The sequence below is a fragment of the Segatella copri genome, assembly GCF_026015295.1.
GTDB classification, from domain to species: domain Bacteria; phylum Bacteroidota; class Bacteroidia; order Bacteroidales; family Bacteroidaceae; genus Prevotella; species Prevotella copri_C.
On sequence record NZ_JAPDUW010000001.1, the window covers coordinates 2937501 to 3052843 of the forward strand.

At 44.7% G+C, this 115343-nt stretch carries 89 protein-coding genes, 2 tRNA genes, 2 rRNA genes and 2 pseudogenes (2 of these 95 cut by a window edge); 46 read left to right on the top strand and 49 right to left on the bottom strand.

Features of this window, described 5'->3' with window-relative positions:
* From ONT18_RS12370 to ONT18_RS12390, 5 genes are all read right to left on the bottom strand, one after another.
* A 23S ribosomal RNA gene (locus ONT18_RS12370) occupies positions 1 to 176 on the bottom strand (it extends 2721 nt beyond the left edge of the window).
* Between the two features lie 224 nt (positions 177 to 400).
* Positions 401 to 474: transfer RNA gene (locus tag ONT18_RS12375), tRNA-Ala, on the bottom strand.
* A 19-nt stretch (positions 475 to 493) separates the two neighbouring features.
* Positions 494 to 567: transfer RNA gene (locus ONT18_RS12380), tRNA-Ile, on the bottom strand.
* Positions 568 to 699: 132 nt separating this feature from the next.
* Positions 700 to 2231, bottom strand: a 16S ribosomal RNA gene (locus ONT18_RS12385).
* The 16S and 23S rRNA genes sit together here with 2 tRNA genes alongside, the layout of an rRNA operon.
* 461 nt (positions 2232 to 2692) lie before the next feature.
* Positions 2693 to 4888, bottom strand: coding sequence for an alpha-galactosidase (locus ONT18_RS12390; RefSeq protein WP_264905838.1), 2196 nt, complete (start codon positions 4886 to 4888; stop codon positions 2693 to 2695).
* Between the two features lie 327 nt (positions 4889 to 5215).
* Between ONT18_RS12390 and trhA the strand changes: the two genes are divergently transcribed.
* The 8 genes from trhA to ONT18_RS12430 all read left to right on the top strand — a co-directional run bounded on the left by trhA (position 5216) and on the right by ONT18_RS12430 (position 13039).
* Positions 5216 to 5872, top strand: a complete 657-nt coding sequence (trhA, locus tag ONT18_RS12395) for a PAQR family membrane homeostasis protein TrhA (protein ID WP_153081457.1) — start codon at positions 5216 to 5218, stop codon at positions 5870 to 5872.
* Between the two features lie 242 nt (positions 5873 to 6114).
* On the top strand, positions 6115 to 6939 hold the full coding sequence (locus tag ONT18_RS12400) for an ABC transporter ATP-binding protein (RefSeq protein WP_234564726.1): 825 nt from the start codon (positions 6115 to 6117) through the stop codon (positions 6937 to 6939).
* 13 nt (positions 6940 to 6952) lie between these two features.
* Positions 6953 to 7795, top strand: a complete 843-nt coding sequence (locus ONT18_RS12405; RefSeq protein WP_264905839.1) for a hypothetical protein — start codon at positions 6953 to 6955, stop codon at positions 7793 to 7795.
* Positions 7796 to 7814: 19 nt separating this feature from the next.
* Positions 7815 to 8186, top strand: a complete 372-nt coding sequence (locus tag ONT18_RS12410) for a GntR family transcriptional regulator (protein ID WP_117695648.1) — start codon at positions 7815 to 7817, stop codon at positions 8184 to 8186.
* Positions 8187 to 8347: 161 nt separating this feature from the next.
* A complete protein-coding gene (locus tag ONT18_RS12415) occupies positions 8348 to 9064 on the top strand; it encodes an ABC transporter ATP-binding protein (protein WP_006848206.1) in 717 nt (238 codons plus the stop codon).
* Between the two features lie 86 nt (positions 9065 to 9150).
* A complete protein-coding gene (locus ONT18_RS12420) occupies positions 9151 to 10440 on the top strand; it encodes an ABC transporter permease (RefSeq protein WP_264905840.1) in 1290 nt (429 codons plus the stop codon).
* A gap of 76 nt (positions 10441 to 10516) precedes the next feature.
* Entirely contained in the window at positions 10517 to 11764 is a 1248-nt protein-coding gene (locus ONT18_RS12425) for an ABC transporter permease (protein ID WP_118081811.1), read from the top strand.
* Positions 11765 to 11920: 156 nt separating this feature from the next.
* Positions 11921 to 13039: an efflux RND transporter periplasmic adaptor subunit gene (locus tag ONT18_RS12430; RefSeq protein WP_264905841.1), complete on the top strand. Its 1119-nt coding sequence runs from the start codon at positions 11921 to 11923 to the stop codon at positions 13037 to 13039.
* A 37-nt stretch (positions 13040 to 13076) separates the two neighbouring features.
* On the opposite strand, the gene nagB is transcribed toward ONT18_RS12430, so the two are convergent.
* The 3 genes from nagB to ONT18_RS12445 all read right to left on the bottom strand — a co-directional run bounded on the left by nagB (position 13077) and on the right by ONT18_RS12445 (position 15982).
* Positions 13077 to 13868: a glucosamine-6-phosphate deaminase gene (gene nagB, locus ONT18_RS12435; RefSeq protein WP_118152249.1), complete on the bottom strand. Its 792-nt coding sequence runs from the start codon at positions 13866 to 13868 to the stop codon at positions 13077 to 13079.
* A gap of 85 nt (positions 13869 to 13953) precedes the next feature.
* Positions 13954 to 14406 (bottom strand): DUF6078 family protein, encoded by a 453-nt coding sequence (locus tag ONT18_RS12440; protein ID WP_118190480.1) that lies wholly within the window; start codon positions 14404 to 14406, stop codon positions 13954 to 13956.
* Positions 14407 to 14716: 310 nt separating this feature from the next.
* On the bottom strand, positions 14717 to 15982 hold the full coding sequence (locus ONT18_RS12445; RefSeq protein WP_264905842.1) for a VapE domain-containing protein: 1266 nt from the start codon (positions 15980 to 15982) through the stop codon (positions 14717 to 14719).
* Between the two features lie 405 nt (positions 15983 to 16387).
* Here ONT18_RS12445 and ONT18_RS12450 point away from each other — a divergent pair, with 405 nt between their 5' ends.
* Positions 16388 to 17770, top strand: coding sequence for a hypothetical protein (locus ONT18_RS12450; RefSeq protein WP_264905843.1), 1383 nt, complete (start codon positions 16388 to 16390; stop codon positions 17768 to 17770).
* Between the two features lie 104 nt (positions 17771 to 17874).
* Here ONT18_RS12450 and ONT18_RS12455 read toward each other — a convergent pair whose 3' ends face one another.
* The 3 genes from ONT18_RS12455 to ONT18_RS12465 all read right to left on the bottom strand — a co-directional run bounded on the left by ONT18_RS12455 (position 17875) and on the right by ONT18_RS12465 (position 20908).
* Entirely contained in the window at positions 17875 to 19167 is a 1293-nt protein-coding gene (locus ONT18_RS12455; RefSeq protein ID WP_264905844.1) for an ATP-binding protein, read from the bottom strand.
* A 398-nt stretch (positions 19168 to 19565) separates the two neighbouring features.
* On the bottom strand, positions 19566 to 20468 hold the full coding sequence (locus ONT18_RS12460) for an IS3 family transposase (RefSeq protein WP_264905033.1): 903 nt from the start codon (positions 20466 to 20468) through the stop codon (positions 19566 to 19568).
* A gap of 2 nt (positions 20469 to 20470) precedes the next feature.
* A complete protein-coding gene (locus ONT18_RS12465; RefSeq protein ID WP_089543290.1) occupies positions 20471 to 20908 on the bottom strand; it encodes a transposase in 438 nt (145 codons plus the stop codon).
* Positions 20909 to 20920: 12 nt separating this feature from the next.
* On the opposite strand from ONT18_RS12465, the gene ONT18_RS12470 reads away from it, so the two are divergent.
* Together ONT18_RS12470 and ONT18_RS12475 are read left to right on the top strand one after the other, a co-directional pair.
* Positions 20921 to 22351, top strand: coding sequence for an AAA family ATPase (locus ONT18_RS12470; RefSeq protein ID WP_264905845.1), 1431 nt, complete (start codon positions 20921 to 20923; stop codon positions 22349 to 22351).
* Positions 22352 to 22476: 125 nt separating this feature from the next.
* The gene (locus tag ONT18_RS12475; protein WP_264905846.1) at positions 22477 to 22971 is read left to right on the top strand and encodes a hypothetical protein; all 495 of its coding nucleotides are present in this window, start codon (positions 22477 to 22479) and stop codon (positions 22969 to 22971) included.
* 54 nt (positions 22972 to 23025) lie between these two features.
* Here ONT18_RS12475 and ONT18_RS17345 read toward each other — a convergent pair.
* Positions 23026 to 23280, bottom strand: a pseudogene (locus tag ONT18_RS17345) (leucine-rich repeat protein); the annotation flags it as partial.
* A 133-nt stretch (positions 23281 to 23413) separates the two neighbouring features.
* Between ONT18_RS17345 and ONT18_RS12480 the strand changes: the two are divergent.
* The 6 genes from ONT18_RS12480 to ONT18_RS12505 are packed head-to-tail and all read left to right on the top strand — an operon-like array spanning position 23414 to position 33860.
* Entirely contained in the window at positions 23414 to 26884 is a 3471-nt protein-coding gene (locus tag ONT18_RS12480; protein ID WP_264905847.1) for a SusC/RagA family TonB-linked outer membrane protein, read from the top strand.
* Between the two features lie 6 nt (positions 26885 to 26890).
* Complete coding sequence (locus tag ONT18_RS12485; protein ID WP_264905848.1) at positions 26891 to 28441, top strand: RagB/SusD family nutrient uptake outer membrane protein; 1551 nt, start codon at positions 26891 to 26893, stop codon at positions 28439 to 28441.
* Positions 28442 to 28469: 28 nt separating this feature from the next.
* Entirely contained in the window at positions 28470 to 29108 is a 639-nt protein-coding gene (locus tag ONT18_RS12490) for a fasciclin (protein ID WP_264905849.1), read from the top strand.
* A gap of 4 nt (positions 29109 to 29112) precedes the next feature.
* Positions 29113 to 29640, top strand: coding sequence for a hypothetical protein (locus ONT18_RS12495; RefSeq protein WP_264905850.1), 528 nt, complete (start codon positions 29113 to 29115; stop codon positions 29638 to 29640).
* A 10-nt stretch (positions 29641 to 29650) separates the two neighbouring features.
* Positions 29651 to 31009, top strand: coding sequence for a thioredoxin family protein (locus ONT18_RS12500; RefSeq protein WP_264905851.1), 1359 nt, complete (start codon positions 29651 to 29653; stop codon positions 31007 to 31009).
* Positions 31010 to 31031: 22 nt separating this feature from the next.
* On the top strand, positions 31032 to 33860 hold the full coding sequence (locus ONT18_RS12505) for a M16 family metallopeptidase (protein ID WP_264905852.1): 2829 nt from the start codon (positions 31032 to 31034) through the stop codon (positions 33858 to 33860).
* 179 nt (positions 33861 to 34039) lie between these two features.
* Here the strand turns inward: ONT18_RS12505 and ONT18_RS12510 are convergent, their stop codons facing one another.
* Positions 34040 to 34330 carry a putative quinol monooxygenase gene (locus ONT18_RS12510; protein ID WP_264905853.1) on the bottom strand — a complete coding sequence of 97 codons (291 nt, stop codon included), beginning with the start codon at positions 34328 to 34330 and terminating at the stop codon, positions 34040 to 34042.
* On the opposite strand from ONT18_RS12510, the gene ONT18_RS12515 reads away from it, so the two are divergent.
* The 14 genes from ONT18_RS12515 to ONT18_RS12575 all read left to right on the top strand — a co-directional run bounded on the left by ONT18_RS12515 (position 34329) and on the right by ONT18_RS12575 (position 52112).
* Positions 34329 to 34655, top strand: coding sequence for a hypothetical protein (locus ONT18_RS12515; RefSeq protein ID WP_264905854.1), 327 nt, complete (start codon positions 34329 to 34331; stop codon positions 34653 to 34655). The two genes, ONT18_RS12510 and ONT18_RS12515, sit on opposite strands and share 2 nt — an antisense overlap.
* A 352-nt stretch (positions 34656 to 35007) precedes the next feature.
* Positions 35008 to 35982 (top strand): aldo/keto reductase, encoded by a 975-nt coding sequence (locus ONT18_RS12520; RefSeq protein WP_117695501.1) that lies wholly within the window; start codon positions 35008 to 35010, stop codon positions 35980 to 35982.
* A 110-nt stretch (positions 35983 to 36092) separates the two neighbouring features.
* Complete coding sequence (leuS, locus tag ONT18_RS12525; RefSeq protein ID WP_264905855.1) at positions 36093 to 38954, top strand: leucine--tRNA ligase; 2862 nt, start codon at positions 36093 to 36095, stop codon at positions 38952 to 38954.
* Positions 38955 to 39032: 78 nt separating this feature from the next.
* Positions 39033 to 39989, top strand: coding sequence for a YitT family protein (locus ONT18_RS12530; RefSeq protein ID WP_144154707.1), 957 nt, complete (start codon positions 39033 to 39035; stop codon positions 39987 to 39989).
* An 82-nt stretch (positions 39990 to 40071) separates the two neighbouring features.
* On the top strand, positions 40072 to 40683 hold the full coding sequence (locus tag ONT18_RS12535) for a non-canonical purine NTP diphosphatase (protein ID WP_117728244.1): 612 nt from the start codon (positions 40072 to 40074) through the stop codon (positions 40681 to 40683).
* Between the two features lies 1 nt (position 40684).
* A complete protein-coding gene (locus ONT18_RS12540) occupies positions 40685 to 41581 on the top strand; it encodes a glycosyltransferase family 2 protein (protein ID WP_118080632.1) in 897 nt (298 codons plus the stop codon).
* A 19-nt stretch (positions 41582 to 41600) separates the two neighbouring features.
* Positions 41601 to 43631, top strand: a complete 2031-nt coding sequence (locus ONT18_RS12545) for a two-component regulator propeller domain-containing protein (RefSeq protein WP_264905856.1) — start codon at positions 41601 to 41603, stop codon at positions 43629 to 43631.
* Positions 43632 to 43633: 2 nt separating this feature from the next.
* Entirely contained in the window at positions 43634 to 44587 is a 954-nt protein-coding gene (locus tag ONT18_RS17350) for an acyltransferase family protein (protein ID WP_367398933.1), read from the top strand.
* 14 nt (positions 44588 to 44601) lie between these two features.
* Positions 44602 to 46014 carry a hypothetical protein gene (locus ONT18_RS12550; RefSeq protein WP_264905857.1) on the top strand — a complete coding sequence of 471 codons (1413 nt, stop codon included), beginning with the start codon at positions 44602 to 44604 and terminating at the stop codon, positions 46012 to 46014.
* Positions 46015 to 46035: 21 nt separating this feature from the next.
* Positions 46036 to 47694 (top strand): CotH kinase family protein, encoded by a 1659-nt coding sequence (locus ONT18_RS12555; protein ID WP_264905858.1) that lies wholly within the window; start codon positions 46036 to 46038, stop codon positions 47692 to 47694.
* Positions 47691 to 48983 (top strand): glycosyltransferase family 39 protein, encoded by a 1293-nt coding sequence (locus tag ONT18_RS12560; RefSeq protein ID WP_264905859.1) that lies wholly within the window; start codon positions 47691 to 47693, stop codon positions 48981 to 48983. The genes ONT18_RS12555 and ONT18_RS12560 overlap by 4 nt, the downstream gene beginning before the upstream one ends.
* 43 nt (positions 48984 to 49026) lie before the next feature.
* Positions 49027 to 50019: a glycosyltransferase family 2 protein gene (locus ONT18_RS12565; RefSeq protein ID WP_006848233.1), complete on the top strand. Its 993-nt coding sequence runs from the start codon at positions 49027 to 49029 to the stop codon at positions 50017 to 50019.
* Complete coding sequence (locus ONT18_RS12570) at positions 49974 to 50954, top strand: glycosyltransferase (RefSeq protein ID WP_117728230.1); 981 nt, start codon at positions 49974 to 49976, stop codon at positions 50952 to 50954. The genes ONT18_RS12565 and ONT18_RS12570 overlap by 46 nt, the downstream gene beginning before the upstream one ends.
* Positions 50955 to 50966: 12 nt before the next feature.
* Entirely contained in the window at positions 50967 to 52112 is a 1146-nt protein-coding gene (locus ONT18_RS12575) for a glycosyltransferase family 4 protein (protein ID WP_117728228.1), read from the top strand.
* Positions 52113 to 52401: 289 nt separating this feature from the next.
* Here the strand turns inward: ONT18_RS12575 and nadA are convergent, their stop codons facing one another.
* The 3 genes from nadA to ONT18_RS12590 form a co-directional block, all read right to left on the bottom strand.
* Positions 52402 to 53394, bottom strand: a complete 993-nt coding sequence (nadA, locus tag ONT18_RS12580; protein WP_117695487.1) for a quinolinate synthase NadA — start codon at positions 53392 to 53394, stop codon at positions 52402 to 52404.
* A gap of 551 nt (positions 53395 to 53945) precedes the next feature.
* Positions 53946 to 55031, bottom strand: coding sequence for a glycosyltransferase family 9 protein (locus tag ONT18_RS12585; protein WP_264905860.1), 1086 nt, complete (start codon positions 55029 to 55031; stop codon positions 53946 to 53948).
* A 94-nt stretch (positions 55032 to 55125) separates the two neighbouring features.
* The gene (locus ONT18_RS12590; protein WP_006848239.1) at positions 55126 to 55728 is read right to left on the bottom strand and encodes a DUF4254 domain-containing protein; all 603 of its coding nucleotides are present in this window, start codon (positions 55726 to 55728) and stop codon (positions 55126 to 55128) included.
* Between the two features lie 225 nt (positions 55729 to 55953).
* On the opposite strand from ONT18_RS12590, the gene ONT18_RS12595 reads away from it, so the two are divergent.
* The 6 genes from ONT18_RS12595 (at position 55954) to ONT18_RS12620 (ending at position 63115) form a co-directional block, all read left to right on the top strand.
* Entirely contained in the window at positions 55954 to 56190 is a 237-nt protein-coding gene (locus ONT18_RS12595; protein WP_006848240.1) for an acyl carrier protein, read from the top strand.
* A 22-nt stretch (positions 56191 to 56212) separates the two neighbouring features.
* Positions 56213 to 57475, top strand: a complete 1263-nt coding sequence (gene fabF / locus ONT18_RS12600) for a beta-ketoacyl-ACP synthase II (protein WP_118080646.1) — start codon at positions 56213 to 56215, stop codon at positions 57473 to 57475.
* Positions 57465 to 58547 (top strand): ribonuclease III, encoded by a 1083-nt coding sequence (gene rnc / locus ONT18_RS12605; protein WP_022120507.1) that lies wholly within the window; start codon positions 57465 to 57467, stop codon positions 58545 to 58547. The genes fabF and rnc overlap by 11 nt, the downstream gene beginning before the upstream one ends.
* 207 nt (positions 58548 to 58754) lie before the next feature.
* Entirely contained in the window at positions 58755 to 60263 is a 1509-nt protein-coding gene (locus ONT18_RS12610; RefSeq protein WP_264905862.1) for a GH3 auxin-responsive promoter family protein, read from the top strand.
* 65 nt (positions 60264 to 60328) lie between these two features.
* On the top strand, positions 60329 to 62296 hold the full coding sequence (locus ONT18_RS12615; RefSeq protein ID WP_264905863.1) for an Ig-like domain-containing domain: 1968 nt from the start codon (positions 60329 to 60331) through the stop codon (positions 62294 to 62296).
* A 6-nt stretch (positions 62297 to 62302) separates the two neighbouring features.
* On the top strand, positions 62303 to 63115 hold the full coding sequence (locus ONT18_RS12620; protein WP_234564708.1) for a DUF3108 domain-containing protein: 813 nt from the start codon (positions 62303 to 62305) through the stop codon (positions 63113 to 63115).
* A gap of 67 nt (positions 63116 to 63182) precedes the next feature.
* On the opposite strand, the gene ONT18_RS12625 is transcribed toward ONT18_RS12620, so the two are convergent.
* The 10 genes from ONT18_RS12625 to ONT18_RS12670 all read right to left on the bottom strand — a co-directional run bounded on the left by ONT18_RS12625 (position 63183) and on the right by ONT18_RS12670 (position 74087).
* Positions 63183 to 64139 (bottom strand): sensor histidine kinase, encoded by a 957-nt coding sequence (locus ONT18_RS12625; protein ID WP_264905864.1) that lies wholly within the window; start codon positions 64137 to 64139, stop codon positions 63183 to 63185.
* The gene (locus tag ONT18_RS12630; RefSeq protein WP_119227804.1) at positions 64126 to 64920 is read right to left on the bottom strand and encodes a hypothetical protein; all 795 of its coding nucleotides are present in this window, start codon (positions 64918 to 64920) and stop codon (positions 64126 to 64128) included. Before ONT18_RS12630 ends, ONT18_RS12625 begins: the two co-directional genes overlap by 14 nt.
* A gap of 75 nt (positions 64921 to 64995) precedes the next feature.
* A complete protein-coding gene (locus tag ONT18_RS12635; RefSeq protein WP_022120513.1) occupies positions 64996 to 65703 on the bottom strand; it encodes a response regulator transcription factor in 708 nt (235 codons plus the stop codon).
* Positions 65704 to 65970: 267 nt separating this feature from the next.
* Positions 65971 to 67839 carry a 4-hydroxy-3-methylbut-2-en-1-yl diphosphate synthase gene (locus tag ONT18_RS12640; RefSeq protein ID WP_264905865.1) on the bottom strand — a complete coding sequence of 623 codons (1869 nt, stop codon included), beginning with the start codon at positions 67837 to 67839 and terminating at the stop codon, positions 65971 to 65973.
* A 52-nt stretch (positions 67840 to 67891) separates the two neighbouring features.
* The gene (purE, locus tag ONT18_RS12645; RefSeq protein WP_006848250.1) at positions 67892 to 68398 is read right to left on the bottom strand and encodes a 5-(carboxyamino)imidazole ribonucleotide mutase; all 507 of its coding nucleotides are present in this window, start codon (positions 68396 to 68398) and stop codon (positions 67892 to 67894) included.
* Between the two features lie 25 nt (positions 68399 to 68423).
* On the bottom strand, positions 68424 to 69032 hold the full coding sequence (locus tag ONT18_RS12650; protein WP_118190458.1) for a phosphatase PAP2 family protein: 609 nt from the start codon (positions 69030 to 69032) through the stop codon (positions 68424 to 68426).
* A gap of 82 nt (positions 69033 to 69114) precedes the next feature.
* On the bottom strand, positions 69115 to 70638 hold the full coding sequence (gene rpoN / locus ONT18_RS12655) for an RNA polymerase factor sigma-54 (protein WP_118254468.1): 1524 nt from the start codon (positions 70636 to 70638) through the stop codon (positions 69115 to 69117).
* A gap of 2 nt (positions 70639 to 70640) precedes the next feature.
* The gene (locus tag ONT18_RS12660; RefSeq protein WP_022120516.1) at positions 70641 to 71285 is read right to left on the bottom strand and encodes a hypothetical protein; all 645 of its coding nucleotides are present in this window, start codon (positions 71283 to 71285) and stop codon (positions 70641 to 70643) included.
* A 719-nt stretch (positions 71286 to 72004) separates the two neighbouring features.
* The gene (locus ONT18_RS12665) at positions 72005 to 73075 is read right to left on the bottom strand and encodes a C1 family peptidase (RefSeq protein WP_264905866.1); all 1071 of its coding nucleotides are present in this window, start codon (positions 73073 to 73075) and stop codon (positions 72005 to 72007) included.
* Positions 73076 to 73139: 64 nt separating this feature from the next.
* Positions 73140 to 74087 (bottom strand): FimB/Mfa2 family fimbrial subunit, encoded by a 948-nt coding sequence (locus ONT18_RS12670; protein ID WP_264905867.1) that lies wholly within the window; start codon positions 74085 to 74087, stop codon positions 73140 to 73142.
* Between the two features lie 220 nt (positions 74088 to 74307).
* Here ONT18_RS12670 and ONT18_RS12675 point away from each other — a divergent pair, with 220 nt between their 5' ends.
* From ONT18_RS12675 to ONT18_RS12690, 4 genes are all read left to right on the top strand, one after another.
* Positions 74308 to 75573: a peptidase U32 family protein gene (locus ONT18_RS12675; protein ID WP_218458715.1), complete on the top strand. Its 1266-nt coding sequence runs from the start codon at positions 74308 to 74310 to the stop codon at positions 75571 to 75573.
* The gene (locus tag ONT18_RS12680; protein ID WP_006848257.1) at positions 75573 to 76004 is read left to right on the top strand and encodes a SufE family protein; all 432 of its coding nucleotides are present in this window, start codon (positions 75573 to 75575) and stop codon (positions 76002 to 76004) included. Before ONT18_RS12675 ends, ONT18_RS12680 begins: the two co-directional genes overlap by 1 nt.
* A 39-nt stretch (positions 76005 to 76043) precedes the next feature.
* Complete coding sequence (locus ONT18_RS12685) at positions 76044 to 76583, top strand: RNA methyltransferase (protein ID WP_022120523.1); 540 nt, start codon at positions 76044 to 76046, stop codon at positions 76581 to 76583.
* A gap of 207 nt (positions 76584 to 76790) precedes the next feature.
* The gene (locus ONT18_RS12690) at positions 76791 to 77960 is read left to right on the top strand and encodes an ATP-binding protein (RefSeq protein WP_264905868.1); all 1170 of its coding nucleotides are present in this window, start codon (positions 76791 to 76793) and stop codon (positions 77958 to 77960) included.
* Between the two features lie 164 nt (positions 77961 to 78124).
* Here ONT18_RS12690 and ONT18_RS17410 read toward each other — a convergent pair.
* From ONT18_RS17410 to ONT18_RS12715, 5 genes and pseudogenes are all read right to left on the bottom strand, one after another.
* Positions 78125 to 78265, bottom strand: a pseudogene (locus tag ONT18_RS17410) (Rpn family recombination-promoting nuclease/putative transposase); the annotation flags it as partial.
* 554 nt (positions 78266 to 78819) lie between these two features.
* Entirely contained in the window at positions 78820 to 80265 is a 1446-nt protein-coding gene (locus ONT18_RS12700; RefSeq protein ID WP_264905870.1) for a RagB/SusD family nutrient uptake outer membrane protein, read from the bottom strand.
* 36 nt (positions 80266 to 80301) lie between these two features.
* Positions 80302 to 83847, bottom strand: a complete 3546-nt coding sequence (locus ONT18_RS12705; RefSeq protein WP_264905871.1) for a SusC/RagA family TonB-linked outer membrane protein — start codon at positions 83845 to 83847, stop codon at positions 80302 to 80304.
* Positions 83848 to 83878: 31 nt separating this feature from the next.
* On the bottom strand, positions 83879 to 85813 hold the full coding sequence (locus ONT18_RS12710) for a protein-disulfide reductase DsbD N-terminal domain-containing protein (protein WP_264905872.1): 1935 nt from the start codon (positions 85811 to 85813) through the stop codon (positions 83879 to 83881).
* 13 nt (positions 85814 to 85826) lie between these two features.
* Complete coding sequence (locus ONT18_RS12715; RefSeq protein WP_264905873.1) at positions 85827 to 87023, bottom strand: FecR family protein; 1197 nt, start codon at positions 87021 to 87023, stop codon at positions 85827 to 85829.
* 148 nt (positions 87024 to 87171) lie between these two features.
* Between ONT18_RS12715 and ONT18_RS12720 the strand changes: the two genes are divergently transcribed.
* Positions 87172 to 87756, top strand: a complete 585-nt coding sequence (locus ONT18_RS12720; RefSeq protein WP_181975370.1) for an RNA polymerase sigma-70 factor — start codon at positions 87172 to 87174, stop codon at positions 87754 to 87756.
* A 207-nt stretch (positions 87757 to 87963) separates the two neighbouring features.
* Here the strand turns inward: ONT18_RS12720 and ONT18_RS12725 are convergent, their stop codons facing one another.
* The 4 genes from ONT18_RS12725 to ONT18_RS12740 all read right to left on the bottom strand — a co-directional run bounded on the left by ONT18_RS12725 (position 87964) and on the right by ONT18_RS12740 (position 91744).
* Positions 87964 to 89469: an acetyl-CoA hydrolase/transferase C-terminal domain-containing protein gene (locus ONT18_RS12725; protein ID WP_119237782.1), complete on the bottom strand. Its 1506-nt coding sequence runs from the start codon at positions 89467 to 89469 to the stop codon at positions 87964 to 87966.
* Positions 89470 to 89727: 258 nt separating this feature from the next.
* Complete coding sequence (locus ONT18_RS12730) at positions 89728 to 90375, bottom strand: DUF1349 domain-containing protein (RefSeq protein WP_264905874.1); 648 nt, start codon at positions 90373 to 90375, stop codon at positions 89728 to 89730.
* Positions 90376 to 90537: 162 nt separating this feature from the next.
* Complete coding sequence (locus ONT18_RS12735; RefSeq protein WP_118080230.1) at positions 90538 to 90852, bottom strand: hypothetical protein; 315 nt, start codon at positions 90850 to 90852, stop codon at positions 90538 to 90540.
* A gap of 127 nt (positions 90853 to 90979) precedes the next feature.
* On the bottom strand, positions 90980 to 91744 hold the full coding sequence (locus ONT18_RS12740) for a response regulator transcription factor (protein WP_254971664.1): 765 nt from the start codon (positions 91742 to 91744) through the stop codon (positions 90980 to 90982).
* Between the two features lie 355 nt (positions 91745 to 92099).
* On the opposite strand from ONT18_RS12740, the gene cysS reads away from it, so the two are divergent.
* Entirely contained in the window at positions 92100 to 93590 is a 1491-nt protein-coding gene (cysS, locus tag ONT18_RS12745) for a cysteine--tRNA ligase (protein WP_022120446.1), read from the top strand.
* Between the two features lie 246 nt (positions 93591 to 93836).
* On the opposite strand, the gene ONT18_RS12750 is transcribed toward cysS, so the two are convergent.
* Positions 93837 to 95684, bottom strand: coding sequence for a calcineurin-like phosphoesterase C-terminal domain-containing protein (locus tag ONT18_RS12750; RefSeq protein ID WP_264905875.1), 1848 nt, complete (start codon positions 95682 to 95684; stop codon positions 93837 to 93839).
* 125 nt (positions 95685 to 95809) lie between these two features.
* Here ONT18_RS12750 and ONT18_RS12755 point away from each other — a divergent pair, with 125 nt between their 5' ends.
* Together ONT18_RS12755 and mutS are read left to right on the top strand one after the other, a co-directional pair.
* Complete coding sequence (locus ONT18_RS12755) at positions 95810 to 96949, top strand: AAA family ATPase (protein WP_118190450.1); 1140 nt, start codon at positions 95810 to 95812, stop codon at positions 96947 to 96949.
* A gap of 44 nt (positions 96950 to 96993) precedes the next feature.
* Positions 96994 to 99657: a DNA mismatch repair protein MutS gene (gene mutS, locus ONT18_RS12760; protein ID WP_006848893.1), complete on the top strand. Its 2664-nt coding sequence runs from the start codon at positions 96994 to 96996 to the stop codon at positions 99655 to 99657.
* An 80-nt stretch (positions 99658 to 99737) separates the two neighbouring features.
* On the opposite strand, the gene lgt is transcribed toward mutS, so the two are convergent.
* The 7 genes from lgt to polA all read right to left on the bottom strand — a co-directional run bounded on the left by lgt (position 99738) and on the right by polA (position 109012).
* Positions 99738 to 100601: a prolipoprotein diacylglyceryl transferase gene (gene lgt / locus ONT18_RS12765; RefSeq protein WP_264905876.1), complete on the bottom strand. Its 864-nt coding sequence runs from the start codon at positions 100599 to 100601 to the stop codon at positions 99738 to 99740.
* 18 nt (positions 100602 to 100619) lie between these two features.
* Positions 100620 to 101723 (bottom strand): redox-regulated ATPase YchF, encoded by a 1104-nt coding sequence (ychF, locus tag ONT18_RS12770; RefSeq protein ID WP_022120130.1) that lies wholly within the window; start codon positions 101721 to 101723, stop codon positions 100620 to 100622.
* A 127-nt stretch (positions 101724 to 101850) separates the two neighbouring features.
* Positions 101851 to 104061 (bottom strand): hypothetical protein, encoded by a 2211-nt coding sequence (locus tag ONT18_RS12775; RefSeq protein WP_264905877.1) that lies wholly within the window; start codon positions 104059 to 104061, stop codon positions 101851 to 101853.
* A complete protein-coding gene (locus ONT18_RS12780) occupies positions 104018 to 105088 on the bottom strand; it encodes a hypothetical protein (RefSeq protein ID WP_264905878.1) in 1071 nt (356 codons plus the stop codon). The genes ONT18_RS12775 and ONT18_RS12780 overlap by 44 nt, the downstream gene beginning before the upstream one ends.
* Positions 105089 to 105227: 139 nt before the next feature.
* Positions 105228 to 105617: a desulfoferrodoxin gene (locus tag ONT18_RS12785; protein ID WP_022120121.1), complete on the bottom strand. Its 390-nt coding sequence runs from the start codon at positions 105615 to 105617 to the stop codon at positions 105228 to 105230.
* 106 nt (positions 105618 to 105723) lie between these two features.
* Complete coding sequence (gene rd / locus ONT18_RS12790; RefSeq protein ID WP_022120120.1) at positions 105724 to 105888, bottom strand: rubredoxin; 165 nt, start codon at positions 105886 to 105888, stop codon at positions 105724 to 105726.
* A 361-nt stretch (positions 105889 to 106249) separates the two neighbouring features.
* Positions 106250 to 109012 carry a DNA polymerase I gene (gene polA / locus ONT18_RS12795; protein ID WP_264905879.1) on the bottom strand — a complete coding sequence of 921 codons (2763 nt, stop codon included), beginning with the start codon at positions 109010 to 109012 and terminating at the stop codon, positions 106250 to 106252.
* 107 nt (positions 109013 to 109119) lie between these two features.
* Between polA and ONT18_RS12800 the strand changes: the two genes are divergently transcribed.
* Positions 109120 to 110097: a polyprenyl synthetase family protein gene (locus ONT18_RS12800; protein ID WP_117695095.1), complete on the top strand. Its 978-nt coding sequence runs from the start codon at positions 109120 to 109122 to the stop codon at positions 110095 to 110097.
* 182 nt (positions 110098 to 110279) lie between these two features.
* Here ONT18_RS12800 and deoC read toward each other — a convergent pair whose 3' ends face one another.
* From deoC to mnmG, 6 genes are all read right to left on the bottom strand, one after another.
* Complete coding sequence (gene deoC / locus ONT18_RS12805) at positions 110280 to 111215, bottom strand: deoxyribose-phosphate aldolase (RefSeq protein ID WP_117729280.1); 936 nt, start codon at positions 111213 to 111215, stop codon at positions 110280 to 110282.
* Between the two features lie 54 nt (positions 111216 to 111269).
* The gene (locus tag ONT18_RS12810) at positions 111270 to 111629 is read right to left on the bottom strand and encodes a nucleotide pyrophosphohydrolase (protein WP_022120116.1); all 360 of its coding nucleotides are present in this window, start codon (positions 111627 to 111629) and stop codon (positions 111270 to 111272) included.
* Between the two features lie 49 nt (positions 111630 to 111678).
* Positions 111679 to 112131 (bottom strand): D-aminoacyl-tRNA deacylase, encoded by a 453-nt coding sequence (dtd, locus tag ONT18_RS12815; protein ID WP_117695101.1) that lies wholly within the window; start codon positions 112129 to 112131, stop codon positions 111679 to 111681.
* 131 nt (positions 112132 to 112262) lie between these two features.
* Positions 112263 to 114110, bottom strand: a complete 1848-nt coding sequence (gene uvrC, locus ONT18_RS12820) for an excinuclease ABC subunit UvrC (RefSeq protein WP_264905880.1) — start codon at positions 114108 to 114110, stop codon at positions 112263 to 112265.
* Between the two features lie 143 nt (positions 114111 to 114253).
* A complete protein-coding gene (locus ONT18_RS12825) occupies positions 114254 to 114784 on the bottom strand; it encodes an adenine phosphoribosyltransferase (protein ID WP_022120113.1) in 531 nt (176 codons plus the stop codon).
* A 249-nt stretch (positions 114785 to 115033) separates the two neighbouring features.
* On the bottom strand, positions 115034 to 115343 hold the 3' portion of the coding sequence (mnmG, locus tag ONT18_RS12830) for a tRNA uridine-5-carboxymethylaminomethyl(34) synthesis enzyme MnmG (protein WP_264905881.1). Its footprint extends 1562 nt past the window's final position; the window shows 310 of its 1872 coding nt (coding positions 1563-1872); its start codon lies off the right edge, out of view; its stop codon occupies positions 115034 to 115036.

Below are 115343 nucleotides of genomic sequence, written 5' to 3' on the forward strand. Positions count from 1 at the left end.
GCGTTAGCTCTCTTACATTGGTAAGAGTAACCGTCCTTCAGACGGCTAGGTTGTCCCATTCGGAAATCTTCGGATCAAGGGTTATTTGCACCTACCCGAAGCTTATCGCAGCTTATCACGTCCTTCATCGCCTCCGTGAGCCTAGGCATCCGCCATACGCCCTTTCTTACTTTCTTTACGACTGTATTTGCTATTCGTTTCCGAACAGCGAATAAGTAGCTCATACTTTCAGCTGTATTCTAACAAAGTGAAATCTCATCTTGCGATTTGATTTACTTTAGTCTGAACTAAAGTTCATTACTTACAGTTTTGCTTGTGTCAATATGTCAAAGATCTTCTCGTGGTGAAGTTTTTATGATTGGCTCCTTGCAGTCGCCTATCCTAAAAATTCCCACTATAGTGGAGAATAACGGATTCGAACCGTTGACCCCCTGCTTGCAAAGCAGGTGCTCTAGCCAACTGAGCTAATCCCCCAAATCGAGAAGTAAAGAAGTAGTCCCAGGCAGATTTGAACTGCCGACCTCCACATTATCAGTGTGGCGCTCTAACCAACTGAGCTATAGGACTGTGTTGGTAAAGAGTAGCATCTCTGCCGAACATTCTCTATCTCTTATTTAATTAAACAGATGGTGCGTACAAGAAGAGAAGCGAACTTTTAAGTCATGTTCCTAAATCTTCATAGGAAATTCGTCTCTCCAGAAAGGAGGTGTTCCAGCCGCACCTTCCGGTACGGCTACCTTGTTACGACTTAGCCCCAATTACCAGTTTCGCCCTAGGCCGCTCCTTACGGTCACGGACTTTAGGCGCCCCCGGCTTTCATGGCTTGACGGGCGGTGTGTACAAGGCCCGGGAACGTATTCACCGCGCCATGGCTGATGCGCGATTACTAGCGAATCCAGCTTCGTGGGGTCGGGTTGCAGACCCCAGTCCGAACTGAGACAGGCTTTAAGGATTTGATCGTACTTGCGTACGACCGTCTCTCTGTACCTGCCATTGTAACACGTGTGTAGCCCCGGACGTAAGGGCCGTGCTGATTTGACGTCATCCCCACCTTCCTCACACCTTACGGTGGCAGTGTCCCCAGAGTGCCCAGCTTCACCTGATGGCAACTAAGGAGAGGGGTTGCGCTCGTTATGGCACTTAAGCCGACACCTCACGGCACGAGCTGACGACAACCATGCAGCACCTTCACAGAGGCCCCGAAGGGCGTCATTGTCTCCAAATCCTTCCTCTGCAATTCAAGCCCGGGTAAGGTTCCTCGCGTATCATCGAATTAAACCACATGTTCCTCCGCTTGTGCGGGCCCCCGTCAATTCCTTTGAGTTTCACCGTTGCCGGCGTACTCCCCAGGTGGGATGCTTAATGCTTTCGCTTGGCCGCTGACCTATTCAGACCAACAGCGGGCATCCATCGTTTACCGTGCGGACTACCAGGGTATCTAATCCTGTTCGATACCCGCACTTTCGAGCTTCAGCGTCAGTTGCGCTCCAGTGAGCTGCCTTCGCAATCGGAGTTCTTCGTGATATCTAAGCATTTCACCGCTACACCACGAATTCCGCCCACTTTGTGCGTACTCAAGGAAACCAGTTCGCGCTGCAGTGCAGACGTTGAGCGTCTACATTTCACAACACGCTTAATCTCCGGCCTACGCTCCCTTTAAACCCAATAAATCCGGATAACGCCCGGACCTTCCGTATTACCGCGGCTGCTGGCACGGAATTAGCCGGTCCTTATTCATAAGGTACATGCAAAAAGTCTCACGAGACTCACTTTATTCCCTTATAAAAGCAGTTTACAACCCATAGGGCCGTCATCCTGCACGCTACTTGGCTGGTTCAGACTCTCGTCCATTGACCAATATTCCTCACTGCTGCCTCCCGTAGGAGTTTGGACCGTGTCTCAGTTCCAATGTGGGGGACCTTCCTCTCAGAACCCCTACTGATCGTCGCCTTGGTGGGCCGTTACCCCGCCAACAAGCTAATCAGACGCATCCCCATCCGTCACCGATAAATCTTTAATCTCTTTCAGATGTCTTCTAGAGATATCATTGGGTATTAGTCTTACTTTCGCAAGGTTATCCCCAAGTGATGGGCAGGTTGGATACGCGTTACTCACCCGTGCGCCGGTCGACGCCCATCAAAAGCAAGCTTTCGATGTCGTTTCCCCTCGACTTGCATGTGTTAAGCCTGTAGCTAGCGTTCATCCTGAGCCAGGATCAAACTCTCCATTGTAAAATATCATTTTTACTTCTTATTCCATTGCTGGAATAATCGGTGTTTGTTGTCTGTACTTAGGACGAATATCCTTTTCGTTTATTGAAGCTTAGTAAACCTGACTTGTCAATTGCTTGACGGTTCGTTTCTTTTACCCAGTTTCTTTATACTCCCTATATAATAAGGTGTAATCCAAAACCGCTTCTTGTACTACTTGTCTGTTTATGTAAAATCTTTCAAAGAACTCTTTCTTTAGTAACTCAGAGAAGTTGTATTTCTCAAAAGCGAGTGCAAAAGTACAAACATTTTCCGAAACCGCCAAATATTTCCAAGAAAAAGTTTAGGAATTAACAGTATTTTAACACTTTCATCTTATTTTGCACTTATTTTGATACCAAACACTTTATTATATACATACACGCGCTCATACCTGCGTGTGGGCACACAAGCATGCGCATATACATAATGGTACCAGAAAACTATTCTGCCTCCAAATAGAGAACACGAGACGACCAGTCGTTCTTCTTACCCCAGTCTACCTCATGAACATACGGCATTTCCAAGCCATGTTCCATAAGATACTTACCAGAGTAAGATTTTCCCTCACAATCAAGAGGCTTGTTATCAATTACATCAAGTTCTTTTACCTTATACATCTTATTCTCATCCAGACCAGCCATCTTAACTCTTGGCAAATGAACATTATAGAAGTTTGCCAATTTCCACCAATAGAAGACAGCCTTGTCTTTTGCTTCACTAACATACATAATAGAAGACAAGCCCTGATTATCGTACGGAGAAACCAAACGATAAAGGTCGCCAAACTGAACAACAGGACGGATCTCTTTGTATTCAGAGATAGCCTTTCGGCAGAGAGCCTTCTCCTCATCCGTCATATTCTTTGGCTGAATTTCCATTCCAAGTCGTCCGCTCATAGCCACATCAATACGATACTTCAAAGAAGTAGTGCGGAATACGGTATGGTTTGGCACAGTAGAGATATGACTTGCCATGGCGATGGCCGGGAAGAAATAGCTGGTTCCATACTGCATATAAATACGCTGCATGGCATCCGTATTATCACTTACCCAAAACTCATCAAAACCACGGAGCATGCCCCAATTGGCACGGCCACCGCCACTTGCGCAACATTGAATCACCACATCCTTATACTTAGCACGAATACGGTCGATAACCTTCGCAAATCCCTGATGATAAGCAATGTAGAGATGACTCTGATCGGCTGCAGACAAGTATTGGCTGCCATGATTCATAATAGCCATATTGGCATCCCACTTGATGTAGGCTATATCTGGATATTTAGTAAGTAAATTGTCTACTACACCGAAAACAAAGTCTTGTACTTTTGGATTTGAGAGATCGAGCACAAGCTGGGTACCGCCACGGCCCAGAACAGCATCTCGCTTAGGAGCCTTGATAACCCAATCAGGATGCTTCTCATAGAGCATACTGGTAGTATTGGTCATTTCCGGTTCGATCCAGATACCAAACTTTACCTGGTTTTTCCTGGCGTCGTTCAGCAAGCCTTCAATGCCATTAGGAAGTTTCTTGGTATCAACTACCCAGTCGCCGAGCGCACAGTTATCTGTAACACGAGGATATTTGGTTCCGAACCATCCATCATCCATTACGAAGAGTTCACCACCCATACTATGGATATCAGCCATCATCTGGTCCATTCCCTTCTGGTTGATGTCGAAATAAACACCTTCCCAAGAGTTGAGCAAGATATCACGCTCCTTATCTCCATGTGCCAAGATATATTTGCGTCCCCATTTATGGAAGTTTCTACTTGCACCGCTCAAGCCCTGTGTTGAATAGGTCAAAGCGAGTGCAGGAGTTTTGAAAGTCTCACCTTTTTTAAGATGATATTCAGAGTTCTGTTCGTTAATACCGGCAAAGAAATAATGATATTCGGTATCATCGGTAACCGTCTTCAGCTTATAGTTTCCGCTATAAACCAAGGCTGCACCAATAACATTACCCGCATTTTCCTGTCCTTTACCATCGAGCGAGAACATGACTTCTGCATGATCGGTATGCGAATTGCGGGTACCATCATTGTTTCGGATTACAAATTCTCCTGGCTGCAGTTTTTCATGACTCAACTGTCCCTCTGCAGCCCAAGTACCGGAAAGATGACTCATCCAGACATCTCCACGACGGATAGGAAGCATAGCCGATGCAAAGGTAGTCAGGGTTACAGTACCCTTTTCACCATTCAGAATCTCGGTCCATGCCTCAATCATATCAACATCATTGTATGCACGATACTTCAAATCTACCTTTATATTATATACAGGATCTTTCAGATGAACGGTCGTAACAGAAGCTTTTTCTTCGTTCTTCACATCACAGCCCGTAGCCACGAGTGCAGTTGAAAGATTGCCATCACTATGACGCATGGCAAGCGCCGCTTCAGCTGGAGTATTCAGTCCGTAAGCCGGATAAGCATCCATGCGGCCATCAGTAGCGACCTTCAGATTCTGCAAATCGTTAGGATTCAACTTAGTACCGAAATAGAGATACTGGGCAGGCTTTCCATTCTCAACATCGAGAATGAGCGACATACCCTTTGTATTTACAGATACTTTTTCTGCCATCGCCGGAAGTGCGACAGTCATCAATATAAGTGCAATTGATTTTAACTTCATATTACCTTTCTAAGTTATTAGTTGCGTTTATAGTTTCAATTTTGTGAGAGATGATTTCTCATTTTCACATCGCAAAATTATAAAAAAATCCAATACATTCCAATACTTTTTTGATTTATTTTTCGAAGAAAGCAGAAAAGGACAAACAATCAGCAAATAAAGCAAAGAAAACACTCCCGAAATCGAAAGAATTCCTAAAAGATAGTCCACTTTAAGAAATTCTTAGTATCTTTGCAATGTTATAGCTGATAACGATTTAGATATAGTGGTTTGCAATCCCAATTTCTCAAAATCAGCAGAATGTGTAACGAAAAGATATATAGAGATATGAAACTAAAGATACATTTCAGTCATAAAGAAGAACTTTGGAACTCATGGTCGCATGCAGGAGGTATCCTGATGGGCATTGTCGTGGGAGCCATCTTCTTATATTGGTGCTTTACGATGCATAACGGATGGGCTACGGCGGGAGTTATCCTCTATCTGTTCGGTATGCTGATGTCTTACATCGCCTCAACGGTTTACCATGCCGTTTCTGCCTGGAGTAAATGGAAGGAGCGACTGCGCAAATGGGACCATGCCGCCATCTACTGGCATATTGCCGGTTCTTACTCGCCAATCACGCTCATTGCGATGCGAGACCAGGGATATTGGGGATGGAGTCTTTTTATCTTTATCTGGGCTTGCGCCATTGCCGGAACCATCATGAGTTTTGCCAGACTCAAGGATCACAGCAACCTGGAGACCATCTGCTTTGTAGGCATGGGATTGTCGGTACTGGTTGCCTTTAAACCTTTGATAGACTCCGTATCCACCGCCACAGTCTGGTGGATTATTGCCGAAGGCGTCTGCTACATTACGGGCGCCGTATTCTACAGTATCAACAAGAAGAAATACATGCATTCCGTGTTCCATTTCTTCGTTTTAGCTGGTAGTATCTGCCACATCATTGCAGTTTGGGACATTCTCATGAAATATATCTAAACGACTCAAGAATAAGGATTAAGGCATCGGGAAGTTTTTGCTTTCCGATGCCTTTACTTTTTTATAATGCTCTATATTACAAGACATTCTTCCATATCATACTCTTCTTCTAATATAATAAGGTGGGATTGTTAACAATACGTTAAAGTTTGAAAATAATTGCCCAAAAGTTTGGAACTTATCGCAGAAAAGCATACCTTTGCAGTGTTCTATTGAAGTAGTACACTAAAACATTAAAGATTATGATACAGATTAAAGACATTGATTTCAGATACCCAGGTAGCAAGCACCTTGTATTTAGAGATTTCTCTTTGGAACTCAAGGAGAACAACATTTATGGCTTGCTTGGTAAGAACGGTACAGGCAAGAGCACCCTGCTCTACCTCATCAGCGGATTGCTCCGCCAGCAACAAGGTACCGTTCTCGTGGATGGCATTTCGGCACAAGATCGCAAAGCCGAGATGCTGAAGGACATCTTCATGGTGCCCGAAGAATTTGAACTGCCCAACGTTTCCCTCGCCACCTACGTGAAGATGAACCAGGGGTTCTATCCTAACTTCTCGCAGGAAGTATTGGACCGTTGCCTCAAGGATTTTGATTTACCACTCTCTCTCAAGTTGAACGAACTCTCGATGGGACAGAAGAAGAAGGTATTCATGAGTTTCGCACTCGCCACGGGTACCCGCTTTCTTCTGATGGACGAGCCAACCAATGGTCTCGACATCCCATCGAAGAGCCAGTTCCGTAAGGTCATCGCCAATAACATGACGGAAGACCGCACCCTCATCATCTCTACTCATCAGGTGCACGATGTAGAGTCGTTGCTCGACCACATCATCATCATGAACCAGAGCCAACTGCTGCTCGACGCATCTATTTCAAACATCTGCGAGAAATACACCTTCGAATATCGCAACCCACAGGAAATGGACGACACCGTGCTCTACGCCGAGCCAACCCTGCAGGGCAATGCCGCCATCTGCAAGCGTCAGGAGGGAAAACAGGAAACACAGATGAACCTGGAGTTGCTCTTCAATGCAGTAATTAATGGAAAATTAAACGATTAAAAATTAGACGATTATGAAAAAGAATTTCGATTTACATAGATTAAGCATGGTACTTCGTTGGGATATTCTCACCAACTGGCAGCGTCATCTTGGAGCTACAGCAGGTCTCACCATCTGCATTTCCATCTATTGTGTATTGCGACTTTTTAGCATGAGATATTGGCTTAACTCAACCGAAGTAGAACTGGCAGGTCATCAATACCAGGTAAGTGTTTGCATGTTCTTTTCTATAATAGCATTCATCGCGTTCTACGTCTTGGCAAGTTGTATATTCAATAACATGAAGACTAAATTGCAAAGAGAGAGTTTCCTGATGCTTCCTGCTTGTAATCTAGAGAAGTTTGTGGCCCGATTACTCATGATGAGTATCGGTGTTTTGGTTCAACTTTTTGCAGCAGTAATCTTGGCCGATGTTATACAGTTCATCTTTAGTTTCATCATCACTCCAGATTTTCATATCAGCATCACCTGGGCTGTGCTCAGCCATATTATTCCCACAATTCACCCTTTCGACAACGACTGGCTGAAATGGATTACCCTCTATTCATTCATACTATTTTCCCATTCTTTCGCAACACTTGGCGGAACATTCTATCGCAAGTTGCCAGTATTGCTAACAGCTTGCACGGGCATTCTTCTTTGTATGATTTTGGGATACATCATCAACAAATTAGGAGAAGCTGGAGTTTTTGATTTCTTCAGTCATATTAACTTCAGCAATGGTTCCACAGCTGACTATTGTATAACAATTACAGCATTCTTTGTTTTCCTGGCTTTGGCTGCCTTCAACTATTGGGCATCCTACAAGCTCTTCACCCGTATGCAGGTTACCTGCAACAAGTGGATCAACATCTAAGAATTAAAATTTGAAGATTATGAATTTCAGTAATGATAAAGCAATATACGTACAGATAGCCGAGCGATTGAGCGATGAGATTCTGGCGGGCAAGTACAAGGAGGACGAGCGAATACCGAGCGTCAGGGAATACGCCGTACTGCTGGAGGTAAATGCCAACACAGCCGTGAAAGCATACGACCTGCTTGCCACCGATGAGATTATCTACAACAAGCGAGGTCTGGGCTACTTTGTTTCCGCAGGAGCCAAGAAGCAGATTAAGAAAACCCGCAAAAAGGAGTTTATGAAAGAAAGACTCCCGGAACTCGCCCGACAAATGCAGCTTCTCGACATCTCCATCGACGAAGTGAAGGAAGAGTTGGAGAAGAATCTCAAAAAGATTAAGATATGATGACACTATTCATCCTCAAATATATATTTATAGCTTCTGCCTTTACCTTATATATAATAAGGTGTATGTAATAACGTTTTAAAAAAAGAGTTACGCTTGCAACTTTCAGAAAGTTGCAAGCGTCTAATGGTTTAAATTGATATCCATAAAACGAAAGTAATATGTCATTAATTCATCTAAAAGACGTCAACAAGACCTACCAGGGTGCTCAGCCACTCCATGTACTGAAGGGCATCGACCTCGACATCGAACGTGGCGAGTTCGTCAGCATCATGGGTGCTTCCGGTTCGGGAAAATCCACCTTATTAAATATATTGGGTATTCTCGACAACTACGATACGGGCGAATACCGACTCAATGATGTGCTCATCAAAGACCTCTCGGAAACCCGTGCTGCCGAATACCGCAACAAGATGATCGGCTTCATCTTCCAGTCGTTCAACCTCATCTCGTTCAAGACGGCGGTGGAAAACGTAGAGCTTCCACTCTTCTACCAAGGCGTGAGCCGCAAGAAGCGCCACGAACTGGCGATGGAATATCTAGAAAAACTGGGCTTGAAGCAATGGGCCAACCATTATCCTAACGAGATGTCGGGAGGACAGAAGCAGCGTGTAGCCATCGCCCGTGCCCTCATCACCAAACCGGAAATCATCCTTGCCGATGAGCCTACCGGAGCCCTCGACTCCAAAACGAGCGTGGAAGTGATGGACCTGCTGAAGGAACTGCACCAGAAAGAGGGAATGACCATCGTGGTGGTAACCCACGAAAGCGGTGTAGCCAACGAGACCGATAAGGTTATCCATATCAAGGACGGACTCATCGGAAGCATCGAAGACAACAGAGACCATCATCTCGTATCGAAAGACTACGTAAAGTAAGTGAAGAACGAAGAGTGAAGAGTGAAGAATCCAATTGTCTTTCTCTGACATCTCTTCGGGGTTATTAATTTTTAAAACAATACACAATGCATATGAATTCTTCACTCTTCACTCTACACTCTTCACTCCTCTCAGAGGTTTGGAGCACGTCGAAGCGCAACAAGCTCCGCACTTCGCTCACGGGATTTGCCGTTGCCTGGGGAATTTTCATGCTGATATTCCTGCTGGGCGCCGGCAACGGACTGATTAATGCCCAGTTGCAGCAAAGCACCCGATTCCTAGCCAACTCCATGCGAGTATTCCCGGGCGAAACCTCCAAGGCTTACAAGGGACTGAAGGAAGGCAGAAGCATCACGCTCAACGACAGGGACATCCTCATCAGCAACAAGACCTATGGTCAGTACGTGGATGATGTGGGTGGAAGACTGGAACAGTATAACGTGAACATCAACTATGGCGATAATTATGTGGCAAGCCAGTCATTGGTGGGTGTGGCTCCTACGCATCCCAAAATCGACAAGACGGAGCTGATTGCCGGACGATTCATCAACGAAATCGATATGAAGGAGCAGCGCAAGAATGTGGTGCTGAGCCGAAGCCAGGCCAAGGAACTCTGCAAAGACTACCGTTCGCTGGTGGGCAAGAACGTAAAGATCAGCAATCTCAACTTCCAGGTGGTGGGAATCTACAAGGATGATGAATCGCGCAATAATACCGAAGCCTTCATCGCCTACTCCACCATAAAGACCATCTACGCCAAGGGCGATGATGCGGGAAGTCTGGAGTTTACCATCAAGAACCTGAAGACCAGGGAGGACAATAAGCAGTTTGAAAAGAACTACCGCGCCAGCATCAACAACAACCATCAGGCAGCACCTGATGACGAGCGAACCATCTGGCTCTGGAACCGATACATGGACAATATCCAGATGAACCAGGGAATCGCCATCATGCAGACGGCACTCTGGATAGTGGGTCTGTTCACCCTGCTGAGCGGAATCGTGGGCGTAAGCAACATCATGCTCATCACCGTGAAGGAGCGAACCCGAGAGTTTGGCGTAAGAAAAGCCATCGGAGCCAAGCCTTGGTCGATACTGAAGCTCATCATCACCGAGAGCATCATCATCACCTCGTTCTTCGGCTACATCGGAATGGTATGTGGCGTAGCGGCAAACGAAATCATGGATGCAACCATCGGCCACACCACCGTAGATACCGGACTGTTTAAAGCCGCTATGTTTGTGAACCCTACGGTGGGCCTCGGCACCTGCATCGGCGCCACCATCACCATCGTCATCGCAGGCACCATCGCCGGACTCATCCCAGCCATCAAGGCTGCAAGAATCCGACCGATAGAGGCGCTGAGAGCGGAGTAATGCAAAATGTTGAATGCTAAGTGTTGAATGTTGAATTCATTCTTGCTTACACCTTATTATATATATAGAATAGGCTATGCGATTAGATTTAGATACATATAAAGAGATTCTCGACACCATCACGAGGAACAAGAGCCGCAGTCTGCTTACGGGCTTCGGCGTGTTCTGGGGCGTGTTTATGCTCATCGCCCTGATGGGTGGCGGACAAGGACTGAAGGAGATGCTGCAAAACAACTTCACAGGCTTTGCCACCAACACCGCTATCATCTGGGCGCAGAACACCACCAAGCCCTACAAGGGATTCAACAAGGGGCGCTCCTGGCAGATGGAAGAGAAAGACCTGGACAGATTGCGCCACCAGGTGCCCGAACTCGATGTCATCACCCCGCTGCTCTTCGGCGGCAACAAGTCGGTGGTATTTGGCGACAAGAAATTCAGCGGCAGCACACAGGGCGTGAATCCCGATTACGCACAGGTTTCTGCGCCACAGATGTTTTACGGCAGATACATCAACGAGATGGATGTGCGCCAGCAGCGCAAGGTTTGCGTCATCGGCAAACAGATTTACAAGAATCTCTTTCCTGGCGGCGGTGATCCGTGCGGCAAGAGCGTAAGAGTAGACTCTACCTATTATATGGTGATAGGCGTAGATTACCGCTCGGGCAACGGCGTGAACTTCGGCGGTCGTGCCGATGAAACCATCACCTTGCCCCAATCGGTTTTGCGCAGCGCTTATAACCGGGGTAAGGCAGTAGACATCATAGCCACCACCGGCAAACCGGGCGTAGTGATGAGCAGCATTGCCCAGCGGATGAGAGAAACCGTAGCAAGAGCCCACAGCATAGACCCTACGGACGAAAAGGGCATTATGGTGTTCAATACAGAAGTTCTCTTCCAGATGCTCGACAACCTGTTCAAGGGCGTCAACTTCCTCATCTGGCTGGTAGGCATCGGTACCCTTCTTGCCGGTGCCATCGGAGTTTCCAATATCATGATGGTAACGGTAAAGGAGCGAACCACCGAGATAGGCATCCGCCGAGCCATCGGAGCCACGCCTAAGATGATACTCTCGCAAATCATCTCCGAGAGTATTCTCCTCACCCTGGTAGCCGGCATGAGCGGCATCCTCTTCGGCGTTGCCATCCTGCAGATGCTAGAAGTAGGAAGTACCACGGATGGCATTCTTACCGCCCACTTCCAGGTAGATTTCTGGACGGCCATCTCTTCAGCCATCCTCATCTGCATTCTCGGCGGCCTAGCCGGACTCGCCCCTGCATGGCGAGCCATGAGTATCAAACCGGTAGATGCAATGAGAGACGAATAGGAGTGAAGAACGAAGAGTGAAGAGTGAAGAATTCACTTGTCCTCTAAATGATAACTCCTGACAAATAATAATATTAACGAAATAAGAATGAAAGACGAAAGTAAAGCAATTGAATTCTTCACTCTTCGTTCTTCACTCTTCACTTAAACTTACGATATGAAAAAGTATTCAAAGTTGATTGTTGCGGCGATTGTCGCCTTGATCTTCATCGGAACCTTCGTGTTCCTTTATGAGAAATCGCAGCCTAAGCCTGTGGAGTATACTGAGTTTACTCCTAAGATGGCTGATGTTTTGAAAACTACCGTCATCACGGGCAAGATTGAGCCTCGCAACGAGGTGAGCGTAAAGCCTCAGATTAGCGGTATCATCACCGAGATTTGCAAAGAAGCGGGTGATTATGTTCAGGCGGGCGAGGTTATCGCCAAGGTAAAGGTGATTCCAGATATGGGACAGCTCAGTTCGGCTCAGGCACGTGTGCGCCTTGCAGAAATCAACCTGAAACAGGCACAGGTGGATTATGGCCGTGAGGAACAGCTCTTCAAGAAACAGCTGGTCAGCGCCGATGAGTTTGATAAGGTAAAGCAGGCGATGAAACAGGCACGCGAGGAGGTTACCGCTGCCGAAGATGCTCTCCAAGTGGTGCGTGATGGTGTAAGCAAGAGCAATGCCAGCGCCTCTTCCACCCTCATCCGTTCTACCATCTCGGGCATTATCCTCGATATTCCGGTCAAGGTGGGTAACTCGGTGATTCTTGCCAACACTTTCAACGATGGTACTACCATCGCCAGTGTAGCCAACATGAACGACCTCATCTTCCGTGGCAATATAGATGAAACCGAAGTGGGAAGTCTCGTTACAGGAATGCCGATGAAGATTACCATCGGAGCCTTGCAGAACCTCAACTTCGAGGCTAACCTGGAATATATCTCTCCTAAGGCTGTAGAAAACAATGGTGCTAACCAGTTTGAGGTAAAGGCAGCCATCCGCTCTACCAAGGGCGGCAAGATCCGTTCTGGTTACAGCGCCAATGCCGAGATTGTACTGGCAAAGGCTACCCATGTACTCACCGTTCCGGAAAGTGCCATCGAGTTTAGCGGCGATTCTACCTTTGTATATATCATAAAAGGTAGCGGCAAGAAGAAGACTTATGAGCGCAAACAGGTAACCACCGGTTTGAGCGATGGAGTAAATATAGAAATCAAGAAGGGTCTGGGTCTCAAAGACAAGGTTCGCGGTCCTCAGGTAATAGCAGAAAATAAGGATGATGACGAATAGTCATCATCCTTATTCTTTTTTATAGGCATCAGATAACTTAGATGTTATCCTTTTCAATATCCTTGAAGTAGCGGTAAGTACCCACCTTCAGTTCATCGCAGGCAATCTCATCACAAACGATGATGCCATGCTGGTGCTGCTGCAGAGCGCTGATGGTCCAAGCCTGGGTAACAGGGCCTTCGATGGCAGCCTGCAGGGCGCGGGCCTTGTTATGACCATTGCAGAGAATCATTACCTCTCGGGCAGCCATCACGGTACCCACACCTACGGTCAGAGCCAGACTAGGTACCTTCTCAGGATCATTATCGAAGAAACGGGAGTTGGCAATCTTTGTATCTGTAGTGAGCGTCTTTACTCGTGTGCGGGAGGTAAGAGAAGAGAATGGCTCGTTGAAAGCGATATGGCCATCAGGACCGATACCACCGATAAAGAGGTCAATGCCACCCGCTTCTTCTATCATCTGCTCATAATGACGGCACTCCTCTTCCAGATTCTCGGCATTACCGTTCAGAATATGAATATTCTCCTTAGGGCAGTCGATATGATTGAAGAGATTGGTAGCCATGAAAGAGTGATAGCTCTCAGGATGAGATTCCGGCAAACCTACATATTCATCCATATTGAAGGTGATGACATGCTTGAACGAAACCTTGCCTTCTTTTACCGCCTTTACCAGGTTGGCATACATGCCCTGAGGTGAAGAACCGGTTGGCAAACCCAGAACAAAAGGACGTTCAGCAGTTGGTTGAAATCTGTTAATTGTTTCAACTACATGATCAGCTGCCCACTTTGACAGCTTCTCATAATCTTTTTCGATAATAACACGCATAATCTATTTCTTATTGTTTAGTTGTAAAATTCAGGAAACAAAAATAATAAAAATCTGTTTCATTACCGCTAAAAGATGGCAAAAATTATATTTTTTTACAGTTTGCGGTATCTACTTCTTCATAGCCCTCCTGCTCTACATATTCATCAAAACCGATGCTGATATCGGCGCCATTCTGCTCGAAGAGACGCAGTAATTTCTGCTGCATATCGGGTGCGATGAGGATGGCGCCGCGCTTCGCCTTGCAATAGGTGCTTTCGCTGATATAGGGCGAAAAGTGCCAGAAATGAGGCGTATTGGCAGAAGGTATCGTGCCGAACATGCGGCGGAATCCGCGTGCCATGCGTATAATCTTCTTCTGAAGACGATAGGCGCAGCCCTGCTCGCTGCAGGCTATACGGTCCGGGTTCAGAATACTGAACACCTTCTCCGACTTACGCAACTTCTGATAACGCTCAAAACGAGCACAAAGGTGATGTACCGGGCACGCCTCCTTGAGACATACCGTATCAATGGAATGGATTGAAATATTGTTCATGTTCTTTATTTTTTTAGTTGGATAAATAATTTTTTCTTCGAAAGATTGAGAGGCTGTTATCAGCAAATAGCCAACTGGCGAGCCACAGACAGCCAACTAGCCGCTATGAGAACAGTGGGCTGTTCTAGTCAGACAGCTATCGGAAAAGCCTGAGAAAGAATTTTAAGAAAGGAACTGCGAAAAACTCTTCACTCTTCACCTAACCCCCGGAAATGCCGATAAACAAAGGGGATTCGAGGGGTGAAGAGTTGTTTCTCACTCTTCACCCACTCTTCACCACTCTTCACCCATCTGCCGCTTAGCTATATTTTCAGATTCTTACAAGCAGATAGGCCTGACCCTTCTTGGTATGCTTCATCTTGCACCCCAGGAGTTTGAGCGACTGGCCTATGCGAATCTTGGTACTCAGATTACTGATCAGCATCGGAAATCTTTCGTGCAGAACCTCGAAAACATCCGAACAGATGAGCCATTCGCCCGTTTCATTATCTTCAGGAACACGGAAGCAGCTCTTCAGCATCGACTCAAAATCATCTACCTTGAAGAAAGGAAGATTGCACTTCTGGATACGGTCCACCTCGGCATTGGTAAACCAGTAAGGCGTCTTCTTATGGCAAAGCTCATACATAACTTGTGCATAGAGCTGGTCATAAATGATGGGTGAACCGTTGTCGATATATTCACCTGCCGGAATGTGCAGACAGACGAATCGGCGGCTACCCGTAGGGTCGCAGAGCGGATGCTCATCATTGGTGGTTGCCAGGAAGGAAGCGTAACGCGGACGGTCATCCTGACACTTGCCGAAGATAGGGCGCCCGTTCACCTTCACCTTCGAAAGCATCTGCTTCAGCTTGCCCTGCTGCGATGGTCCCATATTCGCAAACTCATCTATGTTGACAAAGAGATTATGAGTGAGCGCCATCTCGGAGTCAAACTTATTGGCAAAGTTGATGTGGTCGAGGAAATACTGTCGCAGATGATCCGGCAGCAGGCGATAGGCGAAGGTACTCTTGCCGCAACCCTGCTTGCCGATAAGCACAGGAGTGGTTTCGTTGCCATGAAACATATCCATCTGCAACCAGTGGGCAACAGACGAACGGAGCCAGGTGGCGCACCATCCCAACTGTTCACTTGTAAGCCCCGGAATCCTGCCAAAGAGTTCAGCCACATGGTTCTTACCATCCCATTCAGGCAGGTTTTCGAGATATTCCCTGATAGGGTCAAACTCCGGAACCTCTTCAGAACGTACGAACTCCTCAATATCCTGTCGGGGCGACTTCTTACCTCCTACACCCAACCGTTTGGCGTGACGGACGATGGAATTGAAAGCCTCCGGAGTCAGCACCTTCCAGGTTGAGTCAGAAGATTCCTCCTCTTCCCCACCGGTTTCCGGTTCCTCTTCTACGGGCTCCTCAGTTTCGTCCTCATTCTTTGAGAGAGTGAAATACTCGGTTTTACCACTTAGCACATTTCTACGGAAGAGATAATACTCATCGAGAAAACTCTCAACAAGAGAGAGTGCTGAAATTTCGTTTGTCATCTTATCTGATGACGATAAAGCTGTAACTTTGTTCATATATTAATTTTTTTAGTTAATAATAATCATCTTTTAGCCCTTATATATAATAAGGTGAAGAGTGGTGAAGAGTGGGTGAAGAGTTGTCTCTATCTCTTCACCCCCCGAAACCCCTCTGTTTATGGGCATTTCCGGGCTTCAGGTGAAGAGTGAAGAGTTTCAGCTCATTCATGGCTCAGCATTTCGCCGCTCTTTCGTTTTCGATGGCAAAGTTAATACTTCCCTTCGCCGATTCCAAATTTTCCCCGCCACCTTCCCGCTACTTTTCTGAAATCAGGGAAGAAACAAGGGGGCTACGGGGAAAAGTATGGGGAAAAAAGAGGAAAAACAGATGCATATCCTTGCATAATCCGAAAATAAATCTTACCTTTGTGGCAAAACTTATTTTCTTAAAACAGACTGACAATGAATGAAGATAAAGATGAAATAGAATTCAGCTACGAAGTCTTCGACCGACAGCTCGACAACTTCTGCCGAATGCTCAGCATTCTGGTAGATGCATGGGAAGATTACAGTCCGCAGGAACTGACCTTCGATATCCGTTCGCTCTGCACCAAAGCCACCCGGCTCTGCTATATGGCAGAGAAAGATATGGTGCTGCAGCACAACGACATAGCCAAGCAGCGAAAGGAGCAGAACGAAACCCATGAAGTAAGCATCAGCATCATCGTAATGCAGAAGTTTACACCCCTGATGGCGCATATCATGGAAGACTTGAAAAAGGGAAAACAGATAGAAGGAAAACGGATGAAAGTGGCACCGCTGGATATGACCCGCATCCTGCCGAAACTCAACGATTTTTTTGAAACCGATGAACTGGGCAAAGGAAGTACTATCGATGTAAACGAAGTAACCAAACTCCAGAAAGAACTGTTACGCCAGGTAAAACCCACTCATATCCCCGGCGTAAAACCCGTAGAGCGCCTTTGGAATCTCTTCCAGCTATACAGCATGGCATGTTATCTGATGCTCCACTTCCGCCAGCTGAGCCATTTCACCAACCTCGCCATGAGCGAAGAGCAGACCACCCGCCTCTTCGAAATGTCGCTACAGGAATATCAGGAAGAACCAAAGGGCATCAGCGACATAGACCGATACTTTACAACCCTGGAATATGATAACAACGGAAAGCAACTCTCCGTCAGCCAATTGCTGGAAGTAAGAAAAACGCTAAAAGACGAGGTACCGGAAAATCTGCGCCTCGACTTTATGAAATATATAAGAGACACCCAACTGCTGGGCGCCCAGCTTGCCCACGTCAATTTTACAGCACAAGAATATCTCAAGCTGGTATCAGCCACCGTAAAATGGCACATCATCGAGCAGGAAATCTACGATTTGGAACATCCCGAAGGCATTCCGGAAACCCTTCCCAACGAGGTTTTCTACAAAGTAAAAGACGGCAAATACATCGACATGCAGAATCTGAAGGCTCAGATAGCCAATATGTTGAAATTTGTTACCCGCAAGAACCATTGGTTCTGCGTATGGTGTGTATTGAATCACAACTGCATGCTTCAGGACAACCAGAACTTCGAAGCCTTTGCCACCCAGATGATGACTCCCGAATGGTTTGGCGACATCGACGATTATCTCCATTTCTCAGGCGACAATCTGCGCGACTACCGCCGTTATTTCTCAGAGATAGATTATCCGCAATGGGAGGAAAAGAAGTTTAAGGAAATCAAGGACCTTTACAACATGACGAAATGGTCAGACAAGCTCCTCAGCAAATTCCAGCATCTCTGCATCACGATGAATGGTGTGTTTGATAAGAAAAGCCTCTGATTCAGGCTTGTTTTATGCATAAAAAACAGCTTTTAAATACCTGATTTACAAAATAATATTAAAAGTTCACAAGTTTGTGGTCCACAACCTTGTGAACTTTATTTTTATCCGAATATTGCAGATACGGAATATAATGGATAATTGGCAAGCCAATCCTGCTCTCTATAAGGTGACATGGATAGGCGCATACCTTTCAATCCCTGATTGCGCTCTACAAACACCCTCAAACTCTTAGCCTGCAAATTCTCCTCAGCCTTTACTTCTATCGGAATGATTTTTTCTTCATCCTGCACTAGAAAATCTATTTCACCACGTGAATTTTCTGCCGACCAATAATAGATAGACAAGGAAGATTTCTCCTTAAGCTGCTGCAGGACATACTGCTCTGTCAGCGCCCCCTTAAAATCTGAAAACAGCACATTTCCTTCCAGCAAGCTTTGGGCAGGAATATTGCTCATGGCTCCCATCAGTCCCACATCAGACAGGAATAACTTGAAAGCAGAAAAATCCTCGTATGCAGCCAATGGCAACAGGGCTTTCTTACAACGGTTTACCTTATAGATCAACCCTGCATCTTTCAGCCATTCGATAGCGAGCTCAAAATCCTTTGCTCTGGCTCCTTCCTTCACGGCACCATAGATGAATTTCTTGTTTTCCTTGGCGAGCTGGGATGGGATGGATTTCCATACCATTCGGATACGTGGAACTTCTATGGCCGGAGCATGTTTGGAAAAATCACGCTCATACGCTTCAAGGATTCCTTTTTGAATGCTTCTGACTTCAGACAGATTTCCCTCGCTGGCAAAAGACTGTACTACAGCCGGCATTCCCCCGACCAGATAATACTGTCGCAGGCATTCCTCAAATTTATTCCGGAACATGGTTATCATATTCCAATCCTTTGACATCAGCAGTTCTACCATACGGCTTTCACCGATTGCATCTAGAAATTCAAAGAATGTGAGGGGATATAAATGCATGAAATCTACCTTACCTACAGGAAAAGAGTCATTCTGATGCATCGCAATTCCGAGCAATGAACCTGCAGCTACGACATGATATTGAGGTGCTTTTTCTGCAAAATACTTTAATGCGGTGATACCCCTGGGTGCTTCTTGTATCTCATCAAGGATAATAAGCGTATTTTCATCAATAGAAACTCCTGTACTCCATTGTATGCTATTGATAATACGGGGAATATCAAAGTCATGTGCAAAAACTTCCCGGAGCATTTCATTGTCTTCGAAGTTTACATACGCACTACGGGTATAGGCCTCTTTGGCAAATTCCTTCATCAGCCAGGTTTTGCCAACCTGGCGGGCTCCAAGCATAATCAACGGCTTTCGGTCGTTGCTTGCTTTCCATTGATATAGGTATTTGATGGCATTTCTCTTCATAACTATCTGATTATTTGATATTTCTGAATGCAAAGATACATTTTTTATTTCAAAGAGCACAAAAAGTCGTCCTTAAAAATGTATAAAACTACAAAAAGTCGTCCTTAAAAGTGTAGAAAGTCACAAAAAGTCGTCCTTAAAAGTGTATTTGCATCATACATCTACCAAAATCAACGTGTCTTATACGTGAAAAAGTTGTCACCTTTAGGATGGTTAAACTAAATATGTTACTATCTATTTTTCTTATCACTAAATGAGTTACGCATTTTTAATTTTATCACTATATGGGTTGTCAGCGAATCCCCATTATACCTAACTAGGTTACTCTTTTTAAGGAGCTATCCCTAGAAAGGTTACGGTGATGATATTCTTTCAAATGCAAAGATACACATTTTCAACTAATTAGAAGAATTTTCCCAAGGATTTTTCCACATTTTCTGCTGTGGCCCCGCTTGAGTATGTGCAACAGATGGTGTTTGATTACCGATACTCATATGCGGTCTTTCGTCGTTATAAAACGCAATAATCCTGGTCAGTTCCTTCTTACATACTTTACGAGTAGGAATTGTCATCCTATAAAGCCATTCCGTTTTTAAAATGCCGTTTGCACGTTCTGCTATGGCATTCTCCAAAGGATCTCCTGTTTGAGTCATACTTATTTGTGAGCCATGACTTTTTAGGATAGACACATAATTCTGACTGCAATACTGGCTTCCTCTGTCAGAGTGATGGATGAGTCCTTTTGCAGTTTCTTCATCAATGCTTTTATATGCCATTTTAAGCGCTTCTAATGGATATACAGTTTCTAATGTTGGACCAACAGCCCATCCAACGATTTTATGGGAATACAGGTCTGTTATAAGCGAGAGGTAGCACACACCTTCATTGGTTTCAACATAGGTGATGTCACTTGCCCAAATCTGGTTCGGACGGGTAGGAACTACTCCCTTAATCAAGTTTGGATATTTGCGGTAATTATGGTCGGAATCTGTTGTCTTATAGCGCCTACGGCGCTTTATACGCACCATGAGCCCATGCTTACGCAGCATCTCAATAAATGCGTCACGACCAGGGAAACAGCCTGTATCCTCAAACATCTGTTTCAATATGGCATGCAACTTTACAGCTCCTAAGCCAGGATTTGACTTACGATACTCACGTGCCTTTTCAATGATGATAGACTCAATGACATCTTCAGCAAAGCCGTCAGAGACATTGCGCTTATTATATGCTTGCCGGGTGAAACCAAACAGCCCACATAGAGTGCCTAAACCTTGGCTCTGGCACTCTGTGCGGAGCAAGCTTACTGTTTGGTACCAGATTTTTTTCTCACAGGAATATTGAAGGTTTCTTCTGCGAGGTCAATCATGGTGGAGAATGCCTTAGAGCGAAGCTTCTCTAACTCCAAAGCCTTGCGGAGACGCTTAATCTCTGCATCTTTCTCTTTCAACTGTTCATTTGTTGTCTTTGCCATATCGTCACGGTTTTGGTCTTCTGGCGGCAAAGATAACAAATCTTTTTCATTTAAGAACTTATCCATCCAAGAAAATAGCACTGTACGACTGCTTATATAGTATTTCTTGATGATTTCTTCTGCTGGGAGCCCACTCTCCATATACTCTCGAACTATCATGATACGATCATCATCTGTAAAAGAGTAGCTATTCAACTCTACCTCACGGGTCTCAAACCAACCAGTGTCCTCATTATACACACGTTCAATTCTTGTCTTACGTTTCATTGTCACTTCTGTTTGTTCCTAAGTGACAACCTTTTTCAGGGAAGTACAATAAACTCCGATAGATCAGAGTTTATCGCCGTCTATGGAAGACGACGTGTAGGCAAGACTTTTCTCATCAGAAAAGCCGTAGAGGACCATTTTGCCTTCTTCATGACAGGAATGAACGGAGTTGCCAAAGGCGAACAGCTTGTCAACTTCAGCATTGCCCTGCAAAAATATACCCACTCCACCACTCTGCAGACATTCAAGAGCTGGCTGCTGGCATTCTATGCCCTGTCACAATACATAGAAACACTTCCGGAAGGCAAGAAAGTAATATTCATCGATGAATTGCCATGGATGGATACCGCCAAATCGGGATTCATACCTGCACTGGAAAACTTCTGGAACAGCTGGGCTGTACTGCGCAACGACATCAAACTCATCGTTTGCGGATCCGCCACCTCCTGGATGATCAACAACCTGATTCGCAACCGTGGTGGCTTGCACAACCGACTGACCCTTCATCTGATTGTAAAACCATTCACCCTGCACGAATGCGAAGAATACTTCAAGGCTTACCACTTCGGCTACAGCCGAAAACAGATAGCAGAATGCTATATGGTTATGGGAGGAATACCTTATTATCTGTCAATGATGGATAAATCGAAAAGTCTGGCACAGAACATCGACCAGCTGTTTTTCGCAGACAATGCAGAACTGAAAGAAGAATTCAACGACTTATACAGAGCTTTGTTTAAGAAATCAGCCGACCATATCGCCGTAGTTACTGCCCTTGCTACCAAAGGAATGGGTATGACCCGACAGGAACTGGTCAAGGCATCGGGAGAAAAAGATAATGGAGCCTTCTCTACTGTACTGGAAGAATTGGAACAATGCGGATTCATCCGTCTGTATGAACCATTCAGTACAGCCAATAAGATGACTTCCGACATTCGCCAAAAGCGAAACACCTTATTCCAGTTAGTAGATTTCTATACACTCTTCTACTTCCGGTTCATCAAGCACAACAAGTATCAGGATTCCAGTTTCTGGTCATCCTCCCAGAACAGTCAGCTATACCATACTTGGGCTGGCTTGTCTTTCGAGATGCTTTGTCTAAACCATATAGACAAAATCAAGCACGCCCTGGGAATTTCGGGAGTACAGACCTTGGTTTGCTCATGGCGAAGCAGCAACACAGAAAAGGGAACTCAAATAGACTTGCTGATAGACCGGAAAGATGAAACCATCAATATCTGTGAGATGAAATTCTACAAGAGCAAATTCGAAATCAGCAAGGAATATGAGGAGAAGTTGCTGGAGAAACTGCGTATCTTCACAGAAGAGACTAAGACTTCCAAATCGCTTCTCCTCACATTGATTACTTCTTTCGGATTGAAGCAGAACAAACATAGCGACATCGTACAGAAACAGATTACGATGGATGAATTGTTTATTTAATGAGACAAAGAACACACTCAGACTCTTAGCCTGTAAATTCTCCTCACATTTAAATGCTTGATTTACAAAATAATATTAAAAGTTCACAAGTTTGTGGTCCACAACCTTGTGAACTTTTTTTGCTTATGTTTGGAGAGAAGCTTCACCTGGATTGCATCCCTACAGAATATTGGGTGCCTTTCATCTGCTCCCGGTTCGAGAAATATGGTAAGAGTATATCTGAGGAATATGCTACAAGAATCTGTAAAACCGTAAAGAACTATTCTTCCTACGTGCAGCAACTAGCTTGGAACGTGATGGCAGAAACCGAGAAAGAAGTAAACGAAGAAACCTTACAAAGTGGCATCAGCGCCTTGCTGCAACAATGGCATGGTCTTTTCGTACAGCAAACCGAGGGCTTAACCACCTATCAACTCAATTTTCTGCGCCTCCTCTGCAGTGGCGTCCACTCAGGTTTCACCGCCCAGGCTGTAGCTGAAACCTATCCGCTGGGCAGCAAATCCTATATCGACCGCATCAAGAAAGCCCTCATCGACAAGGAATTGATCACCTTGGAAAAGGATGGAGTTTTCATCGCCGACTGTGTGTTCGAGCTTTGGTTTAAGAAGGAAATGATGTAAAATAGTACAGAATATAATCCCAAATGGCACCCAAAGGGTAGTAGCCTTGAAATTGGTAAACGTATTCTGGTCGATGTTGATAGGGAGAACGGTATAAGTATATACGTTGTTCAAATTGTTGCAATTGTTGAAAGCCATGTCACCGATACGCTCCAATGTGCTAGGAACTCTTACTTCCTGTAGTTTACTACAACCATCGAAAATGCTCTCTGCAATGGTGGTTAAGCCTGGGAGACTGATACTCTCTAGATTTGAGCAAGACTGGAATGCATTCAGGAATTCAAAGAATGTAAAAGGGGATAAATGCATGAAAGCTTAAGAAAAACACTTATTTAGAGGATTTCTGGCAAAAAAAATACATAAAATTTGCATATTCCATCAAAAAGTTGTTACTTTGCACTCCATAATAAAGAATGTATTTATTAATTTAACAGAGAGAGATATGCACAAAAACATCATCCGTTCTTGGCATCTGCTATGCATAGTAGGATGCTTGATGATAACTTTGTCTAACCCAGTTGCAGTATTGGCACAAACGGGAGAGATAAAATTATCTGTTTCCTTCAAGGAGAAAACTCTTTCGTCTATTTTGGACTACATCACCAAGAATAGCGATTATTCCATCAATTACACCAATGAGGTAAGGAACTATCCCGACAAGATGGTTGTCTCATTCGATGAAGCTACAGTAGAAAAAGCCGTTCAAGACTTGTTGAGCAAGACACCATTTACCTACAGCGTGAATGGTAAGTCTATCCGTGTATTCCGCTTGGACACCGGCCAAAAAGGTTCATTTTTCATAAAGGGTGTAGTAAAGGATACCGAAGGTGAGTTCATCCCTAACGCAACCATAAGGATAAAAGGTTCGCGAGAAGGTACCATCGCCGACACTGAAGGTAAGTTTACCTTATCTACCAATGTTTCTAACGGCGAGCTCATCGTGTCTGCCATCGGATATGCGCCCATGACCGTGAAATATAACAACGGCCGCCCAGTTAACGTCATCCTCAAGGAAGAGGGCAACCAACTTGGCGAGGTAGCAGTCATCGCATACGGTAGCCGTACTCGCCGTGATATGTTAGGCTCAGTCTCTTCCTTGAAGGGTGAAGCTCTCAAAGACGTACCAAGTTCCTCAATCGAAACCTTATTGCAAGGCAAGATGGCAGGTGTCGATGTATCCAACCTCTCAGGTCAGCCTGGCGGAAACGGCTCCAAGATTGTCATTCGAGGCTTTAGTTCCCTTAATCAGCAAGGTGTCAACGACGGTTCTCCGTTGTTTGTCGTTGACGGTGTCCCTGTCCAATCTTCTTCTACCTATACAGGAGGTATCAACCCACTTTCTTCTCTTGACCCTTCCAACATCGAGTCGGTCGAGGTTTTGAAGGATGCCACTTCCGCATCACTTTATGGCTCTCGTGCAGGTAATGGCGTCATCCTCATCACTACCAAGAAAGGTAAGAGTGGTAAGGTTGAATTTAACGCCAACGTATCCCAGTCTTTCTCTTGGCTCCCTGCCACCCCAACCCAGTTGCGTGGTAATGGTGAGCGCTTGATGAACCTTCTCTTGGCAAAGAACCAACGTGTCGGCGAATATGACTGGACGACCGATAAGGTTATCTTCCCGAATAATTACAAGGACACATGGGGATGGGATCCAAACAGTTATGGTGCATACGACTACCTTTGGAATAAGGGTAACATCACCACAGACGATTCCAACAAGATTCCTTCGTTAGCACAGGATTCCCTCAATACTTTCTATAATAACAGCACCAACTGGTGGAAGTATGCTTTTCGTGTCGGCCAGGTGACCAAGGCCGACCTTTCCATCTCCGGGGGCAACGACAATGTACGCTACATGGTAGCCGCAGGTATCTACAACGAGAAAGGTATCATGATCAACTCCAGTTTCTTGCGAGCCAACCTCATGTCCAATCTTGACTTCAAGATTACCCCAAAGGTAGATGCCTATACTCGCATCAACTTATCTTACACTGACCAAAAAGCAGCTACCACAGGCAAGGTACAAGGTCTCACTATTGATCCGAAGTTACAATCCACCCTCTTGCCAGGAAAAGGAAGCATCGCTGAAAAGACCGCTATGCAATCCTTGAGAGGAATCAATGGAGTGAACTCCAACTACAATATTCGATTGAGCGGTGGACTCAACTATAACATCATCAAGGGGTTGAAGCTCTCGCTCTCGGCCGCTATCGACCACTACAACACTCGTCTCAATACCTTTACGCCAGACTATCTGACCTACAAGAAATTATCCAAGTCAGAAGGACAGAACATCGGCATGACGATGATTCAGAGCGAGAACTATCTCACCTATAAGTTCGACCTCAAGGAAAAGCACTTCTTCGAGTTGATGGGCGGTTTCTCCTACAACCGTGACCAGCTCAACACTGTTGGCGGTTCTGCCTATGGCGGCCCTACCAACCAAATCCACTATGTAGGTGAGGAATGGCCATCATTACGCCAAGACGAATATGGCACCTATGAGGCATTGCAGACGTACAACAGCAACCAGGAAGTACAAGAGATGATGAGTCTCTTCGGTCGCTTGGCATACAACTACAAGCACAAGTACCTTGCAGAATTTTCCCTTCGTTCCGACGGTTCTTCTGTCTTCGGTAGCAACGTGAGATGGGGAACATTCCCTGCTGTGGGCTTGGGCTGGACATTCAGTGACGAACCATTCATGAAAAATCTCTGGTGGCTCAGCTTCGGTAAGTTCCGTGCATCTTGGGGACGCTCTGGTCAGAAGTTCAACGAGGCTTACCTTGCGTTGGGAACCATGAGTAGCAGCAACACATTCTTAGGTAATTCAGGTTTGATACCAGGACTTCTCGCAAACAACCAGCTCACTTGGGAGAAAAACGACCAATATGACTTAGGTCTCGACCTTCAGCTCTTCAACTATCGCTTGCAAGTGAAGTTGGATTACTACTACAAATACTCCCATGCCTTGCTGATGCAGACCTCAACCCCAGGAAACTTCTTCTTGGCAGACAAGATGTGGAACAACTCTTCCGCCATATCCAACGAGGGTATTGAGTTTGAGATTTCCGCAGATATCATCAAACGAAAGAACTGGCAGTGGACACTGGGCTTCAACATCTCTCACGACCGCAACCTCTTCCGCAAGTCATACGGAAGTGAGGACTTGAGCGACAAGGTATTGGGCCGCCCAGTCTATGGCATCTACACCTATCACGACGAGGGCATCGTACAGGATGACTCCCAGATACCATATTATTACAACGCATCAGGTAAGCTCGTACCATTGAGTTTCAATAACAGCGAGAACTATCAGTTGCGTGTGGGTGGTCGTAAAATCAAGGACTTCAATCAGGATGGAACCATCAACAACAACGACAAGTACTATGCAGGCAGTACCTTGCCAAGTGCCTTCGGGGGTATCAGCAACCGTATTTCGTACAAGAACTGGACACTCGACATGATGATGAGCTATACCATTCGACGCAAAATGATGAACATGGTGAAGAACTCTGCATTCAACTTCACCAAGACCTTCGGCACCATCATGGCAGATCCAAGCAAGGTAACCTTCTGGCAGAAGCCTGGCGATGAAACCGACTATCCATCCTTGGAGTTCGCAGACCAAGGCTACATAGGACAGTTTGATGGCGACATCGACTCCAATATCGAGAATGTCAACTATCTACGTCTCAAGTCCATTACCTTATCTTATGAGATGCCTGCCAAGTGGTTTAAAAACAAAATCAAGGGACTGAGCCTATATGTCACAGGTCAAAACCTCTTCTTGTGGACCAACTACTCAGGTACAGACCCTGAAGTCGTTGATCCTTACACAGGCAAGGATACGGGTCAGCAGTACCCATTGAACCGTTCAGTAACATTTGGCTTTAACTTAAAATTTTAACAAGACATGAAGAAGAAACTATTTATAGCCGCCATCTGTGCGGCAGGATTGGTGTCATGCGACTTGGAGCAGATTCCAGAGAACCAAGTCACCTTCAACAATGCATTCAAATCAGAAAATGAGTTGAATGCCACTACATCCTCCATACTATTCTTCGAGAACGCCTTCTTAGGCAAAAACGATGCCTTCATCGCAGCAGGTGCCAAGGCTGACAATCTCGGTTGGAACAATGAACTACGTGATTGGAACCCACGCTATGCCAAAGACCAAGATGGTCAGTGGACTGGTCTCTACAACGTTATCTATGAGTCAAACTTACTCCTTGACAACATTGGCAAGACAAAAGGTTTGTCGGAAGAACGCTATAATTTCCACAAAGGACAAGCCTACTTTGCCATGGGACTTTCCTATTTTTTCTTGGCACAACGATACGGCGACTGCGTGATCACCAAGAATTCCACCGACATCGTGATGTATGGTCGATCTCCGATGATAGACGTACTCAACAAAGCTATCAGCAGTGCAGAGGCTGCTTTCAGCATCTTGCCAACATACGACAAACTAAGAGGTTTGAACAACACTTCCATCACGAGCCGTCAATATGCCTCCAAAGGCAACAGTGCCGCTCTTCTGGCTCAGATTTACGCTTGGAAAGGTAGTGTAGAAGAACTTTACGGTTTACAAGGCAACCCTAAGGAAGACTATCAGAAAGCCATCGACTACGCCACTCTCTTGATAGAAGGTAAAGTGGGCAACTATAGCTTATGCTCTTCTCCTGAAGAACTCTGCCGCAAGCTTTCCCATCCAGAAGAGACAAATCCAGAAGCTATCTTCACCTTGACATTCGACAAGGCACGTTCTGAGGACAGTCAAACACCAAACGACGTGGCAACAGCCTACCTCAGCTGGCCAGTAAAAGAGACAGCACAGATGGGTAACATTCCATACGACAACTATCTTCAACTCTACCCTTCTACCGTCGAGGAAATGTACCCAGACCCATCCGACCAACGTAAGCAAGCCTTCTTCTACGACATCGACAACCCTGTGGAGGTAGATGGTATCCAATATGCCATCCCTTACAAGTTCCGGGAGTGTATCTACACCCAAAACGAGTTCTCAGAGACAGGCAAAGACTTTCGTTCACTGAATGCGGACTACGTGTATTGGCGACTTGCTGACATTATCCTGCTCCGTGCAGAATGTTACAACAAGTTAGGACAGACAGACCTTGCCATCGCAGACCTCAACACCATCCGTAATCGTGCCGGTGCGGAAGCTTATCCATCCATCTATGATGACGGCGACCTCAAGAAAGCCATCTTCAAGGAACGTGAAAAGGAGTTATTTGGCGAGAACGATGAGCGTTACTATGACATCATCCGCAACAACTACATTTTGGAGGAATTACACGGCAAGTTCCAGACCTTGACCGCTAACGACATCCAGAATGGTGCTCTCTTCCTTCCAATTCCAAGCAACGCTTATTCTGATCGTGACGGAAAGGTAACAAACACTATGATACGCCAGACCATCTACTGGATGCGCTACATGTAAATCATCTTAAAATAAAGAAAACAAGAAAATGAAAAAGATATTTCTCCTAATAGTAGTAGTGGTAGCAACCTTAGGGTTCACCACCTCCTGCACCAAGTATAACTTCGCCGACACTGGTACATCCGTCGGCTATCACGATTGCACCATGTGGGACTATTTCAAGCAAGATTCCTACAACTGGGACTCTCTCGTAATCATGGCAGAGCACGCTGGTCTCCAAGAGATATTTATGGGCACCAGTTCCTATGGCAAAAACTTGACAGTGTTTGGCATGACCAACCACAGCATTCGCCGTTATCTTTTGCAGAATGGTTATGAACAGATAGCAGATGTACCCGTAGAGGACTGTCGTAACTTCATCCTTTCCTCCATCATCGAGGGCAATCAAGTTATCCAACTCGACGACTTTACACCTGGCATTGCCTCAACTGATCCGAGTACAGTCATCGGACAAGGTGGTAAGACATACACGATGCTCTCTGGAAAACAGCTTTGGATTTACACCTATCGTGAACCATACGGAGGTGTGCCACAGGCTGGCCCTAAGAAAATCTATCTTGCCTCCGAAGCTGCAGGAAAAACCAGCGAGGTTGCTTCCTGCAACATTATGACTCAGACAGGAGTCGTACACGCTTTAAGTTATGATTTCACTCCAACAGATTTTTAACAAAATGAAAAGATTATATAGTAAAATCAGTTTCGTGGCAATCACCCTCATCTCACTAATATCACTATCGAGTTGCCATAATATGCCTGTAGGCTATCTCAAGGCTGAAAACGCAGGATATGAACCAGATACCTTGGTTGCCTATCAGGAAGTAGATGAATATGCCCCTCAAGTAACCGACAATTCTCCTTGGACTTCGTATGCTATCCAAGGCGTAGCAGGTACAGTGCCTATCACCTACGAGTTTTACGACGTAGAAGCTACAGAGGGAGGTGATGCCGCTGCTTTCCGTCAAGCCATCCAGGAAGGAACCATCCGTCTTCAAGGTAGTTTGATTCAAGTATTCTATGCTGCCTCCAAGAACTTACCTGTAGGTAGATATAGCATCAGCTTGAAAGTGCAGAACGAGGATCACTCTGCCCTTCTTCCACACATCTTCACAGTCATCATCAAGAAGAACGAGTTCGGAGATTGGGACAATGGTTCCTATGGAGACGAAGACACCAACTATACATCATTAAGAACTAAATAGAAGAAAAGATATGATAAAAAATATTAGTATATTGCTCTTTGCAGCAATTCTCTCTCTCTTCAACCTTGAGCCTTGCATGGCTCAAGGCAAGAGTAAAGAAGATGTACCAACAGATGCCACCACACAAAGTGGCATTCGTTTTTTCCAAGGCTCTTTCCAGCAAGCCCTCAACGAGGCTAAGAAGCAGCATAAGCCTTTGTTTGTTGATTTCTATGCCCAATGGTGCGGGCCTTGCAAACGCATGGCAAAGACCATTTTCACTCAAGACTCCATCGGAAAGTACTTCAACGAGAAGTTCATCAGCATACAGATTGATGCCGAAAAGCCAGAGAATGTTGCCATTGCCAAACAATACAAGATTGAGGCATTTCCTACCTTGGCATTCATCGCCAATGACGGAAAGGCAATCTCCATATCTGTAGGTGCGATGGGAGCAAGGGAATTGTTGGAAGCTGGCAAAACCGCCGCGGGCGATGTCATCGGATTTAAGGAACTCTACGAACAATACCGTGCCAACCCTTCCGACTTGGACATCCAACAGAAGGTACTACAACAAGCCCCTAAGTTTCTTATGGCACAAGAAGGCATGGATGCCGAGAAATGGGTAGTCAGAATCAGAAAGATGTTCAGTGCCTATATCCAAGCCAAGTTAGGTCCAAGTCTCATCAACCGTACAGACTATCTCATCATCACACAATTAGGTGGCGACGACATCGAACAGCAACAAAAGATAGCTGACTTCATCAACACCAATCTTCCAGCTTGGCAGAAAAATGTCGGCGATGCTGCTGCCTATTATGTCATTGAGTATAATGACAAGCGCATCGAGGACCTTGCCAAGGAAGGAAATCTAAGCTACAAGGACTATGTGGCTAAGATTTCCGGGGAGTACAAGCCTTCCTATTCCGTTATTTCCTTCGTTGGTAATTTCGACCCAGCCAAGTCGTCTGCCAAATATGCCGATGCCATCTATGTCATCTACAAGGACAAGGATATCAAGAAGTACTTGGAGCTGATGGACGAATACTTCAAGTTGATGGGTGAGAACGCCACACCGGCCGACTATGGTAAGGCTGCACAGAATCTTTATTACGCAGCTGGCAAGAAACTCGCTCCTGCCGACCACGAGATTGCCATCAATTGGGTGGAAAAAGCATTGACAGGTGAAACATCCGTCGTTGACCGCATCAACTACCTCGTCATGATTGGCGACAGCTACACGGCGATAAAAAAGTATGAGGATGCTACCAAATACTATCGCCAAGGTTACGTGGAGTCGCTTCAACTCAACAATATGACACAAGTACAGGCTATGATTCAGGCTACTATTGCCCGCAAGTTAGCTACACTTGAACTCTTACAGAAATAAACGGTTTGAAAAGATAAACAGAATGAAAAGATCTATCTATACTCTTGCATTACAGATGGTAATTACCATCTGTATGCTATTCGTACCGATTTGCAGTCAGGCACAAATCAACGGTTTAGTACAAGGTAAACTCCCTAACGGACTCACCTATTATATATTGCGTGACCCAAGCAACGCTGGAGAGGTAAACTTTTATTTGTACCAAAATGTGGGTGCTATCTTGGAGACAAACAAGCAATATGGTTTGGCACATTTCTTGGAACACATGGCGTTCAATGCCACCGAACACTTTCCTCATGGAGTCATGACTTACCTCCGTGACCACAGTTTGGTATTCAATGCCCAAACAGGCATTAACGAGACCCGATTTCAAGTCAACAATGTACCTGTAGCAGACAGTGAAGTGACGGCATCTATGATGTTGTTGCTCAAAGATTGGTGCAATGGCATCAAGATACTACCCAAGGATGTGGAAAAGGAAGCAAACATCATCTCGGAGGAATGGAGACAAAGTCGCAACGTCAACAAGCGCTTGACGGAAGCCATCGCTCCTTACATCTACAATCACAGTGATTATGCCACCCATAACGTCATCGGTTCAGAAAAACAGATTCATAGTTACACAGCCAAGGACATCAAGACTTTCTACCAGCAGTGGTATCGCCCAGAGTTGCAGTGTGTCGCCATTATCGGTGATATCGAGCCTACAGAATACGAGAAAGAAGTAAAACGTATCTTCGGGGCAATTCCTGCCTCCAAGAAACCTATAACGAGGGAGAATGCACTCGTCCCAGAAAATGACACACCCCTCTACTACCGTTTCATTGACAAGGAGAACACTTCGAATTCCATCGGTATTTACCAACGTAACCTTGCTATAACAGACCCTACGAAACGTGATGTAGTGGGCGACCAACTCAAGGCTCGCCTCTTCCAACGCTTAGCTTCCCAGGAATTGGCTATGCTGCGCAATGATGCAAAGGAAGAATTCATCACAGCCACCGTCAGTTACTCACCATTGGTGCGTCAATATGACCAGAACGCCTGGGACTTCGTACCATATGCTGGCAAGGAACAAGCAGCCCTCAAACAAATCCTTGCTATTCGTGAGCGTATCTATCGCCAAGGATTCGATAGCGAAGAGTTTGAGCAAGCCAAGGAAGCCCTCTACAATGAGATGAAACCTCTGATGGAATCTGATAACCTGGGAACTCCCGACAACTGGATGGATGTTTTCAAACAGAACTATCTGTATGGTATGCCGCTGGAATCCTTCCATCAACAGATCAGACGTTCCGTGGAGAGTTTAGTAGATATGGAGGTAGAAGATCTAAATGCTTGGGTTCGTTCCTGGATGAACGACAAAAACCTCAGTTTCATTACCTATTCAGCCAATCCATCCGACATGAACGTGCCATTAGCACAGTTCCAAAAGATTTTGGCTGAAGTAAAGGAAGACCCCATATTGGCTTTCGACAAACCTGCATCCATCAGTCAACTCATTGACTACAAAATTACACCAGGAAAGATTAACAAGAGTACACTCATTAAGGACATGAATGTAACCGAATGGACCCTTAGCAATGGTGCCAAAGTACTCTACAAATACCTGCCTGATGCAAGAAAGACAATATACTTTGTCGGTTCTGCGATGGGTGGTAACTCATTGGTTACCTCAAAGGATCTCCCCTCAGAGAAAGCAATGCAGTCGCTCATTATGCAATCTGGTCTATACAAGTACAGCCGTAATCAACTCTACGAATGGCTACAGAATAAAGACATCCAACTTTCACTCTCCATCAATGACTACACCGATGGTGTAGGTGGAAATACGACTGTGGCACATGCAGAAGGCTTCTTCCAGTACCTCCACTTAGTGTTGACTAAACAGAATTTCAATCCAGCTGTTTTTAATAAGTTTGTGGAGAAAAGCAAGTACCTCTATTCCAATAGGAGCAAGACGGGCATGAGTGCCGTACAAGATTCCATCAACACCATCTTATACCCACCGTCAGAAGACAACCCACGTGAAGACCTGGCATTTTATAATCGTATGAGACTTCAAGATCTACCACGTCTCTTTAACGACCGTTTCGGCAATGCCGCCTATTTCACCTTCTGCTTAGTAGGTGCTTTGCCAGAACAAGAAGCACGCCAGATAATAGAGAAGTATGTGGCTTCCTTGCCTGGGACGCCAGGAGTAGCACCACGTCAGTACAAGTTAAAGAACATCTCTTCACCAAAACGTGAAATAACTTGTGAGTTGGAAGCAGATTTGGAAGGCGACTTAGGAGAAATAGAATTATCTTTCACCAACGACAAACCACTTTCTGCCAAGGAACAAATTGCCCTCAATGTGGTGAAAGATCTGGTACAAGCTCGCCTCTTCGATGAACTTCGCGAGAAAGAAGGTGGAGTATATTCCATTGCCGTAGATGCCGACTACCAACAAGTACCTCGTTTCATGGAAGAGTTGAAGATTCATTTCACAACTGAACGTGAGAAAGCTACCAGGATGAAACAACGTGCTTATGAAATCTTGGCTGAGATTCGTACAAATGCTTTCACGGAAGAAAACTTCAAGAAAGTGTATATACCATTAGTCATTGAGCAAGAGGCACAACAGAAAGCTGAGAGAGAGACAACGGAAAGCACAGAAGAGACTGATCCAATGCTTTGGATTGCCATACTCAATGCTTACGTTGAGGGACAGAAAGACAAACCAGAGGTAAGTAACTTTAGGGACATAACACGACAAGATGTAGCAGATGTCCTTGACAAGCTCATGAAGGGAGCAAAGAAACGAGACATCACCGTTAAGTCAAGGCTAGAGCAACAATCCGATTTCTAAAGTCTATTTTTACTCATAAAAGTTCCACTACCAATAACTTGTAGGGGAAATTAGGGGACATTCTCCTCTAATTTCCCCTAATTTTTCAATTTAGAGTTTTTTCCAAATAGACACTCATGAAAAAGTTGTGCAAGACTATGTGAAGTTTCATGCTACATATCGTCTTTAAGGAAACTTTGTTATTTCTCAAACTGAAATTGTTCCAGTTTCAATCCATGCTTGGTCAAAGCCTCTATTTGAGGAACCAATGTGGTAAAGTGAGCAGACTCCATGTGAGTTTTCAGCACCTTAGCATTCTGCCAAGTCTCACATATCATCATCACGCCATCACGAGTACCACTAACGAAATAATCATAGGCAATGTTGCCTTCTTCATCCAATGACTTTTCCACTAACTCCTGACACAGGGCATTAAGTTGCTCCATATCCACTCCTTCTTTCACTTCAAAAAATACATTCAGTCTTATCATGTCTGTAATATTTAAATTTATACTTTCAAATACTGTCGGTGCAAAAGTACTGAATAATACTGAAAGTCATCTATTTTTAAATGATTTTTTAATATCTTTTGCCTCATATAAACAAAAAGCCCAGCGAAAGAGCAACAATATGACAAATTTAGGACCTAAAGCCAAAGAACATTCTCGGTCGCCATTTGTTTCGCATGAGTTGGAGATGTTCTTCATCGTCTGCCACCAAGAAATTATAAACCGCTGTGGCACCAGCAAACTTGTTGCACCACGATTAGATGTCGGCACATCTTCCTATCACACTGCTAACTTTTATTTCTTATAGTACAAAAAGTCTTCCTTAAAAGTGTATTTTGATAAAACATATCAAACAAACAGAATGTTTTTCCATAACCAATCGACCTTTACTACATCCCCACTTACTCTTCCATATCGAAAAAAATATAATTTTTATTCAATACAACGATTATATTGAATATTTTTATTACCTTTGCGATGTAGAAAAGGAAGAGCCGGCAGGCTCCTAACCACATACCGGTGAAGAGTGGTGAAGAGTGGGTGAAGAGTGAACAAAAACTCTTCACCACGCCAAATGCCTTGTTTATAGGCATTTACAAAGGAAAGGTGAAGAGTGAAGAGTTTCTGGCTCTTCGCCGTAATAAAAAATATAAGGAATAATGGACATTAAAGGTATTTATCATGCTGACGCCAATCGCTATAGCGATGCAGAAGCGCTCTACAAGAGATGCGGCAAGAGTGGTATCTTGCTGCCTAAAATAAGTTTGGGATTCTGGCACAACTTCGGAGAGGTAGATCCTTACGAAAGAAGTCGTGCCATCACTCACTATGCCTTCGACCATGGTATCACCCACTTCGACCTGGCTAACAACTATGGACCTCCATACGGAAGTGCAGAGGAAACGATGGGCAGACTGATGAAAGATGATTTCAAACCCTATCGTGATGAACTCTTTATATCAACCAAAGCAGGTTATGATATGTGGGAAGGTCCTTACGGCAACTGGGGTTCCCGTAAGTATCTGATGGCCAGTCTGAATCAGAGTCTCAAGAGAATGAATCTCGAGTATGTTGACCTCTTCTACAGCCACCGCTACGATCCGAACACACCGCTCGAAGAAACCCTTCAAGCCATGGTAGACATCGTGAAGCAAGGCAAAGCTCTTTATCTCGGCATCAGCCGCTGGCCACTGGAAGCCCTGAAGTTTGCTGACCAATATCTGAAGGAGCGCGACTGTCCGCTGCTCATTTTCCAGGACAGACTCAACATGCTCGACCATGCGCCACAAGAGAATGGAACCTTAGATTATTGCGCAGAAAACGGCATCGGTTTCATCTCGTTCTCACCTCTGGCACAGGGACTTCTCACCGACCGATATCTCAACGGAATACCGGCAGACAGCCGTATGGCAAAAGAGCATTTTCTGAAACACTCTGCTCTAACTCCAGAACTGCTGGAACAGCTCAAGAAATGGAACGCAGAAGCAGGAGAAAGAGACGAAACACTCGCCGAAATGGCACTTGCCTGGATATTGCAGCAGAAAGGTGTAACCAGCGTATTGGTAGGAGCCAGCTCTACCGCCCAACTGGAAAAGAACATGAAGTGTGTGCATGCTAAGACATTAAATTCATAAAAAACTTGCATTTTATTTTGTTATGTGCCAAAATAAATGTAATTTTGCACCTTGAATAGGGTTATACCTTATTATATTTAAGAAAAGAAACATAATTATTAGATAAAACAATGGAATACAACTTCAGAGAAATCGAGAAGAAATGGCACCAGAAATGGGTCGAGAACAAGACCTACAAGGTGACTGAGGATGAAAACAAGAAGAAATTCTATGTGCTCAACATGTTCCCTTATCCATCAGGAGCAGGTTTGCACGTAGGTCACCCACTTGGTTATATCGCTAGCGATATCTATGCACGCTACAAGCGTTTGAACGGATTTAACGTACTGAACCCTATGGGTTACGATGCTTACGGATTGCCTGCAGAGCAGTATGCTATCCAGACAGGTCAGCACCCAGAGGTTACTACCGTAGCCAACATCAACCGCTATCGTGAGCAGCTCGACAAAATCGGCTTCTCTTTCGACTGGGACCGCGAGGTTCGTACCTGCGACCCTAAGTATTACCATTGGACTCAGTGGGCTTTCCAGAAGATGTTCAACTCATTCTTCTGCAACAGCTGCCAGAAGGCTCAGCCTATCGAGAAGCTCATCAAGCGCTTCGAGGAGAAGGGTTCTGCTGACTTGAACGTAGCTCAGAACGAGCAGATTGACTTCACTGCCGAGGAGTGGAACAGCTACGACGACGTGAAGAAGCAGCAGATTCTGATGAACTACCGCATCGCTTACCTCGGCGAAACCATGGTTAACTGGTGCCCAGGTCTGGGTACTGTGCTTGCCAACGACGAGGTAGTAAACGGCGTAAGTGAGCGTGGCGGTTACCCTGTCATCCAGAAGAAGATGCAGCAGTGGTGTTTGAGAACATCTGCTTACTCTCAGCGTCTGCTCGACGGTTTGGAAACCATCCAGTGGAGCGACAGTATCAAGGAAACACAGAAGAACTGGATTGGCCGTTCTGAGGGTACAGAGGTAGTATTCTCTGTAAAGGACAGTGACGTGAAGTTCACCATCTTCACTACCCGTGCCGATACTATGTTTGGTGTAACCTTCATGGTTCTGGCTCCAGAGAGCGAATATGTTCAGCAGGTAACTACTGCCGAGCAGAAGGAAGAGGTAGAGAAATATCTCGACTACGTGAAGAAGCGTACCGAGTTGGACCGTATGGCTAACCACAGCGTAACAGGTGTATTCTCAGGAAGCTACGCCATCAATCCATTCACCGGCGAGGCAATCCCAGTATGGATTTCAGAATATGTATTGGCAGGATATGGTACAGGTGCCATCATGGCTGTGCCAGCTCACGATAGCCGTGACTACGCTTTTGCCAAGCACTTCAACCTGCCTATCATTCCTCTTATCGAGGGTGCTGATGTTTCAGAGGAGAGCTTCGATGCCAAGGAAGGCATCGTAACCAACTCACCTGTAGCAGGAAAGAGCAGCATGGATGGTTTCTCTCTGAACGGACTCACCGTGAAGGAGGCTATCGCAGCTACCAAGAAGTTTGTTACCGAGAAGGGCATCGGCCGAGTAAAGGTAAACTATCGTCTCCGTGACGCCATCTTCTCACGTCAGCGCTACTGGGGTGAGCCATTCCCTGTATATTACAAGGACGGAATGCCACAGATGGTTCCAGAGGAGTGCCTGCCACTCGAATTGCCAGAGATTGAGACCTACAAGCCAACAGAGACTGGCGAGCCACCATTGGGCAGAGCCAAGAAGTGGGCTTGGGATACAGAGAAGAAAGAGGTGGTTGACAAGAGCCTCGTAGATAACAAGACTGTATTCCCACTGGAGCTCAACACTATGCCAGGTTTCGCAGGTTCTTCTGCTTACTACCTGCGCTACATGGATCCTCACAACGATGAGGCACTCGTAGGCAAGAAGGCTGATGAGTACTGGCAGAACGTGGACCTCTACGTAGGTGGTTGCGAGCATGCTACCGGTCACTTGATTTACTCTCGTTTCTGGAACAAGTTCCTCTTCGACCTCGGCGTAAGCTGCAAGGAAGAGCCATTCCAGAAGCTGGTGAACCAGGGTATGATCCAGGGCCGCTCTAACTTCGTTTACCGCATCAACAGCGATGACCACGACAAGGCTCCTGTATTCGTAAGCCTGAACCTGAAGAAGGATTACGACGTAACTCCTATCCACGTAGATGTAAATATCGTAAGCAACGATGTATTGGATATCGAGGCATTCAAGGCTTGGCGCCCTGAGTATCAGAACGCTGAGTTCATCCTGGAGGATGGCAAGTACATCTGCGGATGGGCCATCGAGAAGATGTCTAAGAGTATGTTCAACGTGGTGAATCCAGATATGATTGTCGAGAAGTATGGTGCTGATACCCTGCGTCTCTACGAAATGTTCCTGGGTCCTGTAGAGGCCAGCAAGCCTTGGGATACCAACGGTATCGACGGTTGCCACCGCTTCCTGAAGAAGTTCTGGGGCTTGTTCTATGAGAACCGCTCAGACAACTTCCTTCCATCAGCCGACGAGGCAGCGAAACCAGAGAGCCTGAAGAGCGTTCACAAGCTCATCAAGAAGGTAAGTGAGGATATCGAGAAGTTCTCTTACAACACTTCTATCTCAGCCTTCATGATTGCCGTGAACGAACTCGGTCAGCAGAAGTGCCGCAACAAGGAACTCCTGAAGGATCTCGTCATCCTCATCGCTCCATTCGCTCCACACATAGCAGAAGAGTTATGGGAGGCACTTGGCGAGCAGGGCAGCGTCTGCGATGCAGCATGGCCTAAGTATGATGAGCAGTATCTGAAGGAGAACGACATGCAGCTCACCATTTCCTTCAACGGTAAAGCTCGTTTCCAGATGACTTTCCCTGTGGATACTCCTAACGAGGAAATCCAGAAGCAGGTATTGGCAGACGAGAAGAGCCAGAAGTACTTGGAGGGATTCAACGTATTGAAGGTAATCATCGTACCAAAGAAGATCGTCAACGTGGTGTTGAAAAAGTAATTTATTGATAATATACAGAAGGTCGTCTCATCTAAAAATGGGCGACCTTCTGTGCTTTAAAAATACGAGGAAAATATTATGCAAATAGCAATCAGTCAAACAATTAAGAATGAGTGCAAGGATTATTTCTACATCACCCTTGGACTCTTGCTTTACACATTTGGATGGACCATTTTTCTGCTTCCATACCAGATAGTAACGGGTGGCGTAACGGGTATCGCAGCCGTGATTTACTACGGCACGGGAATACCTATCTATTTGTCTTATTTTCTCATTAATGCCGCCTTGCTGCTTGCAGCGCTGAAGATTCTGGGATTCAAGTTCATGGTGAAGACCGTCTATGCCATCATCATGCTCTCCGTGTTCCTGGCGCTGGCGCAAGACTGGATGATAGGTGAAGATGGCAAGATGGTGCAGATATTGGGAGAGGGACAGGACTTCATGTCGCTCATCATCGGCTGTCTGTTTACGGGTTTATCACTCGCCATCGTCTTTCTGCATAATGGAAGTACAGGTGGAACGGATATCATTGCTGCCATCGTCAACAAATATCACAACATCTCGCTGGGCCGTGTGCTCATCTTCGTGGATCTCCTCATCGTGGGCAGTTCATTCTTTGTCTTCAATGCGAAACCAGAGTTTACCACGATAGATGCCGTTAGAAAGGTAGTATTCGGTCTCTGTACGATGGTGATAGAAAACCTGGTACTCGACTATGTGATGAATGCCAAGCGAGAAAGTGTGCAGTTTATGATATTCAGCAAGAAATATCAGGAGATAGCCAATGCCATCGGTATGCAGATGGATCATGGCGTAACCATTCTCGATGGCCACGGCTGGTACACGGGCAACGAGATGAAAGTGCTCTGTATTCTGGCAAAGAAGAACGAGAGCGTCACCATCTTCCGTATCGTCAAGATCATCGACCCAAATGCCTTTGTAAGTCAGAGTTCCGTAATCGGTGTGTATGGCGAGGGATTTGATGAGATGAAGGTGAAAATCAAAGATAAAGACATTAAAACAATTAAAAGTTAAAAGTTTATAGCGGCTTCGCCGTATAGCAAGAAGCACTATTGCAAGAATGCCCTATAAACTATTAACTATAAATTATAAACTTATGAAAAGGATAGTTTTTGCAACAAATAACCAGCATAAGCTCCAGGAGATTCGCGACATCCTGGGCAGCGACTACGAAGTAGTATCGCTGAAGGAGATAGGATGCGATGTGGATATTCCTGAAACAGGCAACACATTGGAAGAGAATGCCTTGCAGAAGGCGCAGTATGTTTATGACCATTACCACGTAAGTTGCTTTGCCGATGATACCGGTCTGGAGGTAGAGGCACTAGATGGTGCCCCTGGTGTTCACAGTGCCCGCTATGCTGAGGGTACCGACCACGACAGTGAGGCTAACATGGCTAAGCTGTTGAGAGAACTGGATGGTAAGGAAAACCGCCAGGCCCGCTTCCGCACCGTTATCTGCTACATCGAGAAGCAGGATGTATGTCCTTGCGGCTGCACCAGCATCAAGAAAATCCACCAGTTCGAGGGTATCGTAAACGGCCATATCGCTACCGAGAAGCATGGTACCGAAGGCTTCGGCTACGACCCAATCTTCGTTCCTGAAGGATATGACCAGAGTTTTGCTGAGCTGGGTGAGGAAATCAAGAACGGCATCAGCCACAGAGCCAGAGCCGTGAAAAAACTCGTGGAATATCTGAAGAAATAATATGATCAATTCTCTTTCGATACTAATCCCTACATATAATAATGTATGCCTTGAGCTTGTAAAGTCCTTACAAGCTCAAGCCGCTGCATTGCCCGATTTCGAGTACGAAATTCTGGTGGCAGACGATGGCAGCACCGACCGCCTCACCATCTATGAAAACCGCGAGATACGCTCGCTACCCTACTGCCGCTATATCGAAAGAGAAAAGAACGTGGGCAGGGCGGCCATCCGCAACTTTCTGGCAGAAAAAGCCCTGCATCCCTGGTTGCTGTTCATAGATAGCAATATGCAAGTAATTCATCCTCAATATCTTACCACATACCTGCAATCAGAAGAAAGCGACGTTATCTATGGTGGATACCAGATTAAGCGAAACGATGAGAAATACCAACACAATCTGCGCTACATCTTTGAGTGCATCGGTACCCAGAATGCTGACTACAAGCAGCGCCAAGCCAATCCATACGGAGATTTCCATACCTCCAACTTTATGGTAAGGCAAGACATTATGCTGCAATATCCACTGGATGAGCGATTTATCACCTATGGCTACGAAGACGTGCTATGGGGAAAAACGCTCCAAGAAAACCAAATCAAGATATTGCATATAGACAATACATTGGGATATGAGAATTTCATCGGCAACATGAGTTTCCTCTATAAGACAGAAGAGAGCCTGCGCACCCTCAACCAGTTTAAGGAAGAACTGCAGGGCTACTCCAAAGTACTGGATTATGCCCTGAAAATGAAACGCTGGCATCTCTATCCATTCTGCCAAAAACTATATCCCCTGCTCAGTTTGCCAATAAAAGCTAGGCTCACAGGCAATAAACCCAGCATTTTCTGGTTTAATATATATAAGTTATTATACTATATACATTTAGACAGAAACATATAAAAACGTAGCATAACCCAATATGAACAAGAAGATATCAGTCATCATCATAGCGCTGCTGCTTCAGGTAGTACAACTGCAAGCAGCCATAGGCGACTGGAAAGCCTACATGGCGTACCACAACGTACAGGAGATAGAACAAGCCGGAAACCTGGTATTTGTCCAGGCTTCCAACAACCTATATGTCTACAATCAGAACGACCAGAGCATCCAGACATTCAGCAAGATAGACTATCTGAGCGCTTGCGACATCGAGCACATCGCCTACTGCCAAGCTGCCCATCGCCTGCTCATCCTCTATAGCAACTCCAACATCGACCTCATGAACACGAGTAATTATGAGGTTACCAATCTGGCAGATTACTATAATGCCTCTACCACAGGCGACAAGACCATCTATGATATCTATGTAAACGACAAATATGCCTACATGAGCAATGGTTTCGGCATCGTAAAAGTAAACGTGGCAGATGGAGAAATCAGCGATACATACAACTTAGGCTTCAAGGTAAACTGGTGCGAAATCAAGGATAATTGCATCTATGCCTATAGCCAAACAGATGGTCAATATCGCGCTCCCCTCTCAGTTAACTTGCTCGATAAGAACAACTGGAGCAAGGTGGGAGGCTATGCTGCAAAACAGCAAGCAGACAAGAGCGAACTCAAGCAGATGGTAAGCACGCTGAATCCTGGAGGACCAAAGTATAACTATTTTGGCTTCATGAAGTTTGCCAACAATCAACTGTATACTTGTGATGGTGGATTTGCAGTAGGCATCTCTAGAAAAGGCTGTATCCAGATGCTAAAGAATGAAGAATGGAACATCTATCCAGACGACAACATAAGCTCTAAGACAAATGTAACTTATGAAAATTTGGAATGTCTGGACTATGACCCTACTGATACAAGTCATATCTTTGTAGGAGGCAGAAATGGTCTCTACGAATACAAAAATGGAAACTTCGAAAAATATTATAACTACGAGAACTCTCCAATAGAAAGATATAATAACAGAAGCAAAGAATACGAGCTCATAACGGGAGTGAAATTTGACAAAGAGGGCAATCTTTGGATGCTGAATAGTCAAGCTCCGACTCAATCGCTTATAGAATTTACTAAAGATAAGCAATGGATAAGCCATCAGCTACCTGACTTGATGAAACTTGACGATGCAGGTTTTACCAATAAGAGTCTTGGCTTATTGGGAAATATGCTGATTGATAGCAGAGGCCTCTTATGGTTTGTCAATAACCACTGGATTGTACCTTCTCTCTATTGTTATCAGTTTTCTGAAGACAATTCGGAAGAAAGACTTAACGCTTTCACTAGTTTTGTAAATGAAGATGGAACAGAAGTATCAGTAGGTGCTGTGAGATGCGCAGCAGAAGACAAGGATGGCAATATCTGGATAGGCACCAGTGCTGGTCCTTTATTATTAGATCCTAACCAGATAACAGCATCTGCACCAACATTTACCCAAGTGAAAGTACCTAGAAATGATGGCACTAACTATGCAGACTATCTGCTGAGTGGAATAGACGTTTCTTGTATAGCTGTAGATGGAGCCAACCGCAAATGGTTTGGTACCAAAAAAAATGGCATATATCTTATCAGTGAGGATAATCTATCAGAAATACATCATTTCACCACACTTAATAGTCCTCTGCTTTCCAACGGAATAGAATCTATCGCCATCAATGAAAAAACGGGCGAAGTATTTATTGGAACAGACAAAGGTCTATGCTCATATATGTCTGACTCCAGTACTCCAAACGAAAGCATGACTTCTGATAATGTGTGGGCTTATCCTAATCCTGTAAAACCTGACTACACAGGACTTATAACCATAGTAGGACTGAGCCAAAACGCCGATGTCAAGATACTTACTTCGAATGGTAGGATAGTAAATGAAGGCAAGAGTAATGGCGGTACATACACCTGGAATGGTTGTGATGCTAATGGGAAAAAAGTAGCCAGTGGCATATATATGGTTGCTACTGCCACTAATGATGTGGAAAAAGGCACTGTCTGCAAAATAGCTATTATAAAGTAATAATGAGACAACTGACGTATGTAAGTTATATAAAAATATGGGCAATGATAATCGTGGTATTTTATCATTGCCTTTGCGGCTATAGCAATATATGGGGTGAAGAATATTCTTGGCAAACAGTACCCACATGGTATCATCTATCCCATATATTGGTATATTTCCACATACCCATTTTTACCCTAATGAGTGCATATTTATACGGACATTTAAGTTGCTCAGGCAGATACCAAAGTTCGTGTTCCTTTATCTGTAAAAAGACAAAACGCCTCCTTATACCATATATCGTGTGGGGCTTACTCATCTGTATCATTCAAAAATGGGACTTGACATATTTACTATGTGGAATATCACATCTATGGTACTTATTCTTTTTATTTGAAGCCTTTATCATATTCCATTTCATCAATAAAATTCCTCATTGGAGCAAATACATTTTACTTATATCCTTATATTCAGCGTGTTGTATTATCAACTATTATAATCCGACTCCCTTTATGGGAATAGGTTATTTTGTTAGATATATGCCCTATTTCATCATAGGCTATTATATATACTTCATCTTAGAAAGAGACATCATAAAGAAAAAGGTTGCTTCTTATACAGCAATCGCATGCTCACTTCTATTTGCACTAGAGTATGTATTAGACAACAACAAATTCATACTCGCAGGATTGAGCCTCCTCCTCATTATCTGCATCACCATCCTAAGCAAACAAAATGAAACACAGCTGGTAGGCAGAAAAAGAATATTAAAACTGGATAAATATGCGATGGGTATATATATCATACACCATATCATCATACTGGAGACCAATAGTTCCACCCTAGGACAGCAATCTATGGAGCATTACATCCTTTATCCCATCGTGCTATTCATTATGAGCCTTGGCATATCTTGGCTCATCACATACATCTTGCAAAAGTCAAAACTTGGAAATATTATAATCGGCTCTTAATAATTCACATAACAATGTATAATAACAAAAGATTCATAACATTTATCATCATAAGCGCACCAATCATCTTATTGGGAATTTTGCAGATATTACCAACATTTGATGATTGGACAACTTTGTCGGCTCCCAACAGAGATCCAAATTTCCTACAATATTTTCTTCCTTATGGAATGACTTGGCGACCAGGAGATGCCCTCATTGGCTATGTCAATGGATTAAGCCCTAAGTTTTTTCCTACCTTGAATCATATCCTTGTATTCACCTCACATATAGGAAGTATGATTATGGTATATCTTATCATACAAAAGCTAGGATTTAAGCCAATATCCAGAAATATCGCCACCATATTTTTCTATATATCCCCCTGTGTACTAGGAAATATCCTTAGTTGCGATGCTACCAACCAAAGTTTTGCACATTTCTTTGGAATCCTATCTGTATATCTATATTTAAGTATCAACAACAAATATAAATATATAGCATGGACCATTTGCGTCTATCTATCAGCAGCCTTCAAGGACAATGGCATAGCCTGGGCCATTATTCCCCCTATCGTAAGCTTTGCCTTCCTAAAAATAGAGAAAGAAACATTAAGGGAAGACTTGATGATAGGCTTAGCCATTGCCATCATATATGGCGTGATAAGACTCACCATTCCCCATAACCTATTTATCAATGCCAGCTATGCTGATGATATAGTCAGCCTACACAGCCGTATTAAAGGATTTGTTACTTGGATAGGATATACATGGTTTTCTGCTGATTATATATGCATTGTACATCAGCCTAGCAGAAATCTTCTTGTGGCAACATTAACTCTATTCATGTCTCTTCCACTTATGATAATATTGTGGAAAAACAAAAATATATGGCAAGGTAAGACCATCTTTTGCTTATTGGCAGCTTTCACTCTAGTAGTATCTCCTAATCTACTCATCAGCATGACCATCATGAACGCTTATGGCTCACTGGGCATAGCTGCTATTATTATGGCCTACTTAATAGAGAAAAGTCAGTTATCAAAGAAAAAGATATCTACCTTATTATATTTATATATTTTATCTGCAGCCATTGTAGATATTCACCATTGGTATAACGCATGGCAAACTTCTCTTCCTGAAAAGAGCATATCACAAGCCATCGTTCAAAAGACAGGAAAACCTGTGGATAAAGCATACTGCATATTGATAAAAGATGATTATCCCAAGTACTCATCCTTCTGCGTACCCAAAGATGAAACTATTGGTTGGGGAAGGTCTATTTGGCATGCCACAGGATACAAATGGCCCCAAGACGTAAACGATACTACCATCGACAGAACTCATAAGGCTAAAGAAATAGCTTATAGCATAGCCAACCATAAAATAAAACATGGCTATAAAGCTGTTTGGATAGTAAACAAAGAAGAAGTAACAGTCATTAAATAATCATAAATTAAAAACATCATTATGAAAAGAATAATTAGTCTCTATACATTCTGCATGCTGACTATAACAATGCATGCCCAATTTATGGTGAATGGACACCAAGCAGTATATGACGCATCAACCAATACTTATCTCATCAGTATTGGGGAAGAAAGTTTTCAAACTGACTTTCAATCAGATATTACTCTAGAAAAAGATTCTCTCTGGACAGAAATATCTATAGATAATATTCCTGTGAATGACAGTTACACCTTTAAGAATATAGAAGGTGGCAAGAAATATTCACTGAATGGTAAAAGAAATGAAGTTACCTTTAGTTCATATATTACCTTTACATCTCTCCCTATCATCAACTTAGCGGGAGATTTTGGATATGATTATGCCAATGGTAGCATAGAAATCATGCTGCCCACATCAGCAAATAGTGAACATTCTCTCATCAAAGCAAAATGGAGAGGAGAATCCACAAACTATTATGACAGACATAAAAGAAACTATAAAATTAAGACACTAAACGAAAAAGGAAAAAGCAAGGATATATCATTCCTTGGACTAAGAGAAGACAACAACTGGATTTTAGATGCAGGACAAATAGACTTGTTCAGGCTGAGAAACAGAATAGCTACCGAGATATGGCAAGATATGAGCACCAAGCCTTATTATGCAGACAAGGAACCAAAGGCACAAAGTGCGGTTAATGGAAAAGTAATAGAGGTGATTCTCAACCATCAATATGCAGGAATCTATTCGCTGACAGAAGCTATGGACAGAAAGCAAATGAAACTAAAAAAATATGATAGCAAAAATCAAGAGTTTCATGGTATGCTTTGGAAAGCCAGCGAATGGGGAAATGCTTTGTTCTGGGGAACAGAAGGTGAATATGACAACAACTCAGAAACATGGAATGCCTTCGAGGTAAAATATCCAGATATAGAAGATGTATGTCCTACCGACTACAGCCTACTATATCAGGCTATAGATTTTGTGGCAACTAGTAATGACGATACTTTCAAATCACAAGTTGCCCAATACTTCGACATTCCTGTTCTTATAGACTATTACATCTTCCTGCAATTTACCAATGCTGTAGATAATACTGGCAAGAATATGTACTGGGCTATCTATGACCAAGCTCAAGACAAGAAAATGACACTGGCTGTATGGGATTTGGACGCAACAGTAGGCAGTAATTGGTCTACCAATCCACTTCATCCAGATTATGTTAAGCCAGATAATAACTTAGCCATCATGAACTTTTATATCTATAACAGACTCTTATCACTTAATGTTGATGGATTTAAGGAAAAAGTAGCTCTCAGATATAAAGAGTTGAGACAAGACAAATTGAGTTTGAGCGCTTTACTAGATAGATATAATAGCTACTATCGGAAGTTAGCTCAAAGTGGCGCAGCCAAAAGAGAAGAAAATAGATGGAGCAAAGATACCGACCTGAATGGTAATGAACTAAACTTTGAGCAGGAAATATCATATATCAATCTATGGATAGAAGCTAGATTAGCCTATCTAGACCAATCTTTACTTCCTGCATCTACAGGTATCAATAATACAATTTTAGACTATCAAGCAAAACAATACATATACAATATACAAGGACAAAGACTAGACAAAATTCCATCACAAGGAGTTTACATTATAAATGGTAAAAAGTATATCAAATGAGCAATAATAGAATCATCAATATCGCAACCATAGCATACTTGGCTTTTCTGCTTATCATTCTAGCCATATTTGGCTATACTCCAACGAATGATACAGATGGATATTTGGAATATGCCCAAGTATGCCTGCATCAAGGAGAAGCATATCCATGTAGTACTCTTATTAAGGGCACTCCTTTTATATGGAACATTGGCTCCATCAACTTAATAGTATTTTCACTTTGGTTGTTTGGTAGTTTCTATCCGATACTTGTTTTGATGTGTATATGTAAAGCTCTGACAGCATGGCTGATAGCCAAAATTGCCCAATATATAAGCAATGACAAGATAGCCATTGCTACACTCTTTATATATATTCTATATCCCAACAACTGGGGGCAATCCACCACATTGCTTAGTGAAATACCCATGATATTCTTGGCTTTGCTTTCACTATATATTCTATTGAGCAAAAACAAAGTATACACACTCATCCTTTCGGGCGTTATCATGGCTTGGGCCAACTGGTTTCGCCCTATAGCAGTACTCTTCATCATTTCCCTATTCATCTATATCCTCCTATTTCAAAGAAAAGAGATATGGAAGAAAAACATTCCTTTCTTAATAGGATGTGGAAGTATGCTAATATTGTTTGGCACAGAATGCTATCACCGAACAGGCTACTTTGTATATCAATGTGACTCATTCTGGTATAATATGGCAGATGATGCCTATAGTGGCGCCACTCCTGATCCACATTTTGGTGAACCTCTCTTCAAAAAAGGCACACCTAGATATATAGAAAATATGCAAGACAAAACTTGTTTTGAATGTCGTGAGATTTGGAAGCAAAGATGCATACCATGGCTATTGAACCATAAAATGGAATATCTTTCAAAGATTCCATATAGACTATATTATATGTATCAGAACGACATAGATAATATGGCAGCATTCTTACCCAATAAGCAAAAAGCTGAAGATAACTATATAGTATTACCCTACAGAAATATCATACAAGAAATAGGCAATCTGAGCAATGCTCAATACCTGGCATTATTATGTACTGTTTATTATTATCTTATCTTACTGACAGCTTTGCTTGGCGGAATTTACGTCATCTATAAAAAGTTATGGCAACAGGGATTCCTGCCTTTATTTATACCCATATTTGGTACGCTCAGCCTAGTTTTGCTAGTACAGGGCGAAACAAGATTTAAGGCTCCCTATATGCCATTTGTCATGATGCTCTCAGCATACTGTATTATGTGGATAAATAGCAAACTCAACAATTATAAGAAAAAACTATAGAAAATAGTATCTTTTTCAAAGAATTATAACTATCTTTGCATCTATGAAATTGAGCATCATCATACCAGTATATCAAACGCAAGACACTATTGATAGATGTATAGAGAGTATCTTGCAACAATCATTCACCGACTATGAGATAATCCTCGTAGACGATGGATCAGATGACGAATGCTCTCTGCTTTGCGACAAATATTCGCAAAAAGATAGGAGAATAACTACTATCCATAAGAAAAATGGCGGATTAAGCGATGCTAGAAATACAGGAATCAAGCATTCCAAAGGAAAGTATATCACCTTTATCGACAGCGATGATGCTATCCAAAACTACACATTGCAAGCATTGATGGACGAAATCAACAAATATCCAGAAACAGATGTTTTGGAATATCCCATTATGGAAAGAATAGGGCATCCATACAAAGAACAACTGCTGGCATTCACTCCTCGCAATTACAACAACTGCTGGGAATATTGGCTCAATGAACAAGGATACCTTCATACCTATGCTTGCAACAAAATATTCAGAAGATGCTTATTCAAGAACGTCTACTTTCCAAAAGGCAAAACCTTTGAGGATGTACAAACCATCCCCTTTCTAATAGGTCTAATCCCTACGGAAGGAACTTTCCAACAGAAAGTAAAGATAAGAGTTACCAACAAAGGCTGCTATCTATATTACTGGAACAATAAGGGAATAACAGCTAGCGCCAAATACGAAGATTTGCTAAGTCTATACATAGGACAGAGCATGGCACTTATCCACACATTCAAGACAATAGGTAATCGAGATGATATTATGCAGAAATATCAACTTTCTATCAACATTTATCTGACGCAGATATTAAATGTTTTGATGGATCTCTTCGAAGTATCGGGAAAATATGAGAATTGTGCTCCACTTATCAAATATACCAAGTTGATAAATAACAAAGGACTAATCAATTCTCTAAAACTCAAGTTATTATTAATTATAGGATATAAAAGATTATGCAAACTCAACAGACTTATACACAAGATATACAGGCACCACTAGTAAGTTTTATCATCACCACTTACAACCTGCCTATCCAATATCTCAAAGAATGCATTGACAGCATTCTCCAGCTCTCACTCAATGCCAAGGAGAGAGAAATCATCTTGGTAGATGATGGCAGCGACATCTGTCCGCTCGACGAAATGGCAGAGTACTTGCAGCATATCATCTATCTGCGCCAACCTAATCAGGGAGTTAGCGTGGCTCGAAACTATGGTATTCAAATAGCCAAAGGTAACTTTATACAGTTTGTGGATGGTGATGACTATCTGATTCAAACTGCTTATGAACATTGTCTGGATATCGTTAGATACCACCAACCAGATATAGTTACCTTCAATTTTGCCAATAGCAAGGCTAAAGAGGAAGTTCCCTACGAACTCCCTACTCCTATCTCAGGAACGGAATATTTAAATAAGCACAATCTGCACGGATCTGCTTGTTCCTATATATTTAGACACAACATCATCGGTAGCCTCCAGTTTACTCCAGGCATCGTATATGGAGAAGATGAGGAATTTACCCCTCAGCTGTTCCTGCGTGCCGAAAGAATCTTCAAGATGGATACTGCTGCTTATTTCTACAGGGAAAACCCAGACTCTGTGAGCCATCAGATAGATAAGGAAATGGTAAATCTGCGCATGAACAATAACCTGCAGGTTATCCTCAAACTGCAAAGCAAGCTAGATGCCATCCCTGTTGGTGAGCGCCAAGCTCTCAATCGCAGAATAGCTCAACTCACTATGGACTATCTCTACAACAACATCAGGATGAAACATAGTTTGATAGCCCTCAATAGAACCATAGCTGAACTAAGACAACATGGACTTTATCCACTTCCCGACAAGGATTATACCAAGAAATATACTATGTTCAGAAAGATGATAGGTACTTATGTTGGAAGAATAACCCTCTTGTTTTTCATTAAGAAATAAGACTTCGCTGATATGAAAATACTATTAATGGGAGAATACAGTAATGTACATGCTACTCTGGCCGATGGACTCCGGAAGCTGGGGCATCAAGTTACTGTAGTATCCAATGGTGACTTTTGGAAGAATTATCCACGAGATTTCAACATGGCTCGACGTCCAGGAAAGCTGGGCGGAATCTTACTTTTACTGAAGTTATACACAATTGTGCATAAACTGCGTGGATATGACATCGTGCAACTTATCAACCCTATGTTCTTGGAGTTGAAGGCCGAGCGTATCTTCCCTATTTATCGCTATCTGCGCCGTCATAACAAGAAAGTGATATTGGGGGGATATGGCATGGATTACTATTGGGTAAAAGTATGTTGCAATGATAAGCCATTGAGATACAGCGATTTTAACATGGGAGAGAAATTGCGCATCACTGCTGATGCTGAAAAAGAAAAGAAAGACTGGCTGGGTACTGCCAAGGAACGTCTAAACCGCATGATAGCTGAAGACTGCGACGGAATCGTGACAGGACTGTATGAATACTGGGTATGTTATCAACCTAGTTTTCCACAGAAAACTACGTTTATCCCATTTCCTATCAAACCGCAATTTATAACTTCAGAAAACAGCAACTCGTATATTCATGTGGAAAATCATCAGGTCTTACCATTGGATACTCCCAAGAAGGTAAAACTCTTCATCGGTATCAACAAAAGCAGAAGCGAATATAAGGGCACCGATATCATGCTGAAGGCTGCACAAGCCATTGCAAAGAAATATCCAGACAAAACGGAACTCCAGATAGCCGAAAACATCCCTTTTGTAGAATATGTAAAAATAATGAATGGAAGCGATGCTATACTCGACCAACTCTACAGCTACACACCATCCATGAATCCACTGGAGGCAATGGCAAGAGGAATCATCTGCATAGGTGGCGGAGAACCTGAAAATTATGAGATTATACACGAGGATAAACTACGCCCTATCATCAATGTACTTCCTAACTACGAAAGCGTTTACCAAGAACTGGAGCACCTTGTATTGCATCCAGAACTTATTCCTTTACTCAAGCAGCAAAGCATCGAATACATCAACAAGCATCACGACTACATCAAGGTTGCTGAAAGATATGAAGCATTCTATCAAAAACTGCTTATCCAATAAGGGAAAATAAGAATATCATCAAAGAAAAATGTTGATAAACAAAAATAGAGCATTCAAATCACTTGAACGCTCTATCTTTATAATTAGATTAAATTTTCTAATATTATTTGTATAAGTAAAAGATGATGAAATGACGTTTCACAACGTCCGTTTGTTTTAACTGATGCAAAGATACGACGATTTTTGTCTATAAAGTCGTAAATTATACATTTTATGGTAGCGAAATATGATTTTTTCACCCATAAAAAACAATTTTTACCACCAATCTTATAATTTTCACCACATTATTCTACGATAGTGACAACATCTTTTCTATTGGTTTGACCGCTTTTTTCGCTATTTCAGGAGCCACTTCAACTGTTGGCCAACCAAATTTCAATGCATTGTATATCTTCTTGAGCGTATTCATCTTCATATACTCACACTCGTTGCAGCTGCAACCTACTCCACCCTCGCTTACCTCTGGAGGTACGGGATAGAAAATTACGTTAGGACAATTACGCTCCAGCTCATGCAGGATACCAGCCTCTGTAGCGATAATATACTCCTTGATTTCAGGATGCTCTTGGGCATAATGCAACATGGTGGCTGTAGAGCCCTTTACATCGGCTACAGCAAGTACTGGTGCCTTGCACTCCAGGTGAGCCATCACAACAGCCTCAGGATGCTTCTGCTTCAGTTTAACTATAGCCTCTACAGAGAATTTCTCATGTACATGGCAACCACCGTTCCAAAGCAACATATTGCGGCCTGTAACGCTGTTTATATAGTTACCGAGATTATAGTCTGGACCAAAGATGATTTTTTCGTTCTGTGGAAAACTGTCAATCACCTTCTTGGCATTACCGCTTGTCACTACACAATCAGTCAGCGCCTTTACTGCAGCCGTAGTGTTTACATAACTCACAACCTTATATCCTGGATGCTCTTCCTTGTACTTTTTCAAATCCTCAGCCTTACAGCTGTCAGCAAGCGAGCAACCAGCATTCAAGTCAGGACAGATTACGGTTTTGTCAGGACTCAAGAGTTTGCATGTCTCAGCCATGAAGTGCACGCCACACATAACCATTACCTGGGCATCGGTTTCTGCAGCTTTACGAGCCAAAGCCAGAGAGTCGCCAACAAAGTCGGCGATGTCCTGAATCTCACCTACCGTATAGTAGTGGGCGAGGATAATAGCATCTTTCTCCTTGCAAAGCTTTCTGATTTCAGCTTTCAAGTCCAAGGCTTCGTCAACTGGTTCGTCAACGTATCCTTTCTCAATCCATTCTTTTTTCACCATAACATTCATATTATATTTCTTATTTTTTATTTTTTTTAAAAAAGAATATAGAGATGATGATATGCCGTGGATAAGTGGATAACATTCTGCATAAAAACTTGCGTATTTCGTTATCCAAGTCTTATTTCAGTTTATCCGCAGAGGCCTTTGAAATCTTTTTCTTGTCTCTTAATGCATTAACCGGTTTATCAACATTTCCCCAATTCGGTGCAAAGTTAATAAGTTTATATCTTTTTTCGGTCAAAAACTGCGAAAAAGTTTCTAAAAACTTAATAATATCTATGTGGATATCCTCTTTTCGTTGGTTTGAGATAGGTATGTGTGGATATTTACAAACTTATTAAAAAGTTATTATTGGGGTTTTCCGTACACTTATCCACGCTTTTGTGGAAAACAAAAAAGAGCAGAAATCCATCAGGATATTCTGCTCTCTGGTCTGAGTTATTTATATGGTAGTTTTTGATTATAGGATTTCCATCTGTTTCTTTCTATTCTATACCTATTTATATATAGGTTTCTGATATATTATTATATATAGAAGTTCTGATTCTCTATCTTTTGTTCAAAACAGAATCAATTTTTTCTGTTACCAGTTCAGGAGAGATATTTTTCATACATGCGAAGTCTCCCCTAGCGCAAGGCTTGTTACCATAGATACTGCAAGGGCGGCAAGGTAAGTCAAGCTGTACGGCATTGGCAGGATCCTGATGCCAGCCCATGAAACCTGCGTATGGATGGGTAGCTCCCCAGATGCTTACTACAGGAGTGTTTACAAGCGATGCCAAGTGCATATTGGCACTATCCATGCTCACCATAACGTGCAGATGACTAATCAGGATGAGTTCCTGTTTCAATCCGTTAAGATGAGAAGAAGCGTTAATGAGCTGTGGATACTTCTCAGCCCAGTCGTTCATCACTGGTGTTTCGTCTTTGCCTCCACCGAAAAGGAAGATATGAGCGTGTGGATGATTGTGGATAAGTCGCTGGATAACTTTTTCCATCAGTTGTATCGGATATATTTTTCCCTCGTGTGCAGCGAAGGGAGCAATACCAATCCACGGCTCTGTTATGTGCTTGTCTTCTAGTGAGATAGCATTCTCTCCTACTCCGAATACCTCCTGTGGTAAGATACTTAAATCTCCTTGTTTTCCATCCCCATAGATAGATGTGAAATCCATGTGGATAGGATATCCAAGTTGTGCAAAAACATCAGCATAGTTTTGGAACGATGTAGGTTGCTGCACAAGTTTTTTACCATTAGAAGCTACCAGCTTGCGTTTTCCCTTGCGATGTTTGTCAATATGTGCAACCTTGAAGTTATCCAGGTTGAAGCGCATACGCAGATAATCGGAACGCAGCACGCTATGTAAATCGGCAATTGCTGTAAACTGTTTGGCTATCAATCGGCGATAGAGTGCGTTGAGTCCTTTCACCCCTTTGTATTCCTCCTTGATATCAGCTTCCATAAATCCAACGTTAGGAGCCAAGTCTTCAAAGAAAGGACGGGCAAAGGGACGACTGAGCACAGTAATTCTTACTTTCGGGTATTGTTTGGCCAAAGATTTAATTACAGGTACGGTCATGGCTACATCGCCCATGGCTGAAAATCTAATTACCAGGATATGCTCAGTTTTCATCGTTTTTTTCTTCTATATATAATATAAGGTGAAAAAAGAGAGCCATACCTCTTATTATATAATAAGGTGTATGCGCTCTCCTATTCTGTTTTTTTTATTTCTTGTAGAGTACAGGATTGGTTGAAGGATCGTTGTACATCTTCATCTGTCGGTAAACCTTCATGTATTTGCGTCCAGCCTCGATATCTTCCAAGAGTTGGTCGATAGCTGTAGAAAGGTCTACCTGCTGTTCCAGGAGTACATCCAGTTTGGCTTGGCATTTCGCTTTGTGCTCAGCCGAAGCTTCCGGGCGTTCCACCTGCTCCTTCATGTGATAAATCTTGAGGGCAAGAATACTCAAGCGGTCAACAGCCCATGCAGGACTCTCAGTGTTGATGCGTGCATCATCCTGAACCTTCACGTCTTTGTATGTTTCGCGGAAGTAAGTATCGATTTGCTCAACGAGGTCTGTTCTGTCCTGGTTGCTCTTGTCGATTCTGCGCTTCAATACGAGTGCTTCAGCCGGGTCTATCTGAGGATCACGGATAATATCCTCGAAATGCCACTGTACTGTGTCAATCCAGCACTTCAGATAAAGGCAGTTCTCGATGCTACCTTCCTGATATGGATTATTGATTGGTGTATCAATGTTGTCTTTGATATGATAATCGGCTATCGCCTGATTAAATATCTTATTGGCTTTTTCTGTAAATGTCATAATGGATTTAAATGTTTAATTAATACCGTACAAAAGTAACAAAATAATCTGAAACGACCAACAAAAAAGGAAAAAAATGCCAAAAAAATGCACAATTAGGGGGTGTTTGTGCACTATAATGCACTTTTTTCGCCAAAATATTTGTTTATCTCAAAAAAAAAGTGTTCCTTTGCACCCAGATTTTTAATTAGAAATTGATTTATAAACATTTTAAAAGTTACAATTATGTCAGAAATTGAAAGCAAAGTAAAGGCAATTATCGTTGATAAACTCGGTGTTGATGAGGCTGAAGTTAAGCCAGAGGCAAGCTTCACAAATGATCTTGGTGCAGATTCTTTGGATACTGTAGAGTTGATCATGGAGTTCGAGAAGGAGTTCTCTATCTCTATCCCAGACGATAAGGCTGAGAAGATTGCTACTGTAGGTGACGCTATCTCTTACATTGAGGAGAACGCTAAGTAATTTAGCAGCTAAATTATACTAAATGGAATTAAAGAGAGTTGTTGTAACAGGTCTCGGTGCTGTGACTCCAGTTGGTAATACTCCTGAGGAAACTTGGGAGAGCCTCCTTGCTGGTAAGAGCGGTGCTGCGCCTATTACTCATTTCGATACAACCCTTTTCAAGACCAAGTTCGCTTGCGAGGTTAAAGGCCTGAACATCAATGATTGGATTGATCGTAAGGAAGCTCGCAAGCTTGACCGTTATACCCAGTTGGCTATGATTGCTGCCATGCAGGGTGTAAAGGATGCTAATATCGATCTTGAGAAGGAAGACTTGAACAACGTTGGCGTTGTATTTGGTGTAGGTATCGGTGGTATCAAGACTTTCGAGGATGAGGTGAAGTACTATGGTACTCACGAGGAGAATGGTCCAAAGTTTAACCCATTCTTCATCCCTAAGATGATTGCAGATATCGCTTCAGGTCAGATTTCCATCCACTTTGGATTCCACGGACCAAACTACACTACTACATCTGCATGTGCTTCTTCAAGCAATGCATTGGCTGATGCCTTCAACCTGATTCGTTTGGGTAAGGCAAACATCATCGTTAGCGGTGGTGCAGAGGCTGCTATCTGCGCTTGTGGCGTAGGTGGTTTCAATGCTATGCATGCATTGTCAACACGTAATGATGACCCAGAGCATGCTTCACGTCCGTTCAGCGCAAGCCGTGATGGATTTATCATGGGCGAGGGTGCAGGTTGCTTGATTCTCGAGGAACTTGAGCACGCTAAGGCTCGTGGTGCGAAGATTTATGCTGAGATGGTAGGTGAGGGCGAGAGTGCCGATGCTTATCACATCACAGCATCTCATCCTGAGGGTCTTGGTGCTAAGCTCGTTATGGAGCGTGCACTTGCTGATGCCAATCTGAAGCCAGAGGACATTGACTATATCAATGTTCACGGTACATCTACCCACGTAGGTGATATCTCAGAGGCTAAGGCTATCAAGGCTGTCTTCGGTGATGCAGCTTACAAGCTCAACATCAGTTCTACCAAGTCAATGACTGGTCACCTCCTTGGTGCTGCTGGTGCAGTAGAGGCTATGGCTTGTGTTCTTAGTGTGAAGAACGATATCGTTCCTCCTACTATCAACCACGAAGAGGGTGATAATGATCCAGAGCTCGATTACAACTTGAACTTTACCTTCAACAAAGCTCAGAAGCGTGAGGTTCGTGCTGCATTGAGTAATACTTTCGGATTCGGCGGTCACAACTGCTGTGTAGTATTCAAGAAGTATGCTGAATAATTTTATAGATAGGATAAAGCTCTCTTTCCGCAAGGATAAAGAGCTTTATTTGTCTTTATATGAAATCCTCGGTTTTTATCCTCACGACATCAGCTACTACAAGATGGCGCTGTTGCACAAGAGCATCATGCACCGCAATTCTAAGGGAAAACCAGTGAACAACGAGCGGTTGGAGTTCTTGGGTGATGCGGTTTTGGATGCTGTAGTAGGAGATATCGTGTACCAGCATTTCCCTGGCAAGCGTGAGGGATTCCTTACCAATACCCGAAGCAAGCTAGTGCAGCGTGATACGCTGAATAAACTGGCACAGGAAATGGGCATCAACCAGCTGATTCTTTCTAATGGCCACAGTTCTTCTCATAACAGTTATATGGGAGGAAATGCGTTCGAAGCTTTGGTAGGTGCCATTTATCTGGACCGTGGTTACGATGCCTGCATGTATTTTATGCAGAAACGTATTCTGGCACAAATGATAAACATCGATAAGGTGGCTTATAAGGAGGTTAACTTCAAGAGCAAACTCATCGAATGGAGCCAGAAAAACCGCGTGAAGCTGGATTTCGTTATGCTAGACCAGCAAAAAGACAAGAATGGTAGCCCGATTTTCACCTATCAGGTTGTACTCGAAGGTGTTGAAGGTGGAGTAGGAAAGGGCTATTCCAAGAAGGAAAGCCAGCAGGTGGCTTCTAAGACTAGCTTGGAAAAACTGCGCAAAGAACCACAGTATATTGATGCTGTGTTCACAGCTAAGGCTAACCGCACCAAGATGGAAGAGGAACCTGTTGAAAACGTGCCTAACACAGAAGTGAAAGACGATTTCATCATCTCGCAGGATGCTGATGCACAAAACGCACCGGTAGAGGAAAAGCACATCAATGTTTTCAAAGAGGAGGTTTTCACAGAGAAATCTGCCGAAACTGCCCAGGAAACTGAAGTGCAGGTCGAGGTGAAGGATGAAAAGAAGGAGAGTGATGAGTTCGATTTGAGCGACATCACGGCTCAGCCTAAGGAATTATCAAGAGAAGAGATTATTGCCGCTGCCGAAGCGGCTGCTTTCGGTAACGATGAGTAAACTGTATCTCTTTCCGGATAGGAAATACGATTTAATAGAAGACTCCCATAAGATGGTTAATATCGCCACTTATGGGAGTCTTTTGTGTTGTATATTTCCTTTTTGTATACTTTATCTTACCCTTTTGTATTAAAAAATAGTAAAAACTTTCTCTATATCAAAAGTTTGATTTACTTTTGCATCTACTTAAATGATATATATCTAGATATGAGTTTAACAACGATAGTAAGTAACGTCTTCAAACCTCGGCAGAAGGAGTTGGAGAAGTATGTCTATGATGCAGAACATTTGCAGCATAAAGTGCTTATGCACCTTATAAATAAAGGAAAAAATACTGAATATGGTGTCAAGCATTTATTAAATACCACCAACAGTTATGATAAATTTGCACAGAATATTCCTGTCAATACCTACGAGGAGTTGAAGGGGGATATCGACCGTATGCGTCATGGCGAAAAGGATATTCTATGGCCGGGACTGGTAAAATGGTATGCCAAGTCATCTGGCACCACCAACGATAAGAGTAAGTTTATCCCGGTTTCTCATGATGGCTTGCATGGCATTCATTATGCCGGAGGCTTTGATGCCGTAGCCTATTATCTGCGCAATAATCCGAAGAGCAGACTCTTTGATGGCAAGAGCCTTATCTTAGGTGGAAGCCATTCGCCTAACTATAATGTGTCGGATAGTCTGGTGGGTGACCTGAGCGCTATCCTCATCGAAAATATCAATCCGCTTGCCAATCTGGTGCGTGTTCCTAAGAAGTCAACCGCTCTCCTGAGCGATTTCGAAGTGAAACGCGACCTTATTGCCCGCGAAACGATGAATAAGAACGTAACCAATATCTCGGGTGTTCCTAGCTGGATGCTTAGTGTGCTGGTGCGTGTCATGGAACTTTCCGGCAAGAAGCATCTGGAAGAGGTATGGCCTAATCTGGAGGTATTCTTCCATGGCGGTATTGCCTTTACTCCTTACCGCAAGCAGTATGAACAGCTCATCACTTCGCCTAACATGCATTATATGGAGACTTATAATGCCAGCGAGGGATTCTTCGGACTGCAGGATGATCCGGCAGACCCAGCCATGTCGCTTATGATAGATTATGATGTATTCTACGAGTTTATCCCTATGGACGAATTCGGCAGCGAGAATCCTACCGTTGTGCCTCTCTGGGGTGTTGAGGTAGGCAAGAACTACGCTATGGTCATCACCACTTCCTGTGGTTTGTGGCGCTATCTCATCGGCGATACGGTTCAGTTTACCAGCAAGAATCCTTATAAGTTTGTCATTACCGGCCGTACCAAGTACTTTATTAATGCATTTGGCGAGGAACTGATCATGGATAATGCCGAGAAGGGATTGGCTTATGCCTGCGAGAAGACGGGTGCTCAGGTTTCTGATTATACCGCTGCGCCGGTTTATATGGACAGTAATGCCAAATGCCGTCACCAGTGGCTCATAGAGTTCTCTCAGGAGCCAGCCAACCTCGATGAATTTGCCAGTCTGTTAGACCAGAAGCTGCAGGAAATCAACAGCGATTACGAGGCCAAGCGCTTTCACGACGTTACCCTCCAGCATCTGGAGATAGTGAAGGCTAAGCCGGGACTCTTCAATGAATGGCTAAAGAGCAAGGGCAAGTTAGGTGGACAGCATAAGATTCCACGCTTGAGCAACAGCCGCAAGAACATTGATGAGATGCTCATGATGAACAAATAAAACAAGCAGCATGCTTCTTCCGCCTGAAGTTGAAGTGATGCTGCGATATTAAGAAGATATAAAGAATGATTCAATTGAACGACATAAAGAGCAAGTTGAAGGCAAATTCACTGTTTCTGCCTTTCTACGTCTTAGCTTTCCTCATGTTGGCATCCTGTGCCAAGATGGGACAGCCGGATGGTGGTTGGTTCGACGAAACTCCTCCTAAGGTGATTGGAGCTTCGCCAGCCGATAAGGGCGTAAATGTGAAGCAGAAGAAGGTGAATATCTATTTCGACGAATATATCAAGGTAGATAATCCTACCGAGAAAGTGGTTGTTTCGCCTCCGCAGCTCGAAGTGCCTGAAATCAAGGCTTCGGGCAAGCATATTCAGATTTCTCTGGTAGATTCGCTCAAGCCGAATACTACTTATACCATCGACTTTTCCGATGCCATCAGCGATAATAACGAGGGCAATCCGATGGGAAACTATACCTACAGTTTCTCTACCGGCGAGGTCATCGATACGATGGAGGTATCGGGATATGTGCTCGAATCGGAGAATCTGGAGCCTATCAAGGGTATTCTGGTAGGTCTTTACGCTGATCATGCCGATTCAGCCTTCAAGACCAAGCCTATGCTGCGTGTAAGCCGTACCGACAGCCGTGGTCGCTTCGTCATAAAAGGTGTGGCTCCGGGCTCTTACCGCATCTATGCCCTGCAGGATATGGATGGCAACTATATATTTAGCCAGAAAAGCGAAAAACTCGCTTTTTCTCATGATATTATCGTGCCGTCAAGCAAGCCGGATGTACGACAGGATACTACATGGATTGATTCCTTGCATATCAAGTCGATAGATCAGGTTAATTATACTCATTTCCTACCGGATAATGTAGTGCTCCGTGCCTTTACCGAACTGGTTTCCGACCGCTTCTTCCTCAAGGCAGAGCGTCAGAAGGCCAACTGCTTCTCGCTCTATTACAGTTATGGTGATTCTATCCTGCCACAGATCAAGGGCTTGAATTTTAATGAGAAAGATGCCTTTATTCTGGAAAAATCGGAGAAGAACGATACGCTTACCTATTGGCTCAAGGATACGGCGCTGGTCAACCAGGATACGCTGAATATAGAGCTTACTTACCGTATGACAGACAGTACGGGCGTGCTCCGCAACCAGACTGATACGCTCGAAATTCTTTCGAAGGAACCTTACGAAAAGCGTATGAAGGCGCAGGCTAAGGAACTGGAGAAATGGACCAAGAAGCAGGAAAAACTGAAGAAGAAGGGTGAACCTTATGATAGCGTGATGGCTGTAAAACCACTTGATGTTCAGATGAGTGTCTCTTCTCAGCTCGATCCTGACAAGAATGTTATCTTCACCTTCAATACGCCGCTTGCCAAGGCCGATACAGCAGGCATTCATCTCTATGCCAAGCATGATACGCTATGGTATAGGGCGCCGATGGAGTTTAAGCCGCTGGGCAACCGCAAGTATATTCTGAGAGGCGAGTGGCGTCCGGACATAGAATATAGTCTGGAGGTTGATTCTGCCGCGTTCCAAGACATCTACGGACTTGTATCTAAACCTGTGAAACAGGGTTTCAAGGTCAATTCCCTGGATACTTACGGCACGCTGCTCATTAATGTAACTCACGATTTCGAAAATCATCCGCTCCTCGTTCAGCTACTCAATGCGCAGGATCAGGTGGTGAAAGAAGTGAAGGCTGTGAACGGAGTAGCCGAATTCTATTATCTCAAGCCGGAGAAGTATTACATGCGTCTGATAGTAGACCGCAACGGCAACGGCAAGTGGGATACAGGCTGCTATGATAAGGATGAACAGGCAGAAGAGGTGTATTACTATCCAGACGTGATAGAATGCAAGGCTAAATGGGATTTAACCGAGAGTTGGGATCCTACGGCCCGTGAACTTTCCCGTCAGAAGCCTGGTGCCATTACCAAGCAGAAGCCTGATAAAGAAAAGAAAGTTAAGAACCAGAATGCGCAACGTGCCAAGAAACTTGGCATCGAGTACATTCCTAAATTATAAAGAGTTATGAAAACGATCAAATCATTCGGGATTGCATTATTGCTACTTCTGGTCAGCACTACGGTGTCTGCCCAGTGTACCTTCCGTAATACAGCCTTCAAGTCGGGTGAGTTCCTTACTTACAATCTGTATTACAATTGGAAGTTTGTTTGGGTAAAAGCTGGTAATGCCAGTATGTCTATCGTTCAAACCACCCGTCATGGTAAGCCTGCTTATCGCGGTTCTCTTGTTACAAGAGGCAATAAGCGTGTAGATGATATCTTTGTGCTTCGCGACACTCTGCTCTGCTACAGCGGCACCGATATGGCGCCTATGTATTTCCGTAAGGGAGCTCACGAGGGCAAGCGCTATACGGTAGATGAGGTATTCTACAGCTATTCTGGCGGTAGGTGTCATCTCAAACAGCACCGTCAGCAGCATGATGGTAAGCATGTATGGAAGAATGCCACCTACGATGATTGTGTTTTTGACATGATGAACATCTTCCTGCGTGCCCGCAGTTTCAATCCTGCCAACTGGAAGAAGGGTTATACCGTAAAATTCCCTATTGCTGATGGAAAGAACCGCACTCCAGCTCAGATAAAGTTTGCTGGTAAGGTTACCATCAAGGCAGATAATGGTGTGAAGTACCGTTGCCTGCGCCTTGCCTATATGGAGTATGAGGATCGCAAGTATAAGAGAATCGTAGATTTCTATGTAACCGATGATGAGAATCATATTCCTATCCGTCTGGATATGTTCCTCAAATTTGGTGCTGCCAAGGCATTCCTCGTAGGAATGAAGGGTGTGAGAAATCCGGTTTCTTCAATCGTGAAATAAGATAAAACAAAGCTCTCGGTGCATGATGCATCGGGAGCTTTGTTATTAATATGGTTGTGCAAGCTGATTATTTCGGCAGCGATATGGTGAACTCCGACCATTTGCCTTTTTCGCTCTTTACGCTTACTTTGCCGCCATGGGCATTGATTACCTGCAGCACGTAGTTCAGGCCGATACCGAAGCCGCCACGGGTCTTCCGGGCGTCTCTTTCGTGCTCAGCAGCACGCTCAAAGCGGTTGAAGATTGTTTTCATCTCACTTCTGGCTATGCCGATACCCTCATCGTATATCTTGATATATACATTTTTGTCATTCTCGGAGGTGGAAATCTGAATGTTGATTTCTTCCTTCGAGTATTTGGTGGCGTTATCTACTATATTGCTGATAGCCTCCTTCAGATATTCCTCATCTGCCAGTGCCGAAGTGGCTCCGAATAGGGTGGTGATATGAATCGGTTTCGCCGATTTCGCCTTGTATTTATCCACCACATCCTCTATCATCGCCTCCAGATCTATTTCAGCCTTCTGGATGCTCAGTTTACCATGTTCCAGTTTTGAGATGGTAAGCAGGCGGTTGATGAGAGCAAGCAGATGCTGTGCCTCGTCTTCTACGATACAGAAATATTTCTCCTTCATTTCCGGCTTCTTCTCCAGTACGTCGCTGTGCAGATATTTGGTTCCCATGATGATGGAGGTGAGCGGCGACTTCATGTCGTGAACCATTGCATAGGAGAAATCCTCGCGCAGCAGGCGAACCCTTTCCTGCTCATCGATATAGTTGATTTGGTCGATAAGGCTCAGGATGATGACCACCGTGGTGAGGAGAGAGGTGAGAACGGTGAACTTGCTTTCGTAAAAGGCTGCGAGCAGGGCCTGTGCCCTGACATCCGGTGCCAGGTTCCAGGGTGTTTCAAACCCCATCTGGTGAACGGTCATCTCGAAGGAGTTCCACATCCAGAACAGCTGCATGCAGAGCACGGCTATCAGCGCCGTGGTGCTGAGTATTTTGGTTCTATTCGTTTTCATCTTTCACAAGCATTTCAGGCAGTTTCCTGCTCAGGGCAGCGAATCCGCCTATGGTTAATGCTGTACCGGCTATCAGGAGCAATATGCCGAGCACTTTCGATTCAAAATGGAAGGGAACCAGATTGGATACGAAATAAAGCACGAAGAGAATGATGGTGCTGCGTGTCTTGCCGTATATCCAGCTGCAATAGCAGAGGGTGATAAAACCGAGCACGGTCAGATCTACATTGATATCACCACTGGGTGTTACCGACATCATGCTGGCTGGCAGCATCATGATTGAGAGCGTGAGCAGCTGCACCCAACTCTTCTTGCCGCAGCGAATCAGTTCCTCCTGAATGGCGCCGAAGAATATGTAGGCAGATATAAACGATCCGTTGATATTAAAAGGCAGGAAGCCGAGATAGCTAATATCCATCATCTGCTTGGGAAGGAAGTCGAGATGGAAGAGATTCATGATGGAATAGAAGACCATGGTGAAGCCTAGAATCGGCATGGTGCAAATGGTCATCGCCTTCCATTTGGCTGCAGGAATCACCTTTCCAAGCGAGAACCTGGAGAATTTGTAATGTCCGAAGGTGAACCATACGATGAGTATGCCCAGAAATCCGATGACTATTATAAACGGATAGACGGATTCCTTCAGGGCTCCTATCTGCTGGCTGTGGGAGCCCGAATCCATGTTCATTGCCATGTAGAGTCCCACCAGGAATCCTCCCAGGAAGATGGTGATGAGATATTCTGCCAGGAACAGTATGTAGTATAATATCGCTTTCAGCATAATGATGTCTTTTCTGTCTTTTTATCTTTATTCTAATTTGATTCTCGTATGATGTTATTAGGAGGTGGGGGATGCTTATTCTGCGATGAGTTTGAATCCCACACCTCTGATGGTTTTCAGTTCTACGCCCGGTTCGTCTTCCAGCGCTGTGCGGATTTTCTTGATGAATACATCCAAACTTCTGGAAGCAAAATAGTCTTTGTCTTCCACTCCCCAGAACCGGCTCAATACGGCTTCGCGGCGCACCACCTCGTTTTTGTTTACTGCCAGCAGTTCCAGAATCTTTGCCTCTCGTGCGGTGAGCATTTTCTGTTTACCATCCTGCGTATCTTTCAGAGTAGCATGGTCGGCATCTAGAATGTATTTACCCAGTTTTATCTGGTTGCTGGCGTTTTCACTGCGGGCTCCGGCTTTCAGTTGGAGTAGGCTATGTATGTGAGCATCAAGCTCTTCTGGAATAAACGGCTTCTTCACATAGTTGTTGGCTCCGGCAGCATAACCTGCCTTCAGGTCCTTCGGCGAGGTGAGTCCGGTGGTAAACAGAATAATGGTTTTTCCATCAACCTCGCGTATTTTCTTCACCATTTCTATTCCGTCCATGATGGGCATGTCGATATCAGATACGATGACATCGGGCTGAAAGTCTTGCCATACCTTCAGTCCTTCCTTGCCGTTTACGGCGGTTTTCACCTCATATCCTCCGATGATATCTTCGAAGCAACTTTTCTCCATATAGGCGAGGTTTTCATCATCCTCTACCAGGAGCAGTTTAGTATTTGCCATAATCTTTTCAGTTTTTGATGATTACAGTTGCAAAGATACATTTTTTTTGTGAAAGAGCTATATAAAGAGGTGGAGATTAACTTAAAGATAACATTCATTCCTGAACTTTTGAAGGCACTATGGATTAGGAACGGGGAGTGATTAGGGGCGGGTATAAATTAGGCACGGATTACGTGGATTACACGGATTTATGGCGCAACTGCTAATAAACCATATCATAATCTCTAATAAAGAGTCGTGTAATCTGTGTAATCCGTGCCTAAATAATTATTGCTTATCCGAGTCGATGAGAGCGAGCAGATGCTCTACTGCCACCTCTTGCGGGATATTCTTTTCTATGCAAACCTGCTTGCGGTAGAGGCTTACTCGGTTAGGACCGGCGCCTACGTAGCCGTAATCGGCATCCGCCATTTCGCCAGGACCATTCACGATACAGCCCATGATACCAATCTTCAGGCCCTTAAGATGCTTGGTTGCCTCCTTGATCTTGGCGATGGTTTCACGGAGATCGTAGAGGGTTCTGCCGCAACCAGGACAACTGATATACTCGGTTTTGCTGGTGCGCAGACGGGCTGCCTGGAGAATACCGAAGGCGGTTTCATCTATTGTCTGGGCAGGGATGTCTCCATTGTTCATCAGCCAGATACCATCGGTCAGACCATCAATCATCAGGGCTCCCATATCGGCTGCTGCCTCCAGCTGGAAGTCGCTCTTCTCCTCCTTGCTGTGCTGGTACATCTCTGCGAAAACCACAGGGTTCTTCAAGCCGGCATTCATCATCTCGTGAACCAATGCACGCTGGTCTCCCAGGCGGTTCTGGTGATTGCTGACGCAGATAACCACCACCTCTGGATGAGCCTTCAGGCAGGCGATGTATTCCTCGGCTGGAGTACCAAACTGCAGGGTGAGGAACTTCACGTCGGCCTTGATGCTGGCGATGAGCGGCATTGCCATGGCTGGGAAGATAGGGTAGAGCTTGGCACCAGTAGTCTCTGGCTTGCTGTTCAGCGTCTCGTAAACATTGTAATCTACGATGTAGCTCTGACCTGGCACAAACTGCTTAGGCATCTTGCCGCCTATATAGATATAATCAGGCGTAGCATCCTTGTTCTCACAAGCGGTGCTCTCGCCGTTGATTCGGTTGCTGATGACCACAGGCACATTATTGCCGCCGATATTGCCAACAGCCACGGTTTCGCGGCGGGTAGGGCGCAGCCAGTCGAATGAAGGACAAGTTGCGGCAGGAATCATCAGATGCCCCTTCTTCTTGCCGATATAATCTACCAGATGACGTGCAACTGGAATCTCTGCAGCAGGTTCCTCGCTCAGACTCACGCGAACCGTATCGCCGATGCCATCAGCCAAGAGGGCACCGATGCCTACGGCACTCTTGATTCTGCCATCCTCGCCTTCGCCGGCTTCGGTTACACCGAGGTGGAGCGGATAATTCATACCTTCCTTCTCCATTTCTTCAACCAGGAGGCGCATAGAGCGGACCATGACAACGGTATTGGATGACTTGATACTGATAACCACATCGTGGAAATTCTCCTTCTTGCAGATGCGCAGGAATTCGAGACAGCTCTCTACGATGCCCTCAGGGGTATCGCCGTAGCGATTACGGATGCGGTCGGAGAGTGAACCGTGGTTCACACCGATGCGGATGGCAGTATGGTTCTCCTTGCAGATGTTGAGGAAAGGTACGAAACGCTCCTCAATCTTCTGAAGTTCGTGAGCATACTCCTCATCAGTATATTCCTGCTTGATGAACTTGCGGGCAGGATCCACGTAGTTGCCAGGGTTTATGCGTACTTTCTCACAATAGAGAGCAGCCACATCGGCAACGTTAGGATTGAAGTGAACATCGGCTACGAGAGGAGTCTGATAGCCGTCGGCACGGATGCCGGCATTGATGTTTTTCATGTTCTCTGCCTCGCGGGAACCCTGAGTGGTGAAGCGCACCAGCTCGCCACCAGCCTTGATAATCTCCTCAGCCTGTTGAACGCAAGCCTCAGTATCATTGGTGTTGGTGGTGGTCATCGACTGGATGCGGATAGGATTATCGCCACCCAGGTCGATGGCTCCGATATGTGCCACAGAAGAGGCACGGCGGGTATAATTGAATAAATCTACCATAATATATAAGATAAGATATGCCCCAAAAGAATGGGGCATATCGCATATTAGATTAATTACACTTGAAGTCGTATTTCACCTCAGCCAGATCCTTGTTGGCCTTCTCGATCTTGGCACCGAGCCCCGCCTTCCAAGCCTCTACCTTCTGAGCCACTTCCTCATCGGCAAGGGCAATCATTTCGGCAGCGAGGATGGCAGCGTTCTGAGCCGCATTTACACCAACAGTAGCTACAGGAATGCCAGGAGGCATCTGGATGATGCTGAGCATGGCATCAAGACCATCGAGCATACCCTTGATAGGCACACCGATAACTGGCAGAGGAGTAGATGCTGCGATAACACCAGGAAGGGCGGCAGCCATACCGGCAGCGGCGATGATTACCTTCACGCCACGTTCCTTAGCTCCCTTGGCGAATGACTCTACTGCATCTGGAGTACGGTGAGCAGAGAGGGCATTAACCTCGAAAGGAATCTGGTTGTCGTTCAACCACTTACATGCTTTTTCCATAACAGGCAGATCGCTTGTACTGCCCATAATAATGCTTACTAATGGTTTCATTTCTTCTTATATTTTATTATAAACTTTATATTACCAATATAGAACAGGCGGTGCCTATCAGGAATCCTGCAACTACCTGTGACAGCGTATGTTGTCGGAGTATCATGCGGGCACTTCCTACTGCGCCTGCCATCATCAGCACAAGGCAGAGCCACCACAGCGGATTGAAATTGAAGGCTACAGAATAAGACACCAGAGCTCCTGCCACACCTCCGATGGCTGCCGTATGGGTGCTGATCTTCCACCATACATTGATGAAGGCGCAAATCATCTGTATCGCCAGCGCTACCACTACGATGATACTGATGACGCGAGGCGTATTGCGGTATTCCATCCAGAAAAAACAGCCGAAGTAACATACGATAGAGAGGATGTAAGGCACAATACGACGCTCCTTCTTGCCCAGTTCACGCGAGGTCCAGCCTTGAACCATGCGGTAGAGGTGGATGAGTAGCGATGGAGCTACGACGGTCAGGAGATAGACCATGCCCAGCATCACCAGTTTGTATCCTATCGGTAACAGCGACATATAACTGAAGATGAACAGAGCAATCAGTCCTACCATCGGCAGATAGAAGGGCGTGAAGATCATGCTCATGATGCGTGCTGTCAATATGATATTCTTCTCTTTCATAACACTAATAACGTATATATTCTTTTTATCTCTCAAATATTTTGTGGTGGGCCCCGGTTTCTTCCTGACTCATACCACTATCTTATTTTCTGAGTCGTGCCACCGGTATGCCCAGTTGCTCCCTATATTTTGCCACCGTACGTCGTGCGATAGGGAATCCCTTCTCCTTCAGCAGTTTGGCAAGTGCATCATCGCTGATCGGCTTTTTCTTGTCTTCTTTCTCGATGATGTCGTGCAGGGCAATCTTGATTTTGCGGGTAGACATCTCTTCGCCGTCTTCAGTGGTGTAGCTGTCTGTGAAGAAGAACTTCAGCGGGAAGGTGCCCCATTTAGTCTGGGCATACTTCACGTTGCTCACTCTCGAGATGGTACTGATGTCCAGTCCCGTGCGTTCTGCTACATCCTTCAGAATCATCGGTTTCAGGTCAGCCTCGTCTCCATCCAGGAAGAACTGCCGCTGTATGTCGATAATTGCCTTCATGGTGACGATGAGGGTATGTCTTCTCTGCTTGATGGCTTCGATGAATCCCTGTGCCTTGTCTACCTTTTCCTTAGCGTAGAGCAGGGCTTCCTTGTCGCTCCGGCTCATCTTGTCTTTATGCTTCCTGTAGGTGTCAATCATGTCGGTGAATGATGGCGAAACCGTCAGTTGCGGAATGTTGCCACGGTTCAGCGAGAATGTAATCGTTCCGTCGTCATTGGTGTCGATGATGAAGTCGGGGGTAATCTGCTGCATGTTTCTTCCCTCTGTTTCGCCCATCGATGCGCCCGGTTTCGGGTTCAGCTTTCTGATTTCTGCCTGCAGGGTTTCTACCTGTGTATCGTTCAGTTCCAGTCCTGCCTTGATCTTGTCCCAATGTTTCTTGGTAAACTCGTCAAAATAGTCGGTAAACACCTCTTCCATCGTCTTGCGGAGCACACCTCTCGGCAGTCTCTTAACCTGCAGCAGAAGGCATTCCTGCAGACTTCTTCCTCCTACACCGGCTGGGTCGAAGGTCTGTAGAATGTGGAGCACGTGCTCGATGTCTTTTTCCGTAACATCGATGTTGTGATAGATAGCGAGTTCATCGCAGATGCTGTCCAGGTCCTTGCGGAGCAGTCCGTCGTCATCCAGTGAACCTATGAGATATTCCATTACTTCCTTCTCCTTTTCGCTGAGCGGCTGCATGTCCATCTGTTCCTTCAGCTTATCATAGAAAGAGGTAGTGTCGCCGTAAACCATTTCTTCGTAGTCAGCGCTGTCCTGGTTGTTGTATCTGTCTGTATTGTAGTCAGGCATCTGGTCGTCTTTTCCGATGCTTTCCAGTGCCTGGTCCAGTTCGTCTTTTCTTTCTTCTTTTTCAGATTCAGCCTCGTAGGCATCCTCATCGCTGCTGTTGTCGTACTCATCATCTGCGGGCGAATCATCATTGGCGACATTCTCGTTGAGCATGTCGTCTGGGTTCTCGCTTTCCAGAGCGGGATTATCGTCCAGTTCTGCATTGATACTGTCTTCCAGTTCCGTGAGCGGCATTTCCAACAGTTTCACCTGCAGCATTTGCTGGGCTGAAAGTCTTTGAAGTTGCTGTAACTTCTGTGCCTGTGTCTGTATGAGTTTTTGAGCCATAATTACTTAAAGTATTCTTTTAGTTCGTTGGCAAGCTGGTAAAGCCTGTCTGGATTTCCGTTTCCGTATTGGTGCCAGATGTCGCTGCATGCTTCTAGCAGCGGGTGTATCAGCACATCTTCGCGGTTGAGATAGGGGTCGCAGTACATGAATACGCCCATCGCCTCGGCAATGACCTTCGGTGATGTCCTGATGAGTTTTCCCAGGTCTATGATTTCCGGTGTTTCCGGCACCATGGTGATTGGTGTGAGCTGGAAGTAGAGATCGAGGATGATGATGAGTTTCACGGGGGTGAGCGATGGTTCACTTTCCAGTGGTTCCCAGTTTTTCTCGAATGTTTCCTTCACTTCCACTCCCTCGAAGAACTGTATGGCGTTTCCGCAGCCGTTCATCTGCCTGATGCGCTGTATATCGCGCTTCAGTTTCTGTGGCTTATCGGCATACTTCTCCCATAGTCGCTTGATTCTCGGAGTCACCATTCTGAGTTTGAACATCTGTTCGTGCAGAAACTCAGGTGGAATATGCAGTTCCAGGCTCAAGTCGACCATCCCTTTCGAATAGAGAGGTTTCACGCCCATGGGCTTCTTCTGGTACAGCTGCAACAGCAGGAGCCAGTATTCTTCGTTCCAAAGAGGATGTCTTGCCATAATTTCCTATCTTTATATATCTTCTGCAAAATTACGACTTTTCGTTGGTAAAACAAAATAATTTGGCGGTTATTTTCAGAAAAAATAAAGAGCGCAACTTCGAATGATTTCGAAATTGCGCTCTTCTAATACGATATTCCCAAATTTCTCATAACTCAAGGGCTTTTTGTTACCCTTTCCATTACGAAGCCCGAAGCAGCAATTCTGCTCAGGCGTCATCTTTGGTTATCCCATACATTTGATCTTTTTACCTTCAACTCACCTGTTGAATTATCCTGTTGTCCTTGAATAAACAATCTTTAAATTTACCTTTAAACTAAAACCTAATAAAAAAACAACTAACAATCTTAAACCTAAAAACCTAATAACCTAAACTTTTTGTCGTCCTTGAATAAACAATCTTTTCTTTACCTTAACTAATACCGTTTCTCTGAATAAACAATCTTAAATTTACCTTTAAACTAACTAATAACCTAAAACAACTAACAATCTTAACCTAAAAACCTAATAACCTTTTTGTCTTATTGACGATGCAAAGGTACGACGATTTTCCGAACCCACCAAATGTTTTAAGAGAAAATCACATAAAAAAGCCTCTTTTTTGATATAAATCAACTATGTGTGTGCGCACACACGTGCTATTTAACAGCTATTTGATGTATGTCAACCATTTTAACATATTTCTTATGTCTGAAGCCTGTTTGGGAGCTTATACCTTATTATATTATATATGCATCTTCGCTCATGAACACGGCGATGGTCTTGAGGCGCAGATAGTCTTCCGATAGGTAGATGAGTCCCTTGTTGCCCCAGTTCTTGCCCCATGAATTGCGGCAGACGTAGAATCTCTGCTTGCCTTTCATGAAGGTACCTATGATTTCCATCACATGATCATCGGTGGTGCGAAGCTGTTCAAACTCCTTCTGTCGCGATGCCTGGGTCACGGGGCGTTCCATCGGCTGTATGTCTACACAGTTCTTTCTTGGTTCCTTGAAGCCAGGTTCGCTGATGTCACCTTCCCAGCATACCGGGTGTCCTTTTTCTACCGCCTTCCTGATGTGGAGCATCAGCTCGTCGAGCGGAAGGTTCAGATAGGCATCGTGCATCCGGTTATCGGGAATCTCGAGCGCAAAGTATTCTCTGTAAGGATGATGCGAGAAACTGGTGAGCGATACATACTCCTCGGGATAGCATACGCTGTGGGCAAACTCTTGAGGGGTATATTCGGCACCCAGCATGTGTACGGCCTTGGCAGGCATGTAGCCTATTTCTGCGTCAAACAGGTCGTTCAGTTCCTCCTTGAGCTGGCTGATGCCCGCTTTCTGCGAGATGGCGCCATCGCACAGTTTCTGCACCTTGCGGCAGAGCACCTTGTAGTTCACGTGCTTCGGATCTTCATAGCTGTCGTAAGGTTGTGCACCATACTTATCTATATAATGTATCAGCATCGGGGCAGTACCGCTCAGGCTGATGTCCTTCTTTCCCTGTGCAAAGTAATATTCCAGTGCCTGTTCTTCCAGCATCATGCGGGCTATGTAGGCGATGGAGAGATTCACGGAATCCCCCTTCATGATGTGCTCGCTTTCGATGGTGGCAAGCATGCCGTATGCCCAGCAGAGTTCGCTGTTGCCCTGGTCCTTGACGGGCGTAGTGCTGATTAGGTGGATATGCTCCGGAAGATAATCCTCGCCTCCACCTGTCTCTGAGATACCGGCTCGCTGCTGTCTGTATCCGCAACCGGCGAATACAAGCAGAGCGAGTCCTATGGTTATAATGTTCTTTCTTTCCATGCCGCAAAAATACAAAAAAGATTTTAATCTGTGGCATTAATCTTTCTTAAAACGCCATGGGTTATTAAAATTTCTTGTCATAGCCTGATGCTGGAATCTCCGGCTGGTTGACTGTGAACGACATATTGTTAGGGTAGGTAAAAATCGGACCGGTATAGGTAGTCTTCTTTCCGATAACCAGGTGTACGTTGTCAAAGCTGACGGTCTTTACTGCTTTTCCTTCCTTGTCCTTTCCAGCAGTTGTTATATGAATGTCGGTTACATCATTGTCGGTCAGAAGGGTGTAGAGGGTGAATTTGATGTATGGGTTCTGGTATTCTTTGGGGTCAAAAGTCCAACTTCGGGTGATGGTAGCCTTTTCTTTGCAGAATCCGGTAGAAGGATTGAACACCGTACCGCAGCTTCCGCTTATCGTGATATCCTGCGTATTGGTAGTAAGAGGCATCGGGTCGGTAGCTTGCAGTTTAAAACAGCTGACGGCACGTTTCAGCGAAACATTCTGTGTTACGGCTTTGCTGCCCGATTCCACCTTGATATCCTGCAGGGTATACGCCATATCGCGTACGATATTGTTGGCAAAGGTCATTTCATACCTTGATTTTACTTCGATTCGTTCTTCCTGCTGCAAATCAGTTTTTGCTGCTACGGCAACGAGCGTGTATTCTCCTGCCGGCACCTGCAGGCTGACGTTTCCGAATTTGTCATCCCAGTTTTCCTGTCTTACGGTATAGCCGGCAGTAGTTTCATCTCCTTTCGGAATGAGACATACTTGCAGATCTGTGTAGAGTTTTGCATCCTTGAGCGATTGCTTGCTCCCGTCGGCTCTCGTTCTGGCAAGATTGCTCTCTTCATCCTGACCGATAGGTACAATGGAGCTTTCGAAGAAGCAGAATCTTACTTCTTGGTTCTTGACTTGTGGTGTTGTTTCAAGCATCACGTTTTCTTGTGTGCAACTAACCGTTGTGGTCATTGCCAGGAACAGAATCATTCCTGAGGTAAAAACATTCTTCATCTGCTTTCACTTTGGTTAATAATACCAGCCGTAAGACTGGATAGGATTCATATAAAAAGAAGAATATCCTAGGGATATATTCTTATTTATAGGCAAATATAGACAAATAATCGTGATTGATTTGTCAATATAATCGAATTTATGTCATTTTTTCTCCATTTTTCTGTGTTTTGTCTTCATTTTGGTGTAACTTTGTACCCGAAAAAAGATAATTGCATTCATGAATACAAAGATAAACGAATTTGAAGTGATGGCACCAGTGGGCTCACGCGAGTCACTGGCTGCTGCCATACAGGCTGGTGCCGACTCCGTATACTTTGGTATCGGCAAGTTGAACATGCGTTCCCATTCAGCCAACCATTTTACCATCGATGATTTGCGTGAGATTGCTGCCACCTGCAACGAGCATGGTATCAAAACCTATCTCACCGTCAATACAGTCATCTACGACAACGACATCCCAACGATGAAGGAAATCATCGATGCTGCCAAGGAGGCAGGCATCTCTGCCGTCATCGCCAGCGATGTGGCTGTAATGAGCTATTGCAATGAAGTGGGCGAGGAGGTTCACTTATCCACACAGTTAAATATCTCAAACACAGAGGCTTTGAAGTTTTATGCACGCTTTGCTGATGTTTCCGTACTGGCACGTGAATTGAACATGGACCAGGTGAAGCACATCCATGAGCAGATAGAGCAGCAGAACATCTGCGGACCTATGGGCAAGCAGATCCGCATCGAAATGTTCTGTCATGGTGCTCTGTGCATGGCTGTATCGGGCAAGTGCTACATGAGCCTTGCCAATGCCAACCGCTCTGCCAACCGTGGCGAGTGTGTGCAGATCTGCCGCCGCAGTTATACTGTTACAGATAACGAAACTGGCAACCAGCTTGAAATCGACAACAAGTATGTGATGAGTCCGAAGGACCTGAAGACCATCCGCTTCATCGACCGCATGATGGATGCCGGTGTGCGCGTCTTCAAGATTGAAGGCCGTGCCCGTGGTCCTGAATACGTATATACCGTAGTGAAATGTTATAAGGAGGCAATAGCTGCCGTGCTCGACGGAACCTTTACCGAGGAGAAGAAGGATGAGTGGGATGAGAAACTCGCCACCGTCTTCAACCGTGGTTTCTGGGATGGTTATTACCAGGGCCAGACTCTCGGTGAATGGAACAAGCATTATGGTTCCGTAGCTACCGAGAAGAAGGTGCTCGTGGGCAAGGTGATGAAATATTTCTCTAAGTTGGGTGTGGCAGAAGTAGCCGTAGAGGCATCTACCTTCGACAAGGGCGAGAAACTGCTGATTACGGGTAACACCACCGGTGTGATGTATCTCCGTGCCGATGAAATCCGCTACGACCTGAAACCGGTAGAGACAGCGCAGCAGGGCTGGAGAGTTTCCATCCCTGTACCAGATAAGGTACGCCCTAACGACAAGCTCTATAAGTTGATTACAGTAAACGAAATTAAAGAAATAAAATAATGGCAACAATTAATGAATTGCAGGATGAAGTAGTAGAGGAGTTTCAGGATTTCACCGACTGGATGGACAAGTATCAGATGCTCATTGACTTGGGCAACGAGTTGGCTCCTCTCGATGAGAAATACAAGAACGAGCAGAACCTTATCGACGGCTGTCAGAGCCGCGTATGGTTGCAATGCGATTATGTAGATGGCAAGCTCGTATTCACTGCCGATAGCGATGCGCTCATCGTAAAGGGTATCATCGCCCTCCTCATCCGTGTGTTGAGCGGTCATACCCCAACCGAGATTATGGATGCCGACCTCTATTTCGTAGAGAAAATTGGTCTGAAAGACCATTTGAGTCCAACCCGCAGCAATGGTCTTCTGGCGATGATCAAGCAGATTCGCATGTACGCCCTTGCCTACAAGACCAAAGAGGCAGAGGCTTAACCGCCTCTGATTATATTATATATAATAAGGTATATTATAATGCGCAAATTAAGAACGATAGAGATGAACCGCCTCACCCTGGAGGAATTCAAGGAAGCCGAGAAGCTGCCCCTGATAGTGGTCCTGGATGATGTGCGTTCATTATATAATGTAGGAAGTGTTTTCCGTTCCTGCGATGCCTTCCGTGTAGAGGCGGTGTATCTCTGCGGAATCACCGCCACCCCTCCCAATGTCGAGATTCATAAGACGGCATTGGGTGGCGAAGACAGCGTGGATTGGGAATACTTCAAGACTACCGAAGAGGCGGTAGAGAAGTTGAAGCAGAAAGGCTACTTTGTATATAGCATCGAGCAGGTAGAAGGCTCCACCAAGCTCCAGAACCTGCCTGAGGCTCACCCTTCCCTCTCCAAAGGCTACGCCGTGATTTTCGGTAACGAGGTGAAGGGAGTCAAGCAGAACATCGTGGATATGAGCGATGGCTGTCTGGAGATTCCCCAGTTCGGTACCAAGCATTCCCTGAATGTCAGCGTCACCGCCGGTATTGTAGTCTGGGAGTTTGCCAAACTCCTGAAACTATAAGTTGAGTTCGTGCCAAACTTGCGTTTTTTGCCAAGTTTGGCACGAACTCATTTGGTAATACAATGTGTAAAAATCCCCCAATGAGGGATAAAAATGATTAAATTCATCCCTCAATGAGGGAACTTTTCGAAAGAATCCGTCCCTCATTGAGGGATTATTTGTATCTTTGCTGCAGTTTTAAACGATATTCATCTAAAAGAGCAAGATATGATAGACAATAAACTTTATGAATACATGGCGGAGTTATTGAAACGTACTCCGCTTGATTTCATCAGATATAAATATGATGAAATCAACTGGAATGGACGATTAGTAGGTATCGTTGGTCCGCGAGGTGTTGGAAAATCCACCATGATACTTCAGCGCATCAAGCTGTCTAAGGAAGGCCATCACCTGTATGTGTCTGCCGACAACATCTATTTTTCAAATCATTCCCTGGTTGACTTTGCTGACGAGTTTATCAAGGAGGGTGGTACACATCTTTATATAGATGAAATTCACAAGTATGCCGGATGGAGCAGAGAACTGAAGCAAATTTACGACATGCACCCATCCCTGAACCTTATCTTCACCGGTTCATCGGTATTGGACATCAAAAAGGGCGAAGCTGATCTGAGTCGTCGGGCGCTGATGTATATGATGCAAGGCTTGTCGTTCAGGGAATACCTGCAACTTTTTGAAGGTATCAAGACCAGAGTTTTCAGTCTCGACGAAATACTCAATCACCAGGTAGAGATTCCGGGGTTGGATCATCCATTGCCTGTTTTCAGAGCGTACCTCGACCATGGCTATTACCCATTTGCCATAGAGGGAGATTTTACGCAAAGAATGCTGCAGGTGATAGACCAGACGGTAGAAGTTGACATTCCGCAATATGCTGATATGAAAGCTTCAACAGCACGCAAGCTGAAGCGTATGCTCGTCATTCTTTCCGGGTTGGCTCCCTACAAGCCAAGCGTAGATAACCTCGCCACAGAAATCGGGGTAAGCAAGAACAACGTGCCTGATTATCTCGTCTATCTGGAGCGTGCAGGAATGATAGGTCTGCTCAGAGATGATACTTCGGGAATGCGCAATCTGGGGAAGGTGGAAAAAGTTTATGTAGATAACCCAAGTCTGATGTCAGTACTCACCTCTAATCCCAACATAGGAAACATAAGGGAAACTTTCTTCTACAATCAGATGAGAGAAAAACAAGACGTTACTTCCTCCAGGGTTTCCGACTTTACCATTGGTGATTATACCTTTGAGATTGGCGGAAGGAAGAAAGGCAAAAAGCAGATAGAGGATGTAAAAAACGGACGTATCGTAAAAGACGATATAGAGACGGGGCATGGAATCATCATCCCTCTCTGGTACTTCGGAATGAATTATTAGAGTCCTGAACTTTCGCATGTGGTTTAAGTACGGGCTGAAGGTCCAAAAGTTCCTTTCAGGGCGTGTGGGGACATGATGCTCTTCTGATGCCTGGGGCATGTGGGGATACCATGGTGTTCTGATACCTGGAGCGTGTGGAGCTTACATGCGAAACTTGAGTTTTTTGAATTGCTCAGATTCTTAATGATTTCCAAAGGTAGCTGGGTAGCTTTGGAAACCTGTTCGGCAGAAAGTCCCATTGCCAGCAAACGTTGTGCTGTTTCTGTGTTGGCCTCATGTTTGCCTTCAACTCTGCCTTCTTCCATACTTCCGGGAAAAGTTGCTGAAAAAGTTTTATGGTTGCATGCAAGCACATGAAGAAGAATACTCAAGTGGTTCAGTCAAGCAACTCAAGTGGTTCAATCAAGCAACTCAAGTAGTTCAGTCAAGCAACTCAAGTAGTTCAGTCCGCGAGTTCAGACGTCTCTGTTAGCTGATGCAGACGTCTCAATAAGCTTACGGATACGTCTCCGTTAGCTTACGCAGTCATATCCTTAACCCGATGCAGTCATATTCGTAACCCGATGCAGCCATATTCGTGACCCGATGCAGCCGTATTTGTAACCCGATGCAGCCGTATTCGTGAATAAGTTTTATGTAATCATCTATCATCCATCACGATTTGGGGTTATCCCTCACGATATTCTCACTACACATTACCAGTCAGTAGGCGATCCTCCGGATTCCTGTAAGATGCAGACAAAAAGGGTTCGACTGCTTTATCGGTATAGGTAAAGGGAGATAAAGAAAGGTCAAGTAAAGCTTGTTGAAATGCTTTGCTTGACCTCTTTTCGTTTTCGGAAATTTGTATATTGTTTTCTTATTCTTTGTAGTTCTGTGTGATATTACCATTATTGTTTATCACGCTCTGAGGGAATGGGAATATCCACATTTTACTGTCTGGAGTGATGGTATAAGTCTTTCCAGCAAGTGTGCGGCTATAGTTCTGCTTCCAGCCATCGCACTGGTTCCAGCGCTTCTTGTCTATGAAGATATTGACAGAGTAAATGTCCTCATTCATGGTCACCTGCTTCACGTGCTTGATGGCTTCTTCCTTGGTGCTGACTGTGCCTTTGAGGGGCTGATACTTGGCAGGATCGATGCGGTTTACGCGCACCTTGTCGAGATATTCCATGGCTGTATCGTAGTTGCCTTTGTGGGTCTCGCATTCGGCGATGGTGAGATACATCTGGGTAGAGCGAAGACCACCATCATTCCATAACGAGTTGAGATCAAAAGTAAAATTGAAACCAGTTTCACCCAGCATACTTACTCCGGCATCCATCATGTAATCATACATCATATTCATATTGCTCATCTTGTCCTTATAGGCATGTCCAGCTTCAAAGTTTGCCATGGTAGTTGGGGTGTAAGCATTGAAGCTTTCAGAATTTCCATTTAAGAAATAATCCTCATCGGTTCCTTTCTTGCCACGATTGATAACAGGATAAGTCCCGCCTGTTATATGACCTTGGGTACTACCAAGATATGAGGTATTATAGTTGTTAATAGTGCCATTGATGGCGATAGCCTGCTTGGCCACTTCTTCTGCCTCGTCATACTTCTGCATGTTGAGCAATGCCAATGCCTTTACGGCATAAGCTGTGGGCTTACTGAAGCGCATTTTGTTAACGGCAGAGTTAGGAAGACCATCTATCTCAATTGCTTCATTGGCATCCTTGAGTATCTGCTGATAAACTTCCTCTACGGTGCTTTTAGACTGAGCAGTCTGGATATCTTTATCCTCTGTCATCAGGATAATTCCTGGATCTGTAGCAGCTGTAGCTGGATTGTAAGCCTTGGCAAACTTGTTGACCAACATATAGAATGACCAGGCTCTCAATGTCAGGGCTTCGCTTTTCAAAAGTTTCTTGTCTGCTTCTGTACCAGATGCGGCATCAATCTTTGAGAGAATTGGGTTGGCAATCGTGCCGATGTAGCCGTAGAAATTAGTGTAGTCTTGATCACTGGAAGTCAATTCTGCCATCTTGTCCATATTGGCTTCATCGTAAGTCCAGATGATGACGTTGCGGGTCTTAACTGGCTGACTGATGATAGTTGCTACATTGCTGTAGGCATATATCATATCACCAGCCATTTGTCGCATATCAGAGGAACATCCCTCATACTCTTTGTTGAGAAGCATTTCTAATTGGTCGGTTGTGGTAAGCAAGTTCTTGCCCTTTGGCTCTAATTCGGTGAAACTCTCACAAGATGAGAACAGCAATGCTGTGATTGCCAGTAAACTGTATATTGTTTTTTTCATTGTGATCTTACTTTTTATGTTATATGATTCTAAAGATTAGAAACTGATGTTCAGACCAAAGATGTATGAACTTGGATTGCGGAGTCCAAGAGTCTCTGGGTCAACATGCACATCGTTGGCTACCCATAGATACTTAGGATTGTCTATCTGGAAGCGGAGAGAGAGGCGGTTAATGCCTGTTCCTCTGAACCACTCCTGCGGAAAGTCATAGCCCAATACGATGTTTCTGATTTTCAGGAAGTCTGCATGATGGATAGCATTATTGCCATAGGTTGTTTCAGAGCCAATCGTTGTAGAGGCGTATCTGCCAATGCCTGGAATATCTGTTGGGTGTTCTGGTGTCCATGCATTCAGGAAATAGCTGGCGATAGCGGTGCTCCAGGTGCTTGAGAGTGTTTCATTATGCGCCAAGGCTCTCATCATGTGACCGCCATAGTAAGCCATCAGAATGCTGAAAGAGAATCCGTTCCATCTTACGCTGTTGTCCATACCCATGATAACCTTTGGCTCGCTCTGGCCAGAGTATTCCAAGATGCTTATACTTTTGCCTGTTGCACTGTGAGATTTGCCCCCATCCTCAATGTAGAACAGAGATTGACCCTTCTCGCCTTCTTGGTCGCTGATGCCAGCAAAGCGGTATGACCAGAGGGCGCTGGATGGCTTTCCTTTGACGTATGGTCTTTCAATCAACTCGTATGCGCTGTTTGATGGGTTCTCTACATCGGTTACAATATTACTGTTGTGTGACATGGTGAAGTTGGTGGTCCAACTCCAATTCTTACGGCTTGCCCCTCTCAGCCAATCATAAGTAATCTGCAATTCTATACCACGATTGCGCATAGAAGCCATGTTGACGAACATAGAGGTGAAACCCGTTGTTGGGTCGAGGGTGCGATAAGAGAACACATCCTTTGCCACCTTGTTATAATAATCGATGGAACCACGCAAGCGGTTGTCGAGCAATCCGAAGTCGATACCGATGTTGGTGGTGCGGCTCTGCTCCCACTTCAAGTTAGGGTTGGCAGGACTTTCGATGGTGCCGTATGGCAAGTTGGTATATTGATTGAGTTCTCCTGATGTAGCTGTCATATAACTGGTTGCACCTTGATAGATGTTACCAGTTACACCATAGCTGGCACGGAGTTTCAGGAAGTTTACCCACTTGATATCCTTCATGAAGTCTTCATTATGAATCAACCATCCTGCACCTACAGACCAGAGTGGCGTTCCGCGGAACTTGGCGTTCAAGCCATATACATCAGCATAGTCCTTACGGAATGAACCGAACACATTGTATTTCTCATCATAAGTATAGGTGAGGTTGAAATAACCAGAAGCATACTTGTGGTGAGTCTCAGGAACAACTCCCATTCCTTCATTGATATAAGGATCGAATACAAACTGGTTTGCAGGGAAACCACCTGAGGCGCCAAAGAAAAGAGGTGAATAGTTCATGGTACTCAATGTTCCAAAGTCTATTGTGTGGGTAGAGCTTGTCTGCAACTGGTCGTCATAACCTAACATTAAGGCCTTAGAACCTGTCAGTTTGGTTTCACGGAATTCCAAGCCGGCAATCGCCATGATGTCGTGCTTGCCAAAGGTCTTGGCATAATTCAACTGTCCACGTGCTGTCCAATAACGTCCGTCACTATTTGTAGTACGGAGCAGACCGCCAGTGGTAGGAACGTAGTTCTTGATAGTGCCATCTGCAGATTGATAATAATAAGCATTACGCATGGTACGCATCACATGACTATCTTGTGTTGCATTCCATTCTACGGTGTTATGATTGGTTTCATATACAAACTGGGCATTGGCAGTCAATCCGTCAATAATCTTGAAGAGCAAATCTCCATGATAGCGCATATACTGACGGCGGGTAACCTGGGTGTTATTGTAATACTCATCCACTGGATTGGAACTTAAATCCTCAAAAGGAGAACCGAAGGTCATGTAATCATTGCCATCATACCAATAGTGTTGTCCTTTGACGCTTCCATCAGCATTATAGAATGGCATATAGGCTGGTTGTTTCCAGATATCGCTATAGTAGCTATTGTTGTCGTAACCTACTTCCTTACTCTTGCTATAGATACCATTGATAGTCATGGAGGCTGTGAGCCACTTGGCTACATTGTAAGAACCCTTATATTGGGCATTAAACTGATTGGCGAAATGATTGATCAGTCCGCTGTTGTCATACTTATAGTTGATAGTCAGGTTGTTGGTGAACTTATCGCTGCGGCCACGAAGTGAGAGGTTGTACTGCTGCATCACTCTCTGCTTATATACAGCATCTGCATACTCCTTGGCATAGTTGTTCTTCTTGAAAGAAGCCAACTGGTTCTGTAATTCTTCCTCGGAAATTTCTCCCTTAGCTCGCTGGTAATAGGCATATTCGATAGGAGTTACCGCTTGGGTACCCCTAGAGATTGACTGAGCAGTATTACCGATAGGGTCAGCCACTTCACCATCATTATGGAAGAAATAGTAGTCCCAATACTTGGCCTCGGTATCCACCTGCTGTTCTGGAGTCATATAGAAATTGTCGGCATAATCTACGTTCTTCTTCTCATATACCGTGAGGTTGGCTGCGAAGTCGATGTCAATCTTGCCTGCCTTCTTGGCATTCTTGGTGGTTACAACGATGACACCATTGGATGCACGGGCACCATAGATGGCATTGGCTGCGGCATCCTTCAATATGTTTACGCTCTCGATGTCGTAAGGGTTCAAATCGTCGATGTTTCCCTCTACAGGTACGCCATCCACTACCAGCAATGGGGTGGTCTCGGCATAGAGAGAGGAGGTTCCACGGATAGTCATCTTTCCATTATAAGTGGAAAGACCTGCCACGCGACCTTCGAGGTTGTTCATGATGTTGGTGGTGTAACGCTCGTCCAATTTGGCTGAGGTGATGGTAGTGACAGAACCTGTCATCTTAGGTTTGGAAATCTCCTGATAACCTGTTACCACAACATCAGAAAGCTGATTGTCGGTAACCATCTGTATGTTACGGCTTAAAGGTGCTCTACCGCTTCCCAGACGCAATTCTGCATTGCTCATGCCGAGGTAGCTGAACTTTAAGGTGCAAGCATTGGCTGGCACCTTCAAGGTATAGAAACCCTTGCTGTCGGTGATGGTGCAAACCTTGCTGTCGTCGATGCATACGGACACACCAATCAGTGGCTCGCCACTTTCATCGGTGACGACACCGGATACATTACGAACTCTCTCACCTGCTATACGGCGAGTGATAGTCACGATATTACCCTCAATCTCATAACGGCAGTTCACCTTGTTCATCACCTCGTCAAGTACTTGGCGCAACGGGCGGTTGGTGGCATTCACCGTGATGTGTGGCAACTTGGCTGCCAAATCTGTACTGTAGATGAAGTTCAAGCCAGTCTGTTTCTTGACTTCAGCGAAGAACTGTTTCACGCTCATCGACTTTGCATTGATAGTTACCGTCTGGTGCTTTGGCTGCTGAGCCATAGCAGTACTGGTTCCTCCACATAGGGTTGCTCCTACAAGCAGGGAGGTAGCGAAAAGGATTCGTTTCATTCTTCCAAATTCTTTCATTCTCTCTTGTTATAAAATTAAACCAATATTTTTATAATTCTATCGTGATAGTCTTGCTCTTTGGCATCAGACAAACATGGCTATCGCAAGCCTGATAGTTGACTATAAAGGTAATCTTACCCGATTTGCCTTCTATCTTCTGACGGAAAATCTGCTCACCTTCAAGGATGATAGATTTAGAGCCTGCCATAGGTCTGCCAACAGGTTTCTGAAGTTCGCCTACCAGTTTGACATCGCCTTCTGCCTTGAGGTCATAAGTCGTCTGGATATAAGGGTCCTGATCGCTTACCTTTGCATAGATGTGATAGTCTGGATATATCTTCATGCGGATGATGAGTTCCTTGTCTTTGCCCACAGTGCTGACAGCGGATGATAGGGCAACAGGCTCTTCTTTGGTTGCTTTCTCTTGGATAGGAGCGATGTTGCTTTCATTGAAATCGTAGAATTTGAGAACGCTGTAGTCATTGCCTGGAGTCTTCGGATCGAGATCATTGACCAGCCACAGCCAGCCTCCGCTCTCAGTAAAGAAGAGTTTGCTCTGATATTTATTATACCACTCTCGCCATTGCTTGGCATTGTCGTAACGGAGCAACGTATAGCGATAGAGGATGCGCTTTGCCTTCTCTATGTCTTGGCCTTTTTCCCACATGGAGATAGCTTTGTCAAGGATACGCTTGTCGTTATTGGCGATGCCGATGCTCTTGGCATCTTCATCGAGCTTAATATCATAATCGTTCAGATTGCCATAGAAATATGGGCGATTTTCGGTATAATAGCTTGAATATTTGTCAACATCGGTGCCAAACATTTCATACAGTTCTCCTGCCCTTTCCTTTACATAGTCAATATAGGATGGAATGGGTTGAGGATTTTCTGCCATTTTCATATACATCTTGTCTGTTTCGCTCATCTTGCCGCCAGCAGCAACCACCTTTTGAAGTGAATCCGCCAGATGCTTAATCTGATTGTTAAAACCTTCAATCGAGTTTTTGTAAGCTTCGTAGTTTTCTTTGCTTACGGTATATTTGTGCTCATCAATTGTAGTGCGGGTAGAAATTCCCTCATTGAGTTTGCGGGCAATGATATGATGACCTTTAAACTTGTTGATATAAATAACTGCATTGAGGAAAACCGGCTTAGCTTCTTCTGTCATATCTGCAGGAGACGCAGAGAAACCCCAATGCAAGAAGTTGGCATGGCGACCGATGGCGATGGCTCCATAGCTCTTGGCACTTTCGCCACCCGATATGATTTCTGTATCAGGAGAATCCAGATAGCCCCACTGGCGAGTAACCAAACCTGCCTTATAACCCTTGGTGTTGCTATAGTCTTTATTCTGTACTTTCCACATCGGAATCATATCTGGAAGCTTCTCCTGGCACATTTCTGCATATTCCTTTGCGCCTGCAGGAGTTGGGCGATTTGTGGTGGTTATCTTCACCTTATAAGGACCTTTGAAGATGGCACTCTTGGTATTCATGTTGTAAGCATGACCAAGAAGGCAGAGACAATACCAGTCGTTTTTCACACCGATATAGCGACCTGTTGTCTCGCTTTCGTCTGCGATGGTGATGACAGGACGGTCAAAGTTCTCTGGGAAATACTTGGCTGGTATCAGCTTGCTGAATCTGTCATTTTCAATGATTGTGCGACGTGGCTCAATAGGAGTTGGGTCGCCATCAATGATGGTTACATCATAGTCGTATGACATCCTGTAGTTGTAGTCTTTTCCTTGTACCGTTTTCACTGTAGTGAAATATGTTTCAAGAAAGACTTTCCAGGCGGCAGTTCTTTTCACGATACTCTTGGCATGAGCTTCCTTGTCATAGTCTGCTACTCCAAAAGTCTCTATGTCGGAATGACCTCCTACATAGAGTACTTTCAGATTCGTCTTTTTGGCTGTGGCAGCCATTGTTGCGATGCACGCTAACAAGGCTATTGCCATTATTGATAAAAATCTCTTCATGTTGTATATAATATTAATGTTTATATTCTCTGATGTTGATGATGCCTTCCTTGGCAGTTATCTTCAATCTTGTGATATTCTCTATTGCATTGAGAGTCTGTCCCATCGGTTCGTATTTGTCAATGCTGCCTGTGAATCGCAGTTCTTTCATGTCTTCGGACGAGAACTCCACCTTCATGTTGTACCAATGGGAGATAACTTCCATCAGATCTTGCAGCGTGCAGCCGTCGAACAAGAAGTTGCCCGTGTTCCAAGAGGTGTAAAAATTAACATCCACTTGCTGGATGTCTGGTGTTCTGCCTGCTTTCAGGGTTGCCATATCGCCTGGTTTCAACAGGTATTCTTTACCGTACTTGCTGCTCACACCAACTTTACCTTTCACCAGAACAACGCTGGTTACACCTTTTTCCTTCATCGTGTTGACATTAAACTCGGTACCATAGTCGTGTACATCTCCGTTGGCAGTCTCTACTATGAAAGGTCGTTTCTTCGAGTCGTTGGCCACGATGAAATAGGCTTCTCCCTTGAGCTTTACCTTACGCTCGCTGCCTACAAAGTGATTAGGATAGATGAGGGTGGTATTGTAGTTGAGATGCACGTAGGTTCCGTCGTCCAGTACCATCCAGAATTCCTTGTCTTTCTTTGTTATCAGGGAGCTTTCTGTTATTTCGTCGCTTCCCAAAAAACTGCTTCCATCCTTACTGTCAGCTACTTTTTCTGCTTGTGCCAATGCACTCTGTGCATCTTTCACCTTGATGGTTTTGCCGTTGATGGTAAGTGTAGCTCCATTCATGTCATTCTGCTGAACCCGTTCTATGGCTTGATGCAGTTCTGCGGTGATGACGGCTGGTGGGGTGGAACCTTGATGTCCGAAATACATCCATGTACCCATTAATATGAGGGCGATAGCTGCTGCAGCGGCTATGCGTCGCAACCAGATGATGGTAGCAGCTTTGTCATCATTTCTATCTTCCTGTTCCTCTGCATGTTGGAGAGATGCTTTGAATGTAGCTTTTGCTTTCTCGGCATCAATGCTCTTGTAGAGATGGTAGCGTTGGAGAAAATCATCTTCATTCATGAGATGCTCTATTTTGTCTTTTAGCGACGCATCTTGCTCTACTCTTGATAAGAGCTCCTTGCCTTCTTCCTCTGAGATTTCGCCAGTCAGTAATTTACTGACGAGTGTATTGATATCAATATTCTTATTCATATTTTCTAATACTTTTGTGATAGAATTATTCTCTGTATTTACTATTATAACACACTTGGGTGCGTTTGTGGTTACAAAAATCAAGAAAAAAGTGAAAAAAAGTTGCATTTTTTAATTTTACTGCATAAAAATGCGTATCTTTGCACTCATGAGTGAGAAAAGTGATATTGAAATTGCAATAATTTGCCAATGGGATAATCAGGCCATCGAGTTGTTGTACGATAAATATTATCGTGCCTTGGTGAGTTATGGTTGTCAGTTTGTGGAAATGACCATTGCAGAAGATATCGTGCAGGATCTTTTCTCTGTTCTATGGGAACGTCGCCCTTTTTTCAACAGTATTTCCAAGTTTTCCGCCTATTTATATAATACGGTGCATAACTCTGCTCTCAATCACCTGCGCCATCAAACGGTACACAACAACTATCGGCAGAGTATAGTTGATAATCTGCAGGAGTTTATGCTGGTGGATGATACCTTGGATATTTTTAATAAGGAAGAAATCTATCGTCAACTCTTTGCTGCGATAGATGAGTTGCCTCCTCGCCAAAAGGAAGTCTTTCTTCTTTGTATGGAGGGGAAGAAAAACAGGGAGATTGCAGAGCAACTGGACATCTCTGCTGAGACGGTGAAGGTACAGAAGCGTCGTGCGATAGCTCGATTAAGGGATAAACTTTCTCCTATGTTAATTGAAATTATTCTTGTTCTGATAAGAAAAAGTTTTGATGCCTAATTACTTCTCCGTTCAGCGTCTTTATGCGGAACTTTCTTCTGGGAGTATAGTTTATTCATATAGAATTAAAGTGTTTTCTATATGCTTATAACAAATAATAAGCGGCATTCCTTGGATATGAATGCCGCTTATCATATAATTCGATATTTTTCTGAGTCATCTATGAAAGATTTGTCTTCTCGGTTTTCACAATCTTTCGGCCTTCTCTTATTTCAGATATTCTCCGAAATCAGTCAATCTCATATCGCCCTTCTTCAGGAAGGTATCGTGCATGGCGAGGGCGGCACGCATGCTCTGTGGCTCGTGGCCCTTCTCGGCAAACTTCAGATACTCACGGAGCATAGGGCGGTAATCCGGATGGGCACAGTTTTCGATAATCTCTTTGGCACGACGCAACGGCCCCTTGCCACGAAGATCGGCTACTCCCTGTTCGGTAACGATGACATCCACATCATGCTCTGTACTGTCTACGTGACTGCACATCGGAACAATGGCTGAAATGCAACCGTTCTTGGTGGTACTCTGCGTGGTGAAGATAGAAATGTAACCATTGCGCTCGTAATCGCAGGAACCGCCGATACCATTCATCAGCTTGCTGCCGCAGATATGGCTGGAGTTCTCATTGCCGTAGATATCGCACTCGATGGCGGTGTTCATGGCGATGACACCCAGACGGCGGATGACCTCAGGAGAGTTTGAAATCTCGCTCTGGCGGATGGTGAGATGCTTCTTGAAGTAATCAATATCATCATACACCTCTTTCAATGTATCGTTTGTTACGGTGAGCGAAGAGCAGGAAGCATCCTTGATTCTTCCCTCGCGCATGTATTTCACTACAGCATCCTGAACCACCTCGGTATAAACGCTGAATACCGGCACGTTAGGGTTCTGTCCTAATGCCTCAAGAACGGCATTGGAAGTTACTCCCACTCCGCTCTGCAAAGGCAGGAACTGAGGAGGAATATGTCCCTTCTTCAGGTCGCTGACCAGGAAATCAGCCACATTATGTCCCATCTGTTCCGTCACAGGGTCGAGAGGTTTGAAGGCACGTGCCTCCTCCGGAATGTTGCATTCTATCACACCCACAATCTTATGTGCATCAATCTCAACATACTCCTTACCGATTCTATCGCCTACGTTCATGATAGGGATAGGAGTGCGGAACGGGCATTCTGCTATCTCGTATACATCGTGCAGATAGCGGGAAGCTGGACTGTGGAAGGTATTCTTCTCGATGAGCACCTTCTTGGCAAGGCGGACGATGGTAGGAACAATGCCGCCGGCAGAGGTCAGGAATGCCTTGCAGGTGGTTTCGCCTTCTTCCAAATCAGAAACTTCGATGATGGCAAGGTCTATTTCGCCATAGAAGCCACGGCGCAGGCGCTCAGCCATGTGGCCGAGGTGCATATCCTCATAATCAATCTCGCCCAGGTTGGTATGAGTTCTAAAATCCTTGTTGGTAGAAAATGGCGCACGGAACTTGATGGCATGGGCTGCTGCCATGTCACCTTCGATACTCTGCGAGGTAGAAGCACCCGTGAGGATGCCCACCTGGAAAGGTCTGCCCGCCTCGTGCTCAGCCACGGCTCTCTTGGAGAGTTCGCGGAAGGTTGCCTTAGGCACGCCGTTTGGTGTGAAACCACTCAATCCGATTGTATCTTGATCGTTAATCATCGCTGCCGCTTCGGCAGCACTCAATCTTGTATATGCCATTTTCTTCTAACTTAATACTCATTAGCGGAACTTATAGCCGCCTTCTTGATAATTGATAACTGTTTGCGGCTGCAAAGTTACACATTATTTTCGATATACGCTAATAATTTGATAATTTTATGCAATTAATTGGCAAAAAACTTACAAATAGTGAATAGATATACAAAAACTGCTTACTTTATGCAAAAAGATAGCCGAAAGTTTGGATGACATTGCCCTATAAGCGTGTATGACCTTAATTTTTCTTTGGATTACAGTTTACTTGTTTGCAGTCTGTTTGAATCCTGTATCTTCCGTTGACCATGATTGCCATTTACACTCGCCGACTTCCATTTCAGAGAACTGTGCGGTGAATGAATGGTCAACCGGACTTGCCGCATATATTCCGAACGAGATTTCCCCATCACCCTTATCCAAATGGAATGTACGCATCTGGTGGAAAGTGGTACCGTCAGGACTTGTCTCTATATAATAGTCGCTTCCCCGACGACTAAGGCGATACCACATTTCCTTTATGGAAGATGGAATATCATGCGTAGCCCAATCGGAATATCCGTTGTTTGTCACCACACTGCCCAATCTCTGGTATTCCTCGTTCTCGTATTCGATTGATGCCTTCATCCAATTATCACTGTCAAGATAGATTGCGATTCCGCACTGGTCGAACAGGGCGGAACTGTTGAACGATGTCTTTACAGTAAAAGAAAAGAACTTGTTGGAGGTTTTCATTTGCAGCACCGGAGCATTGTCGTTGCTGAACCCATAATAGGTGCGCTGCCATAAGTCTGTGTGAGGTTCTGAAACGATTGTAATCAACGAGTCCGTGATAGTGTATTGTTTGGGCTCACGAATCCAAAACAAGTTTTCAGCCACAAATGGCTTTAAGATTGTGTCATTTTTTTCCATATTCGATTTATTTGCTATTGATGATTGTTGTTTTTTCTCATTTTGACATGACAGCAGAGTGCATGCAAGCAGCGACAATGCTATGAAAAATTGATTTCTCTTCATTTGTCGAAATGTTTAATATGTTTGTTAAAATCTGATAATAGTGCTGAGGTATGGTGTTTATTCCCCGTCGAGCTTACCTATGCGAAAATTGGCAACAGCCTCTTGCTTAAGCGACACTTCCGTAAAATAGCAGGTGTGTGCATCGTCTTTAGGACTTTGGGAACTTAGGCCAAGAAGTGTGATACCATTCTCTCCGCCGTTTTTAGACTTTGTAAAACGGATTCCTCCTACATTGATATTGCATGTAGCGAGTTTAACGTTTTCCGTTAAGACTTTCTTGTCAGAACTTCCTTCTTTTTTCTCTGACTCTTTCTGGATGCATCCAGTCATAGCAAGACTTGCTATGATTGCGATAAATACTAATTTTCTCATTGTAACATTGATTTGATGTTTATTAAATTGCAACTTCCTTGTGATTTATTTGCGGTTGCAAAATTAGAGAAAATTTACGATATGTGCAATACTGATTTCTAACCAATTTTCGAATCAGGCATGCACATTAAATAAGGTTCATTCTTAATGCAATTTCTACTGCGGCTGCGGTATTGGCAACTTTTAACGATGCTAAAATATCCTGACGATGGCGATTAACAGTATAAATGGATATGTTTAACTTGTCGGCAATTTGTTTGCTTGGTACTCCTTTAGCTATCAATGACAGTATTTCAAGTTGTCGGCGGCTAAGAATTTTACGGTCACTCGCTTCGTATATGTCTCGTCCAACCGTTTCCCCGGTTAATAGATTAACAATTATTCCATCTTGTCGGTTATGGGAAATAGGGTACGGGATGTAAGTGCATAGACCGAGTAAAACACTACCATTGGCACTACAGCTGAAATATCTCGTTGTATGGAGTATCTTGACTTTTTCATTGTCTCCGGCCCGGTAAAAATTAAGGATACATGAAGCTGAAAAATTTGTCTTTTCTTTTATTGAACGTTCTTTTATAAAGTTGAAGAAACGAAGTTCCAGTACATGACGTTCAATAAGTTCGTCTTCTTTTGCATGACAGAATACGATGTCCTCAAAGGCAGAATTACGATCTACCATATATTCTGGAAGATTCATTATAGTTTGACCGAATCTTCCAGAATAAATATGGCATTCTTTATTTTGAAAATCTGATACAACTGCTATGCCTTCTGTTGCTAATGCATAACCATTTGCACACGCTTTTGCTTGAGCGAGTAATAGTTCCCTGTTATCCGAGGCTTCAAACTCTTGATCTGTCAAAAGCGATTTTAGTTCATTTTCTTGCTTCATTCTGAATTGATATCTATTCGCACCATTACGGAGTAGTGCCATTTAAATTTTGTTGCAAAATTACTAATAATAATTGATTTAGATTACAAGCTTCTCTTAAAATATATTAATTGAACATGAAGTCGAAATAGGGTTGGTTATCATTAAATGTTGCTTAACCCACTTGAACAACTTATGACAAGCTTTTATATATTTGAAGCCTATCATACAGAGAGAATTGACCATGGAAGATCTGTTCCATTGATATTTTCGAGGAATTTAATAACATTTTGCGAATGATTTGTCGGATATATCAGAAAAATGAGTTAACTTTGCACTCAAAATATAAATAATATAAAAGAAAGGTTCATACAAGATGGAACAGAAATTACTGATTTACAACACTCTCACTCGTACGAAAGAGAGATTCACTCCGCTCCACGCTCCTAACGTGGGCATGTATGTTTGTGGCCCTACCGTGTATGGCGATCCGCATCTCGGTCATGCACGACCAGCCATCACATTCGATATACTCTTCCGCTATCTCAAGCACCTGGGCTATAAGGTTCGCTACGTTAGAAACATTACCGACGTGGGCCACCTGGAGCACGATGCAGATGAAGGCGATGACAAGATTGAGAAGAAGGCTCGCCTGGAGCAGTTGGAGCCAATGGAGATTGCGCAGTACTACACCAACCGCTACCACGATGCCATGGAGGCGCTGAACGTACTCCCTCCTAGCATTGAGCCTCATGCCACAGGTCATATCATCGAACAGGAGAAACTGGTTCAGGAAATTCTGGACAATGGCTATGCCTACGAGAGCAACGGCTCTATCTACTTCGACATCGAGAAGTATAACAAGGATCATAAGTACGGTATCCTCTCTGGACGTAACCTGGAGAACGTAATCAACGAGAGCCGCGAGCTGGCTGGTATCGGCGAGAAGAAGAACCAGGCTGACTTCGCTCTCTGGAAGAAGGCTTCACCAGAGCACATCATGCGCTGGCCTAGTCCTTGGAGCGATGGTTTCCCTGGCTGGCACTGCGAGTGTACTGCGATGGGACGCAAGTACTTGGGCAGCCACTTCGATATTCACGGTGGCGGCATGGATTTGATTTTCCCTCACCACGAGTGCGAGATTGCTCAGGCTGTAGCTTCTCAGGGCGACCAGATGGTTCATTACTGGATGCACAACAATATGATTACCATCAATGGTCAGAAGATGGGTAAGAGCTTGGGTAACTTCATCACTCTGGAGCAGTTCTTCACAGGCAATCACGACAGTCTGGAGCAGGCTTATTCGCCAATGACTATCCGTTTCTTCATCCTCTCTGCTCACTACCGCAGCACCGTAGATTTCTCTAACGATGCATTGAAGGCTAGCCAGAAGGGATTGGAGCGCCTGATGAATGGTTTGAACGACCTGGAGCGTGTGCCTGTGGCTAAGCAGAGCGATGATCAGGTGAAGAAGTTTGTAAGCGAGTTGCGCCAGCGCTGCTACGATGCGATGAACGATGACTTCCAGACTCAGCTTGTTATCAGCTATCTCTTCGAGGCTTGCCACGTAATCAACACAGCCCTCGACCACAAGGCAAACATCTCTGCTGAAGACCTGAAGGAGCTTTCAGACACCATGCATCTCTTCACCTTCGACCTGCTCGGTCTGAAGAGTGAGAAGGGAGCCAACAATGATGCTCGTGAAGAGGCTTATGGCAAGGTAGTAGATATGGTTCTCAACCTGCGTGCCAAGGCTAAGGCTGATAAGGACTGGGCTACCAGCGACCAGATTCGCGATGCCCTGGCTGAAGCCGGTTTCGAGGTAAAGGACACCAAGGATGGTGTTACCTGGAAATTGAACAAATAAACTCCACACGCCCTGAAAGGGCAGAAGCTCCTAGCCCAGGGCAGCGCCCTGGGTAATTACATACACAAAATAGTCGCCCTGTAAGGGCAAAAGCTTTGTATATTTGAAGCTTTTGCCCTTACAGGGCGTCTTGTTTATTGCTATTGTACCCAGGGCGCTGCCCTGGGCTAGGAGCTTCTGCCCTTTCAGGGCGTGCTGCTTGCGTTCTACCTTTACTTTAAACCTGTAACCATTGGTTCAGGGCATTTATGGCGTTTTCTTCCTTGCAGCAAGTGAATCTTTCTGTCTGCCAGATATAGAATCCCGCAACATCTTGTCTTTCTTATTCTTATATTCCTTATACTCTTTTTCGTAATAATGGGCATAGTTGGCGAAAGGCTCTGTCGTTACCTCATCGCTCGATGCCGTATAGGTATTTCCGTATGGATCGGATGCCTTGATGATGATTCTGGCATTCGGATTCCTAGGAGTATAATAATAAAGGTGGTTCATGATGAGATAACCGTTGCCCTTGCTCACGAACCGGTAAGATACACTCTCGCTGTACTTATGATGGTAGCCGGCGGCAAAGGCATCCTGACCCTTTCCGCTGAGGCGCCCCATCAGATATTCCTTGCCATCCTCTACGGCTACAACACGCCAATGACTGGTAGCATTGAAGACATTGGCTACCAGGATATTCCTGTTGTTTGCCAACTGCCAATCCCTAGAGTATTTCTCGCCGTTGAAATCGGTCTGCGCACGGAACAAGGTCATCTGCTTGCTCTTATCCCAGAAAGTTCCCTTGTAATAGCAGTTGCTGATGCTGGTACCCACAAAACTATAGACATAATATCCGTTCGGGGTGCCGCAGATGTTGATATTCGACTGCCATATATTGCCACAGGCAGCAGCATGACAATGCTCCATCACATCCTCGCCCTGATAATTGATCTCGTGGTTGCAGGCAAAATGAGTATGGCCGCAGAAGAGTTCATATCCTCCCTTGAATGGCTTCAAAAGAGATAACAGCAGCGAGAGACGGGAAGAAGAATAATGCCCCTGCTCATTGGCATTGGTCAGCGGCTTCGCCTTGCTAAAAGGCGCATTGCCGAAGGTGAACGGGATATGATAGCAGAGCACCACCTTCATATCCTTTGGCGTAAGGGCCAAATCCTGCTTCAGCCATTTCACCTGGCGCTCACGTAATTCTCCAGGCGAATAATAGGACATGCCGCGATGGAAGAAGCAGTTGTTGATGCAGACATAATGCACATCGCCACGGTTGAAGGAAAAATCGGTAGGACCGAAATTCTCTTCCCACTTCCTGCGGTAGAGCGCCTTGCCATCCTGATCGTGATTGCCGATGACGGAGAAGAGACGCATCTCTGAAGAGCCCAATGCCTGGCGTATCTGACGCTCCAGCTTGGCGTTGTAGCCGCCATAATACTGCACATCATCGCCCATGCTGAGCCCGTAGACCGGTGTTCCGGCTGGCAGCGAACTGATGGTCTGCCTGATGTCCGCCATCGTCTGGGTAGTGAATCTTTCTACATCGCTCTTCTTGATGGGATTATCATCCGGAGAAGTATAGTAAGGGCTGTAGGCATTGGTAACCTGCGGGTCGCCGATGACAATCATCTTATAGTGAATCTCCTTGCCGCCCGGCAGTCGGGTGAGGGTGAAGTTATAGGTTTTCTTCCCCTTGGATACCTTTTGGTAGAAGAAAGCCGTGCGATCGGTCTTAGAATGGGTAGGGACCTCGCAATCAGCTGGAACAGAATAGTATATGAATTTTGCCAGGCTGTCTCGCTTCATCTTATATCTGCCCTGTGCATCGGTTTTCACACAGTTGAATCCATCGCTCACGATGACGCCAGCCACTCCCTTTCCTTCCTTATCTCTTAAAGTTCCGGAGATATTGAAATCCATCTTCTTCACAGGTTTCTTCTTCAGCGTATCTGCAGGCTGTGGCTTGAGCCGGAGAACCGGTGGGTTTTTCACCAGGTTCTGTATCTGTTTCTTGGGGTAGAGCAGGTGCAAGGTGATGCCTATTGCTACGAGCGCGCAGCAAGCAACCGACAGAACCCCTATGTATAATTGTTTCTTTTTCATGAGTACAAAAGTACGGCTTTATTATGGTAATGCAGCATATATTCATTTAAAAAACTCTAAATATTACCTTAGGGTAACTTACCTTAGGGTAATATTTCGTAACTTTGTACCAAATTACTAGGAATATGGCAAAATATCTATCACCATTTCAATTTGGTACATTAGCTACCAATGAGAATTTTATCGACAGACAGGAAGACAGGGCTTTGCTGAAGCAATTACTGTCCTCCCATATCAACGTGATGCTGATTTCACCACGCCGATGGGGTAAATCATCGCTAGTGAAAAGGGCGATGAACGAATTGGCTGATGAGGATAATAACGTAAGAATCTGTTATATTGATGCCTTCAGCATCGGCTCTGAATCTGAATTTTATCGCACTTTTGCCAGTCAGGTTATAGCTTGTGCTTCCTCTAAAATGGAACGATGGATAGAGGATGCAAAGAAATTCCTGACAGGTGTGATACCGCAGGTTGTAATCAACGACCAGGTGACCGACTTCATGGCTTTCGACCTGAAGTTTGTGCCACAGGAGCGTGATAAGATGGCGATTCTCCAACTGCCTGAGTTGCTGGCAAAGGAAAAGGGCATCAGGATTATCGTCTGCATCGACGAGTTCCAGCAGTTGGCTAATCTTCCTGAGTATAAGGATATGGAGGGAAAGATGCGCTCGGTATGGCAGCAACAGCAGCTTACCTCTTACTGCCTCTACGGCAGCAAGCGAAACATGATGCTCAATATCTTCAACAATTCCAATAGTCCTTTTTATCGCTTTGGACAAGTGATTTTCATGCAGAAGATAGCTAAGGAGCATTGGATTCCATTCATTCTGTCATCTTTCGAGAAGACAGGAAAGTCAATCTCTGCAGAGATGGCCGAGCGGATCTGTGATGCCGTGGCTTGCCATTCCTGGTATCTCCAGCAGTTGTGCTATTTTATCTGGAGTTTCACGGTTTCGGAAGTGACGGAAGATATATATCATCTGGGATTGAAACAGGTACTCAACATCAATACCCCGATGTTTCAGAATGATACGGAGAATCTCAGTTCCACCCAGATAGAGATGCTTAAGGCTATAGCCAATGGCGAACAGCATTTCTCTTCGCAAGCCGTGAAACAAATCTATAATCTTGGTAATCCGAATACGATTGTCAAGAACAGGAAAACGCTCCAGAACAAAGATATTATCGAAAAGCAAAACGATGCTTTTGTCTTTGTTGACCCGATATACCGGCTGTGGTTTAAGGAGGAGTATTGTAGATAAAAACTATGTAAATTTAAAGAAATAATATAAGGAGAAAAAAGATAATGGCAAACGATAATAAAGGTCTTACACCGATGATGAGACAGTTTTTCGAGATGAAATCGAAACATCCCGAAGCGCTGCTGCTCTTCCGTTGCGGTGACTTCTACGAAACTTACTGCGAAGATGCGGTGGAGGCATCCCGTATACTCGGCATTACGCTGACACGACGTAACAATGGCGGTTCTACGGGCACGACTGAGATGGCAGGATTCCCTCATCATGCTCTGGATACCTATCTGCCTAAACTCATCAGGGCGGGTAAGCGCGTAGCGGTATGCGACCAGCTGGAAGACCCGAAGAAGAAACGACTCGAAATAAAAGGTAAGAAGGGACTGAGCCAGATGGACAAGATGGTGAAGCGAGGTATTACTGAACTCGTTACACCGGGTGTGGCGATGGGAGATAACGTACTAAACTACAAGGAGAACAACTTCCTGGCAGCCGTACACTTCGGCAAGACCGCCTGCGGTGTGAGCTTTCTGGATATCTCGACCGGAGAGTTTCTTACCGGCGAGGGAACCTACGACTATGTAGAAAAACTGATGGGCAACTTCATGCCGAAAGAGGTGCTCTACGACCGCGCCCGAAAGAACGACTTCGAGAAATATTTCGGCAGCAAATACTGTACCTTCGAGCTGGATGACTGGGTTTTCACCGAACAGACAGCCCTGCAGAAACTCTTGGGACATTTCAAGACAAAATCTCTGAAAGGTTTCGGCGTAGAGCATCTCAAGAACGGCGTGATAGCCAGTGGTGCCATCATGCAGTATCTCGAGATTACCCAGCATACACAGATTAATCATATCACCGCCCTTTCACGTATCGAAGAAGATAAGTTCGTGCGTATGGACAGGTTTACCATCCGCAGTCTGGAGCTGGTTGCCCCTATGCAGGAAGACGGTTCTTCTCTCCTGAATGTCATCGACCGTACGGTAACGGCGATGGGCGGACGTATGCTCAGACGCTGGCTGGTCTTCCCATTGAAAGATGTGAAACCTATCAACGAGCGTCTCGACATCGTGGAATATTTCTTCAAGGAACCGGAATTCCGTCAGCTTCTCGATGACCAGCTGCATCGCATCAGCGACCTGGAGCGTATCATTTCCAAAGTAGCCGTGGGTAGAGTTTCGCCTCGCGAAGTGGTTCAGCTGAAGAATGCACTTGAAGCCATCAAGCCTATCAAGGTGGCATGCCAGCATGCTACGAACGAGGCTCTGAAGCGGGTAGGCGAGCAGCTGAACGTATGCGAGACCCTGAAAGACCGCATCGCCAGGGAAATACAGCCCGATCCGCCACAGCTGGTCAATAAGGGTGACGTGATAGCTGACGGATTCAATGCCGAACTTGACGACCTTCGTGCCATCAGTCGCCACGGCAAGGATTATCTGCTCAAGATACAGGAAAGGGAGATAGAAAAGACAGGAATTTCGAGTCTGAAGGTAGGTTACAATAATGTTTTCGGATACTATCTGGAGGTGAGAAATACCTTTAAGGATAAGGTGCCTGAGGAGTGGATACGCAAGCAGACGCTGGCTCAGGCAGAGCGTTATATCACCCAGGAACTGAAGGAATATGAGGAAAAGATTCTCGGTGCTGATGAGAAGATTCTAGTATTGGAAGCACAGCTCTTCAACGAACTGATAGCTGCCATGCAGGAGTATATTCCGCAGATACAGATCAATGCCAACCTCATCGCCCGTATGGACTGTCTTTTGTCATTTGCAAAGACATCTGATGAGAACCGCTACGTGCGCCCTATCGTCGATGATTCTGAGGTGCTCGACATCAAACAGGGCAGGCATCCGGTGATTGAAACCCAACTGCCGCTGGGCGAACGCTATGTACCTAACGATGTGCTGCTCGATACCGAGAAACAGCAGATTATGATGATTACTGGTCCTAACATGGCTGGTAAATCGGCTCTGCTGCGCCAGACCGCCCTTATCGTGCTCCTGGCACAGGTAGGCTGTTTTGTGCCCGCAGAGAGCGCCCGAGTTGGACTGGTGGATAAAATTTTCACACGTGTAGGTGCAAGCGACAATATATCGCTCGGCGAATCGACCTTCATGGTAGAGATGACCGAGGCGGCAAACATTTTGAACAACGTTTCTCCGCGCTCGCTGGTGCTCTTTGATGAGCTGGGAAGAGGTACTTCTACCTACGATGGTATTTCCATTGCCTGGGCTATCGTGGAATATCTGCACGAACATAAGAAGGCGCAGGCACGTACGCTCTTTGCTACCCACTATCATGAGCTCAACGAGATGGAGAAGAACTTCCCTCGCATCAAGAACTTCAATGTGAGTGTGAGAGAGGTGGACGGAAAGGTAATCTTCCTGCGTAAACTGGAACCGGGAGGCAGTGAGCACTCTTTCGGTATCCATGTGGCAGAGATTGCCGGTATGCCTCGCAGCATCGTGAACCGTGCCAATGTGATTCTCAAACAGTTGGAGGATGACAATGCCGGGGTTGGCGGTGCCGGTAAACCGAACGTACAGCACATCGATGAACCTAAGGATGGTGTGCAGCTCAGTTTCTTCCAGCTCGATGATCCTGTACTGACGCAGATACGTGATGAAATACTCGGGCTGGATGTGAACAATCTCACTCCGGTAGAGGCATTGAACAAGCTCAATGACATCAAGAAGATTCTACTGGGAAGATAAAAATATAAATCCCTCCCCGTGGCAGCAGATGCTGTTGCACGAGGAGGGATTTTTATAATCTGAAAATAAGTCGTCTAATATTATTTTGCCGCTACGTTCTTTTCTTTCGCTCTCTTTGTGCTGGAAACGATGCTCCATACACCGGCGATGATGAGCGGAATGCTCAATATCTGTCCCATATCCATAGGCAGACCTGCCTCGAATGCTACCTGAATCTCCTTGGTATATTCGATGAAGAAACGGAAGGTGAAGATGAGGGTAAGGCAAAGACCGAAATAGAAACCGGTTCCAACGCTCTTAGGACCTCTCTTCTTATAGATGAAGAGGATGATGAGGAAGAAGCAGAAATATGCCAATGCCTCGTAGAGCTGACCCGGATGGCGTGGATACTGGTCTTCGCGAACGAAGATAAATGCCCAAGGCACATCGGTTACCTTGCCGATAATCTCTGAATTCATCAGATTGCCCAAACGGATAAAGGTGGCTGTAATGCCTGAGCAGATACCCATATTATCGAGCACTACCCAGCCGCTCACCTTCATGTTGCGGCAATAGAGCCAGATGCCGACGAACATGCCGAATACGCCTCCGTGGCTCGCCAGTCCCTCATAACCCGTAAATTTCCAACTGCCGTCTGGCATGTGGTGGATAGGTATCAGCATCTCGATGAAGTGATCCCACTGGGTGAGGAAATATTCCGGCTGATAGAAGATGCAATGTCCCAAACGGCCACCTATCAGTACACCTAAGAAGATGTAGAGAAACAGTGGGGAGAACTTCTCATCTGAGAGCCCCTGCTGCTTGTAGAGCTTGCTCATGAGCAGATAGCCCAGCAGCAGACCGATCATCCAGCAGGTGGAGTAGTAGCGGATGGTCATAGGACCCAGATGAGCCAGGATTGGGTCTGGGTCCCATACGATATAGTTAAGCAGATTTGCTATCATAACCGTAGAAGAATAGGATTATACATTGAAGCGGAAGTGCATGATGTCACCATCCTGTACGACGTACTCCTTGCCCTCGATGCCGAGCTTACCAGCCTCGCGTACTGCAGCCTCAGAGCCATACTTGATATAGTCATCATACTTGATAACCTCTGCACGGATGAATCCCTTCTCGAAGTCGGTATGGATGACGCCGGCACACTGAGGGGCCTTCCAGCCCTTGTGATAGGTCCATGCCTTGACCTCCATCTCACCAGCGGTGATGAATGTTTCGAGGTTCAGCAGGGCGTATGCCTTCTTGATGAGTCGGTTTACGCCGCTCTCTTCCAGTCCGAGTTCTTCGAGGAACATCAGTTTGTCCTCGTAGGTTTCGAGCGATGCGATGTCTTCCTCTGTCTTAGCAGCGATGACCATGCACTCAGCACCTTCTTCCTTGGCGATTTCCTCTACCTTCTTGCTATACTCGTTGCCGGTCTTGGCAGAAGCCTCGTCAACATTGGCTACGTAGAGCACAGGCTTGGTAGTGAGGAGGAAGAGGTCGTGAGCCACCTTCTGCTCTTCCTTGGTTTCGAAAGTAACGCCACGAGCATTCTTTCCCTGCTCCAGAACAGCCTTGTAAGCCTCCAGAACGGTAACCATCGTCTTAGCATCCTTGTTGCCTGCTGCAGCAGTCTTCTTCTGCTTGGTGAGCTGAGATTCGATAGTTTCCAGGTCCTTGAGCTGCAACTCTGTATCGATGACGCTCTTATCCTCCAAAGGATCAACCTTAGCGCCACCCTCGCGAACGATGTTGTCATCGTCGAAGCAGCGGATTACGTGGATGATAGCATCGCACTCACGGATATTTCCCAAGAATTTATTACCAAGACCTTCGCCCTTGCTGGCACCCTTTACGAGACCTGCGATATCCACGATTTCGCAAGTAGCTGGGACGATGCGTCCTGGGTGAACAATCTCTGCCAACTTGTTGAGTCGCTCATCTGGTACGGTGATGACGCCCAAGTTTGGTTCGATAGTACAGAAAGGGAAGTTAGCTGCCTGTGCCTTTGCACTAGACAGACAGTTGAACAGTGTAGACTTACCCACGTTTGGGAGGCCTACAATACCACATTTTAATGCCATTTTATCTTTAAACGTTTAAATATTTGGTGCAAAGGTACACATTATAAATGAAAGATACGAAGAAATCGTTGAAAATTAACTAAAAAAGGCATCCACAGCCCCCGTGGATGCCTTTATGATAGCATTTTTAGAGATTCTTTTCGAATTGCTTCAATACATCGCATCTGGTGGTGTAGCTATCTACGATTTCCGGATGCTGATGGCTGAACTGGCTCCATTCCATCATAGCCTGATATTGAGCGGATTGTGGCTGTAGAAGCTTCTGCTCTTTCCAGTTGGCATCATAGGTAATCTTAAACCATGGGTCAATACCAATGGATGAGAGGGCATAGAGCGAATGATAGCGAAGCGTGAGATTGCTGCTTTGCTTGCTTATCTTGAGATAGTCTTGAGCGATAGCTGCGAAATCGGCTTCGCCTGTGCGGGCACTATCGGCTACACTCTTGCCATAATGGGTAAGATACCAGCAGTCGCCATAGCAGGATGCCTGGTAATAGCGGATGGCAAGCTCATAGGCAAGCTTCTCCCTGGCTTCGCCTTCACGAGCCACATTGTATTGGCTGATGAGCTGGTTCATCTCCTGGCAGAATTTCCACTTCGGGTTCTCCTTCAGGTGGGCATAACTGCCCTGGATGCTCCACATATCCGAATCATTCACCTTCTGGTGGTTGAACCAGTAAGGTACGGAGTAGCTTCGCTTTTCGGCGTAGAAACTGATGGCCTGGTTGTTGATGAACTTCAGGGATACATCTTTCTGCCAGCAGGCAGCTTCGCCAAAGTTTCCCTCGGCAAGATACTTGGTGCCTATCATATCCTTGAAGAAATCGGCACTGCGATAGAGCGACTGGCATACGTATTGCTCGAAGGTATCCTGATGAGAAGATGTGATGAAGCGATAGTAATCAGCAAGCTGCTGCGCAGAGAGTGAGTCGAGACGAATGGCGTATTCTGATGAATAAAGATAACGGCTGATGTATTCTTCATCCTGTTGATCCTTGTAGAAGGTTCGCATGTAGGCATCCATCATGCCATACATCGCAGTGGCCATGCTTTCGTAATTTCTGCCAGCTTCCTGCCTGCCTTCCTTTTTTGCCTTGTCTGCCATTGTCTTGAACCGGTTGTACAGGGCGCGGTAAGCTACACGCTCCATTACCTCTATATAATGAATGTCGGGATTGGTGAAATCATCCTTTTTCGGGTATTCTCCCTTCGCTTTTTGGCTTTCTCCCTTTGCCATCTCGTTGAGCCATTTGAATTCACCGACCAGATATTGTGGGTAATCGCTATCCACCTGTGTGTTTCGGGTAGAAACCAGGAGGCGGATGGCTCTTGCATTATTCTTCATTCGCTGTGTTCCATCCAGGGCGATAGCTTCATTAATCTCCTTCCATGCTTCCTGCTGATATCCATAGAGATAATGGAGCATGGCGGTGGCAGAGTGCCACAGGCAAGGATTCTGCGTCTTGTTTTCGGCGATGACCTTATTGGCGAAAGTGATGAAGCTGAGGGCCTCTTTCTGATAGATAACCTTGGCGCCTATTTGCTCAATCCACTCTTTATCTATCTGTTCTTTGGAGCGGCTGTCTATCGTCTGCTGACAGTTGTTTACGAAATCCTGCACCAGATAGGTGAGCATTGCCGAGTTCGGATTCTTGAGATAAATGCTCTGGATGCCTGCAAGATTGCGATAGTTTCGGGCGAGCACTCTGATGCTTGCCATATCTCCCTGCTCGGCATAGATTTCGAGTGCCTGGTGATGTTTCCCTGTTTTCCACAAGGCTCGGGCATAAATGTTGCGCATCGCCTCTCGCCATGGTGATTTCGGAAGTCGGGAGGCAATGGCATTCCAATATGTGATGTTCTGCTGGTGGAATCCCTTCATCATGTTGGTACGCATGCGGAGCAAGGCGTATTGGCTCTTGAGTTGGGTGCCTTTATAAATTTTGGCGGCATTGTTGAGCCGGGTCAGCGATTGCTGAATCTGTAGCCGTTCTTGTTTCGAGGCGTAGTTCCAGGCATTGGGATTCAACTTCTCGCAGGCATCCAGGTAGGCATTCAGATTTCTTAAGTAAGAAAGCATTCCTGCATCCTTCTTGCTTTGGGCTACTTTCTGAATATCCTCCTTGTTCCATCTGTAGAAAGATAAGTTGATGGAGGATGTATTGCCGGCATATTTCTGCCAGTAGCTGGCGATATCGTAGAGATATGCTGGCGAAGTCTGGTCGCGGTTGAACACGCTGAACATATAGTAGTTATGATCAGAGTATTCGGCAACGCAGGCGTTGGCGTGGGTGCTAAATGCTGCTGCCATCACTCCTATGATTAAAAATCTTTTCATAATCTTCTGAGTTAAATCGTTTGATATTATCGGTGTTGAGGTCGAAGAGAATGACCTCGTTGTTGATGTCGTCATTCTGGTGATTGATGCTTCTGACGGCTTCCATGATGTCGCTCATCTCGGGCTTTCTTACCACGATGCTATCGCCTGGCAAAACAGGGAAGTCATCATCTGCATGCATGATGCCTACGAACTTTCCTTCTCTGAAGAGGATGCGCCAACTGAAGAGCGGATAGGCGGCAGAGAGCGGCAACGGATAACTGCCCAGATGCTGGATGTAAGGAACTACATCCTTCATGTCGAGTATCGGCTTTTGGCAGCTTAGCTGTTTTACATCGCCTGTATTATACATCATCAGGATGCCTCTATCCACAGGGGGTGGAGTCATCGAGAGCTGGTGTAACCGTATGGTGGCAGACAGCTTTATCTTCTTGGCTTTGGCTTTCTCCTTTAAATAATGGAGGAATTCAAAATAGGCTTCTTGCGTTGATGCTGTCCAGTCGCAGTCTATCTGAATCTCTTTTACGTTCTCGATGTCATTGGCTTCGTTCATCTGAAGGATGCGGTTCAGAATCTTATCTGCGAGTTGCCGGGGTGTTTCATCTGAAGATTTCCTGTCCGACTTGTCGCTGCTGATAGGATTCGTCTTGTTTTTTGCTTTAAAACAGTCGTTCACGATATAGACAACGGGGATAATCTCCATTCCTTTCGGCATCAGAGATTCTTTCTCCTTTTCTTCGGCTGTCATATTCTCTTCGTTTGTATCAAATTGCAGGGTAGCATTGGGCATGATTTCTCCATCAGCATCCCTTACCACATCAAAGAATCTAACGTAGAGTCGCTTGATATGGTGTTTCTGGATGAAGTTCATCTTGCTGCTGTCCATCTGCCATGTTGTACTCCAATAGTAGGCGGAGCGCAGGGTTTCTGCTGCTTTATCTTGTGAACAGGAAATCTGACAGATGCAGGTGAATAATGCTGTCAGCAAGGATATTGATGTAAGATTATTCCATATTCTTCTCATCATCTATAGCGTTTTGTCGGCAAAGATAGATATTTCCTGGCGAATGTGGAAAAAACGAGATGTAAATAAAGTTAAAAAGGTCTCACGTCATATTCCCTACATTGGGAAGACAACATGAGACCTTTTGTTGGTATGATGGTATTTATCCTTCGATTACTCCTTTCCACAACCCGTGAAGATTGCAGTATTCTCGAGCCGTAACATCCTTGGCTTCTGCGTTGGTCAGGAAGATAGCCTCTGGCTTTTCGCCTGGCTTCAACTCATGACGAAGCACATCGGTAGGGGTGAGCAATTCTATCCATTGGATGTAATGCTCTGGTAGCATCGGATGCTCCACACTTCCTACTGTTACGCGATAGCCGCCCTCAATAGGTTCTATCACAGGCACGTGCTTCTCTTTGGCGCCATCACTGGTGTTTTCCTTCATCAGCTTCATCGGCTCGCCACAGCAACTGAGCACGGCTCCTGGGTTTACAACTTCTACTACATTGCCACAAATCTGGCAGCGGTAGATTTCTCTAACTTTTGTCATAATGGTTCCTCCTATTATTTTATGAATGTGTTGCCTGAATATCAGGCATTTCATTCAGATGATTCCTTTGTGAGGATATCCTTCGCGTGATTCCTCCAAAAGAGCCTTATTCCTCTACAGGGCTGAAATCTTCCTTGCCTACTCCGCAAAGAGGGCAAACCCAATCATCTGGGATGTCTTCGAATGCTGTACCTGGAGCGATGCCGCCCTCTGGATCACCTACTTCTGGATCATAAATCCAACCACATACGTCGCAAACATATTTCTTCATAATGTTCCTTTCTTTCTTAATTTGATTGATTAGTGTTATCTATTCACTTTTAATCAGACAGGTGCGTTTGCATATCTTTCTGATTTACAATGCAAATATACACTTTATTTCTGTAAGAACCAAATAAATTTGAAAATATTATAATTTTATTATCCTTTTTAATCTAAATAAACAAAGATTTCTAGATGTACTTGTGAATAAAGGAGTTATTTGTCTTTTTAGTAGTGTTTTGATAGAAGATTTGACTGTTTCATGTGAAACATCTCGAAAAAGAAAAGCTCGCAAGATGATTGTTTGGTATCTTGCGAGCTTCTTTTTATTTAAGTTGCCTTGCGGTTTCTGCGGTCACTTTCTGGTTTTTCTAATGTGCTTCTAGCCAGTTGTTTCCCCATCCGGCATCAGCAACCAGAGGCACACTGAGCTGGTAGGCGTTCTGCATCTCTTCTACCACAATCTTCTCTACCTTTTCCTTCTCTTCCGGATATACGGAGAAATTGAGTTCGTCATGCACCTGGATAATCATCTTGCTCCTGATGCCTTCTGCTCTGAATCGGTTGAAGATGCGGATCATAGCCACTTTGATGATGTCTGCCTCTGAGCCCTGGATAGGGGCATTGATGGCATTGCGCTCGGCAAATCCTCTTACAGTACCATTCTTGCTGTTGATGTCTGGCAGGTAGCGACGGCGGTGGAAGAGGGTTTCGGCATAGCCTTTCTCTCTTGCCATTTCCTTTGCCTTCTCCATGTAAGCCTGAACACCAGGGAAGGTGCGGAAGTAGTCTTCTATGATCTGCTTTGCCTCTCGGTTTTCGATGTTCATGCGTTGGGCAAGACCGAAGGTCGTGATGCCGTAGATGATGCCGAAGTTGGCAGTTTTTGCCTTCTTGCGCTGTGCATCAGTTACTTCTTTGATGTCTTCGTGCCAAATCTTGGCAGCTGTAGCTGCATGAATATCAGAGCCTTCACGGAATGCTTCTACCATGTTTGGATCCTGGCTCAGATGTGCCATGATGCGAAGTTCTATCTGTGAATAGTCGGCAGAGAAGAACAGGCAGCCTGGTTCTGGGATGAAGCATCTGCGTATCTCCTTGCCATCGTCATCGCGTACAGGAATATTCTGCAGGTTTGGATCACTTGAAGAAAGACGTCCTGTGGCTGTAATGGCTTGGTTGAAAGAGGCATGAATGTGACCGGTGCGAGAGTTGATAAGCTTTGGAAGGGCATCTATATAAGTTCCCAAAAGTTTCTTTAAACCTCTGTAGTTCAGTATCTCATCGATGATTGGACTCTTGCTGCGCAGCTGCTGAAGAACTTCTTCGCTTGTTACGTACTGGCCCGTCTTCGTCTTCTTAGGCTTCTCCACAATCTTCATTTTTCCGAAGAGTATTTCTCCAACCTGGCGTGGGGAAGCGATATTGAACGATTCGCCTGCCAACTCATAGATATGATGTTCTATCTCATTGAGGCGGTTGGTGAGTTTCTCGGATGTTTCCTTCAGGGTATCGGTGTCGATGCATACTCCCGTCATCTCCATGTGGGCTAAAACAGGTACAAGCGGCATTTCTACATTCCAGAACAGATCTTCACAATCTATCTCTTTGAGTTTTGGTTCGAGCACATTTTTCAATCTCAAGGTGATGTCGGCATCTTCGGCAGCATATTCGTAAATGTCTGATGGGGCGAGATCGCGCATCGACTTCTGGTTCTTTCCCTTCGGGCCAATCAGTTCTTCGATGTGGATGGTCTGATAGTTGAGGAATACTTCTGCCAAGTAATCCATGTTGTGGTAAAGTTCTGGCTGGATGAGATAGTGGGCGAGCATCGTATCGAACATCTTGCCCTGAATCTCTATGCCGTAGTTCATCAACACCTCGTAATCGTATTTGATGTTCTGCCCCACTTTCAGGATTTCCGGGTTCTCGTAGAGAGGTTTGAAGATGTTTACGATTTTTAAGGCTTCTTCACGATTTGCCGGAATTGCTACGTAGAAAGCCTCTTTTTCCTTCACGGCAAAGCTCAAACCCACCAATTCTGCATCAATAGCAGCGGTAGATGTGGTCTCTGTGTCTAGACTGAGAATAGTGAATGTCAATAAATAGTCATAAAGTTTCCTTGCATCTACTTCTGTATCAATGAGTTTATATGAATGAGGTGTCGTTTTAAGGGTCTCAAAACTCGCGTTTTTTGACTCTTCCTTACCATCGGCAGGCTGTGCGCCAAATAAATCGAGCTCTCCTGTAGGCTTTGTTTGCACCTTTTTAGGTTTGTTAAGAACTCGATTAGCAAACGACTTAAATTCTAACTCGGTGAAGATTTCATCCAATTTTGTATTGTCTGGCTCTACCCGTTTCAAATCTTCCATCTTGATCTCTACCGGAACATCGGTTCGTATGGTTGCCAGGAACTTTGACATCCTGATATCTTCTACAGCACCCTCCACTTTTTCGCGGAGCTTGCCTTTCACTTGAGAAGAGTTCTCGATAAGACCTTCTACACTACCGAACTCGTTGATAAGTTTGATGGCTGTCTTTTCTCCCACGCCCGGACAGCCTGGGAAGTTATCAGCTGAGTCGCCCATCAGAGCAAGGAGGTCGATAACCTGGAGTGGGGAAGTGATGCTGTATTTCTCTTCAATTTCCTGTACGCCCAACTTTTCGTATCCACCGCCATGACGAGGACGGAACATGAAAACATTGTTACGAACCAGTTGTGCGTAATCCTTATCGGGTGTGAGCATGTAGGTTTCCATCCCCTTTTCACCTGCCTTCAAGGCAACTGTTCCAATGATATCATCCGCCTCGAAACCATCTACCTGAAGGATAGGGATATGATATGCCTCCAGGATATTTTTGATGATAGGCACAGAGAGTTTGATGTCTTCCGGTGTCTCTTCTCGTTGAGCTTTATATGCAGGGAAAGCCTCATGACGGAAGGTCTTGCCATGGTCGAAAGCTACCGCTATATGGGTAGGTTTCTCCTTGGTAAGTATCTCGTTGAGGGTATTGCAGAACCCCATTACACACGAAGTATTGAGTCCCTTCGAATTGATTCGAGGGGCTTTCATAAAGGCGTAATACGACCTATAAATGAGCGCATACGCGTCTAAAAGGAACAATTTATCCATAATATTCATTTTTGTGGTGTAAAATTACTAAAAAAATGCGATATTTCAAGAAGAATTGATTAATTTTGTAACAAATTTCAGAATTTAAGTAGATTTACTCACATATAATGGACTATTTATCACTTATCAAGCTGCCTATAGAGGCAGAATTAGCAGATTTTATAGATTTGTTCAACAAGTCTCTCATGCATAGCGATGGCCTCCTTTCCCAGGTGCTCGACCACATCCGTCAGCGCGCTGGAAAACGAATGCGCCCTATACTCATCTTGTTGATGGCACGTAATTTTGGAAAGGTTTCCAGTGTTACCCAGCATTCTGCGGTAGGTCTGGAGCTTCTTCATACCGCTTCGCTGGTACATGATGATGTGGTTGATGAGAGTGGGGAGCGCCGCGGACAGGCTAGCGTGAATGCTACTTATAATAATAAGGTGGCTGTACTTGTGGGCGATTTCATTCTTTCCACCGCCTTGCTTCATGTATCTTATTCGCATTCAGAGGAAATCGTGCGTTATCTTGCTGAGTTGGGACGTATCCTGTCTAATGGTGAGATTCTTCAGCTCAACAGTATCAGTAATGAAGAGATATCGGAAGATATTTATTATCAGGTGATTAAGCAGAAAACGGCTGCTCTCTTTGAGGCTTGCGCCGGTATCGGTGCGATGTCTGCCAATGCTTCAGAATTGCAGATTGAAGAGGCGAAGCGTTTTGGACAGAACTTGGGCATCATCTTCCAGATCCGTGATGATATCTTTGATTATTATGATTCCAAGGAGATAGGTAAACCTACTGGTAATGATATGGTTGAAGGAAAACTGACTTTGCCTGTAATATATGCTTTGAAGTCTACCGGTGATGAGGAGATGATGAAGCTTGCCAGAAAGGTAAAGGCTCATACTGTGACGGCTGATGAAATAGCTCAGTTAGTGGCATTTACAAAGGAAAACGGAGGTATTGAATATGCGGATAAGCGCATGTGGGATTTCCATGCCGAAGCCATGAATTTCCTCGATACTTATGTGGAGGATAAGGATATTTACAATGCCTTGAAGGCTTACCTGGATTTTGTGATTGAAAGAAAAGCTTAATATAAAAAGGGTTGGTTCTCAGAGAGAATCAACCCTTTGCTTTTTTGTATTCTATTGATAATCAGTTATTTTTCTTTAGATTTTTCTTTTAAACAATACTCTAGAATTCTCTTTAGAAGTATCTTAAATGGTACTTTAAAACTATCTTTCTAAGTATGTTTAATGTTACTTTGAAATTATCTTTAGAAGTACTTGATTTCCTTGCCCAGAATTTCGCTCAAGAGGAGGTTAGTCAGGCGTGATGTGCCGAGGCGCAACCACTGGTTGGTCAGCCATTTCTCGCCTAAAACTTCCTTCACGATGGTGTAGTAAACTACGGCATCATGAACGGTATTGATACCACCTGCAGGCTTGAAACCAATCTGAATGCCAGTCTTTTCGTAATATGCCTTGATAGCCTGGCACATAACGTATGCTGCCTCAGGGGTAGCTGAGACCTTCTCCTTGCCTGTTGAGGTTTTGATATAGTCAGAACCTGAGTACATTGCGAGGATAGAAGCCTTCATGATGTTGCTGCAATTCTTCAGATCGCCTGTCTCCAGAATGCACTTCATCTTATGCTCTCCGCATGTCTCCTTGAGTTCCTGAATATCATCGCAGAGACCCTCGTAATCTTCGCTGAAGAACTTGCCAACAGGCATTACGATATCCACCTCTGTAGCACCATCCTTGATAGCCATAGCGGTTTCTGCAATCTTTACCTCGATAAAGGTCTGAGAGGATGGGAAATTGCCGCTTACTACAGCGATTTCTACGCCGTCAACCTCCAGACTCTGGCTGATAAGTCCTGCGAAGTTAGGGTAGGTGCATACGGTTGCTACGTGAGGAAGCTGAGGATAATCCTTGGCAAACTGGTTCACCTTTTCAATCATCTTCAGGATGCTTTCTTCTGTATCTTCTGTATGGAGAGAAGTCAACTCGATGCTACCGAAGAGGAACTTCTTGACCTCCATGGTCTCATTCTCTGCTACCTTCTCATCGAGAATCTTCTTTACTGCAGCAGCTACTTCCTCATCGTTGAGGTTGCAGTTGTACTGCTTCAAAACTGATAAATACTTGTCGTCTGACTCTTTATACTGTCCCTGCTGTGCAAGAACCTGTTCTTTAATACTGCTCATACTTAATGTTATTTATATAATTATTAAAGTTAAGTTTTTATATGAATAGCAATTTTAATTCTTGTTATCTTGTTCTTTATCTTCCTGATGTTCAGATAGTTTTGGGTTGTTTTTATGTCTTTCAGAATCCCTTTTGGTCTTCTTGTCAAAACTCTTCTGGAGTTCTTCTGTCAAGTCAACCCCTGTCTGATTTGCCAGGCAGATAAGCACCCAAAGAACATCGGCCATCTCTTCGCCCAAGTTAGGTTTCTCGCCTTTCTTGAAACTCTGGTCACCGTATGTTCGGGCAATGACGCGTGCCAGTTCGCCCACTTCTTCTGTGAGGCAAGCCATATTGGTAAGTTCGCTGAAATAGCGTACGCCATATTCTTTAATCCACTGATCTACAGCTTCTTGTGCTTCTTTTATTGTCATCTTCCTAATTCTTTTATGGGGAAAGATGCCTTTCTTTCAGGGTAGGGCATTATTCCTTGTTGTGAGTATCCATCATGATGGTTACCGGTCCATCGTTCAGTAAATCTACCTTCATATCAGCACCAAATTCGCCTGTTCCTACTGGCTTTCCGAGTGCATCGGATAGCTTTTTGCAGAACTCCTCATAGAGTGGAACGCTGATTTCGTGCTTGGCTGCTCTGAGCCAGCTTGGGCGGTTTCCTTTCTTGTAGCTGGCGAATAGGGTGAACTGGCTGATGACCAGAATCTCACCATTTATATCCATGATGGAGCGGTTCATAACGTGGTTTTCGTCGTCGAAAACACGGAGTCCGATTACCTTTCTGACCAGCCAGTCTACATCTTCTGAAGTGTCGCTTTCCTCTATTCCCAGAAGGATCAGATAGCCTTGTCTGATGGCAGATTTAACCTCTCCTTCGATGGTAACTGAGGCGTGAGAGACACGCTGTATTACGATTCTCATATTACTACTTTGAACTTTGAATGTTGAACATAGAACTTTATGAATAGCATTTGTGGAATGCTTGCTTCGGTTCTGTTCTTCTTTTTATTATTAATATATATAGTATAGTTTGAACTGCAAATATACAACTTTTATTTCATATTCTCGCCTTTTTCTTCGAAATATTTTGAAAGAATTTCTGCCTTATGTGGGCCTAATACTTCTGAAAGTTGTTCCAAGGATGCTTCTTTCATCTTTTTCACGCTCTTAAACTTGCTCAGAAGGGCTTCTTTAGCCTTTGGACCGATGCCTTTGATATCGTCTAATTCTGAGTGAAGAGCATGCTTGCTGCGCTTGTCGCGATGGAAGGTGATGGCGTATCTGTGCACCTCATCCTGTATCTGTGTCAGAACTTTGAACAGCTCACTCTCGGGTGGTAGGGCTATGGTTTGAGGTGGGAATCCGAAGAGAAGTTCGTTGGTCCGATGGCGGTCGTCCTTGGCCAGTCCTGCGATAGGAATATCCAGGTGTAATTCGTCAACAATAACCTCTCTTACTACGTCCATCTGACCCTTTCCACCATCGGTAATAATGAGGTCTGGAAGTGCTGTTTCTTCCTCTATCATGCGACTGTACCGGCGTCTTACCACCTCTTGCATGGATGCGTAATCATCAGGTCCTTCCACCGTTTTGATGTTGTATTTACGGTAGTCTTTTCTGGATGGTTTCATACCTTTATATACGATGCAACCTGCCACGGCATCAGTACCGGATATGTTGGAATTATCGAAACATTCTATCTGATAAGGCAGCTTTGGAAGCTTCAGTTTTGCTTGTAATTCCTTCATCAATCGGGTCTGTTTCTGCTCCGGATTGAGTTTTTCTGCCTGCTTCAGACGGTCGAATTTATACTGCTTGCAGTTCATTTCCGACAGCTCCAGAAGGTGCTTTTTGTCACCTCTTTGGGGTACGAAGAAGGTTGCATCTTTCAGATTCCATTCCATTTCGAAGGGCACGATTATCTCCTTCGATGTGGAGTGGAAACGCTCTCTGATTTCTGGAATGGCAGTAATCAGAAGTTCCTCGTCGCTCTCCTCCAGCTTGCGCTTATACTCGTAGGTAAAGCTCTGGTTGATGGTTCCGTTTTTTACGTGAATATAGTTGATGAAGGCGTTTTTGTTGGCATCATCATTTACGATGGTGAAGACATCTACATCTGTAATGGTATGGCTTACTACCTCGCTTTTTGCCTCAAATTCATCCAGTAATTGGTACTTTTTCTTATATTCTTCGGCTATTTCAAAACGTAGAAGTTCGGCATTTTTCATCATCAAATCGTAGAGATATTTGCTTACTTCCCGCGTGTTTCCCTTCAGAATTTCACGTGCCTGGCGCATGTTTTCCTGATATTCTTCATAGCTCTGCTTGTTGATGCAGGGTGCTCCGCAGTTGTGGATATGATACTCCAGACACGGCTTGTATCTGCCTTCGGCAACGCCTTCTCTGGTGATAGGCATTCTGCAGGTGCGGGGCTTATAAAGCTTCTTGATGACCTCTAAAACGGCATACATGCTGCCGATATGAGGATAAGGACCGAAGAAGGTTCCCACTTTTTTATTGATATGACGAGTCTTGAAAATGCGTGGAAAATACTCGTTTGTTACGCATATAGAGGGGTATGTCTTGCCGTCTTTCAGCAGGACATTGTATCTTGGATTATACTTTTTGATCAGGCTGTTTTCGAGCAAAAGTGCGTCTTCTTCTGTGTTTACGACTGTATAAGATATGTCGTGAATCTTAGAAACAAGCACCTTTGTCTTGTATCTGTCTACCTCTTTATGGAAGTAGGAAGATACTCTTCTCTTCAGATTTTTCGCCTTTCCCACATATATAATCGTATGATTTTCGTCGTAATATTGGTAGCTTCCTGGCTTTTCCGGCATACTTAAAACTATGTTTTTAAGCCTTGCCAAGCGCTCCTCATTCTCTTGTTTCGTCATATTTTACTTGTTTTTAAAGGGAAAACGAGCGTTACTGTTTCACGTGAAACGGCAACGCTCTAGTGTCTTTTACTGCTTCCTTGCTGCTTCCTTGCTGCTTCCTTGCTGCATTCTCGCAGTATTTCTTGCAGTATTTTTGCTGCTTATAACTGTAATAAAGTAGTTACTTCAACGTCTGGATCAAAGGAGTTTCTGCCTTCGAAATTCTCGTTTACGAGTTCAATGATGAAGTTGGCATATACCTTTTTCGGATGGAATTTCTTTACCAGGTCGCATGCTGCTTTCATGGTTCCACCGGTGGCAAGGAGGTCGTCGTGGAGGAGTACGATGTCGTCCTCATTGATTGCATCTTCGTGGATTTCGATGGTATCGATGCCATATTCCTTAGCATAACTTTCCTGTACGGTTTTGCATGGAAGTTTGCCCGGTTTGCGGCATAAAACTACGCCGGCTCCGAGACGAATAGCGAGGGCAGAAGACATTACGAAACCGCGTGATTCGATGCCTACAATCTTGGTGATTCCTTTGTCTTTGTAGAGTTCGTACATCTCATCGCTGATCTCTTTTAAAGATGCAGGATTCTTGAAAAGGGTTGATACATCGCGGAAGTTTACACCCTTGATTGGCCAATCTGGAATGCAACGCAGATTGTCTAATAATAGCTGATTGTTCATTACTTTTTATGCTTTAAATTAATACTTATTTTGTCCTTTTTCCTTGTTCCTTTTTATGGGCTTTTTGCCCGTTCGTTTTTGCCTTTTACTCGATTTTATCCGCTTTTGTTTCACAAATTGCTGAAGTTTTACTTTAACCGCAAAACACTTGATGCAACCTTTCTTAAGCGGTTGAGCATCAAATGTTTTGTTGATAGTCTGTTTCACGTGAAACATTGGGAAATCCCTTGTTTTTCGCTGTGAAACGGCTTATCTTCCGAGTAATACAAGCATCACGTTGATATCGCTTGGTGATACGCCCGGAATTCGGCTTGCCTGTGCCAAGGTTTCCGGGTCGATGCGCTCGAGTTTCTGGCGTCCTTCTGTGGAGATTTCGTGGAGTTCGGAATAGTTGAAACGGCCCTTTATCTTGATGTCCTCCAATCGGTGCATCTTATCGGCGATGAGACGCTCTCGTTCGATGTAACCTTTGTACTTCATCTTGATTTCTGCAGCTTCCGTTATCTCTTCCTTTCGGTTGGCTGGTGTTTCCAGTGCAGCCTTCAGGTCCGGAATAATC

Bases quoted from the DNA above. Each gene is read 5' to 3' on its own strand.
- ONT18_RS12390 (WP_264905838.1), bottom strand. From the start codon at position 4,888: ATGAAGTTAAAATCAATTGCACTTATATTGATGACTGTCGCACTTCCG.
- trhA (WP_153081457.1), top strand. From the start codon at position 5,216: ATGAAACTAAAGATACATTTCAGTCATAAAGAAGAACTTTGGAACTCA.
- ONT18_RS12400 (WP_234564726.1), top strand. From the start codon at position 6,115: ATGATACAGATTAAAGACATTGATTTCAGATACCCAGGTAGCAAGCAC.
- ONT18_RS12405 (WP_264905839.1), top strand. From the start codon at position 6,953: ATGAAAAAGAATTTCGATTTACATAGATTAAGCATGGTACTTCGTTGG.
- ONT18_RS12410 (WP_117695648.1), top strand. From the start codon at position 7,815: ATGAATTTCAGTAATGATAAAGCAATATACGTACAGATAGCCGAGCGA.
- ONT18_RS12415 (WP_006848206.1), top strand. From the start codon at position 8,348: ATGTCATTAATTCATCTAAAAGACGTCAACAAGACCTACCAGGGTGCT.
- ONT18_RS12420 (WP_264905840.1), top strand. From the start codon at position 9,151: ATGCATATGAATTCTTCACTCTTCACTCTACACTCTTCACTCCTCTCA.
- ONT18_RS12425 (WP_118081811.1), top strand. From the start codon at position 10,517: ATGCGATTAGATTTAGATACATATAAAGAGATTCTCGACACCATCACG.
- ONT18_RS12430 (WP_264905841.1), top strand. From the start codon at position 11,921: ATGAAAAAGTATTCAAAGTTGATTGTTGCGGCGATTGTCGCCTTGATC.
- nagB (WP_118152249.1), bottom strand. From the start codon at position 13,868: ATGCGTGTTATTATCGAAAAAGATTATGAGAAGCTGTCAAAGTGGGCA.
- ONT18_RS12440 (WP_118190480.1), bottom strand. From the start codon at position 14,406: ATGAACAATATTTCAATCCATTCCATTGATACGGTATGTCTCAAGGAG.
- ONT18_RS12445 (WP_264905842.1), bottom strand. From the start codon at position 15,982: ATGAACAAAGTTACAGCTTTATCGTCATCAGATAAGATGACAAACGAA.
- ONT18_RS12450 (WP_264905843.1), top strand. From the start codon at position 16,388: ATGAATGAAGATAAAGATGAAATAGAATTCAGCTACGAAGTCTTCGAC.
- ONT18_RS12455 (WP_264905844.1), bottom strand. From the start codon at position 19,167: ATGAAGAGAAATGCCATCAAATACCTATATCAATGGAAAGCAAGCAAC.
- ONT18_RS12465 (WP_089543290.1), bottom strand. From the start codon at position 20,908: ATGAAACGTAAGACAAGAATTGAACGTGTGTATAATGAGGACACTGGT.
- ONT18_RS12475 (WP_264905846.1), top strand. From the start codon at position 22,477: ATGTTTGGAGAGAAGCTTCACCTGGATTGCATCCCTACAGAATATTGG.
- ONT18_RS12480 (WP_264905847.1), top strand. From the start codon at position 23,414: ATGCACAAAAACATCATCCGTTCTTGGCATCTGCTATGCATAGTAGGA.
- ONT18_RS12485 (WP_264905848.1), top strand. From the start codon at position 26,891: ATGAAGAAGAAACTATTTATAGCCGCCATCTGTGCGGCAGGATTGGTG.
- ONT18_RS12490 (WP_264905849.1), top strand. From the start codon at position 28,470: ATGAAAAAGATATTTCTCCTAATAGTAGTAGTGGTAGCAACCTTAGGG.
- ONT18_RS12495 (WP_264905850.1), top strand. From the start codon at position 29,113: ATGAAAAGATTATATAGTAAAATCAGTTTCGTGGCAATCACCCTCATC.
- ONT18_RS12500 (WP_264905851.1), top strand. From the start codon at position 29,651: ATGATAAAAAATATTAGTATATTGCTCTTTGCAGCAATTCTCTCTCTC.
- ONT18_RS12505 (WP_264905852.1), top strand. From the start codon at position 31,032: ATGAAAAGATCTATCTATACTCTTGCATTACAGATGGTAATTACCATC.
- ONT18_RS12515 (WP_264905854.1), top strand. From the start codon at position 34,329: ATGTCTGTAATATTTAAATTTATACTTTCAAATACTGTCGGTGCAAAA.
- ONT18_RS12510 (WP_264905853.1), bottom strand. From the start codon at position 34,330: ATGATAAGACTGAATGTATTTTTTGAAGTGAAAGAAGGAGTGGATATG.
- ONT18_RS12520 (WP_117695501.1), top strand. From the start codon at position 35,008: ATGGACATTAAAGGTATTTATCATGCTGACGCCAATCGCTATAGCGAT.
- leuS (WP_264905855.1), top strand. From the start codon at position 36,093: ATGGAATACAACTTCAGAGAAATCGAGAAGAAATGGCACCAGAAATGG.
- ONT18_RS12530 (WP_144154707.1), top strand. From the start codon at position 39,033: ATGCAAATAGCAATCAGTCAAACAATTAAGAATGAGTGCAAGGATTAT.
- ONT18_RS12535 (WP_117728244.1), top strand. From the start codon at position 40,072: ATGAAAAGGATAGTTTTTGCAACAAATAACCAGCATAAGCTCCAGGAG.
- ONT18_RS12540 (WP_118080632.1), top strand. From the start codon at position 40,685: ATGATCAATTCTCTTTCGATACTAATCCCTACATATAATAATGTATGC.
- ONT18_RS12545 (WP_264905856.1), top strand. From the start codon at position 41,601: ATGAACAAGAAGATATCAGTCATCATCATAGCGCTGCTGCTTCAGGTA.
- ONT18_RS17350 (WP_367398933.1), top strand. From the start codon at position 43,634: ATGAGACAACTGACGTATGTAAGTTATATAAAAATATGGGCAATGATA.
- ONT18_RS12550 (WP_264905857.1), top strand. From the start codon at position 44,602: ATGTATAATAACAAAAGATTCATAACATTTATCATCATAAGCGCACCA.
- ONT18_RS12555 (WP_264905858.1), top strand. From the start codon at position 46,036: ATGAAAAGAATAATTAGTCTCTATACATTCTGCATGCTGACTATAACA.
- ONT18_RS12560 (WP_264905859.1), top strand. From the start codon at position 47,691: ATGAGCAATAATAGAATCATCAATATCGCAACCATAGCATACTTGGCT.
- ONT18_RS12565 (WP_006848233.1), top strand. From the start codon at position 49,027: ATGAAATTGAGCATCATCATACCAGTATATCAAACGCAAGACACTATT.
- ONT18_RS12570 (WP_117728230.1), top strand. From the start codon at position 49,974: ATGCAAACTCAACAGACTTATACACAAGATATACAGGCACCACTAGTA.
- ONT18_RS12575 (WP_117728228.1), top strand. From the start codon at position 50,967: ATGAAAATACTATTAATGGGAGAATACAGTAATGTACATGCTACTCTG.
- nadA (WP_117695487.1), bottom strand. From the start codon at position 53,394: ATGGTGAAAAAAGAATGGATTGAGAAAGGATACGTTGACGAACCAGTT.
- ONT18_RS12585 (WP_264905860.1), bottom strand. From the start codon at position 55,031: ATGAAAACTGAGCATATCCTGGTAATTAGATTTTCAGCCATGGGCGAT.
- ONT18_RS12590 (WP_006848239.1), bottom strand. From the start codon at position 55,728: ATGACATTTACAGAAAAAGCCAATAAGATATTTAATCAGGCGATAGCC.
- ONT18_RS12595 (WP_006848240.1), top strand. From the start codon at position 55,954: ATGTCAGAAATTGAAAGCAAAGTAAAGGCAATTATCGTTGATAAACTC.
- fabF (WP_118080646.1), top strand. From the start codon at position 56,213: ATGGAATTAAAGAGAGTTGTTGTAACAGGTCTCGGTGCTGTGACTCCA.
- rnc (WP_022120507.1), top strand. From the start codon at position 57,465: ATGCTGAATAATTTTATAGATAGGATAAAGCTCTCTTTCCGCAAGGAT.
- ONT18_RS12610 (WP_264905862.1), top strand. From the start codon at position 58,755: ATGAGTTTAACAACGATAGTAAGTAACGTCTTCAAACCTCGGCAGAAG.
- ONT18_RS12615 (WP_264905863.1), top strand. From the start codon at position 60,329: ATGATTCAATTGAACGACATAAAGAGCAAGTTGAAGGCAAATTCACTG.
- ONT18_RS12620 (WP_234564708.1), top strand. From the start codon at position 62,303: ATGAAAACGATCAAATCATTCGGGATTGCATTATTGCTACTTCTGGTC.
- ONT18_RS12625 (WP_264905864.1), bottom strand. From the start codon at position 64,139: ATGAAAACGAATAGAACCAAAATACTCAGCACCACGGCGCTGATAGCC.
- ONT18_RS12630 (WP_119227804.1), bottom strand. From the start codon at position 64,920: ATGCTGAAAGCGATATTATACTACATACTGTTCCTGGCAGAATATCTC.
- ONT18_RS12635 (WP_022120513.1), bottom strand. From the start codon at position 65,703: ATGGCAAATACTAAACTGCTCCTGGTAGAGGATGATGAAAACCTCGCC.
- ONT18_RS12640 (WP_264905865.1), bottom strand. From the start codon at position 67,839: ATGGTAGATTTATTCAATTATACCCGCCGTGCCTCTTCTGTGGCACAT.
- purE (WP_006848250.1), bottom strand. From the start codon at position 68,398: ATGAAACCATTAGTAAGCATTATTATGGGCAGTACAAGCGATCTGCCT.
- ONT18_RS12650 (WP_118190458.1), bottom strand. From the start codon at position 69,032: ATGAAAGAGAAGAATATCATATTGACAGCACGCATCATGAGCATGATC.
- rpoN (WP_118254468.1), bottom strand. From the start codon at position 70,638: ATGGCTCAAAAACTCATACAGACACAGGCACAGAAGTTACAGCAACTT.
- ONT18_RS12660 (WP_022120516.1), bottom strand. From the start codon at position 71,285: ATGGCAAGACATCCTCTTTGGAACGAAGAATACTGGCTCCTGCTGTTG.
- ONT18_RS12665 (WP_264905866.1), bottom strand. From the start codon at position 73,075: ATGGAAAGAAAGAACATTATAACCATAGGACTCGCTCTGCTTGTATTC.
- ONT18_RS12670 (WP_264905867.1), bottom strand. From the start codon at position 74,087: ATGAAGAATGTTTTTACCTCAGGAATGATTCTGTTCCTGGCAATGACC.
- ONT18_RS12675 (WP_218458715.1), top strand. From the start codon at position 74,308: ATGAATACAAAGATAAACGAATTTGAAGTGATGGCACCAGTGGGCTCA.
- ONT18_RS12680 (WP_006848257.1), top strand. From the start codon at position 75,573: ATGGCAACAATTAATGAATTGCAGGATGAAGTAGTAGAGGAGTTTCAG.
- ONT18_RS12685 (WP_022120523.1), top strand. From the start codon at position 76,044: ATGCGCAAATTAAGAACGATAGAGATGAACCGCCTCACCCTGGAGGAA.
- ONT18_RS12690 (WP_264905868.1), top strand. From the start codon at position 76,791: ATGATAGACAATAAACTTTATGAATACATGGCGGAGTTATTGAAACGT.
- ONT18_RS12700 (WP_264905870.1), bottom strand. From the start codon at position 80,265: ATGAAAAAAACAATATACAGTTTACTGGCAATCACAGCATTGCTGTTC.
- ONT18_RS12705 (WP_264905871.1), bottom strand. From the start codon at position 83,847: ATGAAAGAATTTGGAAGAATGAAACGAATCCTTTTCGCTACCTCCCTG.
- ONT18_RS12710 (WP_264905872.1), bottom strand. From the start codon at position 85,813: ATGAAGAGATTTTTATCAATAATGGCAATAGCCTTGTTAGCGTGCATC.
- ONT18_RS12715 (WP_264905873.1), bottom strand. From the start codon at position 87,023: ATGAATAAGAATATTGATATCAATACACTCGTCAGTAAATTACTGACT.
- ONT18_RS12720 (WP_181975370.1), top strand. From the start codon at position 87,172: ATGAGTGAGAAAAGTGATATTGAAATTGCAATAATTTGCCAATGGGAT.
- ONT18_RS12725 (WP_119237782.1), bottom strand. From the start codon at position 89,469: ATGGCATATACAAGATTGAGTGCTGCCGAAGCGGCAGCGATGATTAAC.
- ONT18_RS12730 (WP_264905874.1), bottom strand. From the start codon at position 90,375: ATGGAAAAAAATGACACAATCTTAAAGCCATTTGTGGCTGAAAACTTG.
- ONT18_RS12735 (WP_118080230.1), bottom strand. From the start codon at position 90,852: ATGAGAAAATTAGTATTTATCGCAATCATAGCAAGTCTTGCTATGACT.
- ONT18_RS12740 (WP_254971664.1), bottom strand. From the start codon at position 91,744: ATGAAGCAAGAAAATGAACTAAAATCGCTTTTGACAGATCAAGAGTTT.
- cysS (WP_022120446.1), top strand. From the start codon at position 92,100: ATGGAACAGAAATTACTGATTTACAACACTCTCACTCGTACGAAAGAG.
- ONT18_RS12750 (WP_264905875.1), bottom strand. From the start codon at position 95,684: ATGAAAAAGAAACAATTATACATAGGGGTTCTGTCGGTTGCTTGCTGC.
- ONT18_RS12755 (WP_118190450.1), top strand. From the start codon at position 95,810: ATGGCAAAATATCTATCACCATTTCAATTTGGTACATTAGCTACCAAT.
- mutS (WP_006848893.1), top strand. From the start codon at position 96,994: ATGGCAAACGATAATAAAGGTCTTACACCGATGATGAGACAGTTTTTC.
- lgt (WP_264905876.1), bottom strand. From the start codon at position 100,601: ATGATAGCAAATCTGCTTAACTATATCGTATGGGACCCAGACCCAATC.
- ychF (WP_022120130.1), bottom strand. From the start codon at position 101,723: ATGGCATTAAAATGTGGTATTGTAGGCCTCCCAAACGTGGGTAAGTCT.
- ONT18_RS12775 (WP_264905877.1), bottom strand. From the start codon at position 104,061: ATGAAAAGATTTTTAATCATAGGAGTGATGGCAGCAGCATTTAGCACC.
- ONT18_RS12780 (WP_264905878.1), bottom strand. From the start codon at position 105,088: ATGATGAGAAGAATATGGAATAATCTTACATCAATATCCTTGCTGACA.
- ONT18_RS12785 (WP_022120121.1), bottom strand. From the start codon at position 105,617: ATGACAAAAGTTAGAGAAATCTACCGCTGCCAGATTTGTGGCAATGTA.
- rd (WP_022120120.1), bottom strand. From the start codon at position 105,888: ATGAAGAAATATGTTTGCGACGTATGTGGTTGGATTTATGATCCAGAA.
- polA (WP_264905879.1), bottom strand. From the start codon at position 109,012: ATGGATAAATTGTTCCTTTTAGACGCGTATGCGCTCATTTATAGGTCG.
- ONT18_RS12800 (WP_117695095.1), top strand. From the start codon at position 109,120: ATGGACTATTTATCACTTATCAAGCTGCCTATAGAGGCAGAATTAGCA.
- deoC (WP_117729280.1), bottom strand. From the start codon at position 111,215: ATGAGCAGTATTAAAGAACAGGTTCTTGCACAGCAGGGACAGTATAAA.
- ONT18_RS12810 (WP_022120116.1), bottom strand. From the start codon at position 111,629: ATGACAATAAAAGAAGCACAAGAAGCTGTAGATCAGTGGATTAAAGAA.
- dtd (WP_117695101.1), bottom strand. From the start codon at position 112,131: ATGAGAATCGTAATACAGCGTGTCTCTCACGCCTCAGTTACCATCGAA.
- uvrC (WP_264905880.1), bottom strand. From the start codon at position 114,110: ATGACGAAACAAGAGAATGAGGAGCGCTTGGCAAGGCTTAAAAACATA.
- ONT18_RS12825 (WP_022120113.1), bottom strand. From the start codon at position 114,784: ATGAACAATCAGCTATTATTAGACAATCTGCGTTGCATTCCAGATTGG.